Raw genomic sequence first — 115,343 nt, 5'->3', positions numbered from 1 at the left:
TTGATAAATAGTTGCGAACTTCTTGAGTAACTTTATGTCTAAATATCAAACTGTTTTTTACTGGATTACGACGAATATCTAAGTAACGATACTTCATACGTAATTCTTCGCCACCATCAGTATCATCTTCAATAGTGAAAGGAGGTAATTTGGCAGTGTTTAAAATGGTTAATTTGCTTACCAATATTTCAACGTCGCCTGTAAGTATGTTAGGGTTTTTGGAAGCACGTTCAATAACAGTTCCTGTAACTTGAATCACAAACTCTCGACCTAGCTTTTGAGCTTGTTCCATCATGGTTTTAGAAGTACGTTCTTCATCAAAAATAAGTTGTGTAATACCATAACGGTCGCGTAAGTCTACCCAAACCATAAAGCCTTTATCACGAACTTTTTGAACCCAACCAGAAAGTATTACTTCTGTATTAATATGTGATGCTCTTAACTCACCACAGTTATGACTTCTATACATACTATAAATTTTGATGTGCAAATTTAATGAAGTTAAATGATTATCAAATAAAAAAAGCCTCAACATTTGTCGAGGCTTTTCTGCTATTAATCAAACTACTTAAACAAGGTTAAGATAGTACTTTAATTATTCTTCAATGCGTTTATTCATAGAAAACGCTACTTGCTCATCTTCTTCATTGCTTGCTGACCTATTGCGAAGCCACATTTTAAGCTTTGTTGCCAAGAAAAATAGCACAGGAACTATAATAAGGGTAAGGAACGTTGCAATAAGTAATCCGTAAATTACTGTCCAAGCTAATGGTCCCCAGAAAATAACGTTATCTCCTCCCATATATATATTTGCGTCAAACTCTTTAAATAAAGTAAAGAAGTTAATGTTTAACCCAATAGCTAATGGTACTAAACCAAATATAGTAGTGATAGCTGTTAACAATACTGGACGTAAACGCGCTTTACCTGCTTTTACAATACTTTCGTATAAATCTTCTTCTTCAAGATAATCATTGTCTTCAAGGTTGAGGTCTACCTTTTTTCTATCAATTAATAATTGTGCATAATCTAAGAGTACAACTCCATTATTAACTACAATTCCTGCAAGCGATATGATACCAACCATAGTCATCATAATTACAAAGGCACTTCCTGTTATTACAATTCCTCCAAATACACCTATTAAACTTAAGAAGATAGCTAACATGATAATTGTAGGCTTTGAAATAGAGTTAAACTGGAATATTAATATGAAGAAAATTAAACCTAAACCAGTAAAGAATGCACCCATTAAAAAGGCCATCTGCTTGTTTTGCTCTTCAATTTGACCAGTATAATCTACCTTAATATTGTCAGGCATACCATCGTAAGCCTGCATTTCATTTTGAATTTGGGTTACCACAGCTCCTGCATCAGTAAATCCTGGTGCTAATGCTGAATAAACTGTTACCACACGCTTGGTGTCTTTGTGTTTAATAGCACTAAAACCTGAAGTATTTTCGGCATGAGCAATGGCAGAAACAGGTATCTCTTTAATTTGCCCACTTGCCATATCTCTAAATGTGATTTTTTGATTGAAAAGTGCACTTTTATTGTAGCGGTTATCTTCATTAAATCTCACATAAATATCATAATCGTCACCACCTTCTTTGTAAATACCAGCTTTAGACCCAAAAATTGAATTACGTAATTGCTGTCCAACTTGTGATGCAGATACACCTAATTCACCTGCTTTTTCTCTGTCAACAATAACACGCATTACAGGTTTGTCTTTGTTAACGTCAATTTTAAGCTCATCAATACCAGCTACGTTTTTGCTGTTGATGAACTCACGCATTTGCTCAGCAGCATTGATAAGTTCATTATAGTCGTCACCTTCTAATTCAATATTAATTGGTGCTCCAGCAGGAGGTCCATCAGCATTTTTTTCTACAGAAATTAATACTCCTGGGAATATACCAACTAATGCTTTTTGAACTTTTTGACGCAGTAACTCACTGTCTTCACCTTCACGATATTTAAACTCACGCATTGATGCGGTAATTTTTGCTTTGTGAGGCATTTCGGCAGCTGAACCACCATCGGTTTGTGGGTTTCCTGCACCTTCACCAACTTGAGAAACCGCACTTTCAACCATAAAGTTGTAACTGCCATTTTTATATTGGTCGTCATCTAAAACATTGTAAACAATCTTTTCAATCTCTTTGGTAATAGCATTGGTTTTTTCAATGGCTGTACCTTCAGGATATTCAATGTAAACAATAATTTGATTTGGGATGTTATCTGGGAAAAACTCTACTTTAGTACGTTGTGTAGCCAATGAAGCTCCAAAAGCTATAAAAGCAATAATAAGTAGTAAAAATGTTCCGATAGTTAAACCGTAAGGACGCCAACCTTTTAAGGCTTTACGCAATTGTCTTTCATACCAGTTTTCTAGTTTTACTAATGTTTTGGTTTGGAAATTATTTGCCCATTTACGTAAAAACAATCGATACACCCAAAGCATAACAGCTGTAAATACCATTAAGGTTCCTAAAGCTCTGTATTCTCCACCAACAATAAATATAATAATACCAATAACAGCCATTATAATTGTTGTTCTTATGATTTTGTGAAGTGGCATGTCTTTGTCTTCGGTATTCATAAACTGCGATACCAAAACTGAGTTAAAGAAAATTGCAACAAATAATGAAGACCCTAATACTATGGATAATGTTTGAGGTAAAATCATCATAAATTCACCCATAATTCCAGGCCATAATCCTAATGGAATAAAGGCAGCTACAGTAGTTGCTGTAGAAATGATAATTGGGAAGGCAATTTCACCAATACCTTTTTTAGCAGCTTCAATTCGGCTCATGCCTTCTTCGTCCATTAAACGATAGACGTTTTCAACAACCACAATACCATTGTCTACCAACATACCAAGTCCCATAATTAGCCCAAATAATACCATGGTGTTTAGGGTAATACCAAACATACTAAGTATCATGAGCGACATAAACATAGACATTGGTATTGCAAACCCAACAAATATGGCGTTTTTGAATCCTAAGAAGAACATTAAAACGGTTACTACCAGAATAACTCCAAAAATGATATTGTTTACCAAATCATCAACTTGACCAATAGTAACTGAAGATTGATCGTTAGTAATGGTAATGTCTAAATCTTGAGGGAAAACATTTTCTTTAGATTCCTTAACTATAGTATGAATTTGCTCTGCAGCATCCACCATATTTTTACCAGCACGTTTTTTTACATCGAGCATTACTACTGGATGTCCATACTCACGCGCATAAGTGGTTTTGTCTTCTTCTTTAAAGCTAACCGTTGCAACATCTTTTAAATAGATAGGATAATCGTTTTCAGATTTTACAACAAAGTTTTCCAATTCTGAAGGTGTTTCGATTTCACCTAAAACTCTAATCGTACGACGTTGCCCACTCGCTTTGATATTACCAGCAGACATAGTTACGTTTCCACCATTTATGGCATTAATGATATCGCTAAAAGTTACTTTAGCTGCGGTCATTTTATAAATATCTACTGCAACTTCAACTTCTTTTTCTTGAGCACCACGAATAGCAACTTCTTTAATTTCTAGTAAGTCTTCAATTTCATCTTGAAGGTATTCACCATATTCTTTAAGTTTTTCTACAGGATAATCACCAGAAATATTAATGTTTAGAATTGGCATTTCTTCTGAAAGACTTAACTCAAAGACATCAGGTTCTACTTTTGCACCATTAAATGTTGGCCAATCCTCGCCAGCAGTTTCAGATTCTATTTCGTCTTTTACCTTTTGTTTGGCTTGTTCAACGGTTAAGTTTTCGTCAAACTCAACAATTACCATAGAGTAATCTTCGGCTGAGGTAGAGGTTATTTCTACTACATTACTAACGGTTTTTAGCTGGTCTTCTAGTGGGTCTGTTACTAGTTTTTCAATGTCCTCAGCTGTGTTTCCTGGAAAAACAGTGCTTACATATATTTTGGTTTCGTTTACTTCTGGGAAGTTTTCTCGTGGCATATCAAAAAATGCCGAAACACCTAGATAAAAGAATACCAATATAAGGACATACATTGTCGTTTTATTGTTGATTGCCCATGAGGACAACCCAAATTCTTTATTGACTTTTTTCTGTTTGTCAGTCATAACTTTGGTTGATCGTTAATTGATTGAGTCTTTATTGATATTAATTACCTTAACTGTTTGCTCGTCTTTAACACTACGTGCACCTTCTTTAATGATTTCAGCACCTTTTTCAATTCCTGAAAGGACTTCAATAACATCGCCTTGTGTTTTACCAGTTTTGATAATTACTTTTTTAGCAACACCTTCTTCTTTATCATTTTTATCTTCAACAACATATATGTATTGCTCGCCTTCAGCATTTTCAGAAATAACACTTTGAGGAATTAAAATAGCATTCTCGTTAGTGTAGTCGTTGATTTTTAACTTCGCTGTTAAGTTTGGTTTAATAGTATTGTCTCCTTTAGGTAATCCAATTTCAACTTTAAATGTTCTGTTAGCAGCATTGATAAAATCTCCTGCTTGACGAACATTACTTTCAACAGTTTTACCAAGTACAGGAAACTCAACATCTACATGTTTACCTACAGTAACGTCTTTAATGTAACGCTCAGGAACCTCAGTTTCTATATACATATTACTTAGGTTTACAATTCGCATTAAAGGCGATTGACCAGCAGCTACAACACTACCTTGTTCGGTGATAACATCATCAATAGTTCCAGAAAATGGAGCTCTTACAGTAGTTTTAGCTACTTGCTGTTTTATTTGGTCAACAGCTTTTTGTTGCGCTTCGTAATTAGATTTTGCTTGTAAAAACTGAATTTCACTACCTATGTTTTGATCCCATAAACGTTTTTGACGTTCGTAAGTGGTTTTAGCTAAATCTGCTTGAATTTGAAGCTGAGACAATTGTTGGCCTAATCCACCATCATCAATTTTAGCTAACACTTGTCCTTTAGTTACCTTTTGTCCTTCTTTTACATATACATTGGTAAGAATACCATTATATTCTGGTGTGATTACTAAAAGGTCTTTGGTTGTAACATTACCTTGAACTTCAAAATAGTGGTTAAACGCTTCTTGTTTAGCTGTAATTGTAGTAATAAGTGGTACTTTTTTTACAGTATCTAGTTTTGAAATAACAGCATCTAGTTGTTTTAGCTTTTCATTTGCTTCGTGTTGTTCTGCAACAACTTCAGCACGTTTTTGGCGTAATAATTCTAGATTGTTGGAGCTTAAAACATTCTCCATAGAGTTCTTTTTGTTTTCGCCTCCACATGAGACTAAAACTAAAGCTGTAATTACTAATAAATATATTTTTTTCATGATGTGGTATTACGTAATTGATTAGTTTGATTGAATAGTATTAAGTGTGGTTTCTAATTCTGCTTTAGAGTTAATTACATTAAGCATAGCTTGTAAAAACTCTTGTTGAGCAGTGTATAGTTGAGTTTGAGCTTGACGTAACTCAAAGCTAGAACCTACACCTTCAAAAAATTTGGTTTGGTTTTTACGCTCGATACGTTCGGCTAGATTAAGATTTTCTTTTTTGTTGTCGTATTCTTCAATAGCAAATTGGTATTCGCTTTTAGCATTAGCTATTTTAAGTCTTATTTGTTGTTCGGTTTCGGTTAAATCAGCTTTTGCTTTTTCAAGATTTATTTGAGCACGTTGTGTTGAAGCACTTCGCATGCCTGAGCTAAATATTGGAATGTTTAAGCTTACACCAAATAATGAAGAACCAAACCAATCTTGTTCCTTTTCTAAAAAGGAAAAATCATCGCTAAATGCAGAATAGCCACCATTAACAAAAGCGTTTAGTGTTGGTAATGCTTTGCTTTTTTCTAGTTTAACCAAAAGCTCTTTTGAAATCATATCGTTTTCAGAAATTTGAAAATCAATAGTATTTTCAACAGACTCATCAGCCTCTAATAACTCTAAGCTTATATTTTGTGCTGTTAAGGTTTCTAAATTATCAGTAAGTGTTGTTTGAGAATTTAAGTCAATACCAAGAGTTATATTGAGCATTTGGTAAGCTAATGTTTTTAAACGCTCAGTATTTCTTAGGTTACTTTCTACACTAGATAATGTGATTTTTAATTGCTCAACGCTTTCTTCTTCTTCAAGTCCATTTTCATAAATCTTAGTAGTCTCGTTAAGGTTTTTAGTTAGTACTTCTAAGTTTCTTTTTAAAATAGAAATACTTTCTTCTGCAAGTAATACATTTCCGTAAGCGTTAATTACTGCTTTTCTTACTTCTAAGTCGGTTTTAACTTTGGCATTTTCAGAAATTTGTAAATACACTTTTGCCGATTGTAAGCCAACAAGATATGACCCATCAAAAAGTAATTGAGATAAGGTAGCTGTTGCTGTTACGCTTTGCTTTGTTCCAAAACGTAAAGGAATAAACCCTTGAGGAGTAGTAACATTGAAGTTATCTTGAGTTACATCAAAATAGTCATTCACTATATCAATAGTACTTTGAGTATTGTCAAAAGCAGCAGCAGGTAAAAGCTGAACTTGTTGTTTTAACCAGTTTTGATAATCTACACCAACATTAACTTGTGGTAATCCTGCAGCAGTGGTTTCCCATTTTTGCTTTTTGGCTGCTTCTATATCTCGAGTAGCATTTTGTGCCGATCGATTGTTTTCTAGAGCATAATCTATAGCTTCCTGTAGGCTGAAATTATAGACATTCTCTTCTTGAGCAAAAGCTGACCAAGACAAGAATAACCCTAAAAGGATAATTGAGATGTGTTTCATTAATTATTGTTTTGATTGATTTGTAAATAGTTGTTTAAGTGTTCTAGTCCTTTGCTTGTGCAAATACCTCGCAAATGGTATTCTAGATAATTGTTCATAAGCATTCTCATAGAAAAATGTTCTAATGGAAATAATGACTTGTCTTTTAAAGCCATCATACAATTAAAATAGATTTTTGATATGAAATCTGAATTCAAATCTTCTCTAAATAATCCCATTTTTTTACCACGTTCTATGTTGCACCAAACACAATCTTCCATAACGCACATTTGTTTTTCTTTAATGTTATGGAAAATTTTTGGGTAGTATTTTTCTAGTTGATATTGAGGAGAAGACTTTTCATCTTTTAAGTTTTTCATCAAAAACTGTTTGATTTCATAAATCTCTTCAATAGGGTTTTTTTCTTGGGTTCTAATCTCTTCAATACCAGTAGAAATAATTTGAAACAAAAGCATTACTGATTCTTCAACCAATACGGTTTTGTTTTCAAAATACTGATATATCGTTTTTTTAGAGATGCCTTGCGCATTGGCAATATCATCCATAGTTACACTCTTAAACCCATAGGTTAAGAACAAATCGACTGCTGTTTTTAAAATATCTTGCTTCATAATTCTGAGGCAAAACTACGATAGGAAACTTTAAAAACAAAAAAAGTTTCCAAAGTTTTAACAATTATTTAATATTGAAGATTGTGCTTGTTATACTGACGACAAATACCGATTTTTGTTTCATGCAAACAGTACAATATTATCAAGAGCAGTTTATAGCTTATTTGGAAGAGTTTACAAAACAACGTGAGCCAGAAAACCTTTATAATCCAGTTAATTATATTTTAAAGTTAGGAGGAAAGCGCTTGCGGCCTGTTTTAACTTTAATGGCAGCCGAAGTTTTTAATTGTGAATACCAAAAAGCGCTTGATGCTGCTTTGAGTGTTGAGGTGTTTCATAATTTTTCATTAGTTCATGATGATATTATGGATGATGCACCTTTGCGAAGAGGTCAAGAAACTGTTCATGAAAAATGGGATATTAACACAGGTATTTTGTCTGGTGATGCAATGTTAATTTTAGCATATCAGTTATTTGAAAACTATGAAGCTACTACTTTTCAGGCTTTGGCAAAGTTATTTAGCAAAACAGCTTTAGAGGTTTGCGAAGGACAACAGTATGACATTGATTTTGAAACACGAGATGATGTTACTATTCCTGAGTATTTAAAAATGATTGAGTATAAAACCGCTGTTTTGGTTGGTGCTGCTATGCAAATGGGAGCAATTGTAGCGCAATCTTCTAAAGAAGACCAAGAAGGTATTAATGCTTTTGGCAAAAACCTAGGTATAGCTTTTCAATTACAAGATGATTATTTGGATGCTTTTGGAGACCCAAAAACGTTTGGAAAGCAAGTAGGTGGTGATATTATAGAAAATAAAAAGACCTTTTTATATTTAAAAACCCTAGAGTTTTCAAATGCTAATGATAAGTTACAGTTGCAGCATCTTTTTAGTATTAATCCAACAGATGCTAAGGATAAAATAGAAACCGTAAAGCAGTTGTTTGAGTCGAGTGGTGCTTCTGAAGCTACAAAAGAAGAAATAAAAAAATATACCGAAAAGGCGTTTTCAGTTTTAGAACATCTAAATATTTCAAATGAAAATAAAGCTATCCTTAAAGCATTTGGGGAACAATTAATGAACAGAAATGTATAATGCAGCTACCAGCAACTTTTGAAGAATTAATTGATGAGGCAAATAAGCTTGAGTTGTATTCTAAATTAGTAAAGCAACTAAATAAAGATTTCTTGTTTGCTAACATTGATTTAGATTTTGATGAAGCTATTTTACCAACAAGTTTAAAGCTACTGCTTCATGAAACCGTTTACAAACTCATTCAAGAAAAATTTGCGGAGTACCTTAATTTACTTTACATCATTGATGTGCCTGAACATAAAATAAAACAGCTAAATGGTGATGATACTCTAAAACTTTCAGAAGAGGTTACTTTTTTAATTTTGCTTCGCGAATGGCAAAAAGTATGGTTTAAGCATAAATACTCTTAAAAATAAAACCTAACAAAAGGCATCCAAGGATCAGCATAAATGCTTTTGTCTTCATCATATAAAACGTCATATCGAATACCAAAGGTTACATTTTGAGTTCTGTAACCAGCACCAATAAATAAAGCAGGATACCAATAGTTTTGGTCTTCAATACCTAAATTATCTTCCCATTTTCTGCTCACGTTGAGTTCTTCAAATTCTGCAGAAAGCTGAATTTCATTTATAGGTTGAAAAAGACCAATTAAACTACCTCCAAAAATGGTGGATTTATAAAAGTTTTTTCTGGAGTTGTAAGTTCCATTAAGTCCAAGCCCTAACGCAAATTGATTATTGAATTCATAAATAGCACTTGGTGCTAAAGTGCCACTAAAAAAGCCATCACCAAAGCTTAGTCCTACTCCTCCTCCAAATCGCACATGATTCCAAAAATCGCTAGTGTTTTCTTGGGCATTTACAGTGTTAAAACAAACCGAAATAAGTATTAATAAGATGATTTTTTTGAGGTTAAATTTTGTAGAAAAGGTCTTCATAGTATAAATAGTTGAAAAAGAGATGTTATAAATATAATAAAACATAAGTGTATTATAGTAAAAGTTGTACTTTTGTATAAATTTTGTCGGAACGATACAGTTTTTAACTACTTATGGATAAATATTCCTTTTTAAACGCAGCACATACAGCATATTTTGCTGATTTATACGAACAATATTTACAAAACCCAGACTCAGTTGAACCAAGTTGGAGAGCATTTTTTCAAGGTTACGATTTTGGTAGTGAGAGTTACGGAATGGAAGGTGAAATTGTTGAAGGCGTTTCTACCCAAATTCCTGAGCATGTACAAAAAGAGTTTCAGGTTATAAAACTTATTGATGGTTACCGTAGCAGAGGTCACTTGTTTACAAAAACTAACCCAGTAAGAGCAAGACGTAAATATGTTCCAACGCTAGATATTGAGCATTTTGGATTGTCTAATAGTGATTTAGATACTGTTTTCAATGCAGGTGAAGTATTAGGGATTGGAGCACAAACTTTAAGAGAAATCATCAAACACCTAGATAGTATTTATTGCGATTCTATTGGTGTTGAATACATGTATATTAGAAAACCTGAGGAAATCAATTGGATTCAGGAAAAATTAAATATCAACGATAACCAACCAAATTTTTCAGCAGAACAAAAAAAGCATATCCTTAAAAAACTTAATGAGGCTGTCTCTTTTGAAAGTTTCTTACATACAAAGTATGTAGGTCAAAAGCGTTTCTCTCTAGAAGGAGGAGAGTCTTTAATTCCTGCATTAGATGCTGTAATTGAAAAAGCAGCTGACTATGGTGTTAAGGAGTTTGTAATGGGTATGGCACATAGAGGTCGTTTAAGTACGCTTACAAATATCTTTGGAAAATCTGCAAAAGACATCTTTAGTGAGTTTGATGGTAAGGATTATGAAGAAGAAATTTTTGATGGCGATGTTAAGTACCATTTAGGTTGGACAAGCGATAGAGTTACCGACTCTGGCAAAAAAATAAACCTTAACATAGCACCAAACCCTTCACACTTAGAAACTGTTGGAGCAGTTGTTGAAGGAATTACTAGAGCAAAACAAGACGATAAATATCCTGAAAACCCATCTCAAGTACTACCAATAGTTGTGCATGGTGATGCAGCTATTGCTGGTCAAGGATTGGTATACGAAGTTGTGCAAATGGCACAATTAGACGGTTATAAAACTAATGGAACCATTCATATTGTAGTAAATAACCAAATTGGTTTTACTACTAACTATTTAGATGCAAGGTCAAGTACCTATTGTACTGATGTTGGTAAGGTAACATTGTCACCTGTATTACACGTAAACGCTGATGATGCCGAAGCTGTAGTGCATGCCATGTTGTTTGCTCTAGATTTCAGAATGCAATTTAAACGCGACGTATTTATAGATTTATTGGGTTACAGAAAGTATGGTCATAACGAAGGTGACGAACCTAAGTTTACACAACCATTACTTTATAAAGCTATTGCAAAGCATCAAAACCCAAGAGATATTTATGCTCAAAAACTAATTGACCAAGGTATTATCACTAAAGACCATGTGTCACAATTAGAAGAAGATTACAAAGCATCTTTAGAAGAAAAATTAGAAGACTCTCGTAAAGAGGATAAAACAGTAATTACTCCATTTATGCAAAATGAATGGACAGACTATATTACTGTTGATGAAAATAAAATGATGAAACCTGTAGATACTGCTTATTCTGCTGAAGGATTAAAGCGTATCACAGAAGTAATTTCTTCATTACCAAAAGACAAAAAATTCATACGTAAAATAGAGCGTTTAGTACAATCCAGACAAACTATGTTTGATGAAAACAAGTTAGACTGGGCAATGGCTGAACATTTAGCTTATGGTAGTTTACTAGAAGAAGGTCACGATGTTCGTATATCTGGTCAAGATGTAGAACGTGGTACATTCTCTCACAGACATGCCGTTGTAAAAGTAGAAGATAGTGAAGAAGAAATTGTATTACTTAATAAGTTGAGTGATAAGCAAGGAAAATTCTTTATCTATAACTCACTACTATCAGAATATGGTGTGGTAGGTTTTGATTATGGTTATGCTATGGCAAGCCCTAAAACCTTAACCATTTGGGAAGCGCAATTTGGAGATTTCAGTAATGGAGCTCAAATTATGCTAGACCAATATATTTCTGCAGCAGAAGATAAGTGGAAACTTCAAAATGGTTTGGTAATGTTATTGCCTCATGGTTATGAAGGTCAAGGTGCAGAGCATTCATCAGCACGTATGGAACGTTACTTACAACTATGTGCAAAAGATAATATGTATGTAGCCGATTGTACAACACCAGCTAACATGTTCCATTTATTACGTAGACAAGTAAAAGCCAAATTCCGTAAGCCTTTAATCGTGTTTACGCCTAAGAGTTTATTGCGTCATCCATTGTGTGTGTCAACAGTTGATGAGTTTGCAAATGGTAGTTTCCAAATGCTAATCGACGATGAGTCTGTAAAAACTGATGCTGTAAAAACGCTAGTGTTTGTAACAGGTAAGTTTTATTATGACTTATTAGAAGAACGCGAAAAATTAGAAAGAAACGATGTTGCTTTAGTAAGAATAGAGCAATTATTCCCATTACCAGAAAAAGAAATTAAAGCTGTTTTGGAAAAATACAGTCATGTTGAAGATATGGTTTGGGCTCAAGAAGAACCAAGAAATATGGGAGCTTATAGCTTTATGTTAATGCATTTAGATGAAGCTAAAAACTTTAGAGTAGCATCGCGAAGAGCTTATGGAGCACCTGCAGCAGGAAGCTCAGTACGTTCTAAAAAACGTCATCAAGAAGTTATTGATTTCGTTTTCGATAAAACAAAAAACAACCAACGATAAAATAAAAACAAATCCAAAAACATAAAATTATAGAACAATGATTTTAGAAATGAAAGTACCTTCACCAGGAGAGTCTATTACTGAAGTAGAAATTGCAGAATGGTTAGTGCAAGATGGTGATTATGTAGAAAAAGATCAGGCCATTGCTGAAGTAGATAGTGATAAGGCAACTCTTGAGCTTCCAGCTGAAGCTAGCGGAACGATTACCTTAAAGGCAGAAGAAGGTGATGCAGTTGCAGTAGGAGAAGTGGTTTGTTTAATTGATACAAGTGCAGCAAAACCTGAAGGATCTGATGCACCTGAAAAAGAAGAGAAAAAAGAAGAAGCACCTAAAGCTGAAGAAAAGAAAGTAGAACCAGTTGCTGAAAACAAAACGTATGCAACAGGAACAGCAAGTCCTGCAGCAAAAAAGATTTTAGCTGAAAAAGGAATGGAAGCTTCTCAAATACAAGGCACAGGTAAAGACGGTAGAGTAACCAAAGACGATGCTGTAAACGCAAAACCATCTATGGGAACTCCAACAGGAGGAAGCCGTGGAGAGTCACGCTCTAAACTATCAATGTTACGTCGTAAAGTAGCAGAGCGTTTAGTATCGGCTAAAAACGAAACAGCAATGTTAACCACTTTTAATGAGGCTAACATGACACCTATTTTTGAATTGCGTAAACAATATAAAGAAGAGTTTAAAGCAAAGCATGGTGTAGGTCTTGGGTTTATGAGCTTCTTTACATTAGCAGTAGTAAGAGCATTAAAAGAATTTCCAGCTGTTAACTCTATGATAGATGGAAAAGAAATGATTTCTTACGATTTCTGTGATATTAGTATAGCAGTATCAGGACCAAAAGGACTTATGGTTCCAGTAATACGAAATGCTGAAAACTTAACTTTTAGAGGTGTTGAAGCTGAAGTAAAACGTTTAGCATTAAGAGCTCGTGATGGTCAAATTACTGTTGATGAAATGACAGGTGGTACATTTACAATTTCAAATGGAGGTGTATTTGGTAGTATGTTATCTACACCAATTATCAACCCACCACAAAGTGGTATTTTAGGAATGCACAATATTATTGAGCGTCCAATTGCTGTTGATGGTAAAGTTGAAATTCACCCAATGATGTATTTAGCATTATCATATGATCACAGAATTATTGATGGTAGAGAGTCTGTAGGATTTTTAGTTGCAATTAAAGAAGCACTTGAAAACCCAGTTGAGTTATTAATGAATAATGATGTTAAGAAGGCTTTAGAGTTATAAAGTAATAGACATATCATATAAAACAAAAAGCGCAATTCCCCTTAAATTGCGCTTTTTTCTTGAAAATAACTAACTAATAACTAAAAAAAATTGACAAGAATATTTATAGATATTATTAAAATGACACTAATTACTAAACCAATAATAAAAAGCTTATTAGAAGATTTTAAATTATGTTTCATCTTAATCGAGTCAATATTTTCACTCAAAATCCCTGGGCAATTAAGCCCAGAGCTTTCAAGTTTCCCTTATAAAAAATTAATAGCACTGTAAAGGTCTAGAATAATTGAAAGCCAAACAATACGTAACGTTACGTATATTTTGGTTTTTTGTAATAAAAAAAGTGCAAATTTTGAGGGTTTGCACTTTTTTCAATCATCATAGTATGGTTAAGTTCATTGAAAACAGACTAAAATATTTAATGTTATTGTTAACACGACACTTAAAACTAGAGTAACAATCAAAGGTGAATTAAAGAGTGACAACTTCTGTTTCATTTTTTTGTAATTTTTAACTTCGAGAATAGTTGTTAAAACAAAAAAGCTCCTAGTTAAGCTAATAACCAAGAGCTTTTTATCCCCTAAGTAGTTTGATTAATAGCACTGTAAAGGTGAGCATTATATCAATGCCAAACAATACGTAACATTACGTATTTTTAAGTAAGAAATTCCTGATTTTCCTTTGCCCAAATCAATAAACTGTTTTGAAACGGAGTGATATCAAGCTTTTTAATGATGTTGCTTTTGTGTTTTTCTACAGTTCTGTTGGAGATAAACATTAGTTCTCCAATTTCTTTTGCAGTTTTGTTTTGCGCAATATGTTTTAATACTTCTTTTTCGGTTGGAGTCAACTCTTCAAGTTCTTTTGGGACTTCTTTAATTTCTAAATGCGAAATAAGTTCAGGACTAAAATACGGTGTGTTTTTTAATACCGAAGAAATACATTGCTCAATTTCAACTAAAGCAAATTCTTTAAGGACATAACCAAAGATATTTAGTGCTTTGGCTTCGTAATAGGTTTCTTCGTCCTTTTCAAAAGTTATAAGGACAATTTTTGTTGGTAAATTATTATCGAAACACTTTTTTGCGATTTCCAAACCTGTCAAATGTGGCATCCTAATGTCTAGTATGGCAATTTCAGGTTGGTGAGTTTCTATAAGGTTGTAGGCGTCTCTGCCATTTTCGGCACTACCTATTATATTGTAGTCCTTTTCTTTTAAAAAATCATTCAGACCTTTTAGGATCAATGGATGATCGTCTGCTATTATTATAGAGGCATGCATTTGTGCTATTAATTAATTGAGGGATTGACTATAAATATAAGCACAATTTTGAAATATTCAGAAAGAATTATACTACAATTTTAAGTATAAATATTTTTTTTGATAATCAATCACTGCTTTTCCCTTTTTTAAGATGTCAGCACCAATAATGCCATCAACTGGTTTTGAGTTATGACTTGTTAGTGCAGTATTTACATGTGTTAGGTTAAATAAGATTAAAGCTACTTTGTCTTTTTTCCATTTACCAATTTTTACTTTATTCTTTTTGGAAATTTGGGTTTCCATATCAGTTGCGCCAGCTCCTGCAGCTCGTATAGGAGAGTCTTTTGCTTTTAAGTTAAACCTCTCAACAGCATCAAAGCCTACGCAAGAGTTTGAAGCACCAGTATCTAAAATAAATAAACCTTTTACTCCATTTATTGTAGCGCGAATTTCAAAATGATTGGTTCTAGTTAGGTGCAGCTTTATTTTAGTAAACCCCTTTTCTAACAGAAACTCTTGAAGACTGTTTTCCATAACTTTTTTTACAAATATAGTGGTATAAAAGAATTATTTTAGCAAAATGATTATTACCGATACACATACTCATTTATACAGTGAGGCTTTTGATGAAGATAGAAAGGAAATGATACAACGTGCTATAGATGCCAATGTTTCTCGTTTTTTTATTCCAGCAATAGACTCTAGCTACACAACATCTATGTTAAAGTTGGAACAAGAATTTCCCAATCATGTGTTTTTAATGATGGGTTTGCATCCTACTTCTGTAAAAGATAACTATAAAGAAGAATTACAACATGTTGAGGAGTTAATGGCAAAAAGACACTTTTATGCTGTTGGCGAAATAGGGATCGATTTATATTGGGATACTTCTACTTTAGAAATTCAAAAAAAAGCATTTAAGCATCAAATTCAGTTAGCAAAAAAATACAAGTTGCCAATTGTGATACATTGTCGTGATGCTTTTGATGAAATATTTGAAGTTCTTGAAACCGAAAAAGGCGATGCGCTTTTTGGCATCTTTCATTGCTTTACTGGTACTTTTGAGCAAGCACAAAAAGCGATTTCTTACAATATGAAATTAGGAATAGGTGGTGTAGCAACATTTAAAAATGGAAAAATAGACCAGTTTTTAAATCAAATAGACTTAAAACATATTGTTTTGGAAACCGACTCGCCATATTTAGCACCAAAACCATATCGAGGGAAACGTAATGAAAGTAGTTATATAATAAAGGTGTTAGAAAAACTATCAGAATTGTATAATTTTCCTCAAGAAACCATTGCAGAAATAACAACACAAAACTCAAAAGACATATTTAATATATAATAGGTATGGAAAGCAATAGCCCAAAAATACTTTTAATATATACTGGTGGAACTATTGGGATGATTAAAAACCCAAATACAGGAGCATTGAAGTCCTTTGACTTTAATAATCTGTTAAAACGTATTCCTGAATTAAAACTATTAGACTGTGATATAACTACAATATCCTTTAAAGATCCAATAGATTCTTCAAACATGAATCCTGACTATTGGGTTCAAATAGCCGAAATTATAGAAGACAATTACGATAGCTTTGATGGGTTTGTAGTACTTCATGGCAGTGATACCATGAGCTATACAGCTTCAGCATTAAGTTTTATGTTAGAAAACTTAGATAAACCTGTAATATTAACAGGGTCGCAATTACCAATTGGTGATTTGCGTACCGATGCCAAAGAAAACTTGATAACCACAATTCAAATGGCATCGTTGCAAACTAGGAACAGACCATTAATAAGAGAGGTAGGGTTATATTTTGAATACAAATTATATAGAGGAAATCGTACAACTAAAATAAATGCAGAACATTTTGAAGCATTTGAATCCTTAAATTATCCTCATTTAGCCGAATCTGGAGTACATATTAAGGTAAACCATGAAGACTTGTATAAACCAAATGCTAGAAAAAAGTTGGTTGTGCATAAATCTTTTGATAACAGTATTGCTTTAATAAAGCTGTTTCCAGGTATTTCGAAATCGGTTTTGGAATGCATGACACATAATCCTAATATAAAAGGTATTGTTTTAGAAACCTATGGAGCAGGTAATGCTACAACCGAAGATTGGTTTATTGACTTAATGGAATCTGCTATAAAAAAAGGGGTACAAATTATAAATGTAACACAATGCTCAGGAGGAAGTGTCAATATGGGACAGTATGAAACCAGTTCGCAGCTTAAAAAAGCAGGTGTAATTTCAGGAAAAGACATTACAACCGAAGCTGCAATAGCAAAATTAATGTATATGTTGGGAGAAAACATTTCTGCTAAAACGTTCAAAACCATATTTGAAACGCCTTTACGTGGAGAAATGTCTTAAAATTAACTTTCAAAATTTTAACATTCAAAGAATTTTTTGTTATTTGACCCACTGTAATTAAAGATAAAGTTACAGAGAGGTGGCCGAGTGGTCGAAGGCGCACGCCTGGAAAGTGTGTATACGTCAAAAGCGTATCGAGGGTTCGAATCCCTTCCTCTCTGCTGTTATTTTATTTTTAATTGTAATTTTTTTATATCTTTAACACTTTAACTAATAAAATTAAGAATAAGAACAATGAAAAGACTATTTTCTATCCTAGCCATAGCAGGAACCATGGCTTTCGGAACTGTTAATGCAAACGCATTTACTACAACTACAACTGCCGCAACAACAACTGTTGCAACTGTAACAAAAGAAGAAGAGGCTGCAGCTCCTGCTGAAGAAGACCTTGGATTTCACCAAGAATTAAAGAAACGTTTTATTGAAGGTGGACCTGGGTTTATGGGAATTGTATTGCTATGTTTAATTTTAGGTTTAGCAATTGCAATTGAAAGAATTATCTTTTTAAACTTATCTACTACAAATACTAAGAAATTAACTCAAAATGTAGAAGATGCATTAGCATCAGGTGGTATCGAAGCAGCTAAAGAAGTTTGCAGAAACACAAAAGGACCTGTTGCATCTATTTTTTATCAAGGATTAGACAGAGCAGACGAAGATATCGATGCTGCTGAAAAAGCTGTTGTTGCCTATGGTGGAGTACAAATGGGACAATTAGAGAAAAACGTATCATGGATTTCATTATTTATCGCATTGGCACCAATGCTTGGGTTCATGGGTACAGTAATTGGTATGATTCAAGCATTCGATAAAATTGAAGCAGCTGGTGATATGCAACCTTCTTTAGTAGCAGGTGGTATTAAAGTTGCCTTATTAACAACTGTATTCGGTCTTATTGTAGCAATTATACTTCAAATTTTCTACAACTATATTATTGCAAAAATTGATAGTATCGTTAACGATATGGAAGATGCGTCTATTACATTAATGGACATGTTAGTAAAGCACAAAAAATAATAAGCAATAAATTATAGAAAAATTATGCATAAGATTTTAAAAATAGTAGCAGCTGTACTTAGTTTACTAGGTATTGTCTTCCTAATTAGAATTATTTCTAAAGGAGACGAAGCTATTAAAGCAGCTGCCTTAGAAGGAGATACAGCAATTGTAGACCCAATGGCAATAGTTACTTATATTGTTCTTGGACTCGTATTACTATTTGTTGTAGTGTTTGTGTTAAAAAATCTATTCACAAATACTGGATCCTTAAAAAACACGTTAATAGGAGTAGGCCTTTTTGCTGCTGTACTTATAATTGCATACGCAGTATCTGGTGGAGACACTAATACATATATGTACAATAACAAAGTAGCAACTGAAGGACAATCTCACATGGTAGGAGCAGGTTTAATTGCTTTCTACATATTAATAATTGGAGCAGCTGCGGCAATGTTATTTGCTGGAGCAAAAAAAATGATTAAGTAATTATGGCAAAAAGATCAGCACCAGAAGTTAATGCAGGCTCAATGGCTGATATTGCATTCTTACTTCTTATTTTCTTTTTGGTTACAACAACTATTGAGACTGATACAGGTTTAAATAGAAAGTTGCCTCCAATTGAAGAAAGTGACGAAGATGTAATCATCAAGCAAAAAAATATTTTTACTGTACTTATTAATGGTAAAGACCAATTGCTTGTTGAGGACGAATTGATGGATCTTAAAGATTTGCGTAAAGCTGCAGTAGAATTCCTTGATAATGGAGGAGGAACTGGAGAGGATGGATGTGACTATTGTAAAGGAAAAAGAGACCCTAAGTCATCTGACAATCCTGATAAAGCTATCATATCTTTAAAGAACGAGCGTGAAACTACTTATAAGACTTATATTTCTGTTCAAAATGAGTTAGTAGCAGCATACAATGAACTTAGAAATCGTAGAGCGCAAGAGCTTTACGGAACTTCATTTTTACAAATGCAAGCTAACTATGACGACGTAAACTGGGTTGGAAGTAAAGACAAGCTTAAAGAAAAGATTGAAAAGATAAAACTTGAGTACCCTCAAAAATTATCTGAAGTTCAACAAAAGTAATTTAGAAAACATAAGATATGTCTAAATTTAATAAGAAAAAATCAGGCGATTTACCAGCTATTTCAACTGCGTCTTTACCTGATATTGTATTTATGTTATTATTCTTCTTTATGGTTGCTACCGTAATGAGAGATAATACCTTAAAAATTAAAAACGAATTACCAAGTGCTGACCAAGTTGAAAAGCTAGATAAAAAAGATTTGGTGATGTATATATACGTAGGACAACCTACTGAAAGATATCAAAGCCAATTTGGTAAAGAATCACGTATACAGTTAAATGATAAATTTGCTGATGTCAGTGATATAAAAGCTTTTATAGCTGCAGAACGAGCATCTAAAAGAGAAGAACTAATCCCGTTTCTTACAACTGCTTTAAAAGTAGATAAAGAAGCAAATATGGGATTAATTGGAGATATTAAGCAGGAACTTAGAGAAGAGAATGCTTTAAAAATTAACTACACCACTAAACAAGGGGATATCTCTGCTAATAGAAAATAATTTTATTTGTTAAATTTCTAAAACATCCTGGTTATTTTGATCAGGATGTTTTTTTATACATTATATTTTAATCATTACCATATATTTGTATAAATGAATCTCAAACTCCTATTTGCATTTCTATTGTTGTCACAATTTGTATTGGGACAAACTACTAACGATTCTACTCTAGTTGATTCTCGTTATAGAGAGGACCAATTTTATGTTTCGGCAACTTATAACTTACTAGCAAATAAACACCAAGATGTTTCTCAAAGAGGTTTTTCTAGTGGTTTTCATTTGGGATTTATTAGGGATATGCCTATCAATAAAAAAAGAAATGTAGCTGTTGGTTTAGGGATTGGTTTATCAGCCAATTCTTATAATCAGAATCTATTAATCGATGAAGTTTCTGGAGGATATACATATACTGTTTTAGATGAAGACGAAACGTCTTTTTCAAAGAATAAATTTACTACCTATGTTCTTGAGGTACCACTAGAATTTAGATGGAGGACATCTGATGCCTCTACATATAAGTTTTGGAGGATTTATTCAGGACTGAAATTTGGTTACGTTTTTGCTAATTCTACTAAGTTTAAAGGTAATTCAGAAACCATTAAGCTTACCAATGTTTCTGACTTCAATACAATACAATATGGCTTGACTTTAAGTGCTGGTTATGATACTTGGAACATTCATTTTTACTATGCTTTAAATCCAATCTTTGAAAGTAGTGCGAAAATTGAAGATGCCACTATTGACATGTCAGTTGCCAGAATTGGAATAATGTTTTACATTTTATAGCCAATAATTAAGCAAGATTAATTGTGGAATTAATCCAATAAAAAAGCCTATAATTAGTTCTATGCTACTATGCGCTTTTAAATGCAGCCTAGAGCTTGCAATTGCGCCTAAAATGATACACATAAGTGCAATAGTACCATTAATATTTATTTTAAAATGAATACCTATTGCAACTGCAAACATGAAAAAACCAGCTGCAGCTATCATATGTATACTTGCTTTAAATTTTAGAAAAGCCAAAATAAGACACGTTATGGTTGAGCAAAGTACACCTACAAAAAAGTAGTATAATTCAGGAATTTCATTATAGGTTAAAACCCTATTTAAAACAAGTATTATGATTGCACTATTAAGAATTAAAGGGATAATGCGTTCTTGAGTTGTTTCAAGGTAAAAAGAGTCTATTTTTTTAATGGTTTTAAGTAGATAAAATAGCAATATAGGAAGTGCAATAGTGAGTATTGAAACCGAAAATAGTTTAGCTTTTACTATAGGAACAGGAATAAACCTAGGCGTTTTTGAAAAGTAAAAGATTACACCTAATAAAGGCATTAAAACAGGATGGAAAATAAATGATATGGCTCTAAGAATATGGTTTATCATATCTTTTTTCTCAATCTTGCCACAGGAATATCTAGTTGCTCTCTGTATTTTGCTACAGTACGTCTAGCAATTGGATAGCCTTTTTCTTTTAAAATTGAAGCTAATTTTTCATCGGTTAGTGGTTTTCTTTTGTTTTCTTCTTCAATAACCGTTTCTAGAATTTTTTTAATTTCTCTAGTTGAAACTTCTTCACCTTGGTCATTTGTCATTGACTCAGAGAAAAATTCCTTAATCAATTTAGTACCATAAGGTGTATCTACATATTTACTATTAGCAACTCTTGATATTGTTGATACATCCATGTCTATTTCATCAGCAATATCTTTTAAAATCATTGGTCTTAACTTACGTTCGTCACCTGTTAAAAAATACTCTTTTTGATAATGCATAATTGCACTCATGGTCACAAAAAGGGTCTGTTGACGTTGTTTTATAGCTTCAATAAACCATTTTGCAGCATCTAGTTTTTGCTTAATGAAAAGCACAGCATCTTTTTGTGATTTGCTCTTGTCTTTAGATTCTTTATAGCCTTTCATCATGTTGCTATATTCTCTTGAAACATGAAGTTCAGGAGCGTTTCGTCCGTTTAAGGTAAGCTCAAGTTCGCCATCTACAATTTTAATAGCAAAATCAGGTACTATGTGCTCAACAATTCTATTATTACCAGCATAAGAACCACCTGGTTTTGGGTTAAGATGCTCAATTTCATCTATGGCATCTTTAAGTTGAGCTTCTGTAATGTCAAATTTTTGAAGTAGCTTTTTGTAATGCTTTTTGGTAAACTGTTCAAAAGCTTTATCAATAATATCAATAGCAAGTTCAACATCAGGTGTTTTTTCTTTTCTATGAAGCTGAATGCTTAAACACTCTTGAAGGTTTCTTGCGCCAACACCTGCAGGATCTAGTTGATGTACTTTATGTAGTACTTTTTCAACCGATGCTTCATCAGTATACACGCCTTGAGTAAATGCTAAATCGTCAACAATATCACTTAAAGAACGACGTATATAACCACTCTCATCAACGCTTCCAACTAAAAATTCAGCGATTTCATATTCGTTATCATCTAGTCGGAATGTGTTTAACTGATTGATTAAATGCTGAGTAAAAGAGGTTCCAGCAGCATAAGGCACATTTTTTTCTTCATCGTCGCCACTGTAATTATTGGCTTGGGTCCTGTAGTCAGGAATATCATCATCACTTAAATATTCATCTACATTTATGTCTTCGGCATTTATAGATTCGTTGTCATTATAGTCGTCAGCAGAGTTGTCAAATTCATCATATTTATCATCAAATTCATCTGATGATTCTTTACCACTTTCTAAAGCTGGGTTTTCCTCTAATTCTTGCTTTAATCTTTGCTCAAACGCTTGTGTAGGCAACTGAATCAATTTCATTAATTGAATTTGTTGCGGAGACAACTTTTGTGATAATTTAAACTGTAAATACTGTTTAAGCATTGTGTTATTTGGGTTTAGAGTAAAAATAAAAAAAACAATCTACATTATGTTAGAACGTAGATTGTTTTATTTCATTATTTATTTTGAAGTGATACATTTAATAAACATCTAGCGATATAAATTAAAAATCTCAGTGTCTTCTGCAATTAGAATTCAGCATTTTGAGGTGTTCTTGGGTAAGGTATAACATCTCTAATGTTACCCATTCCTGTAGCAAACATAACTAAACGCTCAAAACCTAATCCAAATCCAGAGTGAACAGCAGTTCCGTATTTACGTAAATCTAAATACCACCATAGTTCTTCTTCTTCGATATCAAGCGCTTTCATTTTTTCTTTTAAAACGTCTAAACGCTCTTCACGTTGTGAACCACCTACAATTTCTCCAATTCCTGGGAACAAAATATCCATAGCTCTAACGGTCTTTCCATCTTCATTTAAACGCATGTAAAATGCTTTAATGTTTGCAGGATAATCAAATAAGATTACTGGACATTTAAAGTGCTTTTCAACTAAATAACGCTCATGTTCGCTTTGCAAGTCAGCTCCCCATTCTTCAATAATATAGTTGAATTTCTTTTTCTTGTTTGGTTTACTATTACGTAAAATATCTATGGCTTCAGTGTAGCTTACACGCTTAAAGTTGTTGTCTACAACAAATTTCAACTTTTCAATTAAGCTCATTTCGCTACGTTCAGCTTGAGGTTTTGTTTTTTCTTCGTCAAGTAAGCGGTTTTCTAAAAATTTTAGGTCGTCCATGTTGTGTTCTAGAACATAGCTCAACACCGATTTCATAAAATCTTCGGCTAAATCCATGTTACCAGCTAAATCCATAAAAGCTACTTCTGGTTCTATCATCCAGAATTCAGCTAAGTGACGCGATGTGTTAGAGTTTTCCGCTCTAAATGTTGGTCCAAATGTGTACACTTTACCTAATGACATTGCATAGGTTTCGGCTTCTAACTGACCAGAAACGGTTAAGTTGGTTTCTTTTCCAAAGAAATCTTCTTTGTAGTTTACTTTTCCATCTTCAGTCAATGGAGGGTTTTTAGCATCTAGAGCACTTACTCTAAACATTTCACCAGCACCTTCGGCATCACTACCTGTAATGATAGGTGTGTGCATGTAATAAAAACCATTTTCATTAAAGTACTTGTGAATAGCAAAAGATAATGATGAACGCAAACGCATTACAGCGCTAAATGTACTTGTTCTTGTGCGCAAGTGTGCATTTTCACGTAAAAACTCAAACGAGTGTTTTTTAGGTTGAATAGGATATTCGTCTGGGTGTGAATCACCAAGAATATCAATGGTTTTAACCTGTATTTCTACACTTTGTCCTTTTCCTTGGCTTTCTACAAGTTCACCTTTTATATGTATTGCAGCACCAGTAGTTATGCGCTTTAAGGTGGCTTCGTCTGTGTTTTCAAAATCTACTACACATTGTATATTATTAATTGTAGAACCATCATTTAAAGCTATAAAACGATTAGCTCTAAACGTTCTAACCCATCCTTTAATTTCAATGTCTTGTAGTGTAATGTCACTTGACAATAGTTCTGCAACAGTGTGTAATTTCATTTGATATTAAATTTAAAATGCAAAGATAATTTTTTATGATTATTCTAAAGAATTTTCTATCTCATCATCTTCTTCAGGAATAATGTTTATTGCTGGTTTTCGTAATACTTCTTTATTGGCAATGCTTCTTTCTAACGATAATAATAACGATGGTAAAAGTAATAGGTTAGACAACATTGCAAACAGTAATGTGGCCGAAACTAGAGCTCCTAAAGCAACTGTACCTCCAAAACTAGATATGGTAAATACCGAAAAGCCAAAGAATAATACTATTGAAGTATAAAACATACTTACACCTGTTTCGCGCAATGCTGCGTAAACCGATTTTCTTATTTTCCAGTGGTTGGCTTGAAGCTCTTGACGGTATTTTGCTAAAAAGTGAATGGTGTCATCTACCGAAATACCAAAAGCAATACTAAATACTAGAATTGTTGAAGGTTTTATAGGGACTCCTAAATAACCCATTAAACCTGCGGTTACTAGTAATGGTAATATGTTAGGAATTAAGGATACAATAATCATCCTAAAAGATCTAAACATATAAGCCATAAATAATGAGATTAAAATTATGGCTAAGGATAATGATATTGCGAGGTTTTTTACTAAATACTTTGTTCCTTTTTGAAATACCAATGCTTTACCTGTCATAGTAACTTTATAACGCTCTTCAGGAAACACTTTGTTGATTTTGTTTTGAAGGTCTTCTTCAATACGCTCCATTTTATCAGTACCAATATCTTTCATAAAGGTTGTAATACGCGCATATTGACCTGTACTATCTACAAAGTTATTCAGCAAATCTACATTTGAAGATGAATTTTTTGCATACGATAAAATAAAGCTATTTTCCTGACTGGTTGGGAGTTGGTAATATTTTGGGTTACCATTATAGTAGGCTTGTTTAGAATATTTTACCAAACTAACTACTGATATTGGTCTTGACAGTTCTGGCGTTTCAATGATGAGTTCCTCTAACTCGTTCATGCGTTTTAAAGTACTTAACTTCATAACGCCTTTTTTACGTTGAGTATCTACCATAATTTCAAGAGGCATAATACCATTAAACTCACTTTCAAAAAAGCGAATATCATGGAAAAACTCTTTTTCTTTAGGCATGTCTTCAATTAAACTTCCCGAAATTTTTATTTGGTAAATACCAATAATACTGGCAGTAAGTAAAACAACCGAAGTTGCATAAATAGCAATTTTGTGCTCTCTTACCATGCGTTCCATCCAGTCCACGAAAGTTCCAATCCAACGTTTGTTAAGATGTTCTAAGTGACGTTCTTTAGGGTAAGGTAAAAAAGTGTAAATAATAGGAATTACCAAAAGGCACAATATAAAAATAGCTAAAATGCTAAGCGAAGCCACAATACCAAACTCTTTAAGCAACGTACTTTCAGTAAGAATAAAAGTAGCAAAACCAGAAGCTGTAGTAACATTTGTCATTAACGTAGCGTTACCAATTTTTGTAATGACACGCTGTAGCGACTTTACTTTATTACCATGTTTTTTAACCTCGTGTTGGTATTTATTTATTAAAAAGATACAGTTAGGAATACCAATAACTATAATAAGTGGCGGAATTAAAGCTGTTAAAACAGTAATTTCATATTTTAACAACCCAAGTATACCAAAAGTCCACATTACACCTATACACACTACAATAAGAGAGATAAATGTGGCTCTAAACGACCTGAAAAAGAAAAAGAAAATTAACGAAGTTACTAGTAAAGCTGCTCCAATAAATAGTCCTATCTCATCAACAATGTTTTGTGAGTTTAGGGTACGAATGTAAGGCATACCTGAAACCCTAACATCTAGGTCATTTTCACTTTCAAACGTGTTTATTTTATCTTGAAGCGTTTCAATTATAAAATCTTTTCTTGTAGGTGTATTTACTATATCTTTTTTAAGATAAATAGCTGTTCGAATGGTCTTTGTGGTCTTGTTAAACAGAAAATTATCATAAAAAGGATACTGTTTAAACAGTTCGTTTTGAAGCGTATCTATTTGCGCTAAAGAATGAATAGAATCTTTTATAAAGGGTTCTAATTCAAATTTTTGAGCATCGTTGTTTTTTACAAGTTTTTGAAGGTCTTTAATTGATACAACGGTTTCAACTTCATCATAAACTTTAAAATCTTCAGAAAGTTGATTCCAAGCGTTAAGTTTTTCAACCGAAAAAAGGGTTGAGTCTTTAACACCCAAAACAATGAGGTTACCTTCTTCACCAAAAATATCTAAAAACTCATTGTAAGTAACATTTACCTCATGATCATCAGGTAATAAATTGGCTTCAGTATAGGTGAAGCGCATATATTTCCACTGATAACTAAAGAAAATTGTAGCAAGAATTATGGCAATAAGTATTGCTATTTTATTACGCAAAATAACTCGCGCAACAACTTCCCAGAATCCTGTTGTAAATAGTTTAAACATAGTGTTACAAAAACAGCGACAAAGGTAGAAAAAAGCTAAGGATTAGCTAAGAAAAACAAGTTTATTATTGTGTTTATAACGAAACGTTAAAGGTAAATTTAAAAGCTACGTTATCTTCGGTTTTTGGTAGGTGGTAAGCTCCATAACGATACGCAAAGCTAAGTCCGAAACCAAAGAGAAGTCTATTGATTTCAAAACCAGATTCAGAATAACCATCTTCTAAGGTATTGAATGTTATATTTTGATGTCTGTCAATATTGCCCATGTTTCCAATTGCATACCTTGTTATTAATACCAATTGTGGTTTGTAGCGTTCAGAAATATTAAAAGGTTGAAAATAATGCTTCAGCTGAAAGGTTGAAAACCTATCAGAGAAAAATTCATTAAAATACATGGTTTCAAAGCTATTTATACCTGCAACCGAAAATCGTTGTAATATGGTCTCTTTGGTGATATTATTTGGATAAGCATGATATAAATGCGTTAAGGGTGTATCGCCACTTACCATTCCTGCAACTACTGTTGCTTGTGTGTACGACTCTTTAGTATAATTTAACTGATAAACAGTTCTAAAGTCCAACTTTGAAAAGTTAATATTGCTTCTAAAAACATCTTCAAAAGCATGTGTGTATTGTAGTGTGAATTTAGGATAGCCAGATTTAATTTCTTTTATTAAGTCATCTTCTGAAACTTCAAACTTACTAAACGGACTCCATTGCAATGCAACTTTAGCTGTACTTAAGTGAAATTCGTTTAATATTTTGTCATTTTTTAAATACTCATAGCTATACGTAGGGTTGATGTTGCTAACGGCAAATTGCGTTTCGGTAAGTAAATGTTTACTTAGCTTATGCTCTAAAGTTATAGCTTTAGTGATGTGTTTATGAAACAAATTAATATTAAGCAATCGAGGTTCAAAGAACTGAAAAAAACGTTTGTCGGTTAAAAAAGCAGAACTTCCTGTTTCCTGAAGATCATCAGTATATGATAAGTTTAGCCAAGTGTTAGATTTTGACGCAAGTCTAAACCCACCACCAATACTGTATTTAAAATTATGGTCTAAAAACCCATATACAAGATAGCCATTAAGTCTATAATGTTCTGAAAAGCGTTTGTTTGTAATGCCGCCTAAACCTGTTCTTACACCTTCATATTGGTTGTATTTAAAAAGGTATCGTAAATCTATGTTTAAGTAATTGGTTGGAAAAAAACCATTGCCTATTTGTTTAAGGAATTCGGTTTTTTTAATAGAGTCCTGACTAACTTTAGTAGAATCTTTTAAAGTTGTTTGCGACTGTGTAGTATAAATACAGAGTATAAAAAAAATAAAAACACAGTGTTTATGCATGTAAGAGGGAAGGGTTTTAAAAGGATAAGAAAAAGCGACATAATTGTCGCTTTTAATTATACTGTCATTATCTCTTTTTCTTTGACTTCTAAAATATCGTCAATTTTTTTAACGTATTTATCGGTCATTTGTTGTATGTCAATCTCTGCATTTTTTTGAAGGTCTTCCGATGCATCATCTAATTTTTTAATTTCGTTGTTAGCATCTTTTCTTGCACTTCTAACACCAATCTTAGCATCTTCAGCTTCAGCTTTAGCTTGTTTAGCAAGGTCACGACGACGCTCTTCAGTCAATGGTGGTACATTAATAATAATCATTTCACCATTGTTCATAGGGTTAAAACCAAGATTAGCAATCATTATTCCTCTCTCAATTTCTTGTAGCATTCCTTTTTCCCAAGGTTGAACAGATATGGTTCTACCATCAGGAGTGTTAACGTTTGCAACCTGATTTAATGGTGTTTGAGATCCATAATAGTCAACCATTACACCTCCCAACATTGCAGGACTAGCTTTTCCTGCTCTAATGTTTACTAATTGTTTTTCTAAATGCTTTATTGCAGCATCCATTGATTCTTTAGCAGAGTCTAGTATAAATTGTATGTCTTCGTTCATCTTTAAAAGTATTTTAATTCTTAAAAAGCCATTTCAAAAAATGAGCCAAACCTTTAAAATTATTATAAGTTTACTTTAGTTCCAATCTTTTCTCCAGAAACTACTTTTAATAAGTTTCCTTTTTTGTTCATATCAAAAACAATAATTGGAAGTTCATTTTCCTGACTCAATGTAAAGGCTGTAGTGTCCATTACTTTAAGGCCTTGGCGCAATACATCATCAAAAGAAATATAATCAAATTTTACAGCTTTTGAGTCTTTTTCAGGATCAGCATTGTAAATTCCATCCACACGAGTACCTTTTAAAATAACATCAGCTTCCATTTCAATAGCTCTTAATACAGCAGCAGAATCTGTTGTAAAATATGGGTTTCCTGTTCCACCACCAAAAATTACAACACGTCCTTTTTCTAAGTGGCGAAGTGCTTTTCTTCTAATGAAAGGTTCAGCAACTTCATCAATGCTTATTGCCGACTGTAAACGAGTAGGTACACCAGCATCTTCTAAGGCACTTTGTAAAGCTAAACCATTAATAACGGTTGCTAACATACCCATGTGATCACCTTGAACCCTGTCCATTCCATTGCTTGCACCAGCAACACCTCTAAAAATGTTTCCACCACCAATAACAATGGCTACTTCAACACCTTTTTCAATGATTTCTTTAATGTCGTTTGCATATTCTGATAAACGTACAGGATCAATACCGTATTGACGTGTTCCCATTAGGGCTTCACCAGATAATTTTAGGAGAATTCTTTTGTATTTCATTTTGATTTTGAAAGTTTAGCAAAACTACATAATTTTTTTGTTTTTAAATTATAAAAAAAGCCTCTCGTTATGAGAAGCTTTTTAATGTTTTGGAAAATTGGATTTTAATTACCCAACAGTTACACGTTTAAAACTTGTAACTTCAACATCTCCATAAGATGCAACATATTTTGCTACGTTTATTTTTTCGTCTTTAATGAAGTTTTGATCCAATAAGCATTGTTCTTGGTCTAAAGTTGTGTTATCAGAAATGAAACGCTCCATTTTACCTGGTAAAATTCTATCCCAAATTTGCTCTGGCTTACCTTCAGCTTTTAATTCAGCTTTTGCATCTTCTTCAGCTTTAGCTAAAACTTCAGGAGTTAATTGTGCCATTGAAATGTATTGAGGTACATTTTTTAAAGTTTTACCTAAACGACCTAATTCAATATTGTCTTTTTCAATAACAGCAATTCTAGCTTCAGTTTCAGAAGCGATAAATGCAGGATCAAAATCTTTGTAAGATAATGTAGTTGCTCCCATTGAAGCTACTTGCATTGCAACGTCTTTTACTAAAGTATCAGCGTTGTCTACTTTTGCAGATAAACCTACTAAAGCAGCGATTTTATTGATGTGAACGTATTGTCCAACATAAGGAGCTTCTAACTTTTCAAAAGCAGTGATGTCTAACTTTTCACCAATAACACCTGTTTGCTCAGTTAATTTATCAGCAACAGTCATTCCACCAAAATCAGCAGCTAAAAACTCTTCTTTTGTATTGTAGTTTATAGCGATATCAGCTAAATCGTTAGCTAATTTCACAAAGTTTTCGTTTTTACCAACAAAGTCAGTTTCGCAACCTAATACAATAGCAACACCTACAGTATTATCATCGTTAATTTTTGCGATAGCTGCACCTTCAGATGAGTCACGGTCAGCTCTTTTTTCAGCAACTTTTTGTCCTTTTTTACGTAAAACCTCAATAGCTTTGTCAAAATCACCACCAGCTTCCACTAGGGCTTTTTTGCAATCCATCATTCCTGCTCCTGTTGCTTGTCTTAGTTTATTTACTTCTGCGGCTGTAATTTTTACAGTATTTTCCATGAGTTTAAAATTTAAAAAAGTCGTCCAATTAATTTTCAACAAAGAAAAGAACTAAACGACTTATTTATGTTTTGAAATTGTTATTTATTCTTCTTCTTCAGCTACTGCTTTCTTTTTTGCAGTTTTAGCAGGTTTAGCTGCTTTTTCTGATTTATCAGCTTTATCAGATTTTCTTTCTGATAAACCGTCTGCAATTGCAGATGTTACCAAAGAAAGTACTTTGTTGATTGATTTTGAAGCATCATCGTTAGATGGAATCAAGTAATCAACTTGTCTTGGATCTGAGTTAGTGTCAACCATTGCAAAGATTGGAATGTTTAATTTTTGTGCTTCTTTAATTGCAATGTGTTCACGCTTGATATCTACAACAAATAAAGCACCTGGTAAACGAGTCATATCAGAGATAGAACCTAAGTTCTTTTCTAATTTAGCTCTTAAACGGTCTACCTGTAAACGCTCTTTTTTAGAAAGTGTGTTGAATGTACCATCTTTTTTCATTCTATCAATAGAAGCCATTTTCTTTACAGCTTTTCTAATAGTAACAAAGTTAGTTAACATTCCACCTGGCCATCTTTCAGTAATGTAAGGCATGTTTACTGCACCTGCTTTTTCAGCAACGATGTCTTTAGCTTGTTTTTTTGTAGCAACAAATAAGATTTTCTTTCCAGAAGCTGCAATTTTGTGAAGAGCTTGAGAAGTTTCTTCAATTTTGGCAGCAGTTTTGTAAAGATTGATAATATGGATACCGTTACGCTCCATATAAATGTAAGGAGCCATGTTTGGATCCCATTTTCTAGTCAAGTGTCCAAAATGTACACCTGCTTCAAGTAATTCTTTTACTTCTACTTTTTCCATTTTGTAATAGTTTACGTTCTGTTGAATTAGCAATGATTGAGTGGTTGCTTTCGCTCGCCTTAATCATTTAGATGCTAAACTAAACCCTGACACAAAGGTCATGGGCAACAATAACTGGTTTAAATGTTTTAAATAACTTGATTGTAAAACTGTAAATACAGATCCCGAAATCAAGTTGGGGATTTTAACGTTTAGAGAACTGGAATTTCTTACGAGCTTTCTTCTGTCCGAATTTCTTACGCTCTACCATTCTTGGGTCTCTAGTTAATAAACCTTCAGGTTTTAAAATACCTCTGTTGTCAGCATCTACTTCGCACATAGCACGAGATAATGCTAAACGGATTGCCTCAGCTTGACCTGTTATGCCACCTCCATATACATTTACTGTAATATCAAAGTTGCCATCATTGTTAGTCATAGCTAAAGGTTGGTTTACTTTGTACTGTAAAGTTGCAGTAGGAAAATAAACCGCCATGTCTTTTTTGTTAATCGTGATGTTTCCTTTTCCTTGGGCAACATACACACGAGCAACAGCCGTCTTTCTACGGCCGATTTTGTGAATTACTTCCATTAATTGAATTCGTTTAAGTTAATTGCTTTTGGTTTTTGAGCTTCATGAGCATGCTCAGTACCAACAACAACTGTTAGGTTACGGAATAAATCTGCGCCTAATTTGTTTTTAGGCAACATTCCTTTTACTGATTTTTCTACTAATCTTGCTGGATCTTTTCCAAACATTTCTGTAGCAGATAAACTTCTTTGACCACCTGGATAACCTGTGTGACGAATGTAAGTTTTGTCGTTCCACTTGTTTCCCGTTAAGTTGATTTTTTCAGAGTTAACAACAATTACATTGTCTCCGCAATCAACGTGTGGTGTAAAGTTAGGTTTATGCTTACCTCTTAAAAGTTTTGCAACTTTAGAAGCTAAGCGACCTAAAGTCTGTCCTTCAGCATCAACTAAAACCCACTCCTTATTTACAGTGGCTTTATTTGCTGAAACTGTTTTGTAGCTTAATGTGTCCACACTTTCTAATTTAATAATTAAACATTCTTCTCTCAAAAAGAGTTTGCAAATTTACGATTATATATTTGATTACCAAATTCTAATTAGATGTTTTTTTTCGTTGAAAATCAGGCTGTTTAAAAAGGTTGAATTAAGGTTTGTTTTATACTAGGTTGCAATTTGTCATTTATAGGTTTTTCTATTCATATAATTATAGAATAGTTTTGATATACAAATGTTTAAAATAAGAGGTGATTTTTGATTGATTATTTAAAGTATACCAAACATTATAATGTCAATTTTCTTAGAGGTTTTGAGTGTTTTTATTAATGTTTTATATGTAATACCGTAAAAACTAACATTACTTCAAAAAAATCAAAGATTTATCTTTCGGCTTTTAGTAGTTTTGCGCCTTTAAAATTAAAGCTATGATTTCTGTAGATAATTTAGTTGTAGAATTTAGTGGTCACACCTTATTTAGTGATGTGTCTTTTACTATAAATGAAAATGATAAAATTGCCCTTATGGGTAAAAATGGTGCTGGAAAATCTACAATGATGAAAATTATTGCAGGTGTACAAAACCCTACTAAAGGACATGTGCGAGCGCCAAAAGATGCTGTAATTGCTTACTTGCCTCAGCATTTACTAACTGAAGATGACACGTCTGTTTTAGAAGAAACATCTAAAGCATTTAGTCACATTTTTGAAATGCGTGATGAAATGGAAGCTCTAAACAAGCAGCTTGAAACACGAACCGATTATGAATCTGATGAGTATATGAAAATCATTGAGCGCGTATCAGATTTGGGTGAAAAATATTATGCTTTAGAAGAAGTAAATTACACTGCGGAAGTTGAAAAAGCGTTGAAAGGTTTAGGTTTTAAACCTGAAGATTTTAATAAACCAACAAGCGAGTTTTCAGGTGGATGGCGTATGCGAATTGAATTGGCGAAAATTTTACTTCAAAAACCCGATTTAATTCTACTTGATGAGCCAACTAACCATATTGATATTGAGTCGGTAATTTGGCTAGAAGATTTTTTAGTGAATAAGGCAAAAGCAGTGGTCGTGATTTCGCACGATAGAGCGTTTGTAGATAATATTACAAACCGAACTATTGAAGTAACCATGGGTCGTATTTACGATTACAAAGCCAACTATTCGCATTATTTACAGTTGCGTGAAGATAGAAGAGCGCATCAAATTAAAGCTTATCAAGAACAACAAAAATTTATAGCGGACAACCAAGCGTTTATTGAGCGTTTTAAAGGTACCTACTCTAAAACCAATCAGGTGGCATCGAGAGAGCGAATGCTTGAAAAGTTAGAAATTATTGAGGTTGACGATGTTGATACTTCAGCTTTAAAACTGCGTTTTCCAAAAACACAGCGTTCGGGAGATTATCCTGTAACGGTAAAGGATGTGTCTAAATCGTATGATGAGCATGTGGTGTTTAAAAATGCAAATATGTCGATTGCGCGTGGCGAAAAAGTGTGTTTTGTTGGTAGAAATGGTGAAGGAAAATCAACGATGATAAAAGCCATTATGGGGCAAATTGATGTAGAAGGTACTTGCTCATTAGGACACAATGTTCAAGTGGGTTATTTTGCTCAAAACCAAGCAGCACTTTTAGATGAAAACTTAACTATTTTTCAAACGGTTGATGAAGTCGCTAAAGGTGATATTCGTACGCAAATAAAAAATATTTTAGGTCGTTTTATGTTCAAAGGCGACGATATCGATAAAAAAGTTGCTGTGCTTTCTGGTGGTGAAAAAACGAGGTTAGCCATGGTGAAGTTACTACTAGAACCTGTAAACTTGTTGATTCTGGATGAGCCAACCAATCATCTCGATTTAAAATCGAAAGATGTTTTAAAAGAGGCTTTAAAAGAATTTGATGGTACCTTAATTTTAGTATCTCACGACCGTGATTTTCTTCAAGGTTTATCAAAAAAAGTTTTCGAATTTAAAAATCAACGTGTTATTGAACATTTTGAAACTATTGATGATTTCCTAGAACGTAATCGTATAGAAAATATTAAAGCCCTCGATTTATAATTTTTTACTAAAATATACTGCTATTGTGTTGCATTTGTGTGGTTTAACAGGTGTGTTTGCAATTAAGTAGTAATTTCTATTTACCTTTGTGCAGTTATGCAAGAAGAATTAAGACTTTCTAGTTGGTTGCCTACCACAAACAAAGAGGTGAAAATTCGCGGATGGGAAGAACTTGACGTTATCCTATTTAGCGGTGATGCCTATGTAGATCATCCAACCTTTGGTCCAGCAGTAATTGGACGTTTGTTAGAAAGTTTCGGACTAAAAGTCGCTATCGTGCCACAACCTAACGTTAACGATAATCTTCAGGATTTTGTTAAGTTAGGTAAACCGCGTTTGTTCTTCGGTGTTACTGGTGGTTGTATGGATCCTATGATTAGCAACTACAACGCCAATAAAAAGCGTCGCGATAAAGATGCCTACACACCAAATGGCGAAATAGGTTTTAGACCAGATTACGCATCAACCGTTTACAGTAAAATTTTAAAAGATAAATGGCCAGATACACCAGTTTTAATTGGAGGTATTGAAGGCTCTTTACGTCGTGTAACACATTACGATTATTGGAGCGACCAATTAATGCCAACCATTTTAGAAACCTCTAAAGCCGATATGTTGGTGTACGGAATGGGCGAACAACCACTTCGTGAAATTGTCCGTTTACTAGAACGTGGTGTACCTTTTAATAGTATTAATACGGTAAACCAAACGGCAATTCTTATTAATGATGAAAACGATATCCCAAAAAATAAAAATTGGGAAGATGTTGAAATCGCCTCACACGAAACCTGTTTAAAAGACAAAAAAGCTTATGCTTCTAACTTTAAAGTGATAGAGCAAGAGTCTAATAAATTGGCTGCAAGACGAATTTTTCAAAAAGTAGGTAATAAGATGCTGATGATAAATCCGCCGTATCCCACAATGACGGAAGCCGAAATTGATGCCTCTTTCGATTTGCCTTACACGCGTTTACCGCATCCAAAATACAATAAGCGTGGACCAATTCCTGCTTACGAGATGATAAAAACGTCTATAAATATTCATCGTGGTTGTTTTGGTGGATGTAGTTTTTGTACCATTTCGGCACATCAAGGAAAATTTATAGCGAGTCGTAGTAAAGAGTCTATATTAAGAGAAGTTGATAAAGTGGCGAATATGCCAGATTTTAAAGGCTATTTATCTGATATTGGCGGACCAAGTGCCAATATGTACCAAATGAAAGGTAAGGTGCAAGCTATATGCGATAAATGTGTCGCGCCAAGTTGTATTTCGCCAGTAATTTGTAGTAATTTAGATACGTCTCACAAACCACTAACCGAATTATATCAAGCAGTTGATAGCCATCCTAAGGTAAAAAAATCGTTTATCGGATCTGGAATTAGACACGATATGTTGGTGCCAGAATTCAATAAAAACGCAGATCCTAAAGAGTTAGACGATTATACCGAAGAAGTGATGACAAAGCATGTTTCTGGTCGCCTTAAAGTAGCGCCAGAACATACTAGTGATCCAGTATTAAAATTAATGCGAAAACCATCGTTTAGTTATTTCCATAAGTTTAAAGAACGCTTTGATAAAATTAATATCAAGAATAAACTGAACTTACAGTTAATTCCTTATTTCATTTCAAATCATCCAGCTTGCGAAGTTGAAGATATGGCAAATCTTGCCGCTGAAACTAAAGATATGGGCTTTCAGTTAGAGCAAGTGCAAGGATTTACGCCAACACCTATGACAGTTGCTACAGTAATTTATTACTCTGGTTATCATCCATACACTTTAAAGAAAGTAAATACTCCAAAAACCAGAAAGGAAAAAGACGAACAACACCGTTTTTTCTTTTGGTATAAAGATGAAAATAAAGCTTGGATTAAAAACACGCTTAATAAATTAGGAAGACAAGATTTACTTGATGTTTTATTGCCTAAAAAAGATGAAAAATGGCGTAAAAATAAACCTGGTAAAACTAAAAACACCTTTAACGATGCTGTGCCTTTTAATCAAAGAAAAAATAAGGTCAAGTATAAGAAGAGAAAACGTAAATAGGTTTTCTAATCCAATTCTTCGCAATAAAAGCCAAGACTTTTAAAGGCCTGTGAAATAGCATAAGGTGTAATGGTTTTGGTTTCAACTCGGAAGATATTGTCACAATCTTCCAAGTCAAAATTCCAATATCCATTTTTGGCAATTAAGCTATTTAAAACAGGCTTTAACTGTTTAATTTCACGATTTGAAGTGATAGATGTTTTAAAGACCAAAACAGAATTCATGCTGTAAATTTTAGCGTTCGTAAAAGAAAGGTGGTTCAATATTTAAAGCACGTAAATACACATAGGCTTGTCCGCGATGATGAATTTCATTGTCAATGAAATAAAAAATAGAAGACCAAACAGTACCTTCATATTCACCAAAACTTTTAATAGTATCATGAAATTGTTCTGGCTTTATTTGCGCCCAATATGTATTGATATCTTCGGTTGTTTTATCCCAAAGTTCAAGTAGTTTTGCCTTCTTATTTTCATGGTTTATGTCTTCATTAAACGCTGCAGTTTTACCAGTAACAATTTCTTTGATACCAGGTGCTGCAATAGCTAATAGTTCAACAATCATTTCAGAGAAAGGACGCATGCCACCTATTGAAAAATTGAATAAGTCTTTTTCTGTAAAAGCTTCAATAACTCGTCGAGTTAAGTTACGATGTCCTTGCCATTGCGCTAATAATTCTTCAGGTGTAATTACTGTTTGTAATGTAGTGTTGGTGTTTGTTTCCATGTTTTTTGATGTTCTTGTTATTTGAAATCAAAATTACAAGTGCATAGTGACAGCTTTGTGTCAGTAGTAAAAAATAAAGTTTTAAAAAATTTCAACTGACAAACCCTTGTCATACACCACATCTATTTTTGTGTCTTATTAATGATTAATAATTATGTTGAAGGGTAAATTAAATACAAACTTCAACCTGAAAACCTATCTTTGGGATATATGTTACAGCATTATGAGTTTAGACACTGTAAAACGTTTTGATAGAATTGTAGCCATACTTATTCAATTACAATCCAAACGCATTGTAAAAGCACAAGAATTAGCCGATAGATTTCAGGTAAGTTTACGAACCATTTATCGCGATATTCGTACGCTAGAGGCTTCTGGTGTGCCTATTATTAGTGAAGCAGGTGTTGGTTATTCTATAATGGAAGGGTATCGTTTGCCACCTGTAATGTTTACACGCGAAGAAGCTGGTAGTTTTGTTGCAGCCGAAAAGTTGATGCAAAAGTTTGTAGATAAATCACTAGGAAATTACTACGAATCTGCAATGCTGAAGTTGAAATCTGTATTACGTGGGCGTGAAAAAGACTGGATTTCTGCTTTAGAATCTCAAATATTAGTCGATCCATCTCATAAACTATTTAATGATGATTTGCCCAATGCGCTTGAAGTACTTTTTGAAAGTATTGCAGAAAAGCGTCAAGTACATCTAAAATATCAGGCGCTTAACAATGAAATACCTACCGAACGCTTTGTTGAGCCTGTTGGCATCTATCACGAAACTGGATTTTGGTATGTTTTGGGCTTTTGTCATCTTCGGAAGGATTACAGACAATTTAGAACCGATAGAATGCAAGCCATAAAACCGACCCAACATAGTTTTACCAGAGAGCACATTACCTTAGATGATTACCGTAATAAATTGAATGACGTAGAAAAAACAAAAGTAGTTATACAAGTGGATAAATCTGTTGTTCGATTTATAAACAATAGCAAATGGCAACACGGATTTGTATCCGAAAAAGTAAAAGGCAATTATGTTGAAATGACATTCTTAACACCTTATGTAGAACATGGTTTTCCAAGATGGTATATCGTGTTTTCAGATTATGCAAAAATCATAGAACCTGAAAGTTTAAAGCATCAGATAAAAAGTATTCTAGAAAAGGCTATTTCTAAACTTTAATTCAAACAACACTTAATTCCGTTTAGAATGTTTTGAAGCAATAACGCTTATAGCTACAATTTGAAAGGCGTGAAACATCATAATTGGTAGTAAAATAACGCCTAAAAAAGAAGCGTTATGAAATAGTATTTTCGAAAATACCGTACCATGAACTAACGATTTCTTTGTGCCACAAAATTGAGCTGTAATGCGATCTTCAATAGTAAAATTCAGTTTTTTACTTATAAATCCTATTAAAAAATATACGAGCCAAAACAATACAACAGCCAGAAGAAAAACTCCAATTAAGTTGATAATACTTAAGTTGTCGAAAATGCGGTCTAAAAAGGATTTTGAAAAACTTTTATAGATAATTAATAAAATCACGCTTTTATCAAACAGTGTTATTTTTTTACTGTATTTTAATGCGAAAGCACCTAAAAAACGTCGTAACAATAAACCAAGAATAACAGGCGCTAAAATTTCTAACAGCAATTTTTGATAAACATCGATTAAACTATAATCGGTATTGGTAGAAGTCATAAAAAAACCAATCCAAAGTGGTGTGAGCACAACTCCAATTAGTCCCGAAATACTCGCATTAAAAATAGCAGCAGGAATGTTACCCTTTGCAATAGATACCATAACCACTGAGGACGAAACGGTTGAAGGTAAAGCTGCCAAAAACATAAAAGCTAACCACAACGATTTATTATCGGAAGAAATAAAGGGTTGCACTGCCAGCACAATTAAAGGGAAAACTACAAACGTTATACTTTGAATAAGCACATGTAATTTCCAGTTTTTTAAGCCCAATTTTATCTGTTCTGGACTCAATTTTAATCCGTAGAAAAAAAAGATGAGTGAAATACCAATACTGCTCAGCGTGTTTAAAACTTTTGCGCTTTCACCAGCACCCAAATAAGGATACACATATGCTGTTATAACAACAATTATAATAGCAAGAACAAACTTGTCTATTTTCAAATTAAAAAAGATTAAAATTTTAATGCGCCTCAAGCCAGTTGTTACCCATGTCCAACTCAACATCTAACGGTACAGCTAGTTTGTAAGCGTTTTCCATTTCGGTTTTAATTAAGGTTGAAATGGTTTCCAGTTCTGGTTTATAAACGTCGAAAACCAATTCATCGTGCACTTGCAGTAGCATTTTTGTTTTATAATTTCCAGCTTCAAGTTTATTGTAAATGGCAATCATAGCGAGTTTAATAATGTCGGCAGCACTACCTTGAATTGGCGCATTTACCGCATTTCGTTCGGCTGCACCACGAACAACCGCGTTTCTAGAATTGATGTCTTTTAAATATCTGCGACGGCCTAAAACCGTTTGTACATAACCATGATCGCGTGCAAAATCGACTTGCTTACTGATGTAGTTTTTTAGCTTCGGATAGGTTTCGTAATACGTGTCAATTAACTCTTTGGCTTCACCGCGAGATAAATTAGTTTGATTGCTTAATCCGAAAGCAGAAACACCATAAATAATACCGAAGTTTACAGTTTTTGCGTTACTACGTTGTTCACGCGTGACCTCTTCAATAGCCACATTAAACACTTTTGCAGCGGTTGAAGCGTGAATATCTTCACCGTTGTTAAAGGCTTCAATCATGGTTTCTTCTTCACTTAAAGCAGCGATAATACGTAATTCAATTTGAGAATAATCGGCAGCTAAAAGGGTGTAATTTTCGCTTCGCGGAATAAACGCCTTTCGCACTTGACGACCGCGCTCGGTACGAATAGGAATGTTTTGTAAGTTTGGGTTGTTACTACTTAATCGACCAGTAGCTGCAACGGTTTGCATATAATCGGTGTGTACGCGTCCTGTGGTTTCTTCAACCTGAAGCGGTAACGCATCAACATAAGTGCTTTTAAGTTTGCTTAAACCTCTAAAATCAAGAATGTTTTGAATGATTTCATGGTCTTTAGCCAAATAACTCAAGACATCTTCTGCAGTAGAATATTGCCCAGTTTTGGTCTTTTTAGGTTTGTCGACAAGCTTCATTTTTTCAAACAAAATAACACCCAATTGTTTAGGTGATGCAATGTTGAATTCTTCGCCAGCAGCGTCGTAAATGCGCTTTTCAAGTGTAGCAATATCATTGTTTAGTTGCTCAGCTAGTGACGCTAAAAAGTCTTTATCTAAATTAATGCCTTCCAATTCCATAGCTGCTAAAACGCGCAGTAACGGAATTTCAATATCATCAAACAAGGTTTGGGTATTGGCTTCGCCTAATTCATTTTGAAAATGTTCTTTTAATTGAAGGGTAATGTCGGCATCTTCAACCGCATATTCGGTTTGTTTTTCCAAAGGAACATCGCGCATTGAAAGCTGATTTTTGCCTTTTTTGCCAATTAAGGTTTCAATAGAAATTGGTGTATAATTCAAATAGGTTTCCGCCAAAACATCCATATTGTGGCGCATATCTGGATTGATGAGGTAATGCGCTAACATGGTATCAAACAATTTGCCTTTTACCTCAATGTTGTATTTGGCTAAAACTTTAATATCGTATTTTAAATTCTGACCGATTTTCTCAATGGATTCACTTTCAAAAAACGGACGTAGCTCTTCGATTAGAGCTTGCGCTTCGGTTTTATCTTCTGGAAATGGCAGGTAAAAGCCTTTGCCAACTTCCCATGAAAATGCAATGCCAACCAATTCTGCAGTTAACGGATTTAAACCTGTAGTTTCGGTATCAAAACACACCGAAGTTTGGTTCATTAAATTTTTAATGAAGAGTTTTGTTGCCATACCAGAAGCGACGCTTTGGTAAAAATGGCTTGTGTTTTCTGCAGTTTTTCGGATGTGCGATGCTGAACTTGTTTCAGTATCTGTTTCATTAACATCACCACCAAATAGAGAAAATTGTCCTGCGCCAGCCGTTGAGGTTGTTTTTGGTTTTGCTTTTTCCTCTGTTTTCGATGTTGTTTCAGCAGTTACTTGAGTGTCTTCTGCGGCAAAAGTTTTTAAGAAATTTTCAGTAAGTCGTCTAAACTCTAAATCTTGAAAAATGGTTTTTACAGCTTCAATATCTGGGTCGCACATTTCAAAATCTTTTTCATCAAATTCTACCGGAACATCAAGCATTATGGTTGCCAGTTTTTTCGATAGCAAACCTAATTCTTGGTTAGCTTCTACCTTCTCTTTCATTTTCCCTTTCAGCTCGTGGATGTTTTCAAACAAACCTTCCATACTTCCGTAGGCTTTCAAGAATTTTTTCGCGGTTTTCTCACCAACACCAGGTAAACCTGGGATGTTGTCGCTGGAATCTCCCATCATTCCTAAGAAATCAATTACCTGTAACGGATCTTCAACTTCAAATTTTTTCTGCACTTCTGGAATGCCCCAAGTTTCGTAACCACCACCAAACGATTTTGGTCGGTACATAAAAATGTTTTCAGATACTAACTGCGCAAAATCCTTATCAGGCGTTACCATAAAGGTTTGGTAACCTTGTTTTTCGGCTTGTTTTGATAAGGTTCCTATAACGTCGTCGGCTTCATAGCCTTCCTTCACCATAATAGGAATATGCATCGCTTTTAAAATTTCTTGAATGTATGGAACGGCAACTTTTATGGCTTCTGGCGTTTCGTCGCGATTGGCTTTGTAAGCCTCAAACATTTCCACGCGATCTGTACTTCCACCTTTATCAAAACATACAGCTAAATGGTCTGGACGCTCGCGTTTTATCACATCTAAAAGCGAATTCATAAAACCCATAATGGCAGATGTATCGATACCTTTTGAGTTGATTCTTGGATTTTTAATAAAGGCGTAATACCCACGAAAAATTAACGCGTAAGCATCGACTAGGAAAAGACGTTTTTGGTCTGACATTTTTTGAAATTTTGAAGTCTATAAAACTACAAAACTTAAGAATACTAATAAAAAAAGCCGAAACAATTGTTTCGGCTTTTTTTATAATCTTTATTTATTCTAGCAAAGCTTTATGGTCTTTACTTTTATTTGTAAACTTTTTCTGTAAGCTTTAATACTAATAATATCATTGCTTTTTTTGTGGTTTAAGTTCATTAATTCTGATTTGAATTTAGAACTATCTGTAGTCTCTTTTTTAGACTGAGTATCTTCTTTCTTAGTTGTAGTTTCAATAGTATCACTATTTTTGTTAGTAGCGATATCATTTTGTCCTACAGAAAGTAGAGGTAAACTTAAAAAAACTAAAAATATTAAAACTTTTTTCATGACCTTGTTATAAAGGGTTTATTTTAAAATTCTTGTCAAAGAAACGTAACATTTAAGGCTAGTTTAAATATTTTAGATGAAAACAGTCGATTACTAGATAAGATGAAAAGCATGGTAAAAAACATCGGTGAAATGCACAAAATGAGCTTTGAGCCCAATAAAAACGTTGTTTAGAAATGGTAAATAAGAGTGAAAACACCTATTTAAATCTGTTTAACAGTCAGAAAATCAATCAGTTTTCTGTTGGTAATACAACATACAAAGCACGTATTAAGAAACTTAACCGTTTAAAGAACGCATTAGAGTTTACCTATAAACAAAGGCTTAGAGATGCATTGTATAGTGACTTCAAGAAACCACAGTTAGAAACTGACTTAACTGAGATATATCCTGTTATCGATGAAATTAATTTCGTAAAACGAAATCTGAAATCTTGGTTAAAGCCTCAAAAAGTAGAAACACCCATTTCTCTTTTAGGAAGCTCATCATACATTAAAAACGAGGCAAAAGGTGTTTGTTTAATTATTTCACCATGGAATTTTCCTGTCAATCTTACTTTTGGACCGTTAGTCTCTGCAATAGCAGCAGGCAATACTGTGATTTTAAAACCTAGCGAAATGACACCTCATACCTCTAAAGTGATGAGTGATATAATTGAGGAGCTGTTTGACGATAATGAAATTGCGCTAGTTGAAGGAGAAGTAGAAGTTTCTCAGGAACTTTTAAAGCTACCTTTTAATCATATCTTTTTTACAGGTTCTCCACAAGTTGGTAAAATAGTAATGAAAGCAGCTTCGGAGCATTTAACATCAGTAACTTTAGAACTTGGAGGTAAATCGCCAACCATAATTGATGATACCACCAATTTGGATAAAGTGGTGAAGAAAATAATTTTTGGAAAATTCATGAATGTTGGTCAAACCTGTATTGCTCCAGATTATGTATTCATAAACGAAACTATTAAAACAGCATTTATAGCAAGTTTTAAACAGCATTTAGATGAATTCTATTCAGAAAAAGCCTCTGAGTCCAACTCTTTGGCTAGGATAGTAAACAGAAAACATTTTGAACGATTAAAGTCTTATTTAGAAGATGCATCATTAAAAAATGCAACTATAGAAATAGGAGGAAGCTATAAAGAAGAAGATAATTATATAGAACCTACTTTAGTTTTTGATGCTTCTGAAGATAGTGCGCTAATGAAAAACGAAATTTTTGGACCAATTCTTCCAGTAAAAACCTATAGTAATATAGATGAGGTTATCGACTATATTAATTCAAAAGAAAAGCCGCTTGCCTTATATGTTTTCAGTAAAAATAAGAAGACTATAAAACACATTATTAATAACACAAGAGCAGGAAGTACTTGTGTTAACCACAATTTGTTACAGTTTTTAAATCATAATTTGCCTTTTGGAGGCTCAAATAATAGCGGAATTGGAAAATCGCATGGGTATTTTGGCTTTTTGGAATTTACCAATCAACGATCTGTATTAAAACAACATACTATTGGAGCTGTAGATTTACTAATGCCTCCTTACAATAACTTTAAGCAGAAATTAGTAGACTTAACTATTAAATGGTTTTAAAAAGTGCTTATTCTGTTTTTATAAAATGATTAGATGTTTGATTGGTATTCTCTCCATTTTGAAATTTCGTCATACTAAAACCGTTATGAATAGAATAACTTCCTGTTTCTCCTTGTTTGTTTACAGCAATGTACCCAACCTGAAAATCCTTGTAATTACTATTCGGTTTACTAACAATACGATTTATAGCTTCTTCACAAGCTTCTTGCGGCGATTTGCCTTGGCGCATCAGTTCAACCACCAGAAAGCTACCAACTGTTTTTACAACTTCTTCACCCAATCCAGTAGCTACACAAGCACCAATTTCGTTGTCTACAAATAAACCAGAACCAATTATTGGGCTATCACCAACACGACCAGCCATTTTATAAGCAAGACCACTTGTTGTACAGGCACCAGAAATATCGCCATTTTCATCAATAGCAAGCATACCAATAGTATCGTGATTTTCAATATTAATAATAGGTTTGTACTCGCTTTTTACTTTCCATTCCTCCCAAGCTTTTTTTGATGATTCCGTTAGTAAGTTGTCCTTTGGCATTCCTAATTCATAGGCATATTGTTCAGCGCCTTTTCCAGCAAGCATAACATGTGGTGTGTCTTCCATAACTTTACGAGCTACTGAAACAGCATGTACAATATTTTCAAGATATACTACTGAACCGCAATTACCATGCTTGTCCATAATACAAGCATCTAAAGTTACGTGACCATCACGATCTGGTAAACCGCCTTTTCCTACGGAAGTATTATTGACATCAGCTTCTTCAACCATGCAGCCTTTTTCAACGGCATCTAATGCAGAACCTCCATTTTTTAGAGTTTCCCAAGCTTTTGAAGTAGCATTAGGTACATTCCAAGTAGCAATAACTAATGGAAGTGATGCTTTCGGGTTTGCAACAACTGAAGTTTTTTCGGTTTTTGAATTCTCTTGAGCACATGCAATTATTGATGAACCAACGGTTAATCCAACTCCAGTAAGTGAAGCATTTTTTATAAAGTGTCTGCGTTTCATAGATTAAAAGTTTTTTTAGAGTTTCGGTAACCATAATACAAGATGTAGGCATAAGCACAAATCACCAAAAACAAAGCAGGTTTAAATCCGATGTTATCTGTTAGAAATCCGTATGCAGGCGGAATAATAGCGCCACCAACAATAGCAGTACATAAAAGACCTGAACCTTTTGGTTTTAATGACCCAATACCATCAATAGCCAATGTGAAAATGGTAGGGAACATAATAGAATTGAATAATCCTACAGCTAAAATACTCCACATGGAGATCAACCCTGTTGTGCTAATAGATATCAAGATTAAAGCAACAGCACAAGTTGCAAATATACCAAGTACTTTTCCAGGGTTAATGATTTTAGTTAAGTAGGAACCTATAAAACGACCAATCATAGCACCTGACCAATAAAAGGTAACAAATACACCAACAACTGCTTTGTCATCTTTTTCAGCTAAACCAGAATTTAATAGTGATTCAGCGATTGATTTCATAAACCCTTCTTCTTTGATGAGTGATACTAAATTCATATCCATGAAATAATTTACCAAGTAACTACCTATGGCAACTTCGGCTCCTACATAACAGAAAATACCAAATACACCAAGCATAAGGTTTTTCTGTTTTAAGGCATTTTTATAAGTCCCTGTTTCGGTTTCGCTAATAAGTTTTGGGAGTTTAGCAAAAAAGAAATAGACAGCAATAAGTACGATAAATAACGCTAAACCAATAAAAGGTGTTTGAACAGCTGAAGCTTCAGCAATTAAATATTGTTCTTTGGCAGTGCCAACCAAGGCATCTATTTCGTCTTTGGTTTTAATTTTATCACTTAAAATGAACAATGCACCAATGGCAGGAGCAATTGCAGTTCCTAATGAATTGAAGGCTTGTGATAAATTTAATCGACTAGATGCACCATCTTCTGAACCCAAAACTGCAACATACGGGTTTGCTGCTACCTGTAAAATGGTAATGCCTCCAGCTAAAATAAAATAAGCCAACATAAATATTCCGAATACACGATAGGATGCCGCAGGATAAAACAACAAGCAGCCTAATGCCATAGTAACCAAGCCTAGAATAATTCCTTTTTTATAACCAATTTTTGAGAGGATATAACTCGCAGGAATTGACAGTAAGAAAAAGGCACCAAAAAACGCAAATTGAACCATACCTGCTTGAAAGTAGGTGAGTGTGAAAAGCTCTCTTAGTCGAGGTATAAGTGAATCGACTAAAACTGTTATAAATCCCCAAAGGAAAAATAATACAGTAAGTAGAATGAATGATGAGCGATAGGATTTTTGTTGGGTCATGATTAAATGTTAGTTAGTTTTATTTAATAGTAATTTCATCAGCAAATAGCCAGCTTCTTCCGTCGTGTTCGTGACCTAAATGCCATTTTGGGAGTTCTCCTAGTGTCTTGGCTTTTATTTTTATATAACGGTATTTTTTTGGCACTTGTTTAAAGTGAAATTGTTTGATTTCTACGTTTTCATTTGGAGAAATGTTTTCTAATACGAGAGGTGAATCAATAGGTGTAAATGTTTTACCGTCATTGGAGCCAAAACAAGTAACTTCAGTAGGATAAAATATCCAAGAGCGTTGGTCTTCCAGGAAGTTTATGGTAACCAGATTAACAAGGGTTTCTTTTCCTAAATCTATGGTTGCTATTAAATCAGTATTATGATATCCTTGCCAAGTACCAGTTCTAAAATCTTGAGTTCCAAGAATACCATCAATTAAGGCATCATTACCACCACCATTATATTGGTTGGCGTATTCGGTTTCAAGTGTAATAGAAAGGTTAGGGTCTATTTTATAAAACTTGGTTTCAACCGTTGCGCTTTTGGTTTTGTTTTTTTCTGAATACACTTTCAAGTTTGTAGCTTCTGAAATTGTAAAAGGCGCATCGTATAATTTGAAATCTTCATCATTCAAACTATAAAAAATAGAAGCTTCATCATCTACATTTTCTAAAACAACTTCGGTTTCACCTTTAAAAGCAACATCACCTTTTGCAATGAAAGGCACTGGAACAACGAGATGTTCGTCAATGCTTGTTTTAGGTTCTTGTCCTTCTCGACTTCCCCAAACAGCTGGATTGTCGGTCATTTTAAATTCCAATGTGCCACCTTCTGCAATTTCATGATGATAAATAAATGTTCTGTCAAGCGATTTTCCGTTGAGGTAAACATGCTCAATGTAAATGTTTTTATCATTTAGATTGGTAGCAATAACATTAAATTGCTTGCCATTTTCCATATTGATTGTGGCTTTGTCAAATAAAGGTGTGCCAATAATGTATTGATTACTTGCTGGAGTCACAGGATAGAATCCCATTGATGAAAACACATACCATGCGCTCATTTGTCCACAATCTTCATTACCGGAAATACCATCAGGTGTGTTGGTGTACAATTCGGTTAAAATTTGGTGAACGCGTTCTTGAGTTTTATGCGGTTTATTTACAAAATTATATAGGTAAGCCATGTGATGACTTGGTTCATTACCATGTGCATATTGACCAATGAGGCCTGTGATGTCTACTTGATGACGTCCAGAAGTTTTATCATTGGTAGTAAATAACGTGTCTAATTGGGTTTCGAGTTTGTCTTTTCCGCCTAATAAGTTCATAAACCCAGAAATATCTTGCGGCACATAAAAACTGTATTGCCAAGAGTTAGCTTCGGTATAATTGAAGTTTACTTCATAAGGATCAAAAGGCGCAAACCATGTATTTCTAAAACGACCACGCATAAATTTGGTTTCTGGGTCGTAACTGTTTTTGTAATATTGCGCGCGTTCCGTATAGGTTTTGTAGTCTTCGGTTTTGTTCATGGCTTTTGCCATTTGAGCAATGGTCCAGTCGTCATAGGCATATTCCAAAGTTTTTGAAACCGATTCACTTTCTTCTTCTACAGGAATAAATCCAAGTTCTTTGTAGCTTTTCAATCCTAACTTATCTCGTGTCGCACTGTGCTTCATGGCTTCAAAAGCTTTTTCGGTGTTGTACCCACGAATCCCTTTTAAGTAAGCATCAGCAATTACAGAAACTGCATGATACCCAATCATACAACCTGTGTAATTAGCGCTTAAATCCCAAATTGGCATAATGCCGCCTTCATCATATTTTGCTAAAAATGTATTGATGAAATCGTTCGTTCGGTCTTCTTCAATAATGGTGTAAAGCGGATGCGCTGCACGATAGGTATCCCAAAGTGAGAACACTGTGTAATACTCAAAATCTTTAGTTTCATGAATTTCCAAATCCATACCACGATATCTTCCATCAACATCTTGATATAAGTTTGGCGCAATCATGGTGTGATATAACGCTGTGTAAAAGTTGGTTTTGTAGTCATTATTTGTGCTTTCAACCACAATTTTTTCTAGTTGCTGCTCCCAAGTGTTTTGAGCTTCGGTTTTAATATCGTCAAAGGTTTTGTCTCCTATTTCAGTTTCCCAATTACGTTTTGCGCCAGCTTCATCAACTGCACTAATACCTATTTTAATATAAATAGGATCATTGTTTGGGTTTTTGAATTTTATAGCAGCCTTTTTGCTTTGGTATTTGTAGTTTTTAGAAACTTCAGTATCATTTTCAACATAAGAAATACTTTCAATAGGTTTTGAAAAATGCATATCAAAAAACAAACGTTGGTCTGTTGCCCAAGCTTTGGAATGTCTATAGCCTTTAATCGATTGACTATCGACCATCTGAATTTTATGGTCCAAAAGTTGGTCGCGATGGTCTAAATCTAAAATCACATATTGATTTTCAGAAGAAGGAAATAGGTATTTATGTATACCACTTCGTTTAGAAACGGTCAGTTCTACATCAATTTCAGTAGAATCTAAATGTACTTTATAATAACCTGGTTCAGCAATTTCGTTGTCATGAGAAAAATGTGCTCTGTAACCTGATTGTCCATCAGCTCCATTGTTAAAAGCAACCTTGTTTGTTGGCATCAATAAAATGTCACCATAGTCAGAAACTCCTGTTCCGCTTAAATGTGTATGCGAAAAGCCATAGATATATTCATCTGAATAATGATATCCAGAGCAACCATCCCAACCATCAAGTCGCGTATCTGGAGACAGTTGCATCATACCAAAAGGCATAGTTGCTCCAGGATAGGTATGACCATGACCACCAGTACCAATAAACGGATTAACATAAGAAATTAAAGATTTGTCTTTTTGAGCAGGTTCAAATGGTTTGTTTTCAGTGCATCCAAAAAAAATGGACGTCAATAAAACAATAAAAAAGCAACGTTTCATGCTGAGGTATTAAATTGGAGGCAAAAGATACTAAATCTTAACATATAGTTAAATATAAAATGATTGAAGATAAAAGATTTTAAATTCGGTTATCTTTGATTAAATTTAGTTTATGTCGAGATGGATTATTAGGCTTGTGATACTTTCAGCTATTATTTTGGTAGCTGAAATTTATGCTTTTCAAGCCTTAAAAACGGTTACTAAAAGTCGTGTTGTTAAATGGAGTTGGCTAGGTGTTTCTGCATTAGTTTATGCCAACTTAATATATGTAATGTTTTCTACTCCAAGAAGTTTAGGGCAAACCATGCAATTTCAGTATGCAGTTGGCTTTATGCTTACAATTCTTATCCCAAAAGCAATATTAATTATAATGATGTTTGGCGAAGATATTGTACGAGTTATTCTAAAACTTGTTTCAGTATTTTCAAGTGGAGAAACGCAATCTTTTGTTGGTAGACGTGTTTTTGTTTCTAAGTTGGCTTTAGGGTTAGCAGCTATTCCATTTGCTTCATTTTTATACGGAATTATCCAAGGAAGGTATAATTACAAGGTTTTAAAATATCAATTGTCTTTTGAAGATTTACCTGAGGCTTTTGATGGTTTAACCATTACACAAATTTCCGATATACATTCAGGGAGTTTTACCAATAAGAACAAAATACAGTATGGTGTTGATTTAATTAACGAACAAAAATCAGACATCATTCTTTTTACTGGTGATATTGTAAACAATAAGGCTGATGAAATGGATACTTGGGTTGATGTTTTTAAGCAGCTAGATGCACCAATGGGTAAGTTTTCAGTATTAGGAAATCATGATTATGGCGACTATGTTGATTGGTTAACAAATGAAGATAAGATTAACAATTTTAAAGCGGTAAAAGACATTCATCCAAAAATAGGATTTGAATTATTACTGAATGAGAACCGTTACATAGAAAAAGACGGTCAGAAAATTGCTATTGTAGGTGTTGAAAACTGGGGAAAAGGGTTTAATCAATCAGGTGATTTGGTTAAAGCTTCCGAAGGAATAAATAAAGACGATTTTAAAATATTGCTATCTCACGATCCATCTCATTGGGAGTACATGGTAAAGAAAGACGATTTTAATTATCAACTTACGCTTAGTGGTCACACTCATGGATTGCAGATGGGAATTGAAATTCCAGGGATTTTCAAATGGAGTCCTTCTCAGTATGTTTATAAACAATGGGCAGGTTTATACGAAGAGTTTGGAAGATATATAAATGTTAATAGAGGTTTTGGTTATCATGCGTTTCCAGGACGAGTTGGTATATGGCCAGAAGTAACCGTTATAGAGCTCAAAAAAGGAACAAAAAACGCTTAATTGTAAGGAAATGTTATATTTACTCTTAAAATTGCTTATTTTTATAAATAAGTAAGAGTGAATCTACTAGATGATTTTAGTTAAATCATACCTAAAATCATCTAGGTTTAATAACAACATTTGACTAAAAACTTTAAAGTATGTCAAAATTTGGGGAATTAATAGATGTTAACATTCCTGTTCTGTTAGACTTTTTTACAGAATGGAATGAGCAATCCAAGGCAATGCATGCTGTATTAAGAGACGTTGCTGCTGCTCTTGGTGATAAGGCAAAGGTCATTAAAATTGACGTTGATAAAAATAAAGAGCTTGCTGAAGCTTTAAGGGTTAAAGGTTTACCAACACTAATTATCTACAAAGGTGGTGAAATGAAATGGCGTCACAGTGGTGAGCAAGACGCTAATACTTTAATAGGTATTATTCAAGAGTATATCTAATCAGGTATAACTATATTCTTAAAAGAAAATCCAAGATTGCTATAGTGTTCTAAAACTTTAGGTAAAGCATATTGCAGATTTGAAGCAGCTTTGAGGCTATCATGAAAAACAATAATGCTCCCTTTTTTTGTTTTGGAGATTACATTTTCTAAACAAGCTGCATTAGATATTGTAGCATCCCAATCAAAAGACAATACATCCCACATTATAATTTTATAACCCATTTGAATTAACTCCTTAGCTTGCTTGGGTTTTATTTTTCCATAAGGAGGACGAAATAACTTAGATGTTTGTTGATGTTCTATTAAAGATTGGGTTTTTAAAATATCGTCTATATATTCTTGTTTTTGGGTTTTCCAGCCTTTTAAATGGTTGTAGGTATGGTTACCAATGCTATGATCTTCATTGATTATATCCTGAAAAATATCTGGATGCTTTTCAATATTACTACCAATACAAAAGAACGTCGCTTTTGCATTGTATTGTTTTAATGTGTTTAGAGTCCAGTGTGTTATTTCAGGTGTTGGACCATCATCAAAAGTGAGATAAATTGTTTTTTGTTCAGTGGGAATGTCCCAAATGTAATTTGGAAACATCTTCTTTACCACCAAAGGTGTTTTAGTAGGAGTTATTTTCATACGAAAACCCTAACAATTTATTCCATATTAAAAAGACTATCAACCGAGTCGTTTGATATAATATCTAAGTCATCCATTAAAGGCTGCTCATCATCTTCTGGTTCGTCTCCAGCAAAGTGATTGAAAAGCTTAAGATAATTGTTAAACCTTTCAGTTTCTTCTAAAGCAAAATCACCATCTTTATAAATCACTAATATATCTACTAAAGCACGGTAGCGTTCAATATCAGTAACAATTTCGTCAAGATAACGTGTTTGATTTTCAATAGATAATCCACTGTAATAGGTTAAACTTTCCTGGTATTTTTTACTTACCTTTTTAAATAGGTCTCTACCTTTTTCAACTTTGTCTACTTCGTAGTAAGCACTAATGTATGGTTCTAAAAGTGTGTAATACCCAAAAATATCAACAGGCATTTTTTCCATAGCTAAATCAGCTACTTTTTCAGCTTTATCGTACTCCTCTTCATTAATTAGTTGCTCCACCAAACGCGCAAGATTGCCTCTGTAAGTTATCCCATTCTTTCTAGATTCGGTATCATGGTATACGTTTTCGTTACCACTATTTCCCCAATCCCAAGCCATAACTTTTTCGTACATTAATTCGCTATCTACACGTCCCATATCAAATGGGTTTGCTCTGTCAACAGGTGTTTTTATTGGCACAAGTTTGTAGCATAAACCGTCTAGTTGCAGGTAGTCTTTCATCCAGATATAATCATCGTCACCAAATGCGCCTCCAGTAAAATAAATTGGACGTTCCCAATTGTTGTTAGCTACTATATCTAGCATTAGCAATCTGTTTTTATATAAAGCACCTCCTTTTATTTCAACGTCTAAATAAGGTAGTATTTTATCAGCATCTTTAGGTTTTACGATACCATGTTCTAAAACAGAAGCCTTGTCAACAGGAACTCTAATGTGAGATGTTGGAAAATAGTTAGAGTTTAATAAATTACTTGGGTAGTAGCTAAGGTCTTCACCTTCTCGTTGAAGAATATATTTTAGCTTGTATCTAGGATCGTCACTACTTACAAAGTTCATAAAGTCTTTTATCATAAGCGTGTCTTTGGTAATTTCTCTTCTCATGATATAGTCTCTTGTTCCAAACTTATATTGGTCATGCGTTAGTTGAGAAGGAATTGGGTCACTCTCATACGCTTTTCGTTTCATTTGATCGATATACCAATCGGTTTGGAATAAACTTGTATTTACAACTCTTACGTCAGTTCGTATTCCTTCAATTTCTTGAGCGTACCAAAGCGGGAATGTATCATTATCACCAATAGTAAATAAAATGGCATTTGGCGCACAAGATTGTAAATACTTAATAGCCATTGCATGGGCTGTTTCTCTATCAGACCTGTCATGGTCATCCCAATTGTTTGCCGCAAGAATTCCTGGTACAAGAATTAAACACACAAGGGTTATTGATGGCGCTAAGAATTTTGAAGACGAATACTTTTTTAAGCCTTCAAAAATAGAGTACACTCCAAAACCAATCCAAATGGCAAACACATAAAACGAACCAACAACCGAATAGTCTCTTTCTCTAGGCTCAAAAGGTCGAATATTTGTATAGAATTGAATTGCTAAACCTGTAAACAAAAAGAAAACTAGCATAGTCCAAAACAGTTTTTTGTCTTTACTGAGTAAAAATAAAAACCCTATAAGCCCTAAGATAAGCGGTAAGAAATAGTAGGTGTTTCGTGCTTTATTGTTTTCTACATCGCTTGGTAAGTTTTTTTGCGACATGCCTAAATGCATTTCGTCAATAAAATCAATGCCACTTATCCAGTTACCGTGTAAATCGTCATATTTTCCTTGAATATCGTCTTGCCTTCCTACAAAGTTCCACATAAAATAACGCCAATACATATAACCTAATTGGTACTCTAACATGTATCCAACATTTTGAAGTAATGACGGTTTTTCAATGTCTAAAAATTCTTGACCGTATCTTTTAAGGAATAAATGGTAATCTTCATAATCAATTCTACCTTCAGCAACTTGTTGTCTAAAATCATTAACCAAAGCTCTTACTTGGTTTTCCATTTGATATTCTGGCTTGATTTTAAAATCTAGTAGGCCAGTAAACATCATATAGTTTTCGGCATGCTCTGTACTCCACATTCTTGGTAAAATAGAAGCTTGCTCAGAATTGTAGTTTTGTTTGGCGTTTTTCCAATCGTTTACAACAATATACTTTCCAGACTTTTCGTCTTTTTCGTATTTAGGTTTATCATCAATAAAAGGTTGATTGGCATCATAACCAGTGTATTGCTCTGTAAACAATGGTCCATAGAACAAATGAGTTTCTGGGTATTGCTCTAAGTTATAATATGCTAAAAGTTCTCTGGCACTAGAAGGGTTGTTTTCGTTAATAACAACTTGCGCATTGGCTCTAATTGGTAGCATCAACCATGAAGAAAAACCAATAATGATAAACGTTAAACAAAGAATTCCTGTGTTTAAATGCTTGTAGTTTTTTTGACGAGTATATTTTAATCCGAAATAAATAATAGCAATTAAAACAATACCAGCAATAATTGAACCTGAGTTAAAAGGTAATCCTATGCTATTTACAAAAAACAATTCCGAAGCACTAAACGCTCTCATAATGTTTGGAGCTAATAGTTTAAACACAAAAAGTAATATAGCTACTGCTACTACATTGGCAATAATGAAGTTTTTAACCGTTATTTCTTTGTAGTTTTTAAAGTAATAGATAAGTCCAATAGCAGGTATGGTCAATAATCCCATAAAGTGAACACCAAAAGACATACCTATAACAAAAGCTATTAAAATTAACCATCTGTTACCTCTAGGAGTATTCATGTCTTGTTCCCAACGTAACCCTAACCAAAACATAATAGACATAATTAAGGCAGCCATTGCATATACTTCTGTTTCAACAGCATTAAACCAAAAAGAATCGGTAAAAGTAAAAGCTAAACTCCCTACAAGAGCACTTCCTAAGATGGCAACGTTTTGTTGTTTAGATAATAAAGTAGTATCATATTCATCATTGATAGCCTCTTTTTTAGGTAGTGAAGCAACTGCTAGTTTCCTTAAAAGTAGGCTTATGGTCCAAAACATAAACAAGATTGTAAAAGCACTTGCTACAGCACTCATCATATTTAACATCATACCAACTTGAGAAGGTTCAAGAGCAAACATTGAGAAAAATGCACCCATCATTTGAAAAAATGGTGCCCCAGGAGGATGTCCAACTTGTAGTTTAGAAGAAGTTAAAATATACTCTCCAGCATCCCAAAAGCTAACTGTTGGTTCTATGGTTAGCGCATATGTAATAAGGGCTACGGTAAAAGCAAACCATCCTAAAATGGTATTCCATTTCTTGAAGTTGAAATGTGTCATATGTGTTAAGTATTGTTGCGGGCGAATTTAATAATAAATATGATAAACACTAAGGTTTTTAAGTAAACGTTAAGGTTTTTAAATTATTTTCTTGATTTTTTTTTGTGCAAATGAAACTTTGTTATAAATTTGCATCCTCATTTGAAATGATGGCCTATGGTGTAACTGGCAACACGTCTGGTTTTGGTCCAGAAGAGTCTAGGTTCGAGCCCTAGTAGGCCAACAAATGATTTTAAATCCTTATTCTTTATTGAATAGGGATTTCTTTTTTATTAAAGTTTGGGCGAGAAGTTTATACTGAGCGAAGACGAAGTGAGCCCTAGTAGGCCAACAAAAAAAGTCTTCCAATTGCGGAAGACTTTTTTGTTTTAGGGTTTTGAGATTATATCTTAAACGTAATCACAGGTCTTTTGGCATGATTCACAAGGTCTTCACTTATACTGCCGTTAAAAAAATGAGCAATTCCTTGTCTTCCATGAGTGCTTATTCCTATTAGGTCTGCGTCAATATCTTTAGAGAAGTTTAAAATGCCGCTTTCCACAGTGGTGTCGTTGTATATGTTTAGCGTGTAATTGTCAAATTCATAATCTTTTATAAAATCTAATATTCGTTCTTTAGCTTTTGATGTAGTTGTAAACGTGTTTGCGGTATTTACCATGAGTAAATGTATTTTTGAACCAAATGCACTGGCAAAATCGGTTGCTTGCTTATAGGTTTCTTTGTTGTCGTTTTTAAAATCAGAAGCAAACACAAAGTTTTTAACATTAAAGCTAGTGTGCTCGTTTTTAATCACCAATACAGGAATATCAGACGTTCTTACAACCTTTTCAGCATTTGAACCAACAAACATTTCTTTAAAACCACTAGCACCATGTGAGCCCATAACAATTAGGTCTATGTTTAACTCATGACACTTGTCAATGATGTTGCCAAAATTGGTATCAGATTTTACAGTTTCGTGTACAGTAATCCCTTCTAAATAATCACTAGCCATAAGGTTTTCAAATTTTTGATGCGCTAATTTCATGAAGAACATTGCTTCGGGTAATGCGCTATGAGAACTCATGGCATCAACTTCCTGTAATGGAAGTTCTAACATGTGAAGTAGGTAGATTTCACTATTCTCTTTTTTGGCTAATTGAGCAGCAACTTTTAATGCGTTTTCTGCTTCTTTAGAAAAGTCGGTTGGTACAAGAATTTTTTTCATATTGATGACGTTGAATGTTATTACATAAATTTAATAATAAAAATCGACTTTACCCTATTTGCAGAAATCAATTAATTTGTTGTATATTTGCAGCGTTGTAAGGAAAAAGAAAATACGAGGGGACGGGAAGTCCCCTCTTTTTATACTAAAAATGTTTAGAGATACCGTAAAAGAATTACTTGATAAAGCCTTAGAAGAACGACAAGATTTGTTCTTAATTGATTTTGAGGTGTTAGACAACAATGCCATTAAGATTATTATTGATGGCGACAACGGAGTACTTGTTGAAGATTGCATATTTGTAAGTCGTGCAATTGAGCATAATCTAGACAGAGAAGATCAGGATTTTTCTTTAGAAGTAATGTCGTCTGGTGCTACAACACCATTAAGCCATATAAGACAATACAAAAAAAATATAGGTAGAGTTTTAGGTGTAAAGACAAAAGCTAGCGAAAAATTTGAAGCAACACTTGTTAATCAAGATGAAGAAGGGATAATGCTAGAGTGGAAAGCAAGAGAACCTAAGCCAGTAGGTAAAGGAAAAGTTACTGTTAAAAAAGAAGCCAAGATAAAATACGATGATATTTTAGAGGCAAAAGTTATAATAAAATTTTAATTCATAATAGATATGGAAAATGTTGCGTTAATTGATTCTTTTTCAGAATTTAAAGACGATAAGTTAATAGATCGTGTAACGTTAATGGCGATTTTAGAAGATGTGTTAAGAAATGCATTAAAAAAGAAGTATGGAGATGACGATAACTTTGATATCATTATAAACCCAGATAAAGGAGATTTAGAGATATGGAGAAATAGAATTGTTGTAGCAGATGGAGAAGTAGAAGAACCAAACCAAGAGATTGAATTAAGTGAAGCACGTAAAATAGAACCAGATTTTGAAGTAGGAGAAGATGTAGCAGAAGAAGTTAAACTTATAGATTTAGGAAGACGATCTATCTTAGCATTAAGACAAAATTTAATTTCAAAAATACACGAACACGACAATACTAATATCTATAAGCAATTTAAAGATTTAGAAGGTGAAATTTATACAGCCGAAGTACACCACATTCGTCACAGAGCAATTATTTTGCTAGACGATGAGGGTAACGAAATTATTTTACCAAAAGACAAACAAATTCCTTCTGACTTCTTTAGAAAAGGAGAAAATGTAAGAGGAATTATTGAAAGTGTTGAGCTTAAAGGAAATAAGCCAGCAATTATCATGTCAAGAACAGCTCCTGTTTTCTTAGAGAAGTTATTTGAACAAGAAATACCAGAGGTTTTTGATGGATTAATCACCATAAAAAATGTAGTAAGAATTCCAGGTGAAAAAGCAAAAGTAGCTGTAGATTCTTATGATGATAGAATAGATCCAGTTGGAGCATGTGTAGGTATGAAAGGATCTAGAATACACAGTATAGTAAGAGAATTGGGTAACGAAAACATTGATGTAATCAACTTTACCAACAACTTACAATTATACATTACAAGAGCATTAAGTCCAGCAAGAGTAACATCAATAAAAATTGATGAAGAAGCAAAACGTGCTGAAGTACTTTTAAAACCAGAAGAAGTAAGTAAAGCTATTGGTAGAGGAGGTCATAACATACGTTTAGCAGGACAATTAACAGGTTATGAAATTGACGTGTTTAGAGAAGGAACTGAAGAAGATGAAGATGTAGAATTAACTGAATTCTCTGATGAAATCGAAGGATGGATTATTGAAGAATTCAATAAAGCAGGTCTTGATACAGCTAAAAGTATTCTAGAGCAAGATATTGAAGACCTTGTGAAGAGAACAGATTTAGAAGAAGAAACAATAATTGATGTTATCAGAATTCTTAAGGAAGAATTTGAAGAATAACATATATTTAAGTTATATTACAAGCAATTTATGGCGCAAACAATTAGATTAAATAAAGTATTAAGAGAACTCAATATTTCTATTGACCGTGCAGTTGATTTCCTAGAATCAAAAAACGTGGAGATAGAAAAAAGTCCTAATACAAAAATATCAGAAGACGTTTATGCAATTCTTTCCAACGAGTTTCAAACAGATGCAAGTAAAAAAGTAGCGTCTCAAGAAGTTAGTGAAGCAAAGCTTAAGGAAAAAGAAGAGTTGCGTGAACAACGTGAGCGCGAGCTTGAAGAAAAGGCGAAAAGAGAAGAACGAGCAAAAGTCGTTAAAGCCAAAGCTGAATTAAGCGGTCCGAAACAAGTAGGTAAAATTGATTTAGACAAACCTAAAACCGAACCTAAAAAAGAGACTCCTAAAGTAGAGGAAACTCCTAAAGTTGAAAAAACTGAAAAGGTAGAAAAAGTAGACAAGGTTGAAAAGGTAGAAAAAGTCGAGGTTAAAAAAGAGACTCCTAAAGTAGAGGAGACTCCAAAAGTCGAAAAACCTGAACCTAAAAAGGAAACTCCTAAAGCTAAAGAAGTTCCAACCGAAGGTGCTGTTGGTGATGACAAACTAAAAACGCAATACCAAAAACTTTCAGGACCTAAAATAGCTGGAGATAAGATCGATTTATCTCAATTCAATAAGCCTAAGAAGAAAAAAGAAGATAAAAAACCTGCGGCTTCATCTGATAGAGACACCAATAAAAAGAAAAGGCGTCGTATTAGTAAACCAGGATCAGATAATAACTTTAACAGAAACAATAACCAAAGAGGCGGTTTCAAAGGTAAAGGAAAACGTCCAGCTGTTGTTAAAGAAGAACCAAGCGAAGCAGAAGTTCAAAAGCAAATTAGAGAAACTCTAGAAAAGCTTCAAGGTAAATCTAACAAAGGTAAAGGAGCTAAATACCGTAGAGAGAAAAGAGAACAACATAGAGAGCAAACTGAAAAAGACTTACAAGCTGAAGCAGCTGAAAGTAAAATTCTTAAAGTAACCGAGTTTGTTACTGCAAGTGAAGTTGCTACTATGATGAATATTTCTGTTACCGAAATTATTTCGGCATGTATGTCGTTAGGTATGATGGTAACAATGAACCAACGTTTAGATGCTGAAACACTATCGGTTGTAGCAGATGAATTTGGTTATGAAGTTGAGTTTGTAACTGCTGATATAGAAGAGTCTATTGAAGAGGTAGAAGACAAGCCAGAAGATTTAAAATCTCGTGCACCAATTGTAACTGTAATGGGTCACGTAGATCATGGTAAAACATCGTTACTAGATTACATTCGTGAAGAAAACGTAATTGCAGGTGAGTCAGGTGGAATCACACAGCACATTGGAGCTTATGGAGTTACTTTAGAAAGCGGACAAAAAATCGCATTTTTAGATACTCCTGGTCACGAAGCCTTTACAGCTATGCGTGCTCGTGGTGCTCAAGTAACTGACTTGGCAATTATTGTTGTAGCAGCTGATGATGATATCATGCCTCAAACCAAAGAAGCAATTGCACATGCGCAAGCTGCAGGTGTTCCAATTGTATTTGCAATTAATAAAATTGACAAACCAACAGCAAATCCTGATAAGATTAAAGAAGGATTAGCAAACATGAATTTATTGGTTGAAGATTGGGGAGGAAAAATTCAATCGCATGATATCTCTGCAAAAACAGGACAAGGTGTTAATGAATTACTTGAAAAAGTATTGCTAGAAGCTGAATTATTAGAGTTAAAAGCAAATCCAAATAAACCTGCAAACGGAACTGTTGTTGAAGCATTCCTAGACAAAGGTAGAGGTTATGTGTCAACAATTTTGGTGCAAGCCGGAACACTTAAAATTGGAGATTATGTACTTGCTGGTAGAAACAGTGGTAAGGTGAAAGCTATGCATGATGAGCGTGGTAATGACATTACTGCTGCAGGACCATCAACTCCTGTATCTATTTTAGGTTTAGATGGAGCACCACAAGCAGGTGACAAATTCAACGTATTTGAAGATGAACGTGAAGCTAAACAAATTGCAGCTAAACGTACACAATTACAACGTGAGCAATCTGTAAGAACACAACGTCACATTACCTTAGACGAAATTGGACGTCGTATTGCACTTGGAGATTTCCAAGAGTTGAACATAATCTTAAAAGGTGATGTTGATGGATCTGTTGAAGCCTTAACCGATTCGTTCCAGAAATTATCTACCGAAGAAATTCAAGTTAATATCATACATAAAGGTGTTGGAGCCATTACCGAAAGTGATGTGCTTTTAGCAACTGCCTCTGATGCAATTATTATCGGATTTAACGTAAGACCAATGGGTAATGCACGTCAAATTGCAGATAAGGAAGAAATCGATATCAGAATGTACTCTATTATCTATGATGCTATTAATGACCTTAAAGATGCAATGGAAGGTATGTTATCTCCAGAGCTTAAAGAGGAAATTACTGGTACTGCAGAGATAAGAGAACTATTCAAAGTGTCTAAAATTGGTACTATTGCAGGATGTATGGTAACTAACGGTAAAATATATAGAAACTCAGGAATAAGATTAATTAGAGATGGAGTTGTTGTTTATACAGGAGAGTTAGCATCGCTTAAACGTTTTAAAGATGACGTTAAAGAAGTATCTAAAGGATATGACTGTGGATTGCAAATCAAAAACTACAACGACATTAAAGAGGGTGACGTTTTAGAAGCATTCCAAGAAGTAGAAGTGAAGAAAAAATTGAAGTAATTACTCTTTCAATTAGATATAAAAAAAGCGACTTATTTAAGTCGCTTTTTTGTTTGATATAATCTTTCGTTTTAGCTTTTATCTCTTTTAGGTTTAAAAATAAAAGCATTGTTGTAGTTCTTTTTAATTTTAAGTAAAGCCTTGTCAGCTTCAAGTCTACTTCTAAAATTTCCTACCCAAATCTTGTAGTTTGGTGTCTCATACTCCATGCTTACAGGCCATTCGCTGTATGTTTTTATAAAATCAGCCTCAGCTTTTTGAGCTCCAGAGTGATTTCCTTGATAAACTTGTATTTTATACAAGTCAACAGTTTTAGCATCTTTTTTAAACTGTAATAACTTTTCAATGTCTTTGTCTTGTTCAACAGTAACAACACCATCTTGAGCATTTCCTAATGAGGAAAATCCAATAAAAATTAAAAAGGCGAGTAGTGATTTTATGTTCATTTTTGTCATACGTATCTATTATTAAGAGTATTAAAATTTTCAAACGCAAATACTAAACCATTTAGTATTAACAACTTTTCAATTCGGTAAAATTAAAAAATTTATTTCAGCAAAAGTATATCTGTGTTTAATTAAGTAAAATGCAAGCTTCAATATTATTTAGAATCTTTATAAATTACCAATTAACACTTCTGTAACATTTCTAAAATGGACTTTAAGTATTATTTTTGCGTGAGATTTTATAACTGTATTTTTTTCTTTTTAAATGAAAAAATCATACCAAAGTTTGGAAGATAATTCAACTAACAATATGAAACAGGTGATATACCGTAAATTAACCGCTAATATACTTCAATTAGGGTTTATTCTTTTACTCACGTTTTCAACAACACTTAACGCTCAAGAAGGTGATCCTGCTAAGGGTAAATCTATTTTCAATACCAATTGTGCTTCTTGTCATAGCCTAGATCGAAAGATGACTGGTCCTGCGTTACGTCATGTAGAGCAAAGATTAGCAGATGACCATGGTTTAGATAGAGAGTGGATTGCTGCATGGATTCGTAACAGTGCTGGAGTTGTTAAATCTGGCGATGCCTATGGTAACCAAATATTCAATGAATATAGTGGTACGCCTATGACGGCTTTCCCGCAATTAACTGATCAAGACATTTCAGATATCTTAGCGTATACAGCTCAAGAAAAAGAAGTAAAGGACAACACTGGAGGTGAAGTTGTTGATGGAGGTGGTTCTACATCTACAGGCGAAGGAACTTCAAACAAAATAATCCTTTGGGCATTGGCATTGTTATTTGCATTGTTGGCTTTTGCTTTAGTATTGGTAAGACGTACACTAAATAGATTTGCTGAAGCGAAAGGAATTGAGATTCCTCAAAAAGGAAAAGGATTGCCATTATGGAAAGCGTTTGTACAAAATCAATTTTTAGTATTGGTTACTGCAATCTTCTTTTTATTGACTAGTGGTTATTTTGTGTATGGTTATTTAATGCAGGTAGGTGTTGATCAAGGATACCAACCAGTACAACCAATACACTTTTCTCATAAAATACACGCAGGAGATAACGGTATCGATTGTAAATACTGTCACTCATCTGCAAGAGTGAGTAAAACTTCAGGAATTCCTTCATTAAACGTTTGTATGAACTGTCATAAATCAGTTGTTGAATATACAGGTGAAACTACTGCTGAGTATAGCAAAGAGTTTTATGATGGAGAAATTCAAAAATTATATGCAGCAGCAGGATGGAGTGATGCAGATCAAAAATACACTGGTCAAGCACAACCTGTAAAGTGGGTTAGAATTCACAACCTACCTGATTTTGCATACTTTAACCACTCACAACACGTGTCTGTAGCAGGAATTCAATGTCAAACATGTCATGGTCCTGTAGAGGAAATGGAAATCATGTATCAACATGCTCCACTTACAATGGGATGGTGTATTAACTGTCACAGAGATACTGAGGTTAAAGTTCAAGATAATGGCTATTATGAAAAAATTCATGAGCAGTTATCTAAGAAATATGGAGTTGAAAAATTAACAGCTGCTCAAATGGGTGGACTGGAATGTGGTAAATGCCATTACTAATTTAATATTAATAAAGAGTAATTCAATTATATAATATGTCATCAAACAAGAAATACTGGAAAAGTGTTGAAGAGCTAGACCAAAACAGCTCTGTTGTTGAGACGCTAAAACAGAACGAGTTTGTTCAAGAAATTCCAACTGATGAGTTTTTAGGAGATAAAGCCTCATTAGAAAGTTCTTCTACAACACGTCGTGACTTCTTAAAGTACGTTGGTTTTAGTACAGCTGCAGCGTCATTAGCTGCCTGTGAAGGACCAGTGATAAAGTCAATCCCTTATGTGGTGCAACCAGAGGAAATTATTCCTGGTGTTGCTAACTACTATGCAACTACAATTGCTGACGGATTTGACTTTGCTAGTGTTTTAGTTAAAACTCGCGAAGGTCGTCCAATTAAAATCGAAAACAACACAATGGCAGCTACCAATGGTAGTGCTAATGCTAGAGTTAATGCTTCGGTTTTAGGGTTATATGATAGCCTTAGAGTTAAAAAACCAATGAAAGGCGACGCTGAAATTTCTTGGGAACAATTTGATGCTGAAACCAATCAAGCCTTAACAGATGTAATGAATTCTGGTAAAGAAATTGTGTTATTTACACAAACATTTGCTAGTCCTTCAACATCTAGATTGATTGCTGATTTTAAAGCAAAATATGGTAATGTACGTCATGTACAATACGATGCTGTTTCTGAGTCGGCTGCATTAGATGCTTTTCAAGCAAAATATGGGGAACGTGGATTAGCGGATTACGATTTTTCTAAAGCAATGACAATTGTATCTGTAGGAGCAGACTTTTTAGGTGATTGGCAAGGTGGTGGATTTGATTCTGCATATGCTAAAAAGAGAATTCCAGATCATGGAAAAATGTCTCGTCACATTCAGTTTGAATCAAACATGTCTCTATCAGGAGCTAATGCTGATAAAAGAGTACCAGTAACTCCAACACAACAAAAAATGGTATTGGCTAAGCTTTATGCCGAAGTAGTTGGTGGTTCTGTTTCTGTTGATTTACCAGAAAATATTTTACAAGCAGTTACTAAAACAGCGTCTGAGCTTAAAAGCGCTAAAGGAAAAGCTGTAGTTGTAACTGGACTTAACGATATAAATGCACAAACCGTTGCATTAGAAATTAATGAGTACTTAAACAGTGAAGCATTCAATACTGCTTCACCAATAAAAACTAGACAAGGTAGTGACAAAGCTGTATCTACTTTGGTTAGTGATATGAAAGCAGGAAAAGTTGGAGCAATTATAATGAGTGGAGTTAATCCATTATATACATTACCTAACGCTGCTGACTTTGCTGAAGGATTAAAAAATACTACAGTGTCTATCGCTTTTTCTATGAAAGCTGATGAGACGTCAACTAACTGTACATATATTGCTGCTGCACCACATTACTTAGAATCTTGGGGTGATGTAGAAATGAAAAAAGGACATTATGCATTAATGCAACCAACAATTCGTCCTTTGTTTGATACAAGACAATTTCAAGATGCATTATTAAAATGGTCTGGAAGTGATGTATCGTATCATGATTATGTAAAAGACACTTGGAATTCTTCAATACTTAATGGAGGATCATTTAACCAAGCGTTACATGATGGTGTTTTTGTAAGTAATGTGTCAATTGATGTTGTTGAAGAAGCTACAATAGAAGAAGATACTGCTGAGGCACCTTCAACTAATGCAGCAAGAGCTTTAGCGTCTTCTGCAAAAGCTGGTTCAGGACTAGAACTTACATTATATAGCAAAACAGGAATGGGAGATGGTCAACAAGCCAATAACCCATGGTTGCAAGAGTTCCCAGATCCTATTTCTCGTGTGTCTTGGGATAACTATTTAACTGTTTCTAAAGCTGATGCTGATAAACTTGGACTTAAAAATGTTCATGTAGCAACAGGAGCTTTAGATGGAAGTTATGCTGATGTTACTGTAAACGGAACAACTTTAAAGAATGTTCCTGTATTAATTCAACCAGGACAAGCTAATGGTTCTGTAGGTTTATCATTTGGGTATGGTCGTAAGGCTGGACTTAAAGATGAAATGAAAACAGGAGTTAATGCTTACCAATTATACAGTGATTTTAATAATATTCAAAGTGTAACTGTAGCTGCTGCTGCAGGAATGCATGAGTTTGCATGTGTTCAGTTGCACAATACATTAATGGGTCGTGGAGACATCATTAAAGAAACTACACTTGAAATATTTAATACTTACGATAAAGAAGACCACAAACACGGTTGGAATAAGATACCTGTTGTTTCTCTTAACCATGAGGAAACTCCAGTAACTTCTCCAGATGTTGACCTTTGGGATGAGTTTGATCGTTCAATTGGACATCACTTCAATTTATCTATCGATTTAAATGCTTGTACAGGTTGTGGAGCATGTGTGATTGCTTGTCATGCAGAAAATAATGTACCTGTAGTAGGTAAAGAAGAAGTTCGTCGTAGTCGTGATATGCACTGGTTACGTATTGATAGATATTATTCTTCAGAAGACTCTTTTGAAGGCGATAATGAAAAGAAAGATAATATCTCTGGTTTAGGAAGCTCATTAAGTGAGTTTGGTGAGATGGAAAACCCATCAGAAAATCCTCAAGTAGCTTTCCAACCAGTAATGTGTCAACACTGTAACCACGCACCTTGTGAAACAGTTTGTCCAGTGGCAGCAACATCACATGGTCGTCAAGGTCAAAACCATATGGCTTATAACCGTTGTGTAGGTACAAGATACTGTGCTAACAACTGTCCTTATAAAGTACGTCGTTTCAACTGGTTCTTATATAGCCAAAACGATGAGTTTGATTATCACATGAACGACGATTTAGGACGTATGGTATTAAACCCAGATGTTGTAGTACGTTCAAGAGGTGTTATGGAAAAATGTTCTATGTGTATTCAAATGACACAAAAAACAGTTCTTGATGCTAAACGTGATGGTAGAGAGGTAAGAAAAGATGAGTTCCAAACAGCATGTTCAGCTGCTTGTAGTAGTGGAGCAATGATTTTTGGAGACATTAACAATAAAGAAAGTAAGGTAGCTCATCTTAAAGAAGATGACAGAGCATATCACTTGCTAGAACATATTGGTACAAAACCAAACGTTGTATATCAAACTAAAGTTAGAAATACAACTGAAGCTTAACAAAAGAATTAATAAGAAACAATTATAAACAAATTATGGCGTCTCATTACGAAGCACCTATTAGAAGACCTTTAGTTACAGGTGAAAAATCATACCACGATGTTACTGTGGATGTGGCAAGACCTATTGAAGGTAAAGCAAATAAGCAGTGGTGGATAGTTTTTGGAATTTCACTGGTAGCTTTTCTTTGGGGAATTGGATGTATTTTATATACCATATCAACAGGTATTGGAACTTGGGGTTTAAATAAAACCGTAGGTTGGGCTTGGGATATCACCAACTTTGTATGGTGGGTAGGTATTGGTCACGCAGGAACACTTATTTCTGCAGTACTTCTTTTATTCCGTCAAAAATGGAGAATGGCAATTAACCGTTCTGCAGAAGCGATGACAATCTTCTCAGTAGTACAAGCAGGATTGTTCCCTATTATTCACATGGGTCGTCCATGGTTAGGATATTGGGTATTACCAATTCCAAACCAGTTTGGTTCACTATGGGTTAACTTTAACTCTCCATTACTTTGGGATGTATTTGCGATTTCAACTTATTTATCAGTATCATTAGTATTCTGGTGGACTGGTTTATTACCTGATTTCGCAATGATTCGTGATAGAGCAGTAAAACCTTTCCAAAAGAAAATATATTCTCTAATCAGTTTTGGTTGGACAGGACGTGCTAAAGATTGGCAACGTTTTGAAGAAGTATCATTGGTATTAGCAGGTTTAGCTACACCACTTGTACTTTCTGTACATACCATTGTATCTTTTGACTTCGCAACTTCAGTAATCCCAGGATGGCATACTACAATTTTCCCTCCTTACTTCGTTGCTGGTGCGATTTTCTCAGGATTCGCAATGGTAAACACACTTCTTATCATTATGAGAAAAGTGTGTAACCTAGAAGACTATATTACTGTACAACACATCGAGTTAATGAACATTGTAATTATGATTACAGGTTCTATAGTAGGTGTGGCTTATATTACTGAGTTATTTATTGCTTGGTATTCTGGTGTAGAGTATGAACAATATGCATTCCTTAACAGAGCAACAGGTCCTTACTGGTGGGCATATTGGGCGATGATGACTTGTAACGTGTTCTCTCCACAGTTTATGTGGTTTAAGAAACTACGTACTAGTATTATGTTCTCGTTCTTTATCTCTATTGTTGTAAACATAGGTATGTGGTTTGAGCGTTTCGTAATTATCGTTACATCATTACACAGAGATTACTTACCATCTTCATGGACAATGTTCTCTCCAACGTTTGTTGATATTGGAATTTTCATTGGGACAATAGGATTCTTCTTTGTACTATTCTTATTATACTCTAGAACATTCCCAGTAATCGCTCAAGCAGAGGTTAAGACTATTTTAAAATCTTCAGGAGAAAGATATAAGAGAATAAGAGAAGCTGGTGAAAGTTTATCAGGTACTGGAGCAGATGAAAGAACTTCAGGTAAAGCTGTTGAAGTAAAATCAGCACCAAAAGCTGAAGTAAAGGACAATACTGATAAAGTAAATAGCTTATTTGAAAGTATAGGTAAGTTCGACCCAAGTACACAAACCGCTGATGACCTTAAGGTGATTAATGGTATTGGTCCAAAAATGGAAGACGTACTTAACAGTATAGGTATTTTTACTTACGTTCAGGTAAGTAAAATGACAAAGAGAGAATACGACTTGTTAGATGAAATTACTGGTTCTTTCCCAGGAAGAGCAGAACGTGATGATTGGTCTGGACAAGCTAAAAAACTAATAAACTAAAAGTAGCATATGGAATCTTCAAAAGTAATTCACGCTATTTATACAGATGATGATGTATTAATGTCTGCGGTTAAAAAAGTTAAAGCAGCAAAACATCATATTGAAGAAGTATACACACCTTTTCCAGTTCATGGATTAGACAAAGCTATGGGATTAGCACCAACACGTATTGCAATTGCTGCATTTATGTATGGTTGTGTAGGGTTAACTGTTGCTATTACCATGATGAATTTTATCATGATTAAAGATTGGCCTCAAAACATAGGTGGAAAACCAAGTTTTAGCTACATAGAAAATATGCCAGCTTTTGTGCCAATTATGTTTGAGTTAACAGTATTCTTTGCTGCCCATTTAATGGTAATTACATTTTATTTACGTAGTAGAATGTGGCCATTCAAAAAAGCTGAAAACCCAGATCCAAGAACTACTGACGACCATTTCTTAATGGAGATAGCTGTTCATGGAAATGAAGAAGAACTTGAGAGTTTACTTAAAGAAACAGGTGCAGTAGAAATTAATTTAGTAGATAAAGAAGAAGCACATTAATATGAAGAGCTTAATTAAAGTAGCAGTTATAGCATTAGTATTAGTAGCGTTTGTCTCTTGTAAAAAAGATTCAAGACCTAATTACCAATTCATGCCTAATATGTACGAGTCTGTAGGTTACGAAACATATTCAGAGTCTGATGCATTTAAAAACGGAAAAGAAGGTCAATTGCCTGTAGAAGGAACAATTCCAAGAGGACATACTCCTTTTGATATTGATAACACAACTGAAGGATATGAGCTTGCAAAAGCTACACTGACTAATAAATTAGATTCTACTCAAGTAGATTTCACTAGAGGAAAAGAACTTTATGATATTTATTGTGGTATTTGCCATGGTAATAAAGGTGACGGACAAGGTAACCTTGTAAAGCGTGAAAAGATACTAGGTATACCTAGTTATGATGATGTTGGAAGAGCAATTACCGAAGGTAGTGTTTACCATGTAATATACTATGGTAAGAACGCAATGGGTTCTTATGCAAACCAATTGAACGAAGAAGAGCGTTGGCAAGTAGTTGCTTATGTAATGAAATTAAAAGCTGATTTAGAAAAATAAGACAGATAAAGATTATATATAGATATGTACACATTTTCAAATAAATTAAAGACACTTTCTATTGCATTAATGATTATTGGGGCAATAGGCGTTGTTTATGGTTTTATGACATCTCATAAATCTTTTGAAGACGTTGAAACCATGTTAGTGGCTGAGTCAGCTTCACATCATGGTGGAGGTCATGGAGAAGATGCAGCGCATGCTTCACCTGCTCATGATACTCACAACACTACAGATGCTCATGCAACTAACGCTCATGCTAATTCAGATGTAAGTCATGGTGACGACCACAAAAAACATGTAGAGCATGTAATGCACCAAATACACAATAGACCTTGGGCAGCATTATACGTTGCAGCATTTTTCTTTTTCATGATAGCTTTAGGAGTACTTGCATTTTATGCAATTCAATATGCAGCTCAAGCAGGATGGTCTCCAGTACTGTTTAGAGTTATGGAAGGGATAACATCTTATGTATTACCTGGTGGATTAATAGTATTAGCAATTGCAGTTGCTTCACACTATTTAGGACACAATAGTATTTTTGTTTGGATGAATGAAAATATGACTAACCCAGATCACGAAGATTATGACAAGTTAGTTGCAGGTAAATCAGGATTCTTAAATATGACAGGATTCATAATTCGTGGATTAATATTTATAGCTGGTTGGAGTATTTACCGTCATTTTGCTCGTAAGTTCTCAATAGCTCAAGATAATGCTGATATTAACGATAACAGTAACTTTAAAAAGACATTCCGTATTTCTGCTGCATTCTTAGTATTCTATATTTATACTGAATCTATGATGTCTTGGGATTGGATTATGAGTGTTGACCCTCACTGGTTCTCTACCTTATTTGGATGGTATGTTTTTGCAAGTATGTTTGTAAGTGGAATTACAGTAATTGCAATGATAACTATGTACTTAAAGTCTAGAGGTCACTTAGAGTTTGTAAACGATAGCCATTTACACGATTTAGCTAAGTTCATGTTTGCAATCAGTATTTTCTGGACATACTTATGGTTCTCTCAATTTATGTTAATTTGGTATTCTAACATTCCAGAAGAGGTAACTTATTTTGTAACGCGTTTCCAAGATTACCAATTACCTTTCTTAGGTATGGTAGTAATGAACTTTGTGTTCCCATTATTAGTATTAATGAATAGTGATTACAAACGTATTCCTTGGTTTGTAGTTATGGCTGGTATAGTAATTCTTTGTGGGCACTATTTAGACATATTCAATATGATTATGCCTGCAACAGTAGGAGATAGATGGTATATTGGTGTGTCTGAAATTAGTTCAATAATGTTATTTGCAGGACTGTTTATTTTCGTAGTATTCACTGCATTGACTAAAGCACCTTTACTTGCAAAAGGAAACCCATTTATTAAAGAGAGTGAACATTTCCATTATTAATTAAAATAAATAAAGAAGAGAAACGACAATGACTGCTTTTTTAACAACTATAATAGTACTTTTCATAGCTGTTGCAATTTGGCAAATGGTTAAAATATTTGACTTAGCTCAAGTAGGTAACACCAATAGCCAAGTAGCAAATGATAAAGACAATACAATTAATGGCTATTTAATGATAGGTTTCTTAATCTTCATTTATGTAATAACAATTGTTTGTTTTGTAAAATGGGGAGATTTACCTCTAATGTCCAATTCAGCTTCAGCTCATGGACCTCAAATAGATAACTTAATGATTATCTCAATGGTAATCATATTTATAGTTCAAACGATAACTCAGTTTTTGCTACACTACTTTGCTTACAAATACAAAGGAGAAAAAGGTAGAAAAGCATTATTCTATGCTGATAATAACACATTAGAGGCAATTTGGACTATTATTCCTGTAATTGTTTTAGCTGGTTTAATTATCTACGGATTATTTACTTGGACTAGCATTATGAATATTGATGAAGACGAAGATCCATTAGTTATTGAGTTATATGCTCAACAATTTAACTGGACTGCTAGATATGCTGGAGACGATAATGTTTTAGGTATGGCTAACGTTAGATTAATTGATATTGATAAAGCTAATGTTTTAGGTATTGACGAATCTGACCCTAACGGACACGATGATGTAATTGTTAAAGAATTACACCTTCCTGTAGGTAGACCAGTATTATTTAAAATGCGTTCTCAAGATGTATTACACTCTGCATACATGCCTCACTTTAGAGCACAAATGAACTGTGTTCCTGGTATGATTACTCAGTTTGGATTTACACCAACTATTACAACCGAAGAAATGAGACAAAACCCTGATATCATTGATAAGGTTGCTCACATTAATGAGATAAGAGTTGAAAACAGCGAAGCTGTTGAAGCTAGAGGACAAGATTTAAGATATGAGTTTGACTATTTATTATTATGTAACAAAATTTGTGGTAAGTCGCATTACAACATGCAAATGAAAATAATAGTAGAAACTCAAGAAGAGTATGATGCTTGGATGAAAGAGCAAAAAACATTCAAAGAATCTTTATAATAAACCAATTAAAAAGTATTAAAACGATATAAGATTATGTCAGCACACGCAGATATTCACGCACACGACGACGATCACGGACATCATCATAAAGAAACATTCGTGACTAAGTATATATTTAGTCAGGATCATAAAATGATTGCCAAACAATACCTAATTACAGGTACTATAATGGGTGTTATAGGTATTTTAATGTCTATGATGTTTCGTATGCAAATTGCATGGCCTGAAGAGCCAAATGTACTTTTTGAAGCATTATTAGGTAAATGGGCACCTGAAGGTGTAATGGATGCTGATATCTATTTGGCATTAGTGACCATTCATGGTACTATAATGGTATTCTTTGTACTAACTGCAGGTTTGAGTGGTACATTTAGTAACCTTTTAATTCCCTTACAAATTGGTGCTAGAGATATGGCATCAGGATTCTTAAACATGGTATCTTACTGGTTATTCTTTTTATCTAGTGTTATCATGGTGTTGTCATTATTTGTTGAAGCTGGACCAGCTGCAGCAGGATGGACAATTTACCCTCCATTATCTGCATTACCAATGGCTCAAGGTGGTTCAGGTGCTGGTATGACTTTATGGTTAGTATCTATGGCAATATTTATTGCGTCATCATTATTAGGATCGTTAAACTATATTGTTACAGTACTTAATCTTCGTACTAAAGGAATGTCTATGACAAGATTGCCTTTAACTATTTGGGCATTCTTTATTACAGCTATTATTGGTGTAATTTCATTCCCAGTATTATTATCAGCTGCTTTATTATTAATAATGGATAGAAGTTTTGGTACATCATTCTTCTTATCAGATATTTTTATTCAAGGTGAAGTACTGCATTATCAAGGTGGATCTCCAGTATTGTTTGAGCACTTATTCTGGTTCTTAGGTCACCCTGAAGTGTATATTGTATTATTACCAGCACTAGGTATTACTTCAGAAATTATAGCGACTAACTCACGTAAACCTATCTTTGGTTATCGTGCCATGGTAGCCTCTATTTTAGCAATTGCATTCTTATCTACAATTGTTTGGGGTCACCATATGTTTATTTCTGGTATGAATCCATTCTTAGGGTCTGTATTTACATTTACAACTTTATTAATCGCGATTCCTTCAGCTGTTAAAGCATTTAATTATATCACTACACTGTGGAAAGGTAATCTGCAAATGAATCCAGCAATGCTGTTTTCAATAGGATTAGTTTCTACATTCATTACAGGAGGTTTAACAGGAATTATCTTAGGAGATAGTGCGCTTGATATTAACGTACACGATACGTATTTCGTTGTAGCTCACTTCCACTTAGTAATGGGTATTTCTGCACTTTACGGAATGTTCGCTGGTATTTACCACTGGTTCCCTAAAATGTTTGGACGTATGTTAAACAAACGTTTAGGTTATGTTCACTTCTGGACAACTGCAGTATGTGCTTATGGAGTATTTTTCCCAATGCACTTTATAGGTATGGCAGGATTACCAAGACGTTATTATACTAACTCTGCATTCCCATTGTTTGATGACTTAGCAGATGTTAACGTTATTATTACTGTATTCGCCTTAGTAGGTGGTGTATTCCAGTTGGTATTCTTATACAATTTCTTTTCTAGTATTTTCTTTGGTAAGAAAGCTGAGAAAAACCCATGGAAATCTAACACTTTAGAATGGACTACTCCAGTTGAACATATACATGGTAACTGGCCAGGAGAAATTCCTCATGTTCACCGTTGGGCTTACGACTATAGTAAACCAGGGCATGATGAAGATTATGTGCCTCAAAACGTGCCAATGAAAGATGGCGAAGAAGAACTTCAACATTAATGAATTCTTGATAGAGCAAGAATCTTAAAAGATATTAAAAAGCCTTTCTGAAATAGAGAGGCTTTTTCTTTATATTTGTTTAGTATGAACGAAAACCTAGATCCAACAAACGAAAACTTCACACCAGAAGAGCTGGATGTTGAAAAGAAATTAAGACCCTTATCTTTTGAAGATTTTACTGGTCAAGATCAAGTATTGGAAAACCTTCAGGTCTTTGTTAAAGCAGCTAATTTGCGTAACGAAGCATTAGATCATACACTATTTCATGGACCTCCTGGATTAGGGAAAACAACTTTAGCACATATTTTATCTAACGAGCTTAATGTTGGTATCAAAGTAACTTCAGGGCCTGTGTTGGATAAACCAGGTGATTTGGCTGGTTTGTTAACCAATTTAGAAGAGCGTGACGTACTGTTCATTGATGAAATTCATAGATTGAGTCCCATTGTTGAAGAGTACCTTTACTCTGCAATGGAAGACTACAAAATTGATATTATGATTGAGTCTGGACCCAATGCAAGAACAGTACAAATCAATCTTAATCCGTTTACATTAGTTGGTGCAACCACTCGTTCAGGGTTATTGACTTCTCCTATGCGTGCGCGTTTTGGTATTAGTAGTAGGTTACAATATTATAATACCGAACTATTAACAACCATTGTACAACGTAGTGCATCAATATTAAACGTGCCAATTTCTATGGAAGCTGCTGTAGAAATTGCAGGTAGAAGTAGAGGAACTCCTAGAATTGCCAATGCTTTATTACGAAGAGTTAGAGACTTTGCTCAAATAAAGGGTAATGGAACAATTGATATTAAAATTGCACGATTTGCTTTAGAAGCTTTAAATGTGGATGCGCATGGACTAGATGAAATGGATAACAAAATTCTATCCACTATCATTGATAAGTTTAAAGGTGGACCAGTTGGTATCACTACTTTGGCTACTGCAGTAAGTGAAAGTGCCGAAACTATTGAAGAAGTTTATGAACCCTTCCTTATTCAACAAGGATTTATAATGCGTACACCTAGAGGACGAGAAGTGACAGAACAAGCTTATAAACACCTTGGAAGAGTAAAAGGCAATATACAAGGTGGTTTATTTTAGATGAGTGTTGTAAAAAACATACCAGAGGTTTCAACCTTTACTTTTTTAAGGCAAGCAATATCTATACTTAATAATCCGCTACCATTCCATCATAAAAACTTTGAACGTTATGGAGACACATTTAAACTAAATGTAGGACCCAAAAATTATGCTATATTTTCTCGTGATGCAGAGCTAGCTGAATATGTATTGCAGAAAAACTGGAAGAACTATAAAAAATCACCTATTCAAACTAAAGATCTTGCAAAGTATTTAGGTCAAGGATTACTCACAGCCGAAGGTGACCATTGGCGGACACAACGAAAACTTATTCAACCAGCATTTCATAAAAAGCACATTGAACATTTACTAACAGTCATAAAACAAACTATTGTAGATGAATTAACATCAATTGAACCTAATAAGGATATTGATGTTTTACCAATGTTTAGCAATTTAGCGTTTAAAGTAGTTGTAAAGGCATTGTTTAGTAATGCAGCATCTGACAGTGAAATTAAACTACTCCAAGATGTGACCGAAGAAAATCAAGAAATGTTAGTGAAAGAATTAAGACAACCTTACTTGGCTTGGTATTTTAAACATTTCGGAATTATTGAAAAACACTTATCTCGCTCAAAAGATTCAAGAGATGTTTTGCAAACTATTATTGATAAGCGTAGGAATTCTTCCGTAGAGTATAACGATTTGTTAGATATGCTCTTGCAGACACGTTATGACGATGGCTCTCAAATGAGTGACGAACAACTTATAGATGAGATTTTGGTTTTGTTTGTTGCAGGACATGAAACAACAGCAAATGCCCTAAGCTTTGCAGTACAATTATTAGCACAACATCCTAACTGGCAAACAAAAGTAGTAGAGCAGTATCAACAAGTATTAGAACAACATGATACAGATATAATGTTTGCAATTGCTATGTCAGCTTATGCTAAACAAGTGGTTGAAGAAACTCTAAGACTGTATCCACCAGCATACTTTATAGATCGTGTTAATATTGAAGATGATAGTTTTAAAACCTATCAGTTTAAAAAAGAAAGTAGTATTTTATTATCTATTATAGAAATTCATAAACACAAAGACCTGTGGGAAAACCCAGATGAGTTTAATCCCAATCGTTTTTCTCCTGAAAAAGCTAAAAGCTACTCCTCACAGTATTTTCCTTTTGGAGCAGGACCAAGAAAATGCATAGGAAACAATTTTGCTATGTATGAAATGATTATAGCCATTTCAGAAGTATTACTTAGGTTTGAAATTCTTCCAACTAAAGATACCATTGAAATAAATCCATTAATAACGCTTAAGCCTAAAAATGCCATTGTTAGGCTTCAACCGAGAGCTTAATGAACAGCCAAACTTCAAAATATACAAAGCTTATAAAAGAGGAATCTAAAAGGTTAGGTTTTTTATCGTGTGGTATAAGTAAAGCAGAGTTTTTAGAAGCAGAAGCACCTCGTCTTGAGAAATGGTTAAACGCGAATATGCATGGTGAAATGCGTTATATGGAAAATCATTTTGACAAACGTTTGGATCCAACAAAACTTGTGGATGGTTCTAAAAGTGTAGTATCGTTACTACTTAATTATTTTCCTTCCCAAACTCAAAACACCGAAAGCTATAAATTGTCAAAATATGCTTACGGAACCGATTACCATTTTGTAATAAAAGATAAATTAAAACAACTATTACAATTCATTCAAGACGAAATAGGTGAAGTGTCAGGACGTGCGTTTGTAGATTCAGCACCAGTTTTAGATAAGGCTTGGGCAGCAAAAAGTGGATTAGGTTGGATAGGTAAACACAGCAATTTACTAACCCAAAAAGTAGGCTCGTTTTATTTTATTGCTGAATTAATTATCGATTTAGAATTAGATTACGATTCACCAACTACAGACCATTGTGGGAGCTGTACTGCCTGTATAGATGCTTGCCCAACAGAAGCCATTGTAAAACCATATGTGGTAGATGGCAGTAAATGTATTTCGTATTTAACCATTGAGTTAAAAGATAATATTCCATCAGACTTTAAGAATAAAACCGACGATTGGATGTTTGGTTGCGATGTGTGTCAAGATGTTTGTCCATGGAATCGATTTTCAAAACCACACAATGAACCATTATTCAATCCACATCCTGAACTATTAGAAATGACCAAGAAGGACTGGGATGAAATTACAGAAGACACTTTTAAAAAGGTGTTTAAAAAATCAGCAGTAAAACGCACCAAGTATTCAGGACTTACACGAAATATTAAGTTTTTGAAAGATTAGAGTTTCATAGAAAGGATTACTACATTTGTAAATTCATATTAATCCAATTTTTATATGAGTAAACAAAGCAAACGTCGTGAGGCTTTGGTGTATCACGCCAAACCAACTCCAGGAAAAATTAAGGTTATACCTACCAAAAAATATGCAAGCCAAAGAGATTTGTCATTAGCATATTCACCAGGTGTTGCAGAGCCTTGTCTTGAAATTGCAAAAGATAAAAACAACGTCTATAAATATACTACTAAAGGTAACCTTGTTGCCGTAATCTCTAATGGAACAGCTGTTTTAGGACTAGGTAATATTGGTCCTGAGGCTTCTAAACCTGTTATGGAAGGTAAAGGTTTGCTGTTTAAAATATTTGCCGATATTGATGTATTTGATATTGAGGTAGACACCGAAAATATTGAAGAGTTTATTGAAACGGTTAAAAATATTGCGCCAACCTTTGGAGGTATTAACCTTGAAGATATCAAAGCTCCCGAAGCCTTTGAAATTGAACGTCGTTTAAAAGAGGAGTTAGATATTCCTGTAATGCACGACGACCAGCATGGAACAGCTATTATTTCTGCTGCTGCATTAATAAATGCATTGGAGCTAGCAGAAAAGAACATTGAAGATGTTAAAATAGTTATTAGTGGAGCAGGAGCTGCTGCAATATCATGTTCGCGTTTGTACCAATCGTGTGGTGCAAATCTTGAAAACATGGTTATGTTAGACAGTAAAGGTGTTATCAGAAAAGACAGAGAAAACCTTACAAAAGAAAAAGCTGAGTTTGCTACACACAGGAAAATTGACACCTTAGAAGAAGCAATGAAAGATGCTGATGTGTTTATAGGACTGTCAACATCTAACATCGTAACTCCCGAAATGCTTAAGTCTATGGCAAAAGACCCAATAGTTTTTGCTATGGCAAACCCAGATCCTGAAATTGCTTACGATTTAGCAATAGCTACTAGAGATGATATAATTATGGCTACAGGACGTAGCGATCATCCTAATCAGGTAAATAATGTACTTGGCTTCCCTTTTATTTTTAGAGGTGCTCTAGATGTAAGAGCTACCAAGATTAATGAAGAAATGAAAATGGCTGCTGTACTTGCATTAGCACGTTTAGCAAAAGAGTCAGTGCCTGAGCAAGTTAATATAGCCTACGGAGAAACGCACTTAACCTTTGGTAAAGAATATATCATTCCAAAACCTTTTGATCCAAGATTGATTGGAGAGGTTCCTCCTGCTGTGGCAAAAGCAGCTATGGAAAGTGGAGTTGCTCAAGAGTCTATCGATGATTGGGATAAATACAAAGAGTCACTATTAGAGCGTTTAGGAGCAGATAATAAGATTGTACGTTTACTTGTCAATAGAGCAAAACTAAACCCAAAACGAGTGGTATTTGCTGAAGCTGACCAGCTAGATGTATTAAAAGCTGCTCAAATAGTTTATGATGAGGGAATTGCGCATCCTATTTTATTAGGAAGACGAGATGAAATTGAAAAACTTAAAGAAGAAATTGAGTTTGATGCTGATGTTCCAATTATCGACCCTAAGTCAGATGAAGAGTTAGAGCGTAAAAATAAATATGCCGAAGTCTATTGGCAACAACGTAAACGACGTGGTGTTACATTATATTCTTCTCAAAAAATCATGCGCGAGCGAAACTATTTTGCAGCAATGATGGTTAATACAGGAGATGCTGATGCTTTAATTTCTGGTTACTCTAGAAGCTATCCTTCAGTAGTAAAACCTATGTTAGAGCTTATAGGTTTAGCTAAGGGAGCATCGAGAGTAGCGACTACTAACTTAATGATGACACAACGTGGACCAATGTTTTTAAGTGATACCTCAATAAATATTGACCCTTCATCTAAAGACTTAGCAAAAATTGCTCAAATGACTTCTAAAGTAGTAAAAATGTTTGGGATGGAACCTGTAATGGCAATGGTGTCGTATGCCAATTTTGGTTCGTCAACAAATGAGCGTGCATCAAAAGTAAGAGAAGCAGTGTCTTATTTGCATCGTTACTATCCTGATATGATTGTAGATGGAGAATTGCAAACCGATTTTGCTTTAAACAGTGAGATGCTACAAGATATCTTTCCGTTTTCAAAATTAGCAGGCAGAAAAGTAAATACACTCATTTTTCCAAATTTAGATTCTGCAAACATCACCTATAAACTGCTTAAAGAACTTAATAAAGCGGACTCAATAGGACCAATAATGATGGGAATGCGTAAGCCTGTTCACATCTTACAATTGGATGCAAGTGTAGATGAAATTGTAAACATGACAGCTATTGCGGTAATTGATGCTCAGCAAAAAGAAAAGTGGGAGTTAGAAAACCAATCGACCAAGTAGATTTGTAATGCAAATAATTTTATTACATTTGAGAGGTTAATTAAGGATTAGTTAATGATTACACATATTCAAGGGAAACTTGTAGAGAAAAACCCAACTGATGTTACGATAGACTGTAATGGAGTGGGCTATTTGCTTAATATTTCGCTACACACGTTTTCTCAAATTCCAGATAAAGAGCATCTTAAGTTGTACACGCATCTTCAGGTTAAAGAAGATTCGCACACGCTTTTTGGATTTTCATCATTAGCTGAACGTGAAATTTTCAGATTACTTATATCGGTAAGTGGTATAGGAGCTAGTACTGCACGTACTATGTTGTCTTCGTTAACACCCAAACAAGTTAGAGAAGGAATAGCTATGGAAGATGTGGCTCTAATCCAATCTATAAAGGGTATTGGAGCCAAAACAGCTCAACGAGTTATTTTGGATTTAAAAGATAAAATTTTGAAAGTGTATGATATTGACGAACTTTCGGCCCCAAAAAGCAATACAAACAAAGATGAAGCGTTATCTGCTTTAGAAGTTCTAGGATTTGCTAAAAAACAGTCTGAAAGAGTTGTAGATAAAATTATATCCAATCAGCCAGATGCAAGCATTGAAGCAATTATAAAAGAGGCTTTAAAAAACTTATAATCAATTTGAGGACAACTAACTATACTTTTAAACCGACATTATTACAATACCTGCTTTTTAGTTTAGCTATGCTGTGCAGCACTTTTGCGTTTTCACAAGAAGATGCTGAAGAATCTGATACAACAAAAACAGGGTATGCCTTAGGAAATATAAAAATGCCAAATCCTAACAGCATTGTTTCAAAGTATACATACGATCCTTTAACTGACAGATACATTTACACTGAAAAAGTAGGCGATTTCAATATCAATTATCCAATTATTCTAACACCTGCTGAATATCAAAGATTAGTAATACAAGAGCAGTTAAGGAACTACTACAAACAAAAAATTGATGCTGCTGAAGGTAAAAAGGAAGGGACTGAAGAAGAACAAAAAAACTTATTACCAGAGTTTTATGTAGACTCAGGTTTTTTTGAAACTATTTTTGGAGGTAATACCATCGAGGTAGTTCCTCAAGGTTCGGTTGAAATGGACTTAGGAGTATTGTTTACAAAGCAAGATAACCCTTCATTTTCACCAAGAAACAGAAGTAATTTCACCTTTGATTTTGACCAACGTATAAGTTTAAGTTTATTAGGTAAAGTAGGTACAAGATTACAGGTAACTGCAAATTATGATACCGAGTCAACATTTGATTTCCAAAACTTAATAAAGTTAGAATATACACCAACCGAAGATGATATTGTAAGAAAAATTGAAGTTGGTAACGTAAGTATGCCGCTTAACAGTTCATTAATTACTGGAGCGCAAAGTTTATTTGGTGTAAAGACCGAACTTCAATTTGGTAAAACAAGAGTCACAGCAGTTTTTTCTGAACAGAAATCACAGTCGCAGTCAGTAGTAGCTCAAGGAGGAGGAACACTTGAGGAGTTCTCGTTTTTTGCAAGAGACTATGACGAAAACCGACACTTTTTCCTTTCGCAATATTTTAGGGAAACGTATGATGCGTCTATGATGCGTTACCCATACATAAATAATAATATTCAGATTACTAGAATAGAGGTTTGGGTAACTAACCGAAGCAATCAAACTGATAACGTAAGAAACATTGCTGCTTTTCAGGATTTAGGAGAGTCTGAAATTGTCGGTTCTGGTGTAAACATACTAAACCCAGGCGCACTGCCTGATAACAGTAATAATGGTTTTGACCCGACAAATATAGGTGGAGCTGGTTCTAACCTTAATGATTTAGTAAGAGATATTACCACTGTAGAGCAAGGTATTAATATTCCGGCAAACGAAGGTTTTGACTTTGGAAAATTAGAAAATGCACGTAAGTTAGAAGAAGGGTATGACTATACGCTAAACACACAGTTGGGTTACATCTCATTAAATCAAAGGTTGCTAAACGATGAAGTGTTAGCAGTTGCTTTTCAATATACTGTTGGTGGTCAAGTATACCAAGTTGGTGAATTTGCTAACGATGGTGTTGAAGCTACTGGAGTAACAACTGATACAGGTTCAGGAAACCAAGTAGTTAGTAACAATAGCTTGGTTTTAAAAATGCTTAAAAGTGCAATTACTAGTGTTGAGGAACCTATATGGGACTTAATGATGAAGAACGTGTATGACACTGGCGCTTTTCAATTAAGTCAAGAGGATTTCAAACTAAACATTTTTTATACTGAAGCGTCTCCTGTTAACTACATTTTACCAGTTGAAGGAACAACATTTCCGTTGTATGATAACAATACAACCGATCCAACAGACGATTCAGTTATTAACGAAACACCTTTAATTAGACTATTTCACTTAGATCGACTTAATTACAATAATGACCCACAATTGCATGGTGATGGGTTCTTTGATTTTGTTGAAGGTCAAACTGTTTTAATGCAAAACGGAAAAATAATATTCACTAAGGTAGAGCCATTTGGTAAATACTTATTTGATGTGTTAGACGACCCAAGTAACCCTGGTGACTACGATGCTGATATCTATACCAACGCCAACCAAGAAAAGTATGTGTATGATATTCTTTATAAGAAGACTAAAACTGCTGCTTTAGATGAAATTGAAAAGAATAAATTCCAGATTAAGGGAAGTTATAAATCATCAGGAGGTGATGGTATTCCTCTAGGAGCATTTAATGTGCCAAGAGGTTCTGTAGTAGTAACTGCTGGAGGACGTACACTAGTTGAAGGTATTGATTATACAGTAAATTACCAATTAGGACGTGTTCAAATTTTAGATGAAGCACTTAAAGCATCTAACACACCTATTAATGTGTCTGTTGAAAACAATGCAGTGTTTGGTCAGCAAACAAGACGTTTTGCAGGTGTAAATGTAGAACACCAGTTTAATGAGAATTTTGTGTTGGGAGCAACTTTTTTAAACTTAAGTGAACGACCAATAACACAAAAAGCAAACTACAATACTGAACCTATAAACAATACCATTTTTGGATTTAATGGGAATTATTCAACCGAAGTTCCATTCTTTACAAGATTAGTAAATAAACTACCAAATATTGATACTGATGTGCCATCTAATTTATCGGTTAGAGGGGAATTTGCTTACTTAGCTCCTGGAGCTCCAAAAGGAACCGACTTTAACAATGAAGCTACAGCTTATGTTGATGATTTTGAAGGTACTCAAGGAGCAATAGATTTACTATCACCTCAATCATGGTTTTTATCGAGTAGACCAAGAACTGTAAATGGAGCTGCTGAAAACGATCCTATAAACGCACCAGGTTTAGAAAATGGTTTTGATAGAGCCTTTTTAAACTGGTATACAATTGACCCAATTTTTTACAGTAGTCAAAGACCAAGTGGTATTTCAGATGATGATGTGTCAAACTTATACTCAAGACGTGTTTTCATTGACGAAGTGTTTCCTCAGGTTGATATTGTACAAGGTCAAAGTACCATTATTAATACATTGGATTTAAGATATTATCCAACCGAAAGAGGACCATACAATTTTGATCCTTCAACATCTGATGGAACAATTGATAACCCAGCACAAGCTTGGGCAGGAATTACCAGACAAATAACTTCAACCGATTTTGAACAAGCCAATGTAGAGTATATTGAGTTTTGGGTGCAAGATCCATTTTTAGATAACGAAAACAGTACAGGAGGAAAGCTCTATTTCAACTTAGGAAATATCTCTGAAGATATTTTAAAAGATGGTAAAAAGCAGTATGAAAATGGACTTCCTGAAAATGGTGATGTATCAGCATTATTAAACTCAGGAACCGATTGGGCTGTGCCACAAAACCAATCATTAATCTATACGTTTTCAACTCTAGGGCAAGAAAGAACAAACCAAGATGTTGGTTATGATGGATTTGATGATGCTGAAGAAGCGCAACAATTTCCTGCATTTGCTGGATTAGAAGATCCTTCAAATGATAACTATACCTATTTCTTAAATACATCAGGAGATATTTTTGAGCGTTACAAGAAGTACAATGGTACACAAGGAAACTCTCCTGAAACCTTTACTGAAACAAACAGAGGTTCTACAACACAACCAGATGTTGAAGATATCAATAGAGACAATACAATGAATACTATTGATAGTTATTATGAGTATGAAATTGATATTACTCCTGCGAGTTTAGTTGCAACTAATGAGCAAATTAATGATATAAAAACAAGAGATGTTGTATTGCCAAATGGAGATACAAGAGAAGTAAAATGGTATCAGTTTAGAATTCCAATTTCTGAGCCAACTTCAGCGGTAGGAGGAATTACAGATATTAGATCTGTACGTTTTGCAAGAATGTATCTTAACGGATTTACTGAAACTACAACATTGCGTTTTGCAACTCTAGATCTTGTACGTAGTGATTGGAGACGTTACACATTAGATTTAGATAACGACTCAAACAATAACAGTGCAAACCCTGAGTTTAGTGTCGGTATAGTTGGTTTGCAAGAAAACGAAGGAAACTATGTATTGCCTCCAGGAGTTGAGTTAGAACAGTTAAATAATAATAACAATATCATTAGACAAAATGAGCAATCATTAGTTTTAAATATTTGTAATTTAGAACCAACCGATTCTAAAGGAGTTTTCAAGAACATAAATGTTGACATGCGTCAGTATAAAAAACTGCGTATGTTTATGCATGCTCAAGATGGAGAAAGTGGAACTTTAGATGATGAAGAATTAGTTGGGTTTATTAGAATGGGTAATGACTTAACTCAAAACTTCTACCAAATTGAAGTGCCTTTAAAAGTATCAACAGGAAGTGTGTCTGCTACTGATGTTTGGCCTGAAGAAAATGAAATTAATATTCAGTTATCAGTACTTCAAGAAATAAAATCAAGAGGAATTTCAGCACAAACATTAAGTAACCTTGACCCTACATTCTACGATGTTATAAATGGAGAGTTAAGTGCAGATCCTGTTACTGAATTTTCACCACATACTTTAGGTCAACAGCGTGTGGCAATTAAAGGTAATCCTAACTTTGGAGATATTAGAGTGTTGATGGTTGGTGTTAAAAACATCAACCCTAACGAAGATGTTTGTGGAGAGGTTTGGGTAAATGAATTGCGTTTATCTGATTTAGAAAACGAAGGTGGTTGGGCAGCTATTGCTAGTGTTGATACTAATTTTGCAGATTTTGCAAACATTAGTGCAACAGGAAGACAGAGTACTTCAGGATTTGGTTCGGTTGAGCAACGTCCTAATGAGCGTAGTAGAGAAGATGTGCAACAGTATGATGTGGTTACTAATGTTCAGCTTGGTCAATTATTACCTAAAAAATGGGGAATTCAAATTCCATTTAATTATGCTCAGAGTGAAGAGCTTATTACACCAAAATACGACCAGTATTATAACGACCTTACGTTAGACTCAAGGATAGATGCAGCAGAAACTGAAGAAGAGCGTGAGCAAATTAGAGTACAATCAGAAAATTACACTAAGCGTAAGAGTATTAACTTTATTGGTGTTAAAAAGCAACGTTCAGCTGAAGCTAAACCACATTTTTATGATGTTGAAAATTTAACGTTCAACTATTCATACAACAAAGTAGAGCATCGAGATTTTGAAATTGAAAGATCTTTAGACCAAAACATTAGAGCAGGTGTTAACTACAACTACAGTTTTACTCCAAAACCTATTGAACCTTTTAAAAAGAACGATTCATTATTTAGAGGGAAATACTGGAAGATACTTAAAGATTTCAATTTTAATGTGTTGCCAACAACATTCTCTGTTAATACTGATATTATTAGACAATTCAATAGGCAAAAGTTTAGAGATGTTGAATTGGGAGGAGATAACATAGGAATTGAAGAGTTATTTAGAAGAAATTACACGTTCAACTTCCAATACGCTATTAACTATAATATCACTAATGGTTTGAATTTAAACTTTAGTGCTGCAAATAAAAATATTGTAAGAAACTATTTTATTGATGACCAAATTAACGGAAGTCAAGACCCAACTCTAGATGTTTGGGATGGTTTCTTTGATCTTGGAGATCCAAATATTCAAGCACAGGATTTACAGATTAACTATGACATTCCATTGTATAAAATACCAACATTTAGTTTCTTAAAGGCAACGTATTCTTATACAGCAAATTTCCAGTGGCAAAAAGGTTCTGATCTTAATACCGATTTTGAGTATACTGATGATAACGATGTAACTAGAACCTATAACTTAGGTAATTCAATACAAAATGCAAATACCCACTCTATAAATTCTACATTAAATATGGAGAATTTATATAGATATGTAGGTTTGGTTAAAAAACCAACTCGTACAAGAGCAAGAACTAGAGCGACACCTGCAGCAATAGGGAAAGATGGCAAACCAGCCCAAAATCAAAGAAATAATAGTTCTACTTCTAAAGCTGGAGCAGGAACCAAAATACTAAACGCTGGAATTGATCTTTTAACGAGTATAAAACGTATTCAAATAAATTATACTGAAAATAACGGAACATTCTTACCAGGTTATTTAAGAACACCAGGATTTGTAGGAACACTTAAGCCAACGTTTGGATATACCTTTGGTAGTCAAAGAGACATTAGAGATGTAGTAGCAAGAAATGGATGGTTAACTGTATTTCCAGAGTTTAACCAACAATATATGGCTACTACCAATAAAATATTGGATTTAGCAGCCAATATGGAGCCTATTAATGATTTAAAAATTGACTTTACTGGAAGCAGAACTTACTCTGAAAGTATGACTGAGAATTTTAGAGTTGAAGATTTAGATAATGATGGCGAGTTAGACTATAATTCATTAATTCAAAATTCATATGGTAACTTTAATATTTCTACAGCATTAATTAAAACAGCGTTTAGTAAGAGTGACGAAAATCAATCGGAAGCTTTTGATAATTTTAGAGAAAACAGACTTGTAATAGCTAATAGATTAGCGAGAAACTTTTATGGTAACTCAACTTACGATGTAGATGATGAAGGTTATCCATTAGGATTTGGTAAAAATAGTCAAGCTGTATTATTACCAGCATTCTTATCGGCATATCAAGGTACTAATCCTGATAATATTAAATTAGGAGCATTTAGAGATGTTCCAATTCCAAACTGGCAGTTAAAGTATACAGGTTTCATGAAGTTTAACTGGTTTAAAAAGCGCTTTAAACGTTTTTCTGTAACGCATGGTTATAGATCTAGTTATACAATCAATCAGTTTAGAACTAACCTAGACTATCAAGCTGCTGACCCAACTATGGATTATGCTAACCAAGATCCAAATGTGTTAGACCAATCAGGAAACTTCAAGAATAGAACAGTATTTAGTAATATAAACTTAGAAGAACAATTCAGTCCGTTAGTAAGAGTGGATTTTGAAATGAAAAACTCAATAAAAATTCTAGCCGAAATTAAAAAAGACAGAGTACTGTCATTAAGCTTTGATAACAATCTACTTACTGAAATTCAAGGTAAAGAATACATTATTGGTTTAGGATATAGAATAAAAGATGTTAGAATACGCTCTAAACTTGCAGGACCAAAACAAATTATTAAAAGTGATTTAAATATGTCGGCAGATATCTCAATAAGAGATAATAAAACCATAATTAGATATTTAGATTTAGATAATAATCAAATTACTTCAGGTCAAACCATATTAGGGTTTAAGTACAATGCAGATTATGCGTTTAGTAAAAACCTAACAGGAATATTCTATTTTGATTATACGTTTTCTGAGTATGCTATTTCTACAGCATTTCCACAAACCACAATACGATCTGGTATTACTCTAAGGTATAATTTTGGTAACTAGACATATAAAGGCTGTTAATAAAAAATAAGAGAAAACACCTGAAATTCTTTATTTAAAAAATTACATTTGCTGTAATTAATATTTTTATACAAGATGAATATACCATCAGATTTAAAGTACACTAAAGACCACGAGTGGGTTAAAATTGAAGGCGATGTAGTAACTGTAGGAATTACAGACTTTGCTCAAGGCGAATTAGGAGATATTGTTTATGTTGAAGTTGAAACTTTAGACGAAACTCTAGAAGCCGAAGAAATTTTTGGAACAGTTGAAGCTGTAAAAACAGTTTCTGATTTGTTCTTACCTGTATCAGGAGAAATCATTGAATTTAATGAAGCTTTAGAAGACCAACCAGAAACAGTAAATACGGATCCTTATGGAGACGGTTGGATGATAAAAGTAAAGTGTTCAGATGTTTCTCAATTCGATAATTTAATGTCTGCCGAAGATTATAAAACACTAATAGGTGCTTAAAAAATTCGCATTAATTTTATTTGGTGGTTACGTTATAGCTTTAACAATACTTAGCCTTATAAATGTTAATGGATTACCAAGCTTAGGCTCATCAATGGATGATAAGTTTTATCACATCGCAGCCTATGTAGGGTTTACCTTACTTTGTTTTAATTACCTACGCACATTAAGCCTTAACTATAAAATAGGTGTAACAATTGCTGTGGGAGTAATTTATGGCATTATAATTGAGGTGTTACAAAATACAATTACAACTTTAAGAACATTAGATTTTTATGATGTAGCAGCCAATACAATTGGTATCCTAATAGGAGTAGTCATTATAAAGTCTAGTAAAAGCTTAAAGTTAAAATAAAAAAATCACTTGCTTTTTTAACAATTAATTGGTTATTTTAGCAATCCTTTTAAACCTTTTAAGATATGGAACCTAAAAAGAGTACTAAAGCAGATGTAAGTAGAAATAGTTCAATCTATTTCGCTGTAGGTCTTGCTTTAATGTTATTGTTTGCTAATGTGGCAATTAACTATAAAACATATGATAAGTCTGATATTGATATAGGTCAATTAAACTTAGATGAAGAATTAGAAGAAGAAATTCCAATTACTGAACAAATACAAACCCCTCCACCTCCACCACCACCACCTGCAGCTCCTGAAGAGATTGAGATTGTAGAAGATGAAGAAGAAGTTGAGGAAACTGTAATTGAATCTACTGAAACTGATCAAGAAGAAGAAATCGTTGAAGTAGAAGAAGTAGAGGTTGAAGAAGTAGAAGAAGACATCGAGGTTCCGTTTGCTGTAATTGAAAACGTACCAGTTTTCCCAGGTTGTGAAAACGAAAGTGGAAACAATGCTAAAAAACAATGTATGTCTGAAAAAATCAGCAAGTTTGTAAACAAAAAATTCAACACTGACTTAGCTGGAGAATTAGGTTTATCAGGAAGACAACGTATTAACGTAATTTTCAAGATTGATAAAAGTGGAAACATTACTAACATTATGGCTAGAGCTCCACATCCAGGATTGGAAAAAGAAGCTAAGCGTGTAATTGGATTGCTTCCTAAAATGAAACCAGGTAAGCAAAGAGGAAAAGCAGTAACAGTTCCATATTCGTTACCAATCTTATTCCAAGTACAAGACTAAAAAACAGTTTTAATATAGATTTAAAAATCCCGTTCAAATTAATGAGCGGGATTTTTGTTTTTGGTATGCTTATTGTGATTTTATCATAATATTAACATTTTAAATTTAAAGTATTATGAAAAATTTTAACGAAACACACAGTAATGCTGGTCAGAGCACTACCAATGTGAAAAAACCACAAAAGCATGATGCAAATTTACAAAAAAATTCAGCCTTGTATTTTCAGGTTGGACTCATTCTTTGTTTGCTAGGAACTTACCTGCTTTTTGAAATGAACTTTGCAACACATGTTCCAAAAATTGACCAAGCTTTAGTCGCAATTGATGATGAAACCGAAATTATTGTCCCAGAGTTCAAAATCTATGAAGAACAAGCGCCTAAAGAAGAGGTCAAACAAAGACAGAGAAGGATTGTAGATAAAGAACCTACAATCGTTGAAAATGACTTCAACGAAAAACAGGTGACCGAAACTATAATTACTGAACCTGTAGCAACATCAACTCCTGTTGATCCTGGAGATATAGTGATTGATAAGGTTGTTGAAGATATTCCTGTGCCTTTTTTCAGAATAGAAAAAGCACCAATTTATCCTGGTTGTGAAAATGAAACAACTAATGAAGCACGTAAAAAATGTATGTCAGAGAAAATTACCAGATTGGTAAATAAAAAATTCTCTACAAGCATAGCTTCAGAATTAGGGCTGAGTGGTGTTCAAAAAATTTATGTCGAATTTAAGGTGGATAAATCTGGTAAGGTTTCAGATATTAAAACTAGAGCACCACACAAAGGACTTGAAAAAGAAGCTGAGCGTGTGGTGAAAAAAATCCCAGAAATGACTCCAGGTATGCAAAGAGAAAATCCTGTTGAGGTAATCTACACCTTCCCAATCATTTTTCAAGTGATGGATTAGTAAACCTTAAAATTTATTAATGTATAAACCGTTATCATTTACTGATAGCGGTTTTTTAATTATAAATGAATTTCAGTTTTATACCTTTATCAAGAAATTCTTTTATTGTCCACATTTTGAAAAAAATAGTATCTTTCGCCTAATAAAAAGGTAGTTACCATCTTATGAAACAACTCTTCTTGTTTATTTTCGTTTTAACACAATCCATAGTATTTTCTCAAACTAGCGATACTTACGAAAAATCACCTGTTTTTCCAGGTTGCGAATCTCAACCAATAGAGAATTTAAAATCTTGTTTTAATAATAAAATAAACACCCATATTTTTAATACTCTAAAAGTACCACAAGTAGCTATTGATGATGAGTACAAAGGAGATGTAAAAGTGTTGTTTGAAGTAGATAAAGAAGGAACAATACATGTGCTTTATGTAGATGCAGTTTATGATGAATTAAAGGATGAGGTAAAGCGTGTTTTTAACGAACTACCAAAGACAATTCCTGGGACTTACAATGGCAATCCAACCTATTATCAATATTCTTTGGCTATAAAAATACCTTTGGTAAATCCTCAAGAGGTTACTCCGCAAACAGCTAAAGAAACTATAGTTGATGTTAAAAAAACGGTCGATTTAAATGAGGTTGTATCTAATGAGTACGATAGCATTAATAATAACATTGTAAAGTATCAAAAGTTAGAGTATAAAAGCCAACTTAACATTCCATTTACGCATACCTATTATGCAAGGTTTGATAGAGAAATGAATGAGCTTGGTACCAATAGTCATACTGCAGCAAAACCGTTTATGTTTGATGAGGTTTCAAAGTATTATGATTTTGAAGCTGAAAAAGAAGCTTTAGTAAAAGACTCTGAAAGTTGGTGGGCAAGAAAACTGTGGAATGAGCACTTAGTACAAGTTCAAGGAGAAGATTATTGGTTTACCATTGATCCGGTTTTTGACCTTCAGGTAGGTAAAGATACTGATGCCGATTTTAGCACAACATATAATAATACTAGAGGATTTTATATTCAAGGAGGATTAGGGAAAAAATTCAACTTCTCAGCATCAGTTTATGAAAGTCAAGGTCGATTTGCTCAATATTTTAATGAGTATTCCGAAAGCTTAAAAGCCTTTGGTCCAGATCCTGCAATAATTCCTGGTCGTGGTATTGCAAAACGGTTTAAAACCGATTCTTACGATTATCCAGTAGCTGAAGCATATTTATCCTATTCTCCAGCAAATTTTATAAATGTACAATTTGGTCATGGTAAAAATTTCATAGGTGATGGTTACAGGTCTTTGTTGCAAAGTGATGTAACTAGTCCATACCCTTTTTTAAAATTAAACACTAAATTCTGGAAAATAAAATACACCAATACTTGGATGTGGTTAAAAGACGTACGAACCGAAGTAACCGAAGATGGTGCGTTTTTAACCAAGTATATGGCAAACCATTACTTAAGTTGGAACGTGTCTAAACGACTTAACATAGGTTTGTTTGAATCCGTTATGTGGGCAAAGACTGATAATAGAGCGTTTGATGTAAATTACCTTAACCCAATAATATTTTTTAGAGCTATTGAGTTTGAAACAGGACAAGATGCTGGAAACGCTGTGGTTGGTGCATCTTTAAAGTATAAGTGGAACAATAAAGTTAACCTTTACGGACAATTTATTTTAGATGAATTTTCTTTAAACGATATTAAAGGAGGCGAAAAAAGCTGGAAAAATAAATATGGCTATCAGTTAGGGGCAAAATACTATGATGCCTTTAAAGTTGATGATTTACTACTACAAGTTGAATATAACAGGGTTAGACCTTATACCTATTCTCATAATACAGTAGCTTTAAATTATGGGCATAACAACCAGTCAATGGCACATCTTTGGGGAGCAAATTTTAGTGAGCTTATTTTAATAGGTCGTTATAATTACAAACGTTGGTTTGCTGATGCTAAACTTGTATTTGGTGTAAGAGGATTTGATATTAATGATGGTACAGACAACTTTAGCTATGGAGGCGATATTTACCGTAGTTATGAAGAGCGACCTTTTGATACAGGAGTAGAAGTAGGACAAGGTATAAAAACCAATACATTTAATGCCGAATTACAAGGCGGTTATATTATAAATCCTGTAAGTAATCTTAAGCTATTCACTAATATAAGTTTTAGAAACTTTAACCCTAACGCTAATACAGCTGCGTTGGTAAAAAGTAATACAACCTGGTTTAGTTTAGGTGTAAGAACCGATTTGTTTAATTGGTACTACGATTTTTAGTACTACTTTTTTACTTTTAAAATACATTCAACAACAAAAACCGAATTACTTTCACTAAGCGTTGCCCATAAGTAATTTTCAAAGTATCTTTGCAGTCGCAATAGCGAGCAACAAAACAATAGAGTTTGAGTACTAAAGTGTCTTCGGTTTCAACAGCATCAATAATTTCAGATTTTAAGGAAATTACCAAAATCAGGCTTTCTGTAAGTGTGGTGTTTTCTTCCATTGCTGGTTACTTGTTGGGAGCTCCAACTGTAGATGTTTACACATTAATTTTATTGGCTTTTGGAGGCTATTTTATGGTAGGTGCTTCTAATGCCTACAATCAAATTATTGAAAAAGATTTAGACGCTTTAATGGAGCGCACCAAAAACCGTCCAATTCCTGCCGGAAGAATGTCGGTAAGAACAGCATTTATAATTGCAGTTGCATTTACACTATTAGGGATAGCAACACTGTATGTTATCAACCCAAGAACTGCAATGTATGGTGCAATTTCAATTTTTTTATATACGAGTGTTTACACACCATTAAAAACCAAAACGCCTTTAGCAGTTTTTGTTGGAGCCATTCCAGGAGCCATTCCATTTATGTTGGGATGGGTTGCAGCTCGAAATGATTTTGGTATTGAACCAGGAACTTTATTTGCTGTACAGTTTTTTTGGCAATTTCCTCACTTTTGGGCTATTGGCTGGTTTTTGTTTGAAGATTATAAAAAAGGAGGCTTTTTTATGCTTCCAACAGGAAAAAGAGATAAAGGAACAGCAGTACAAATTATAATGTACACTGTTTGGACAATATTGGTTTCAATTATACCAGTATTTGGTTTTACAGGAGACTTAAAACTCTCTATTGTTGCAGCAATAATTGTATTTTTATTAGGGCTTGTGATGTTGCGTTACGCATTAGTATTGTTTAAAGAACGAACTGCAAAAGCAGCTAAACAATTAATGTTGGCAAGTGTGTCTTATATTACGTTGCTGCAAATAGTTTATGTTATAGATAAGTTTATTAGATAAAAAATGGATTTAACACAGGGAACGCTAGAGGAAAAAAATGAACGTGCAAAAAAAATGATGCTATGGTTTGGTATTGGCTCATTAATTATGTCTTTTGCAGGTTTAACAAGTGCTGTAGTTGTAAGTAGTAAGCGACCAGACTGGTTAAAGGATTTTCAATTACCAGAAGCATTTGTAATAAGTACAGTAATTATTATTGTAAGTAGTATTACATTTTATCTGGCTAAAAGAAGTTTAAAAGCTAACAACAGACAAGCAACAACACTATGGTTGTTTGTAACACTCGCATTAGGTGTTGCTTTTATATGGAGTCAATTATTAGGGTTTCAACAAATAATAGATTTAGGTTATAATTTTACAGGACCTACAAGTAATATTACTATGAGTTTTATTTATGTTATAGCATTTGCACATATAATGCATGTTGTAGCAGGTTTAATCTCAATAATGGTAGTAATTTTTAATCATTTAAGACAAAAATATACAGCAACTAAAATGCTTGGTTTAGAGCTATCTGCAACATTTTGGCACTTTGTAGATATACTATGGCTGTTTTTGTTTTTGTTTTTATATTTATTTAGATAGACTATATTGCCTATCAAAAGGATAAAGTAACATCGCTTTTATATTTATTTAGAGTCTGTATAATTTATTACTTGATGTTTCTTTAGATGAATAAAATGATTATTTTTGTGCAACTTTTAAAAACTAAACGCTTTATATGGATACTACAGTTGTAAATACTGGTACAGAGGGCAAAACTTGGGGAGGTGGAAATCAGCCTCTTAAAGCTAGCTATGGTAAAATGATGATGTGGTTTTTTATATTATCTGATGCCTTAACGTTTTCTGGGTTTTTAGCAGCCTACGGATTTTCAAGATTTAAGTTTATTGGTTCATGGCCAATTGCCGATGAGGTTTTTACTCATATTCCATTTTTTCATGGGAATTATCCTATGATTTATGTGGCATTCATGACCTTTATTCTTATTATGTCATCAGTTACAATGGTACTTGCTGTTGATGCTGGTCACCATATGAAAAAAGCAAAAGTGACAATTTACATGTTCTTAACCATTATTGGTGGATTAATATTCGTTGGTTCACAAGCATGGGAATGGGCAACATTTATAAAAGGTGATTATGGTGCTATCCAAACTAATGGAGGAAACATTTTACAATTTGTAGATACTGATGGTAATCGTGTTGCTGTTAGAGATATTGCAGTTAGTGAGCATGGAGAAAGAGTGCAACATGAGCGCAAAAGCGGACTTTGGTTTGTAAGCGAAGGTACATTACCAAGCTATACTGTTGATGAAGTATACAATGGTCTTGAGGCAAACCCAAATGTGTTGGTTAGAACTCAAACTTTAACAGAGGACGGAAAGAAAACAGTTTTATCTAGAGAAGAATCTTTAAAGCAAATTAAAGAAAACGGTAAGTTAGTGGTAGAAGGAGCAAATCTTCATGTTAATGAGTATGGCTCTCCTTTATTTGCAGACTTCTTTTTCTTTATTACAGGATTTCACGGATTCCACGTATTTTCAGGTGTAGTAATTAACATTATTATATTCTTTAATGTTATTTTAGGAACTTATGAAAGAAGAGGAAGCTACGAAATGGTTGAAAAAGTAGGTCTTTATTGGCACTTTGTAGATTTAGTTTGGGTATTTGTATTTACATTCTTCTACTTAGTTTAATTCATTTAGAAACTTAATTAAAAATGGCACACGCACATAAATTAGAAATATTTAGAGGACTACTAAAGTTTAAAAGCAATACTCAAAAAATTTGGGGTGTTTTAATCTTATTGTCTATCATTACAGCAATTGAAGTTGTATTAGGTATTTACAAGCCTGAAGCTTTAGAAGCAAAAGTAATTGGGATGAAAATATTAAACTGGATATTTATCATCCTTACCATAGTAAAAGCATATTACATCACTTGGGACTTTATGCACATGAGAGATGAAACTAAAGGACTAAGAAGAGCTGTAATATGGACAGGAGTATTCTTAATTTGCTATTTAATATTCATCTTACTACAAGAAGGTGGATATATTGAAGGAGTATACTCTTCTGGTTTTATAAAAAGAGATTTTTAACATATAATTTATTTGTTAAATAGATTACTTAAAGGCGGTTTTTAAACCGCCTTTTTTTAATTTTGCACTAGTAGTAAAAACAAGAAAAATTCCAAAATCCCTAATGGAGAAAAAATCATACAAAAAACCTTTAATTCTTGGAGTTTTATTTTTCCTTCCAGTTTTTTTTGTTCTTATAATGTCAATTTCTAAAGAAAACTATAACACATTAGACATTGTAAAAGAAAATATAAGAGAGCTTCCTGCAACTAATGAGTTACAAATTCAGTTAAAAGACCACCTTACTGTTTTAGCGTTCTTTGGTAAAAAGCCTATGGAAAAAGCTACAGAAGCATCCAACCTTAAAGAACTTATTTATGATAAGTTTAAAGGGTTTAAAAAATTCCAAATAGTGGTTTTAGTGACCGAAGAAGCAAAAGCTGAAGCACAACAACTATATAAAGAAATAGCACTTTATGAAGATTTGAGATTTTGGCATTTTGTGTATTTAAAAGAAGGTGAAATTAACAACTTGTTTAATAGCTTAAAAACCAATACAGTTTTAGATGCTAACTTAGCAACAAGTAACGTGTTTATAGTAGATACTGATTTGTCTCAAAGAGGACGATTGGATGATAGAACAGATAATGAAATTGTTAGTAATAAACCAGTTTATGGATTATCATCATACAATTGCATTGAGGTAGACCAATTAAAAAATAAAATGGGAGCCGATGATTTGCGAGTACTATTTACAGAGTATAGAGAAAAACGCAAAGGAAACTTTGACTCCTCACAGCGAAGAGCTAACGAAATAAACAACAATGAGCAAGAAAACTAATTATTCTTACATAGGTATCGCATTTATAATTCTAGTTTTTGGTATTTATTTTATACCAAGAATTATAGATAGAATTTCAAATGATGATGTAACCAGAAATGAAAGTCGTAGTGACCAAACAAAAGAGAAAGATGCTTATACCTCTGATTTAATATTTATAAAAAATCCTGATGGTTCACCTAAAAAAGTACCAGATTTTAGTTTCACTGACCACAATGGTAATACAGTAACCAACAAAGATTACGAAGGTAAAGTGTATGTTGTAGAGTTCTTTTTTACTACTTGTCCTACAATTTGCCCAAGAATGAATAGAAACCTTGTTCAAGTTCAAAATACATTTAAAGGGTTTGATAATTTTGGTGTAGCATCATTTACTATAAATCCTGAAAATGATACACCTGAAGTTTTAAAAGCCTATGCTGATAATTACGGGATAACAAACCCTAATTGGCATTTAATGACAGGAGAACGAGATGATATTTATAAATTAGCAAATGAAGGTTTTTATATTTATGCTTCAGAAAATAAAGAGGTAGAAGGCGGTTTTGAACACTCAGGTAATTTTGCTTTAATTGATAAAAACGGATTTATTAGATCTAGAGTTATTGAAGGTAATCCTTTAATCTATTACGAAGGTATAATTTCAGAAGAAGAGCAAACTGACGAAGACGGTAAAACACAACAAATAACAATGTTAAAAGAAGACATTGCTAAACTATTAAAAGAATAATGGGAAATACTAACCTACAAGCAGAAAAAAAGTATAATAAGTTGATAGTAATTCTGTCAATTGTTATTCCAATAGCAGTTGCAGCCCTTTTTGGAATTAATCTAAGAGAGCTCGGGTTTGATGTTGAACCACTCACATTTTTGCCTCCAATTTATGCTGCTATTAATGCAGTAACTGCTGTGGTGTTACTTATAGCTTTTTGGGCTATTAAAGGCAAAAGAATAAAGCTTCACGAACGCTTAATGAAGTTTGCTATCTTTTTATCAGTACTATTTTTACTTATGTATGTTGCTTATCACATGACTAGTGATTCTACAAAGTTTGGTGGAGAAGGAGCTATTAAATATTTCTATTACTTTATTTTAATAACACACATTTTACTATCAATAATCATCATTCCTTTTGTGCTAATTACTTATGTAAGAGCAATTGCTAAAAACTTTGATAGACATAAAAAAATAGCACGAATCACATTTCCTTTGTGGTTGTATGTCGCAATTACTGGTGTTATTGTGTATGTCATGATTTCTCCATATTATGTCTAAACTTAAGCTTGCTTTTATACTGTTCTTTGCTACTGTTTTTTATCAAACAGTAAATGCACAATGTGCAATGTGTAGAGCAGTTTTAGAAAGCGAAGAAGGGCAACAAGCAGCTCAAGGTGTTAATGATGGCATTGTTTATCTTATGGCTATTCCTTATATTTTGGTAGCAGGATTAGGCTTTATTATTTACTGGAAATTCTTTAGACAGAAAAAAACTTCATAAAAAGATTTAACTGCAACTGTAACATTTTTAGATTTCAACAGTCTTATTTAATATCAATCAAAATTATTCTTAACAATTTGTTAGTATAAAACAATTTTAGTTTTGTGTAACATTGTATAGAATTAACCATCTATAAATGATACAGATAAAAGATTTACATAAATCTTATCACATGGGGAGTAATTCTCTTCACGTTTTAAAAGGCATAAATTTTGAAGTAAAAGAAGGCGAATTGGTTTCCATTATGGGATCTTCAGGATCAGGTAAATCAACCTTACTTAATATTTTAGGAATGTTGGACGAGGCTGATACAGGACAATATATTCTTGATGGCTTTCCAATTAAAAACCTAAACGAAAAAGTTGCTGCAAAATACCGTAATGAATTTTTAGGATTTATATTTCAATCGTTCAACTTAATAAACTACAAGAGCGCTTTAGACAATGTAGCATTGCCATTGTATTATCAAAATATAAAGCGAAAAGAGCGTATTGAAAAAGCTGAGCATTATCTAGAAAAGGTAGGACTAGCACAATGGTCGCATCATTTACCTAGCGAACTTTCTGGTGGTCAAAAACAACGTGTAGCAATAGCAAGAGCTCTTGCAAGTGACCCAAAAGTACTTTTAGCCGATGAGCCTACAGGAGCATTAGATACTAAAACATCATATGAAGTTATGGAGTTAATACAAGGTATTAACGACGAAGGAAAAACCATATTGGTTGTAACCCATGAGAACGATATTGCTAATATGACTAAGCGTATTGTAAATCTCAAAGATGGTGTGATTATTGATGATAGTACTGTTGAACAAGTAAGAGCATCCCAATATGTTTGATATTGAACGTTGGCAGGAAATTTTTGAGACATTAAGAAAAAACAAACTTCGTACCTTCTTAACTGGTCTTTCTGTGGCTTCTGGTATTTTTATTTTAGTCATTCTTTTAGGCTTTAGTAAGGGTATTGAAAATGGAGTGACTTCTCAATTTCAGCAAGATGCTACAAACATGATTACAGTGTGGACAGGTAGAACTACTAAAGAGTATAAAGGACTTAACCCAGGAAGATATGTCCAGCTTAAAAACGATAACTTCGATATGATCTCTCAGAAGTATGAAGATTATATTGAATATGAAACCTCATTGTACTCTATTTGGGGAGGAACCATTTCATATAAAGGAGAGTCAGGTAATTATCGTATTCGAGGTGTAATGCCAGATCACCAATTTATTGAAAATGCTGATATTTCAGTGGGACGATTTGTAAATCAATCAGACTACAACGAAAATAAAAAAGTAGCAGTAATTGGTAACAAGTTAAAAACCGACTTATTCAAAGACGAAGACCCTATTGATAAAAACATCTCTGTTTTTGGAATGAACTTTAAGGTTATAGGTGTATTCTATGATCCAGGAGGAGAGCGTGAAGAAAACCAAGCCTATATTCCTATTTCAACTGCACAAAAAGTATTCAACGCAGGAGACAATATTAGAAACATGCTGTTTACAGTTAAAATGTCTGATAATTTTGATGAAGCTGTAGCGCTTTCTCAAAGTATTTCAAAAGGCATTGAAGACCAAATAAAGCAAATCCACACTGTTGCTCCTGATGATACAAGTGCAGTAAGAGTGTATAACACTCTAGAAGAAGCTAAAAAGATTTATTCATTAATTGACACCATTAAAGCAGTATTTTGGTTTGTTGGTATTGGAACTATCATTGCAGGGATTGTTGGAGTGGGTAACATCATGTTAATTATAGTAAAAGAGCGTACAAAAGAAATTGGAATACGAAAAGCCTTAGGAGCTTTACCAATGTCTATTGTAGGGATGATTCTTCAAGAAGCTGTTTTTGTAACTATGTTTGCAGGTTTATTTGGACTAATCTTTGGTCTTGGCTTGTTAGAATTGGTTGGTCCACAAGTTCAAAGCGATTTTATTAAGTATCCTCAAGTCGATTTCAATATAGCATTAACAACTGTGTTCTTGCTAGTGTTTGCTGGTGCTGTAGCAGGATTTATTCCAGCTTACAGAGCTGCAAAAATAAAACCAATCATTGCATTAAGAGACGAATAGTATGTTTAATAGAGACCGTTGGGACGAAATATTACAAGCGCTTACTGCTAATAAATTCAGAACGTTTTTAACCGCTTTTGGTGTGTTTTGGGGTATTACAATTTTAGTACTACTTCTAGCTTTAACCAATGGACTTAAAAATGGTGTAACTGCCGATTTTGGAAACTTCGCTACCAATTCCATGTTTATGTGGACACAAGGAACATCTAAACCTTATAAAGGACTTCCAAAAGGACGTTATTTCAATTATAAATTAGATGATGTTGCAGCATTAAAATCTGAAATACCAAATCTAAAATATGTATCTCCAAGAAACCAATTAGGAGGGTTTCAAGGTGCAAATAACGTGATACGAGGTACTAAAACTGGAGCTTTTGAAATTTATGGTGATTACCCTGAGTATATAAAGCAACAACCTATGGATATCCTTCAAGGGCGTTTTGTAAGTTATTCTGATATCAATTCTAAGCGTAAAGTTTGTGTTATTGGTACAGATGTTATTAAAAGTCTTTATGATAAAGATGAGGAAGTATTAGGGAGTTATGTGAAAATTAATGGTGTAAACTTTATGGTGGTTGGTACTTTTAAAATGAGTAACAGCCAAGGCGACAATGAGCAAGATGCCAATACCATTTATATTCCATTTACAACGTTTGGTCAAGCATTCAATAGAGGAGATAGAGTAGGTTGGATGGCTATTACAGCTGTTGATGGAGTTCCTATTACATCTATAAAACAGCAAGTTTTTGATTTAATGAAATCGAGACATACAGTAGCACCAGATGATGATAGAGCAATAGGACACTGGGACTTATCAGAACAGTTTGAGCGCATTAATGGACTGTTTACAATTTTAACTATTGTTGGTTACTTTGTTGGCGCATTAGTACTAATGTCAGGTATTATTGGTATTAGTAACATTATGCTTATTGTAGTTAAAGAACGCACAAAAGAAATAGGTGTGCGTAGAGCATTAGGTGCTTCTCCATGGACTATAAAAGGACAAATCTTACAAGAAAGTTTAATATTAACTATCCTTTCAGGTATGGTTGGTATTTCATTTTCAGCACTTATTATTTGGGTGTTAAATTACCTTTTGGATATGAGTGGACCTGTAGACAATTTTGCCAACCCTAGCGTTAGTATGACAGTTGTTTTTACAGCTTTAATAATATTAGTGGTTTCAGGACTTTTAGCAGGTTTAATACCAGCAAATAGTGCCACAAAAATGAAACCTGTAGACGCTTTAAGAATAGAATAAAAAAATAAATATCAACCATAATCATGAAAAGAACCAAAACCGTAATCGCTTTAGTAGTTATTGTACTTGTATTTGCTGCAGCATTGTATTATTTGTGGCAAAAAAATAGAGAAAACCCAATAACGTATGCTACTGAACTTCCATCTGAAGAGACTATTGTGGTGAAAACCGTTGCAACAGGAAGCATTGTCCCTAAAGAAGAGGTCTTGATTAAACCTAATATTTCTGGAGTTATAGAAGAAGTTTTTATTGAAGCTGGTGAGTATGTAAAGTCAGGTGATTTAATTGCTCAAATTAGAGTAATACCAAACGTATCTTCTTTAACAAGTGCAAAAAACAGTATTGCTACAAACCAAACTGCACTTCAAACTGCACAAATAAACCTAGAGACGCAACAAGCTAATTACGACCGTCAAAAAGCGTTGTTTGAAAAAGGAGTTATTTCAGCAAATGATTTTGAAGCTGTAAAAAACACGTATCTACAAACGAAGCAAAGTGTTGAGCAAGCAAGAATTAATGTAAATTCTGCTAGACAAAACTATGATATTATCAAAACAGGAACTACTAGTGGTTTGGGTAATATTGCACAAACTCAAGTTAGAGCAACTGTTTCAGGAATGGTGTTAGATGTTCCTGTAAAAGAAGGAAACCAAGTTATTGAAGCTAATAACTTTAACGAAGGAACTTCAATTGCATCATTAGCTGATGTTAAAAAAATGATTTTTGAAGGAAAAGTAGACGAAAGTGAAGTAGGAAAAATTAAAGAAGGGTTACCACTTGAAATTACTGTTGGAGCTATTGAAAATAAAAAATTTGATGCTGTTTTAGATTACATTGCTCCAAAAGGAGTTGAAGAAAATGGCGCTATTCAGTTTGAAATAAAAGGCTCGTTAAAAACTGTCGATTCTACTTTTATTAGAGCAGGTTTAAGTGCTAATGCATCTATTATTTTAGAAAAAGCTGAAAAAGTTTTAGCGGTTAAAGAAGCTTTGGTGCAATACGATTCTGAAACTAAACAACCATTCGTTGAGATTGAAACTGGTGACCAACAGTTTGAGCGCAAAGATGTAGAGCTAGGAATTAGCGATGGTATTCACGTTGAAATTAAAAAAGGAGTTACAAAAGATGATAAAATCAAGGTTTGGAACCAAATTCAAGGCGTTCCAAGCTATGCTCAAAATAATTAATTCAATTTTTTGTAACACTTTAACATATCTATAGACATATATTTTAATTATGAAAAAAGCAATTTTTGTATTTACGGTATTATTGACGTTTTCATTCCAAGCGCAAACTAAAAAGTGGACGCTTGAAGAATGTGTAGATCACGCATTACAAAACAACATTACTGTAAAACAAAGTGAACTAGACTTAGAACAATCAGAAATCAATAAAAAAGATGCAATAGGTAATTTTTTACCTTCTCTTAATGGGTCTGCATCACACTCTTGGAATATTGGTTTGGGTCAGGATCCAGTAACATTCAATCCAGTTACAGGTACATCAAAAACATTATCATTAGGTATTGGTTCTAGTTTAAATATATATGATGGATTGCGTAACATCAATCAATTACATCGTTCTAACTTAGAAATTTTAGCGTCAAGGTATCAACTAGACAAGATAAAAGATGACGTGTCACTACTTGTGGCTAATTCTTTTTTGCAAATTTTATTTAATAAAGAGCAGTTAAAAGTGTTGCAGGCACAACAAGTTGTGTCACAACAAGAGTTGGAAAGAACTAATGAGCTTGTTGAAGCTGGAGTGTTACCAAGAGGTGATTTGTTAGAAATTCAAGCAACCATTGCCACTCAAGAACAACAAATTGTAAATGCAGAAAATACAGTTTTATTGTCTAGAATTCAGTTAGCGCAATTATTATTAATACAAGAGTATGAAACTTTTGATATTGTAGATATAGATTATCAAGTACCTACAACTATGATATTAGAACAGTCACCTGATGCTATAGTAAGTAAGGCAAAAGAAACTAGATACGATATTAAAATTGCTGAGACAAACACTAAAATTGCTGAAGATAATCTTAAAATTTCTAAAGGTGCATTGCAACCAACTTTATCAGGTTCGTATAACTTTGGGTCTAGTTATTTTACATCAGAATTTTTATTAAGTGCTGATGATTTTGAAACTCAAATGACAGATAATAAAAGTCATAATTTTAGATTAAGTTTAAACATACCTATCTTTAACGGATTTGCTTCAAGCAACAATGTTAAAAGAAATAAAGTAAATTTGGAGCGCGCAAAAGTTCAATTAGAGCAAGCCAATTTAGATATGGAAACAGCAGTTTACCAAGCCTATAATGACACTAAAGGTGCGTTAAAAGCTTATGAAGCTGCGCAAAAAACACTTGAAGCAAGAGAAGAAGCTTTTAATTATTCTAGAGAGCGTTATAATGTTGGGTTGTTAAATGCTTTTGATTATAATCAATCTCAAAACAGATTTGAAGCAGCGCAAAGTGATGTGATTAGAACAAAATACGACTATATATTCAAATTAAAAGTATTAGAATTCTACTTTGGAATTCCTATTACAGACATAAACTAATAATTTACCATGAGTAAGACAGCCAAAATTTTAGTACTATCAGCTATTGCATTAATAATCCTTTTAATTATTGGGTCAAAAGCAGGTTTATTTGGCAAAAAAGGAAACTTTAAAGAAGTAGAAACTAAAAAAGTAGCACTAGTTGATATTATTGAAACTGTTTCGGCTACAGGTAAAATTCAACCAGAAGTAGAAGTAAAAATATCTTCTGAAGTATCTGGTGAAATTTTAGAACTACCATTTAAAGAAGGACAAGAGGTAAATAAAGGAGATTTATTAGTAAGAATAAATCCAGATTTAATTCAATCTGCAGTAAACAGGTCTCAAGCCTCTTACCAAAATGTAAGAGCAGGTTTAGAGCAAGCTGAAGCAAATTTAAAACAAGCAAAAGCTGATTATGACCGAAACAAAGTGCTTTTTGAAAAAGGCGTAATCTCTAAAGCAGATTGGGACAAAGCTATTGCAACTTACGAAACTGCTCAAGCAAATAAGAGTTCAGCTTATTACAGTGTGCAAAGTGCTGCAGCTACAGTAAATGAAGCAAAAGACAACCTTACCAGAACTACTATTTATGCACCAATGAGAGGAACTATTTCTATGCTTAATGTGGAATTAGGCGAAAGAGTAGTAGGTACTCAACAAATGGCTGGTACCGAAATTATGCGTGTTGCTAACTTAAGCAATATGGAAGTTGAAGTAGATGTAAACGAAAATGATATTGTTAAGGTTCAAATTGGTGACTCTACAATTGTTGAGGTCGATGCTTATTTGAAAAAGGAATTTAAAGGTGTGGTTACTGAAATAGCAAACTCAGCAGCAGGAACATTAACAGCAGATCAGGTTACAAACTTTAGAGTAAAGGTTAGAATTCTCGAAGAATCTTATAAAGATTTAATTGAAGGAAAGCCAGAGCATTACTCGCCTTTTAGACCAGGTATGACAGCTACTGTAGATATTATTACAAACAAAAGAGAAAAAACAGTTGCTGTACCAATTAGTGCAATAGTTGTTAAGACAGATACTAGTTCTACTAAAAAGTCTTACGAAAAAACGATTAATAAAGTTGAAGGTGAAACTGAAGAAAAGTTTGAGTGTGTTTTTGTAACTAATAACGGAGAAGCTAAATTGCGAGTTGTAAAAACAGGAATACAAGACAATTCAAACATTGAAATTATTTCAGGTCTTAAAGAAAATGATGAAATCATTACAGGACCATACAACGTAGTTTCAAAAACGCTTAATTCTGGAGATAAAATAGAAGTTAAGCAAGACACAAAAGATACAGATAACTCACAAGACTAAATATTTGGCAGTTATACTAAACATAGAAACCACAACAACAAACTGTTCAGTCTCTCTTTCAAAACAAGGAGAGACTTTGGTTTTAAAGGAACTTAATGACAAGAATTATTCACATGCTGAGTCTTTGCATGTATTTATTGACGATGTCCTTAATAGCGCAAGCGTTAGTTTGTCTCAAATTGACGCAGTTGCAGTAAGTAAAGGACCAGGATCTTACACAGGTTTAAGAATAGGTGTTTCAGCAGCAAAAGGACTTTGTTTTTCTTTGGAGAAACCGTTAATCTCTGTATCAACATTAAAAGCTTTAGCGCATCAAGTAAAAGCTACTGATGGTGTTATTGTGCCTATGTTAGATGCTAGACGAATGGAAGTCTATTCAGCTGTGTTTGACAGTTCATATAACGAAATAAGAGCTATTGAAGCGCAAATACTAGATGAAAACTCTTTTAAAGACTATCTCGCAAAAGGTAAAGTCTATTTTGTTGGTAATGGCGTTGAAAAAGCCCAAACTATAATACAGCATGAAAATGCAGTATTTATCGAAGATAGATTACCTTCAGCAAACGAAATGAGTATGTTGGCTTATGATAAGTACAAAAAAAACGACATCGAAGATGTCGCTTATTTTGAACCTTATTATTTAAAAGATTTTATTGCGTTAAAGCCTAAATCTTAACTTTCTTTATGTATTTCAACTTGGTGTGGGTAAGGTATTTCAATACCAGCAGCATCAAGAGCTTCTTTTACTTGTTCGGTCACATCAAAGTAAACATCCCAATAGTGTTCAGTTTTACACCATGGTCTTGTAGCAAAGTTTATTGAGCTATCTGCTAACTCTAAAACAGTTACAGCAGGAGCAGGATCTTTAAGTACTTTTGGATGTGAGGTAAGCACATTCATTAATACTTCTTTAGTTTGTTTTATATCAGAGTCATAACCTACACCAAAAACTAAATCTACACGTCTAGTTCCTTCAGTAGAATAGTTAACAATGTTTCCGTTAGACAAAGCTCCATTAGGAATTATAATTTCTTTATTAGACAAGCCAGTTAATTTAGTGGTAAATATTTCAATTTGTTTTACCACACCTATTTCACCTTGAGCTTCAATTAAATCACCGATTTTTATAGGTTTAAAAATCATGATTAAAACACCACCTGCAAAATTACCTAACGATCCTTGAAGTGCCATACCTACTGCTAAACCTGCTGCTGCTAATACTGCTGCAAATGATGTGGTTGGTACTCCTAAAACGCCTAAAAGTGTAATGACTAATAAAATTTTTAATCCCCAACTTAATAGGTTTAATAAGAACTTTTGAAGACTTTCATCATAGTTGCTTTTGGTCATTAATTTTCTGGTTGTGTTCATGATTTTTTTAATAATCCACGAACCTACAATCCAAAAGACAATAGCTCCAATTACCTTTAGTCCATATTCTGTTGCAAATTCAACAGCTGTGTTTGTCCATTTTTCAATATCCATATTGTGTGTTTTTAAATTTCTATTAAATTAATTATAATGATTTTGAAGTGAAAATCAAATTCTTTTATTAACGATTATTTAATTTGAAGGTATAAAAAAAGCACTTATTGTAAGTGCTTTTATAAATTTTATATTCATGAGAAAATTATAAAGTACTCATGTAGTTAACCAGTTTAATTAAATCTTCTTCTCTTGAAGTTTTAATCTTGTTAGTTTTAATATAGCTTAAAATATCTTTTGAATGCTCAGGAATTAATTTAGCGATGTCTTTTTTTCTTTTAGGCATTAATACAGCACCTTGTTCTTCAGAAATTTTAATGTAGTAATCATCACTTACTCTTTTAAATTGAGCAGGTCTTGCAGTATGGTAGCTAGTTAATGCTACTTTTTCTTCAATAAAGATTACTCTTTCTTTCTTAAGAAGTTTGATGTTAGATTCTGGGATTAAATCAACAAAATACCCTAAATTAGGTAATTCGTTATCGTCAACATAGTCGAATAATCTGTAAGTTTTACTGTTAGAAACTAACTTGATAATAATATCTTTTCTATATTTATTTAAAGCAAAAGCTTGATTGTTATCTCCTTTTACTTCAATTTCATCCTTAATTGCATTATACCTTACGTAAAAAATATTGTCATCAGAGGCAGATATTCTTGCTGGTAGAAAATCACTTGTTATGTATGGTGTGCCTTCAACATCGTCGTTTAGTACAACAGGTGTTGTTGTGATAAGACCACTACTACTGTTATAAGAAGGATTTAATGAACGACTAATTACTTCTTGTGCAATACTTAGATTTGAGGTTAAAATTAGTACAAGGGCAACAATTACTTGGTTTTTCTTCATGATTTGTGATTTTGTGGTAAAAAAAAGAAAATATGTTCAATAATAAAAGTTGAAAATGTTAAGATTGAGATAAATTAACTCTTTTTTAAGAATTAAAAATTTATAAATCCAAAAAATGCTTTCGCAAGTTTAGCCATTAATAGCTTCAACAGTAGATACCTTACCGTTCAACATTTCTTTAAGCATGTTTTCAATACCGTTCTTTAAAGTAAATGTTGATGAAGGGCATCCACTACAAGCACCTTGTAAGATTACCTTTACGGTTTTTGTGTCTTTATTATAGGAGTCAAAATGTATGTTTCCGCCATCACTAGCAACAGCAGGTTTAACATACTCTTCAAGTATATTGATGATTTCTTTTGAAGTGTCATCAAGCAATTCAAAAGCTTCATCTAATTGCTCAGTAGTTTTTTGTAATGTTGCTTGTGCATTAGTATTCATTACTTCTTTACCATCTTCAATGTACTTTCTAATAAACTCACGTAACTCCATAGTGATGTCATTCCATTCTGCCATGTCATACTTAGTAATTGAAACATAGTTTTCGTCAAAAAAAACATTTTTCACAAAAGGAAAATGAAATAACTCTAAAGCTAATGGCGATAATTTAGCATCGTCTATTGAAGAGAATTCGTAGTTTGTTGTAACCAGTTTTTTATTAGCAACAAACTTCATTGCAGATGGGTTTGGTGTGCTCTCAGCATAAACAGTAACAGGAACTTTTTTAGGAGTAGCTGTTTCTTCAATTAACACTCCGTCGCTATTTAAATAGTTTTCAATTTGTTCAGCAACCTCGTTTTGTACATCTTCCCATTCAACAATATTATATTTTTCAACCGCTATAAAATTACCAGAGATGTAAACTTTCTTTACAAAAGGTAAATAAAATAACTGTTGAGCCAAAGGCGATGGTTTAGCATCATCAATGTTATTAAACTCATAACTTTTATGTTGAGTCAAAAAAGTATTTGCTTCAAACTTAACAATAGAGGGATTGTTGGTTGTTGTAATTTTTATTGAAATATTTTTCACTGTAAATCTATTTTAGATACAAAGATACAAAAGCAGTATTGAAGAGAGGTTTTCTAAATTTCTTTTTAAGTCATTTTTAACTCAAAAAGTAATCATAATCAGAAAATCAATTTTTTAATACTTATAACTGTTAAAACTGGTGTTTTTATTACAATTTAAAAGATGTAATTAGTTAAAATTTATTAAATTTCCGCTTTTATTGTAATACCTACTTGAATGTTGTTAACATTAATTTTGTTTTTAACAACGCTGTTTAAGAATAAGGTGTTAACATAACTGGTTGAGGAACATGTTGGTATGTCAAAGACTTATTTTTGTTAGGTAGTATTTTGATGTATTAAACTGTTATATTTTAAAAGTTAAATACTTTATAAAATAATATCAATTAGTAAAAAGTAGGTAATTATGAAGCAAGTTTACTTATTAGTAGTTTTTTTAATATCTCTAAATGTTTTTTCACAAGATGTTCTCATGCAAGATGGGACATTTAATAGGTGTCAACCTGATATGTTCTACGATTCAGGAGGAGCAACTGGACCTTACTCAAGTAATGAGAGTTATGTTACAACCATATGTCCAGAAAACACTACGGATTTCACCATAGTCAACTTTACTGAATTTAGTACACAATTAAATACTGATATTTTAACAATCTATGATGGACCTGATACTTCATCGCCTGTTATAGGTTCATACTCTGGAGTTGTTAATCCAGGGTTTGTAGAAGCTTCCGATACTAATACTAGTGGTTGTTTAACTTTCGAGTTTGTTTCTAATGCAACAGGAACTACTACTGGTTGGGTTGCTGAAATATTTTGTGCTGAACCTTGTCAAGCTATAGCTCCTTCTATAGATAGTACAACTCCTGAAGCAAGTGCTGGAGTCGTGAGTATTCTTCCAGGAGAGACTGTAGATTTTGAAGGAAGTGCAGCGTTTTCAGTAGATGGAACAGGAGCAACCTACACATGGAATTTTGGCGATGGAAATACTGCTATTGGTCAGTCTGCTTCTAATACCTTTACTACAGCAGGAACATATACTGTTACACTTATAGTAACTGATACTAACCCACAAGGCTGTACAGAAACAACAACCATAACAGTTTTTGTACTTGGACCAAATGTAGTTGTAGACCAAACAACATATACAGTTGAAGAATTGGTTTTAGACGTGTTAATTGATAGTCCTTGCGCTGAGGTTTCAAATATAACCTACTCAACAGGAACTAATTTTTCGCAAGATAATGGTATAGGTTACTTCTATGGAGATGGAATTAGTTTTCCTTTTCAAGATGGTTTATTAATGACATCTGGTGATGCGAGTAAAGCAAGAGGTCCTAATAATAATGCAATGAGCGACGGTTCTTCGGCATGGCCTGGTGACCCAGATTTAAATGCGGCAGTTGGAGTAGCTACAACTAATAATGCTTCAATAATAGAATTTGACTTTGTGCCTTTAGCAGATAGTATAAGCTTTAACTTTTTAATGGCTTCAGAAGAATATAATGGAAGTACAGGAGGAACCTTTGAGTGTACTTATTCTGATGCATTTGCATTTTTACTAACCGATTCTGGAGGAACAACAACCAATTTAGCTGTTTTACCTGGAACAACAACACCTATTCTGGTTACAAATATTCACCCAGCAAATCCAGGATGTGGCGCTATTAACGAGCAATACTTTGGTGGCTACACAGGAAATAACCAACCACCAATTTCTTTTGATGGAAGAACAGAAGTATTTACAGCACAATCTCCTGTAACACCAGGAGAAACTTATCATATAAAATTAGTAATAGCTGATGCTTCCGATTCTGCTTTAGATTCTGGAGTGTTTTTAGAAGCTGGTAGTTTTAATTTAGGAGGTGATTTAGGAGATGATATTACTGTGCAAGCTGCTAATACAACCTGTGAAGGTGGTGTGATAACTTTAGATACTGCAGCACCAGCAGCTACGCATACTTGGTATTTAAATGGTGATGTTATACCAGGCGAAACATCTTCAACGCTAGATGTAACTGAAAATGGAGAATATACTGTTGAAATTGTATTCTCTGCATCATGTCAAGCCACAGACTCTATTATAATTGAGTTTTATCCTTCTCCTGTTGTTGAAGACGTTCAAAATTTAAGTATTTGTACTCCTAATTCAACAGCAAATTTTGATTTAACTCAAAATACATCCGTAGTTATAGGTAGTCAAGATGATACTGTGTTTGATGTAGTATATTTTGAAACTTTAGCAGATGCTGAAAATAATACAAACCCAATAGCAGATCCAACTAACTATACTAGCGCTGATGGGCAAATAGTTTATGTAAGAATCCAAGATATATACAGTGAAGCTTGTTACGCTACATCTCAGTTTACACTTTTTGTAGGAAGTCCTAGTTATAACATTGTAACTGATTTAGTTGTCTGCGATGACGACAGCAATGATGGATTTGAGGATTTTGATTTAACGGTTCAAGATTTAGGTATTTTAGGCGCACAACCTTCTACGGATTTTGTAGTAACGTATTACACTAGTTTTGCTGATGCCGATTCAGGGGCTAATGCACTAGTGAGTCCTTACACCAATACCGTTAACCCACAACCAATCTATGTACGCGTAGAGAGTGCAGGCGATTCCAGTTGCTACATAGCCTCACCACTTCCGGTGTTCAATTAGTAGTTAACTATAGAGCCATAGCAACAGAGCCATCAGATATGGTAGTTTGCGATGACGCTTCCAATGATGGCGTAGCTCAGTTTGATTTAACCACACAAGACGCTACTATATTAGGCGGTCAAGACCCATTGGTTTATACAGTAACCTATTACGAGACCCAAGCAGATGCAGAAGCACCAATGAATGCTATAGCAAACCCAGCAACCTATACCAATACAGGTAACCCACAGACGATACATGTAAGAGTAGAAGATGCTACCACACCAGACTGTTATGGATACACAAGCTTTGAGCTTATCGTTAACCCATTACCAGAAGTATTAGTGCCAACACCATTAGAAGTTTGTGATGACGATGCCGATGGTTTTGCAGCATTTACACTAACAGATAAGAATGCAGAGATACTTAACGGACAAACAGGTGTTAACGTTACCTATTATGAAACCCAAGCCGATGCAGACAATGCTATCAATGAGATTTTCTCACCATACACTAACATTGTCATCAACACGCAAACGGTATATGTGCGTTTAGAAGATGCAACAACAGGATGCTATAATACTACGACATTAGAGCTAGTGGTTAACCCACTACCAGTAGCAGTAGCACCAACACCATTGGAAGTCTGCGATGATGATAACGATGGTTTTGCAAGCTTTACCTTAACATTAAAAGACGCAGAAGTATTAGGTGGACAAACAGGAATGACAGTGACCTACCATGAGACCCAGTCTGATGCAGACAATGGTGTCAATGACCTATCAAGTCCATACAACAATATTGTACCAAACACCCAAACCGTTTATGTGCGTTTGGAAGATGACACTTCAGGCTGCCATGACACAGTAGAGCTTACCCTATTGGTAAACCCATTACCAACCATAGGTGCGATAACACCATACGAGTTGTGTGACTATAACAACCCAGGCGACGAGCAAGAAACATTTGATCTTACAACCAAAGATGCAGAAATCATCAATGGACAGGTTAATGTAGCGGTAAGCTATTACGAAACACAGGCAGATGCCGAAGCAGGAATCAATGCGATAACCGTACCATATATTAATCAAACCAATCCACAAACCCTATATGTGGCACTTACCAATACAATTACAAACTGTGCTTCAGTAAGTAGTTTTGAGTTGGTGGTCAACCCACTTCCAGTATTAGTAGTTCCTACACCATTGGAAGTTTGTGATGATAATGTACCAGACGGCATAACAGACATTGATCTTACTCTAAAGAATATAGAGATTAGTGGTAACAACCCGAACTACTCGGTAACGTATTACCCAACACAGTTAGATGCAGACAATGCTACCAATCCATTACCAATACCATACACAGGGTTTGATGGAGAAGTAGTGTATGTACGTGTTCAGGATATCAACACAGGATGTTATGCTACTACAACCTTAACGTTGGTAGTGGAACAAGCACCAGTAGCTAATGTGCCAGCACCATTGGAGTACTGTGATCCTGATAGTGATGGTTTTGGAGTGTTTACCCTTACCGATGCAGATAATGAAATAACAGGAGGCGTTCCAGGACTTACAGTAACTTACCATGAGACTATGGCAGATGCCAATAATAATGTAAACCCATTAGCAAGTCCATACAATAACATTGTGGTAAACACGCAAACTGTTTACGCTAGAGTAGAAAGCGCTACCATAGCTACCGATTGTGCTACGATAGTAGATTTAGTATTGATAGTAAATCCAACCCCACAATTAGGAGCAGGACCAACACCATTACAAGTCTGTGACGATGCCTCATCCGATGGATTTGCACAGTTTGACCTTACTACCAAGGATGCAGAAGTACTTCAAAACCTAGCAGACCCAACACAGTATACAGTCACTTATCATGAAACAGAAGCTAATGCTGAAGCAGGGACAAACCCAATACTGAACCCAGCAGCTTATACAAACACAACAGCCTTCAACCAGACCCTATGGGTACGAGTAGAAGACAATAACAACGGATGTTATAAGCTTACAACATTAGAGCTTATCGTTAATGCATTACCAGTATTGGTACAACCATCACCATTGGAGTTATGTGATTATAATAACCCAGGCGATGAGCAAGAAGCCTTTACATTAGAAGATGCAGCGGACGAGATTTTGAATGGTCAAACAGGAATCAGCCTAACGTATTATGAGACCCAAGCCGATGCCGATTCAGGGAACAACCCAATCACGAGTCCATATACCAATACTGTAAACCCACAGACTATTTATGTAAGAGCGACCAATGATGTTACAGGCTGTGTGAGTACAATTACTTTAGATTTACGAGTAAACCCAATACCATCACCAGCAGTACCAACAGACTTAGAAGAATGTGATGTAGACAATGATGGCTTTGCAAGTTTTGATTTAGACAGTAGTACAGTAGAGATCATCAATGGCGAATTGGATATTGCTGTGAGCTACCATGAGACTATGGCAGATGCTGAAAACGCACAAAACCCATTAGTAAGTCCTTACAGTAATATCGTACCAGATACACAAACCGTTTATGCAAGAGCAGAGAACACAATAACAGGATGCTTTACTATAGTACCATTGGTATTAAATGTATTACCATCACCAGTAGTTCCAACAAACATAGACGATTATGTTATCTGTGATACCAATACCGATGAGATTGCGCAGTTTGATTTAACAACCAAAGCAGCAGAGATATTAGGTACCCAAGACCCAGCAGATTTTGTGCTGACCTACCATTTAACACAGGCAGATGCCGACTCAGGAAACAACCCAATAGCTAACACGACCAACTATAGTAACCAAATCAACCCACAGACCATTTACATACGTTTGGTAAGTGTAGCCAATGGCTGTGTAACTACAGGAGAGTTTGAAATACGTGTGGAACTTCCACCAACAGCAATCCAACCAACACCATTGGAGTTGTGTGATGATGAAGTGGCCGATGAGATTACGGTATTTGACCTTACAGTTAAGGACAGTGAGATTACAGGAGGAGAAGCAAGCTGGAGTGTAAGCTATTATGAAACCAATGCCGATGCACAGTCAGGAACCAACGCAGTAGACGCTACAGCCTATACCAATACATCAGTTAATGGCGCACCAGCTAACCCACAAACACTATATGTAGTTGTTACCGATACCGATACAGGCTGTGTGGATTACACAACGTTAACCATTAGAGTATTACCAAACCCAACTCCAAGTACAGATCCAGATAACCTAGAGTTATGTGATGACATCAATACAGGAGATGGACAAGAGGTATTTGATCTTACCGAAAACGAAGTATACATCATCAATGGAGAAGCAGGAGTAACAGCAAGCTACCATGAAACAGAAGAAGATGCAGAAGCAGGAGCCAATGCTATAGCAGACCCAACAATGTACACTAACATCCCAACCGATTACACAGCACAAACCATCTATGTGCGTGTGACTAATGATGTAACAGGATGTTATACCATAGTAACCTTTACGATAACCGTAAACCCATTACCAGATGTAGTAGCAGTAACGGACTTTATCATATGTGAAGACAATACCGATGGCTTTGCACAGTTTGATTTAACCAGTAAAGATGCAGAAGTACTTAATGGTCAAGATCCAACCCTATTTACAGTAAGCTATCATGCTACACAAGCAGATGCTGATGATCTAATGAACGGATTGGTAAGTCCATATACCAATGTGATCAATCCACAACCAATCTATGTAGCCATTACCAATACAGTAACAGGATGTTCGATAAGCACACAAAGCTTTAACATAGAAGTTCAGGAAGCAGCAGAAGCCAATAGTGATATGGAGCCAATTCTATATGAGCTATGTGATGACAATATGGAGATAGATGGAGACCCAACTAACGACAGTGTACAATTTGATCTATCAACATTAGATGAAGACGTACTAGATGGTCAAGACCCATTAAATTATACAGTAACGTACTATGCGAGTTTTGATGATGCAGACGCAGGAGTAAACCCATTACCTACACTTTATGAGAACATCACTAACCCACAGGTTATTTATGTAAGAGTAGATAATGATACCACACCAGATTCTATCTGTTATGATGTGACAGATCTGACCCTTCAGGTGAATCCGTTACCAGTATTTGATTTAGAAGACAGTTATATACTATGTGTGGATACTAATGGGACAGAAGTATTAGATCCTTTAGTATTAGATACAGGCCTGACCACACCAGATTACAGTTTTACATGGTATCTTAACGGAACAGAAATCGCAGGCGCTACAGAAGGTAGTTATATGCCAACAGAAGGCGGAACTTATAGTGTAACCGTTGTAGATGAAGTAACATCAACAGAGACCAACTGTGAGAATACCGATGAGACTTTAGTTATAGAAAGTGCACCTCCAACCTTGGTAGCCGAAGTGACTACACAAGCTTTTTCAGAAAATCACGTTATAGAAGCAGAAGCAACAGGACCAGGAGAGTATGAATACAGTTTAGATAACGGTCCATGGCAAGACAGTGGTTTGTTTGAAGACGTTACCTCAGGAGAACATGTAGTAGTGGCAAGAGACAAGAATGGATGTGGATTGACAGCGTTGGAGATAACAGTGTTGGATTATCCAAAGTACTTTACACCAAATGGAGATGGATATCATGATACATGGAACATAATAGGATTTGCAGGTAGAGCTGACGTAAAAATTTATATCTTTGACAGGTTTGGAAAACTGTTGAAGCAGATATCTCCTTCGGGACAAGGATGGGATGGAACCTACAATGGAAACCCAATGCCATCAAGTGATTACTGGTTTGTAGTAGAGTACGACGAACCAATTGGTGGGCAGAGAAAAGAGTTTAAAGCTCACTTTACTTTGAAACGATAA

At 34.0% G+C, this 115,343-nt stretch carries 90 protein-coding genes and 2 tRNA genes (1 of these 92 running past the window's edge); 58 read left to right on the top strand and 34 right to left on the bottom strand.

Going from position 1 to position 115,343, the window contains the following annotated elements:
- From aspS to ACQ0RB_RS07660, 5 genes are all read right to left on the bottom strand, one after another.
- Positions 1–469 carry the 5' end (the start) of an aspartate--tRNA ligase gene (gene aspS / locus ACQ0RB_RS07680; RefSeq protein WP_430497603.1) on the bottom strand. The gene continues 1,286 nt to the left of window position 1, outside the view, so 469 of the gene's 1,755 nt are visible here — the first part of the coding sequence; its start codon is at positions 467–469; its stop codon lies off the left edge, out of view.
- A 126-nt stretch (positions 470–595) separates the two neighbouring features.
- Positions 596–4,117 carry an efflux RND transporter permease subunit gene (locus ACQ0RB_RS07675; protein ID WP_430497601.1) on the bottom strand — a complete coding sequence of 1,174 codons (3,522 nt, stop codon included), beginning with the start codon at positions 4,115–4,117 and terminating at the stop codon, positions 596–598.
- 15 nt (positions 4,118–4,132) lie between these two features.
- Positions 4,133–5,323: an efflux RND transporter periplasmic adaptor subunit gene (locus ACQ0RB_RS07670; RefSeq protein ID WP_131508776.1), complete on the bottom strand. Its 1,191-nt coding sequence runs from the start codon at positions 5,321–5,323 to the stop codon at positions 4,133–4,135.
- Positions 5,324–5,344: 21 nt separating this feature from the next.
- Positions 5,345–6,760 (bottom strand): TolC family protein, encoded by a 1,416-nt coding sequence (locus ACQ0RB_RS07665; protein ID WP_335972577.1) that lies wholly within the window; start codon positions 6,758–6,760, stop codon positions 5,345–5,347.
- Positions 6,760–7,371 (bottom strand): TetR/AcrR family transcriptional regulator, encoded by a 612-nt coding sequence (locus ACQ0RB_RS07660; RefSeq protein WP_430497598.1) that lies wholly within the window; start codon positions 7,369–7,371, stop codon positions 6,760–6,762. The genes ACQ0RB_RS07665 and ACQ0RB_RS07660 overlap by 1 nt, the downstream gene beginning before the upstream one ends.
- Positions 7,372–7,493: 122 nt before the next feature.
- On the opposite strand from ACQ0RB_RS07660, the gene ACQ0RB_RS07655 reads away from it, so the two are divergent.
- On the top strand, positions 7,494–8,468 hold the full coding sequence (locus ACQ0RB_RS07655) for a polyprenyl synthetase family protein (protein WP_430497596.1): 975 nt from the start codon (positions 7,494–7,496) through the stop codon (positions 8,466–8,468).
- On the top strand, positions 8,468–8,818 hold the full coding sequence (locus ACQ0RB_RS07650) for a hypothetical protein (protein WP_131508779.1): 351 nt from the start codon (positions 8,468–8,470) through the stop codon (positions 8,816–8,818). Before ACQ0RB_RS07655 ends, ACQ0RB_RS07650 begins: the two co-directional genes overlap by 1 nt.
- On the opposite strand, the gene ACQ0RB_RS07645 is transcribed toward ACQ0RB_RS07650, so the two are convergent.
- Positions 8,815–9,348, bottom strand: coding sequence for an alpha-ketoglutarate decarboxylase (locus ACQ0RB_RS07645; protein WP_134200640.1), 534 nt, complete (start codon positions 9,346–9,348; stop codon positions 8,815–8,817). The two genes, ACQ0RB_RS07650 and ACQ0RB_RS07645, sit on opposite strands and share 4 nt — an antisense overlap.
- A gap of 113 nt (positions 9,349–9,461) precedes the next feature.
- Here ACQ0RB_RS07645 and ACQ0RB_RS07640 point away from each other — a divergent pair, with 113 nt between their 5' ends.
- Positions 9,462–12,218: a 2-oxoglutarate dehydrogenase E1 component gene (locus ACQ0RB_RS07640; RefSeq protein ID WP_335972570.1), complete on the top strand. Its 2,757-nt coding sequence runs from the start codon at positions 9,462–9,464 to the stop codon at positions 12,216–12,218.
- 37 nt (positions 12,219–12,255) lie between these two features.
- A complete protein-coding gene (gene odhB, locus ACQ0RB_RS07635) occupies positions 12,256–13,473 on the top strand; it encodes a 2-oxoglutarate dehydrogenase complex dihydrolipoyllysine-residue succinyltransferase (protein WP_335972568.1) in 1,218 nt (405 codons plus the stop codon).
- Positions 13,474–14,128: 655 nt separating this feature from the next.
- Here the strand turns inward: odhB and ACQ0RB_RS07630 are convergent.
- Both ACQ0RB_RS07630 and ACQ0RB_RS07625 read right to left on the bottom strand, forming a co-directional pair.
- On the bottom strand, positions 14,129–14,755 hold the full coding sequence (locus tag ACQ0RB_RS07630; RefSeq protein WP_134200647.1) for a response regulator transcription factor: 627 nt from the start codon (positions 14,753–14,755) through the stop codon (positions 14,129–14,131).
- Positions 14,756–14,827: 72 nt separating this feature from the next.
- Positions 14,828–15,271 carry a retropepsin-like aspartic protease gene (locus ACQ0RB_RS07625; protein WP_129760916.1) on the bottom strand — a complete coding sequence of 148 codons (444 nt, stop codon included), beginning with the start codon at positions 15,269–15,271 and terminating at the stop codon, positions 14,828–14,830.
- 46 nt (positions 15,272–15,317) lie between these two features.
- On the opposite strand from ACQ0RB_RS07625, the gene ACQ0RB_RS07620 reads away from it, so the two are divergent.
- The 8 genes from ACQ0RB_RS07620 (at position 15,318) to ACQ0RB_RS07585 (ending at position 20,498) form a co-directional block, all read left to right on the top strand.
- The gene (locus tag ACQ0RB_RS07620) at positions 15,318–16,085 is read left to right on the top strand and encodes a TatD family hydrolase (RefSeq protein WP_262733274.1); all 768 of its coding nucleotides are present in this window, start codon (positions 15,318–15,320) and stop codon (positions 16,083–16,085) included.
- A gap of 5 nt (positions 16,086–16,090) precedes the next feature.
- Positions 16,091–17,122 carry an asparaginase gene (locus ACQ0RB_RS07615; protein ID WP_430497592.1) on the top strand — a complete coding sequence of 344 codons (1,032 nt, stop codon included), beginning with the start codon at positions 16,091–16,093 and terminating at the stop codon, positions 17,120–17,122.
- 73 nt (positions 17,123–17,195) lie between these two features.
- A tRNA-Ser gene (locus tag ACQ0RB_RS07610) sits at positions 17,196–17,283 on the top strand.
- A 73-nt stretch (positions 17,284–17,356) separates the two neighbouring features.
- Positions 17,357–18,139, top strand: coding sequence for a MotA/TolQ/ExbB proton channel family protein (locus tag ACQ0RB_RS07605; RefSeq protein ID WP_430497590.1), 783 nt, complete (start codon positions 17,357–17,359; stop codon positions 18,137–18,139).
- 24 nt (positions 18,140–18,163) lie between these two features.
- Positions 18,164–18,607, top strand: coding sequence for a hypothetical protein (locus ACQ0RB_RS07600; RefSeq protein ID WP_129760920.1), 444 nt, complete (start codon positions 18,164–18,166; stop codon positions 18,605–18,607).
- Positions 18,608–18,609: 2 nt separating this feature from the next.
- A complete protein-coding gene (locus ACQ0RB_RS07595) occupies positions 18,610–19,212 on the top strand; it encodes an ExbD/TolR family protein (protein ID WP_129760921.1) in 603 nt (200 codons plus the stop codon).
- A gap of 17 nt (positions 19,213–19,229) precedes the next feature.
- Positions 19,230–19,712, top strand: coding sequence for an ExbD/TolR family protein (locus tag ACQ0RB_RS07590; RefSeq protein ID WP_129760922.1), 483 nt, complete (start codon positions 19,230–19,232; stop codon positions 19,710–19,712).
- 93 nt (positions 19,713–19,805) lie between these two features.
- Positions 19,806–20,498: a porin family protein gene (locus ACQ0RB_RS07585; RefSeq protein WP_262733271.1), complete on the top strand. Its 693-nt coding sequence runs from the start codon at positions 19,806–19,808 to the stop codon at positions 20,496–20,498.
- On the opposite strand, the gene ACQ0RB_RS07580 is transcribed toward ACQ0RB_RS07585, so the two are convergent.
- From ACQ0RB_RS07580 to rplM, 11 genes are all read right to left on the bottom strand, one after another.
- Positions 20,493–21,101 carry a hypothetical protein gene (locus tag ACQ0RB_RS07580; RefSeq protein WP_129760924.1) on the bottom strand — a complete coding sequence of 203 codons (609 nt, stop codon included), beginning with the start codon at positions 21,099–21,101 and terminating at the stop codon, positions 20,493–20,495. The genes ACQ0RB_RS07585 and ACQ0RB_RS07580 overlap by 6 nt on opposite strands.
- Complete coding sequence (rpoN, locus tag ACQ0RB_RS07575; protein ID WP_262733270.1) at positions 21,098–22,564, bottom strand: RNA polymerase factor sigma-54; 1,467 nt, start codon at positions 22,562–22,564, stop codon at positions 21,098–21,100. Before rpoN ends, ACQ0RB_RS07580 begins: the two co-directional genes overlap by 4 nt.
- 146 nt (positions 22,565–22,710) lie before the next feature.
- A complete protein-coding gene (asnS, locus tag ACQ0RB_RS07570; RefSeq protein ID WP_131508788.1) occupies positions 22,711–24,144 on the bottom strand; it encodes an asparagine--tRNA ligase in 1,434 nt (477 codons plus the stop codon).
- Positions 24,145–24,183: 39 nt separating this feature from the next.
- On the bottom strand, positions 24,184–26,586 hold the full coding sequence (locus ACQ0RB_RS07565; RefSeq protein ID WP_430497586.1) for an efflux RND transporter permease subunit: 2,403 nt from the start codon (positions 26,584–26,586) through the stop codon (positions 24,184–24,186).
- Between the two features lie 73 nt (positions 26,587–26,659).
- Entirely contained in the window at positions 26,660–27,934 is a 1,275-nt protein-coding gene (locus tag ACQ0RB_RS07560) for a hypothetical protein (protein WP_430497584.1), read from the bottom strand.
- A gap of 56 nt (positions 27,935–27,990) precedes the next feature.
- Positions 27,991–28,548 carry a ribosome recycling factor gene (gene frr / locus ACQ0RB_RS07555; protein ID WP_129760929.1) on the bottom strand — a complete coding sequence of 186 codons (558 nt, stop codon included), beginning with the start codon at positions 28,546–28,548 and terminating at the stop codon, positions 27,991–27,993.
- A 62-nt stretch (positions 28,549–28,610) separates the two neighbouring features.
- Positions 28,611–29,318, bottom strand: coding sequence for a UMP kinase (gene pyrH, locus ACQ0RB_RS07550; RefSeq protein WP_129760930.1), 708 nt, complete (start codon positions 29,316–29,318; stop codon positions 28,611–28,613).
- Between the two features lie 108 nt (positions 29,319–29,426).
- Entirely contained in the window at positions 29,427–30,401 is a 975-nt protein-coding gene (gene tsf / locus ACQ0RB_RS07545) for a translation elongation factor Ts (protein WP_129760931.1), read from the bottom strand.
- Between the two features lie 84 nt (positions 30,402–30,485).
- Entirely contained in the window at positions 30,486–31,256 is a 771-nt protein-coding gene (gene rpsB / locus ACQ0RB_RS07540) for a 30S ribosomal protein S2 (protein WP_129760932.1), read from the bottom strand.
- A gap of 184 nt (positions 31,257–31,440) precedes the next feature.
- The gene (gene rpsI / locus ACQ0RB_RS07535) at positions 31,441–31,827 is read right to left on the bottom strand and encodes a 30S ribosomal protein S9 (RefSeq protein WP_129760933.1); all 387 of its coding nucleotides are present in this window, start codon (positions 31,825–31,827) and stop codon (positions 31,441–31,443) included.
- Positions 31,827–32,282, bottom strand: coding sequence for a 50S ribosomal protein L13 (gene rplM, locus ACQ0RB_RS07530; protein WP_129760934.1), 456 nt, complete (start codon positions 32,280–32,282; stop codon positions 31,827–31,829). Before rplM ends, rpsI begins: the two co-directional genes overlap by 1 nt.
- Positions 32,283–32,689: 407 nt before the next feature.
- Between rplM and ACQ0RB_RS07525 the strand changes: the two genes are divergently transcribed.
- Together ACQ0RB_RS07525 and ACQ0RB_RS07520 are read left to right on the top strand one after the other, a co-directional pair.
- On the top strand, positions 32,690–34,321 hold the full coding sequence (locus ACQ0RB_RS07525) for an ABC-F family ATP-binding cassette domain-containing protein (protein WP_430497580.1): 1,632 nt from the start codon (positions 32,690–32,692) through the stop codon (positions 34,319–34,321).
- A 96-nt stretch (positions 34,322–34,417) separates the two neighbouring features.
- A complete protein-coding gene (locus tag ACQ0RB_RS07520; RefSeq protein ID WP_430497578.1) occupies positions 34,418–36,367 on the top strand; it encodes a YgiQ family radical SAM protein in 1,950 nt (649 codons plus the stop codon).
- Between the two features lie 5 nt (positions 36,368–36,372).
- Here ACQ0RB_RS07520 and ACQ0RB_RS07515 read toward each other — a convergent pair whose 3' ends face one another.
- Both ACQ0RB_RS07515 and ACQ0RB_RS07510 read right to left on the bottom strand, forming a co-directional pair.
- Positions 36,373–36,591: a hypothetical protein gene (locus ACQ0RB_RS07515; RefSeq protein WP_131508791.1), complete on the bottom strand. Its 219-nt coding sequence runs from the start codon at positions 36,589–36,591 to the stop codon at positions 36,373–36,375.
- Positions 36,592–36,601: 10 nt separating this feature from the next.
- A complete protein-coding gene (locus ACQ0RB_RS07510) occupies positions 36,602–37,093 on the bottom strand; it encodes a DinB family protein (RefSeq protein ID WP_335972536.1) in 492 nt (163 codons plus the stop codon).
- Between the two features lie 223 nt (positions 37,094–37,316).
- Here ACQ0RB_RS07510 and ACQ0RB_RS07505 point away from each other — a divergent pair, with 223 nt between their 5' ends.
- Positions 37,317–38,273, top strand: a complete 957-nt coding sequence (locus ACQ0RB_RS07505; protein ID WP_430497575.1) for a helix-turn-helix transcriptional regulator — start codon at positions 37,317–37,319, stop codon at positions 38,271–38,273.
- A gap of 12 nt (positions 38,274–38,285) precedes the next feature.
- On the opposite strand, the gene ACQ0RB_RS07500 is transcribed toward ACQ0RB_RS07505, so the two are convergent.
- The 3 genes from ACQ0RB_RS07500 to ACQ0RB_RS07490 form a co-directional block, all read right to left on the bottom strand.
- On the bottom strand, positions 38,286–39,239 hold the full coding sequence (locus ACQ0RB_RS07500) for a bile acid:sodium symporter family protein (protein ID WP_430497573.1): 954 nt from the start codon (positions 39,237–39,239) through the stop codon (positions 38,286–38,288).
- A 19-nt stretch (positions 39,240–39,258) separates the two neighbouring features.
- Positions 39,259–42,108 (bottom strand): DNA polymerase I, encoded by a 2,850-nt coding sequence (gene polA / locus ACQ0RB_RS07495; protein WP_430497571.1) that lies wholly within the window; start codon positions 42,106–42,108, stop codon positions 39,259–39,261.
- Between the two features lie 99 nt (positions 42,109–42,207).
- Positions 42,208–42,474: a hypothetical protein gene (locus tag ACQ0RB_RS07490; protein WP_129760939.1), complete on the bottom strand. Its 267-nt coding sequence runs from the start codon at positions 42,472–42,474 to the stop codon at positions 42,208–42,210.
- Positions 42,475–42,650: 176 nt separating this feature from the next.
- Between ACQ0RB_RS07490 and ACQ0RB_RS07485 the strand changes: the two genes are divergently transcribed.
- The gene (locus ACQ0RB_RS07485) at positions 42,651–44,063 is read left to right on the top strand and encodes an aldehyde dehydrogenase family protein (protein ID WP_430497569.1); all 1,413 of its coding nucleotides are present in this window, start codon (positions 42,651–42,653) and stop codon (positions 44,061–44,063) included.
- 7 nt (positions 44,064–44,070) lie between these two features.
- Here the strand turns inward: ACQ0RB_RS07485 and ACQ0RB_RS07480 are convergent, their stop codons facing one another.
- The 3 genes from ACQ0RB_RS07480 to ACQ0RB_RS07470 are packed head-to-tail and all read right to left on the bottom strand — an operon-like array spanning position 44,071 to position 49,353.
- Positions 44,071–45,078 (bottom strand): isoaspartyl peptidase/L-asparaginase family protein, encoded by a 1,008-nt coding sequence (locus ACQ0RB_RS07480; protein ID WP_335972528.1) that lies wholly within the window; start codon positions 45,076–45,078, stop codon positions 44,071–44,073.
- Positions 45,075–46,385, bottom strand: coding sequence for a sugar MFS transporter (locus ACQ0RB_RS07475; RefSeq protein WP_430497567.1), 1,311 nt, complete (start codon positions 46,383–46,385; stop codon positions 45,075–45,077). Before ACQ0RB_RS07475 ends, ACQ0RB_RS07480 begins: the two co-directional genes overlap by 4 nt.
- Before the next feature lie 19 nt (positions 46,386–46,404).
- Complete coding sequence (locus ACQ0RB_RS07470; protein WP_430497565.1) at positions 46,405–49,353, bottom strand: GH92 family glycosyl hydrolase; 2,949 nt, start codon at positions 49,351–49,353, stop codon at positions 46,405–46,407.
- A gap of 112 nt (positions 49,354–49,465) precedes the next feature.
- Here ACQ0RB_RS07470 and ACQ0RB_RS07465 point away from each other — a divergent pair, with 112 nt between their 5' ends.
- Together ACQ0RB_RS07465 and ACQ0RB_RS07460 are read left to right on the top strand one after the other, a co-directional pair.
- Positions 49,466–50,701 (top strand): metallophosphoesterase, encoded by a 1,236-nt coding sequence (locus ACQ0RB_RS07465; protein WP_134200684.1) that lies wholly within the window; start codon positions 49,466–49,468, stop codon positions 50,699–50,701.
- Between the two features lie 140 nt (positions 50,702–50,841).
- Positions 50,842–51,138 (top strand): thioredoxin family protein, encoded by a 297-nt coding sequence (locus ACQ0RB_RS07460; protein ID WP_129760948.1) that lies wholly within the window; start codon positions 50,842–50,844, stop codon positions 51,136–51,138.
- Here the strand turns inward: ACQ0RB_RS07460 and ACQ0RB_RS07455 are convergent.
- Positions 51,135–51,776, bottom strand: a complete 642-nt coding sequence (locus ACQ0RB_RS07455) for a polysaccharide deacetylase family protein (RefSeq protein ID WP_430497563.1) — start codon at positions 51,774–51,776, stop codon at positions 51,135–51,137. The genes ACQ0RB_RS07460 and ACQ0RB_RS07455 overlap by 4 nt on opposite strands.
- 17 nt (positions 51,777–51,793) lie before the next feature.
- Positions 51,794–55,156, bottom strand: coding sequence for a protein O-mannosyl-transferase family (locus ACQ0RB_RS07450; protein ID WP_430497561.1), 3,363 nt, complete (start codon positions 55,154–55,156; stop codon positions 51,794–51,796).
- Between the two features lie 150 nt (positions 55,157–55,306).
- On the opposite strand from ACQ0RB_RS07450, the gene ACQ0RB_RS07445 reads away from it, so the two are divergent.
- Positions 55,307–55,379: transfer RNA gene (locus ACQ0RB_RS07445), tRNA-Gln, on the top strand.
- Between the two features lie 159 nt (positions 55,380–55,538).
- Here ACQ0RB_RS07445 and ACQ0RB_RS07440 read toward each other — a convergent pair.
- Entirely contained in the window at positions 55,539–56,363 is an 825-nt protein-coding gene (locus tag ACQ0RB_RS07440; RefSeq protein ID WP_262733254.1) for a universal stress protein, read from the bottom strand.
- Between the two features lie 151 nt (positions 56,364–56,514).
- Here ACQ0RB_RS07440 and rimP point away from each other — a divergent pair, with 151 nt between their 5' ends.
- The 3 genes from rimP to infB are packed head-to-tail and all read left to right on the top strand — an operon-like array spanning position 56,515 to position 60,993.
- The gene (gene rimP / locus ACQ0RB_RS07435) at positions 56,515–56,979 is read left to right on the top strand and encodes a ribosome assembly cofactor RimP (protein ID WP_129760952.1); all 465 of its coding nucleotides are present in this window, start codon (positions 56,515–56,517) and stop codon (positions 56,977–56,979) included.
- A gap of 12 nt (positions 56,980–56,991) precedes the next feature.
- Positions 56,992–58,230, top strand: a complete 1,239-nt coding sequence (gene nusA / locus ACQ0RB_RS07430; RefSeq protein ID WP_129760953.1) for a transcription termination factor NusA — start codon at positions 56,992–56,994, stop codon at positions 58,228–58,230.
- A 30-nt stretch (positions 58,231–58,260) separates the two neighbouring features.
- Positions 58,261–60,993, top strand: a complete 2,733-nt coding sequence (infB, locus tag ACQ0RB_RS07425; RefSeq protein WP_430497558.1) for a translation initiation factor IF-2 — start codon at positions 58,261–58,263, stop codon at positions 60,991–60,993.
- Positions 60,994–61,064: 71 nt separating this feature from the next.
- On the opposite strand, the gene ACQ0RB_RS07420 is transcribed toward infB, so the two are convergent.
- Positions 61,065–61,439: an SPOR domain-containing protein gene (locus ACQ0RB_RS07420; RefSeq protein WP_430497556.1), complete on the bottom strand. Its 375-nt coding sequence runs from the start codon at positions 61,437–61,439 to the stop codon at positions 61,065–61,067.
- Positions 61,440–61,749: 310 nt separating this feature from the next.
- On the opposite strand from ACQ0RB_RS07420, the gene ACQ0RB_RS07415 reads away from it, so the two are divergent.
- The 34 genes from ACQ0RB_RS07415 (at position 61,750) to tsaB (ending at position 105,120) form a co-directional block, all read left to right on the top strand.
- Entirely contained in the window at positions 61,750–63,045 is a 1,296-nt protein-coding gene (locus ACQ0RB_RS07415) for a cytochrome c3 family protein (RefSeq protein ID WP_129760956.1), read from the top strand.
- Between the two features lie 35 nt (positions 63,046–63,080).
- Positions 63,081–66,194 carry a TAT-variant-translocated molybdopterin oxidoreductase gene (locus ACQ0RB_RS07410; RefSeq protein ID WP_430497554.1) on the top strand — a complete coding sequence of 1,038 codons (3,114 nt, stop codon included), beginning with the start codon at positions 63,081–63,083 and terminating at the stop codon, positions 66,192–66,194.
- Positions 66,195–66,229: 35 nt separating this feature from the next.
- Complete coding sequence (nrfD, locus tag ACQ0RB_RS07405) at positions 66,230–67,960, top strand: NrfD/PsrC family molybdoenzyme membrane anchor subunit (protein ID WP_134200696.1); 1,731 nt, start codon at positions 66,230–66,232, stop codon at positions 67,958–67,960.
- 9 nt (positions 67,961–67,969) lie between these two features.
- On the top strand, positions 67,970–68,506 hold the full coding sequence (locus ACQ0RB_RS07400) for a DUF3341 domain-containing protein (RefSeq protein WP_129760959.1): 537 nt from the start codon (positions 67,970–67,972) through the stop codon (positions 68,504–68,506).
- 1 nt (position 68,507) lies between these two features.
- On the top strand, positions 68,508–69,065 hold the full coding sequence (locus tag ACQ0RB_RS07395; protein WP_129760960.1) for a c-type cytochrome: 558 nt from the start codon (positions 68,508–68,510) through the stop codon (positions 69,063–69,065).
- 24 nt (positions 69,066–69,089) lie between these two features.
- On the top strand, positions 69,090–70,487 hold the full coding sequence (locus tag ACQ0RB_RS07390) for a quinol:cytochrome C oxidoreductase (RefSeq protein ID WP_430497550.1): 1,398 nt from the start codon (positions 69,090–69,092) through the stop codon (positions 70,485–70,487).
- 28 nt (positions 70,488–70,515) lie between these two features.
- Positions 70,516–71,571, top strand: coding sequence for a cytochrome c oxidase subunit II (locus ACQ0RB_RS07385; protein ID WP_129760962.1), 1,056 nt, complete (start codon positions 70,516–70,518; stop codon positions 71,569–71,571).
- Between the two features lie 36 nt (positions 71,572–71,607).
- On the top strand, positions 71,608–73,401 hold the full coding sequence (locus ACQ0RB_RS07380; RefSeq protein ID WP_134200698.1) for a cytochrome c oxidase subunit I: 1,794 nt from the start codon (positions 71,608–71,610) through the stop codon (positions 73,399–73,401).
- A gap of 84 nt (positions 73,402–73,485) precedes the next feature.
- The gene (gene ruvB, locus ACQ0RB_RS07375) at positions 73,486–74,508 is read left to right on the top strand and encodes a Holliday junction branch migration DNA helicase RuvB (RefSeq protein WP_129760964.1); all 1,023 of its coding nucleotides are present in this window, start codon (positions 73,486–73,488) and stop codon (positions 74,506–74,508) included.
- A complete protein-coding gene (locus ACQ0RB_RS07370; protein WP_430497547.1) occupies positions 74,509–75,849 on the top strand; it encodes a cytochrome P450 in 1,341 nt (446 codons plus the stop codon). It abuts the gene before it with no gap.
- Positions 75,849–76,775 (top strand): tRNA epoxyqueuosine(34) reductase QueG, encoded by a 927-nt coding sequence (gene queG, locus ACQ0RB_RS07365; protein WP_430497545.1) that lies wholly within the window; start codon positions 75,849–75,851, stop codon positions 76,773–76,775. The genes ACQ0RB_RS07370 and queG overlap by 1 nt, the downstream gene beginning before the upstream one ends.
- A gap of 54 nt (positions 76,776–76,829) precedes the next feature.
- The gene (locus ACQ0RB_RS07360; RefSeq protein ID WP_129760967.1) at positions 76,830–79,127 is read left to right on the top strand and encodes an NADP-dependent malic enzyme; all 2,298 of its coding nucleotides are present in this window, start codon (positions 76,830–76,832) and stop codon (positions 79,125–79,127) included.
- A gap of 54 nt (positions 79,128–79,181) precedes the next feature.
- Positions 79,182–79,763, top strand: coding sequence for a Holliday junction branch migration protein RuvA (ruvA, locus tag ACQ0RB_RS07355; protein WP_129760968.1), 582 nt, complete (start codon positions 79,182–79,184; stop codon positions 79,761–79,763).
- A gap of 5 nt (positions 79,764–79,768) precedes the next feature.
- Complete coding sequence (gene sprA / locus ACQ0RB_RS07350) at positions 79,769–86,992, top strand: cell surface protein SprA (protein WP_430497542.1); 7,224 nt, start codon at positions 79,769–79,771, stop codon at positions 86,990–86,992.
- A gap of 93 nt (positions 86,993–87,085) precedes the next feature.
- Positions 87,086–87,466 (top strand): glycine cleavage system protein GcvH, encoded by a 381-nt coding sequence (gene gcvH, locus ACQ0RB_RS07345; protein ID WP_129760969.1) that lies wholly within the window; start codon positions 87,086–87,088, stop codon positions 87,464–87,466.
- Positions 87,459–87,821, top strand: a complete 363-nt coding sequence (locus tag ACQ0RB_RS07340; protein WP_129760970.1) for a VanZ family protein — start codon at positions 87,459–87,461, stop codon at positions 87,819–87,821. The genes gcvH and ACQ0RB_RS07340 overlap by 8 nt, the downstream gene beginning before the upstream one ends.
- Positions 87,822–87,886: 65 nt before the next feature.
- Positions 87,887–88,609, top strand: a complete 723-nt coding sequence (locus ACQ0RB_RS07335; protein ID WP_129760971.1) for an energy transducer TonB — start codon at positions 87,887–87,889, stop codon at positions 88,607–88,609.
- 115 nt (positions 88,610–88,724) lie between these two features.
- A complete protein-coding gene (locus ACQ0RB_RS07330) occupies positions 88,725–89,519 on the top strand; it encodes an energy transducer TonB (protein ID WP_129760972.1) in 795 nt (264 codons plus the stop codon).
- A gap of 164 nt (positions 89,520–89,683) precedes the next feature.
- Positions 89,684–91,798 carry a gliding motility protein RemB gene (locus tag ACQ0RB_RS07325; RefSeq protein ID WP_129760973.1) on the top strand — a complete coding sequence of 705 codons (2,115 nt, stop codon included), beginning with the start codon at positions 89,684–89,686 and terminating at the stop codon, positions 91,796–91,798.
- Positions 91,799–91,923: 125 nt separating this feature from the next.
- Positions 91,924–92,817, top strand: a complete 894-nt coding sequence (cyoE, locus tag ACQ0RB_RS07320) for a heme o synthase (RefSeq protein WP_430497539.1) — start codon at positions 91,924–91,926, stop codon at positions 92,815–92,817.
- 3 nt (positions 92,818–92,820) lie between these two features.
- On the top strand, positions 92,821–93,402 hold the full coding sequence (locus tag ACQ0RB_RS07315; protein WP_262733241.1) for a cytochrome c oxidase subunit 3: 582 nt from the start codon (positions 92,821–92,823) through the stop codon (positions 93,400–93,402).
- A gap of 136 nt (positions 93,403–93,538) precedes the next feature.
- A complete protein-coding gene (locus ACQ0RB_RS07310; RefSeq protein WP_129760976.1) occupies positions 93,539–94,516 on the top strand; it encodes a cytochrome c oxidase subunit 3 in 978 nt (325 codons plus the stop codon).
- A gap of 23 nt (positions 94,517–94,539) precedes the next feature.
- On the top strand, positions 94,540–94,920 hold the full coding sequence (locus ACQ0RB_RS07305; protein ID WP_129760977.1) for a cytochrome C oxidase subunit IV family protein: 381 nt from the start codon (positions 94,540–94,542) through the stop codon (positions 94,918–94,920).
- A gap of 103 nt (positions 94,921–95,023) precedes the next feature.
- Positions 95,024–95,740 carry a hypothetical protein gene (locus ACQ0RB_RS07300; protein ID WP_430497536.1) on the top strand — a complete coding sequence of 239 codons (717 nt, stop codon included), beginning with the start codon at positions 95,024–95,026 and terminating at the stop codon, positions 95,738–95,740.
- Positions 95,724–96,470, top strand: a complete 747-nt coding sequence (locus ACQ0RB_RS07295; RefSeq protein WP_134200719.1) for an SCO family protein — start codon at positions 95,724–95,726, stop codon at positions 96,468–96,470. Before ACQ0RB_RS07300 ends, ACQ0RB_RS07295 begins: the two co-directional genes overlap by 17 nt.
- The gene (locus tag ACQ0RB_RS07290; RefSeq protein WP_134200721.1) at positions 96,470–97,015 is read left to right on the top strand and encodes a DUF420 domain-containing protein; all 546 of its coding nucleotides are present in this window, start codon (positions 96,470–96,472) and stop codon (positions 97,013–97,015) included. The genes ACQ0RB_RS07295 and ACQ0RB_RS07290 overlap by 1 nt, the downstream gene beginning before the upstream one ends.
- Positions 97,008–97,238, top strand: coding sequence for a hypothetical protein (locus ACQ0RB_RS07285; protein WP_129760981.1), 231 nt, complete (start codon positions 97,008–97,010; stop codon positions 97,236–97,238). Before ACQ0RB_RS07290 ends, ACQ0RB_RS07285 begins: the two co-directional genes overlap by 8 nt.
- Before the next feature lie 136 nt (positions 97,239–97,374).
- Positions 97,375–98,076 carry an ABC transporter ATP-binding protein gene (locus ACQ0RB_RS07280; protein WP_129760982.1) on the top strand — a complete coding sequence of 234 codons (702 nt, stop codon included), beginning with the start codon at positions 97,375–97,377 and terminating at the stop codon, positions 98,074–98,076.
- Positions 98,069–99,313, top strand: coding sequence for an ABC transporter permease (locus tag ACQ0RB_RS07275; protein ID WP_343795036.1), 1,245 nt, complete (start codon positions 98,069–98,071; stop codon positions 99,311–99,313). The genes ACQ0RB_RS07280 and ACQ0RB_RS07275 overlap by 8 nt, the downstream gene beginning before the upstream one ends.
- Position 99,314: 1 nt before the next feature.
- Positions 99,315–100,574, top strand: coding sequence for an ABC transporter permease (locus tag ACQ0RB_RS07270; protein WP_129760984.1), 1,260 nt, complete (start codon positions 99,315–99,317; stop codon positions 100,572–100,574).
- A 23-nt stretch (positions 100,575–100,597) separates the two neighbouring features.
- Positions 100,598–101,761, top strand: coding sequence for an efflux RND transporter periplasmic adaptor subunit (locus ACQ0RB_RS07265; RefSeq protein WP_134200727.1), 1,164 nt, complete (start codon positions 100,598–100,600; stop codon positions 101,759–101,761).
- A 49-nt stretch (positions 101,762–101,810) separates the two neighbouring features.
- Positions 101,811–103,142 (top strand): TolC family protein, encoded by a 1,332-nt coding sequence (locus ACQ0RB_RS07260; protein WP_430497532.1) that lies wholly within the window; start codon positions 101,811–101,813, stop codon positions 103,140–103,142.
- Between the two features lie 9 nt (positions 103,143–103,151).
- A complete protein-coding gene (locus ACQ0RB_RS07255) occupies positions 103,152–104,444 on the top strand; it encodes an efflux RND transporter periplasmic adaptor subunit (RefSeq protein WP_335972491.1) in 1,293 nt (430 codons plus the stop codon).
- Positions 104,445–104,448: 4 nt separating this feature from the next.
- Positions 104,449–105,120: a tRNA (adenosine(37)-N6)-threonylcarbamoyltransferase complex dimerization subunit type 1 TsaB gene (gene tsaB / locus ACQ0RB_RS07250; protein ID WP_430497529.1), complete on the top strand. Its 672-nt coding sequence runs from the start codon at positions 104,449–104,451 to the stop codon at positions 105,118–105,120.
- Here the strand turns inward: tsaB and ACQ0RB_RS07245 are convergent.
- The 3 genes from ACQ0RB_RS07245 to ACQ0RB_RS07235 form a co-directional block, all read right to left on the bottom strand.
- Positions 105,117–105,929, bottom strand: a complete 813-nt coding sequence (locus ACQ0RB_RS07245; RefSeq protein WP_129760989.1) for a mechanosensitive ion channel family protein — start codon at positions 105,927–105,929, stop codon at positions 105,117–105,119. The two genes, tsaB and ACQ0RB_RS07245, sit on opposite strands and share 4 nt — an antisense overlap.
- 145 nt (positions 105,930–106,074) lie before the next feature.
- Entirely contained in the window at positions 106,075–106,779 is a 705-nt protein-coding gene (locus tag ACQ0RB_RS07240) for a hypothetical protein (protein ID WP_430497526.1), read from the bottom strand.
- Between the two features lie 129 nt (positions 106,780–106,908).
- Positions 106,909–107,811 carry a NifU family protein gene (locus ACQ0RB_RS07235; protein WP_430497525.1) on the bottom strand — a complete coding sequence of 301 codons (903 nt, stop codon included), beginning with the start codon at positions 107,809–107,811 and terminating at the stop codon, positions 106,909–106,911.
- A 405-nt stretch (positions 107,812–108,216) separates the two neighbouring features.
- On the opposite strand from ACQ0RB_RS07235, the gene ACQ0RB_RS07230 reads away from it, so the two are divergent.
- Together ACQ0RB_RS07230 and ACQ0RB_RS07225 are read left to right on the top strand one after the other, a co-directional pair.
- A complete protein-coding gene (locus ACQ0RB_RS07230) occupies positions 108,217–110,481 on the top strand; it encodes a choice-of-anchor L domain-containing protein (RefSeq protein WP_430497523.1) in 2,265 nt (754 codons plus the stop codon).
- Positions 110,445–115,343: a T9SS type B sorting domain-containing protein gene (locus ACQ0RB_RS07225; protein ID WP_430497521.1), complete on the top strand. Its 4,899-nt coding sequence runs from the start codon at positions 110,445–110,447 to the stop codon at positions 115,341–115,343. Before ACQ0RB_RS07230 ends, ACQ0RB_RS07225 begins: the two co-directional genes overlap by 37 nt.

It is taken from the genome of Gaetbulibacter sp. PBL-D1, from assembly GCF_050509525.1.
Lineage (GTDB): Bacteria > Bacteroidota > Bacteroidia > Flavobacteriales > Flavobacteriaceae > Gaetbulibacter_B > Gaetbulibacter_B jejuensis.
This window is presented reverse-complemented; position numbering and strand designations above follow the sequence as displayed.

Coding starts and splice junctions, on each gene's coding strand:
- ACQ0RB_RS07675 (WP_430497601.1), bottom strand. CDS start 4,117: ATGACTGACAAACAGAAAAAAGTCAATAAAGAATTTGGGTTGTCCTCA.
- ACQ0RB_RS07670 (WP_131508776.1), bottom strand. CDS start 5,323: ATGAAAAAAATATATTTATTAGTAATTACAGCTTTAGTTTTAGTCTCA.
- ACQ0RB_RS07665 (WP_335972577.1), bottom strand. CDS start 6,760: ATGAAACACATCTCAATTATCCTTTTAGGGTTATTCTTGTCTTGGTCA.
- ACQ0RB_RS07660 (WP_430497598.1), bottom strand. CDS start 7,371: ATGAAGCAAGATATTTTAAAAACAGCAGTCGATTTGTTCTTAACCTAT.
- ACQ0RB_RS07655 (WP_430497596.1), top strand. CDS start 7,494: ATGCAAACAGTACAATATTATCAAGAGCAGTTTATAGCTTATTTGGAA.
- ACQ0RB_RS07650 (WP_131508779.1), top strand. CDS start 8,468: ATGCAGCTACCAGCAACTTTTGAAGAATTAATTGATGAGGCAAATAAG.
- ACQ0RB_RS07645 (WP_134200640.1), bottom strand. CDS start 9,348: ATGAAGACCTTTTCTACAAAATTTAACCTCAAAAAAATCATCTTATTA.
- ACQ0RB_RS07640 (WP_335972570.1), top strand. CDS start 9,462: ATGGATAAATATTCCTTTTTAAACGCAGCACATACAGCATATTTTGCT.
- odhB (WP_335972568.1), top strand. CDS start 12,256: ATGATTTTAGAAATGAAAGTACCTTCACCAGGAGAGTCTATTACTGAA.
- ACQ0RB_RS07630 (WP_134200647.1), bottom strand. CDS start 14,755: ATGCATGCCTCTATAATAATAGCAGACGATCATCCATTGATCCTAAAA.
- ACQ0RB_RS07625 (WP_129760916.1), bottom strand. CDS start 15,271: ATGGAAAACAGTCTTCAAGAGTTTCTGTTAGAAAAGGGGTTTACTAAA.
- ACQ0RB_RS07620 (WP_262733274.1), top strand. CDS start 15,318: ATGATTATTACCGATACACATACTCATTTATACAGTGAGGCTTTTGAT.
- ACQ0RB_RS07615 (WP_430497592.1), top strand. CDS start 16,091: ATGGAAAGCAATAGCCCAAAAATACTTTTAATATATACTGGTGGAACT.
- ACQ0RB_RS07605 (WP_430497590.1), top strand. CDS start 17,357: ATGAAAAGACTATTTTCTATCCTAGCCATAGCAGGAACCATGGCTTTC.
- ACQ0RB_RS07600 (WP_129760920.1), top strand. CDS start 18,164: ATGCATAAGATTTTAAAAATAGTAGCAGCTGTACTTAGTTTACTAGGT.
- ACQ0RB_RS07595 (WP_129760921.1), top strand. CDS start 18,610: ATGGCAAAAAGATCAGCACCAGAAGTTAATGCAGGCTCAATGGCTGAT.
- ACQ0RB_RS07590 (WP_129760922.1), top strand. CDS start 19,230: ATGTCTAAATTTAATAAGAAAAAATCAGGCGATTTACCAGCTATTTCA.
- ACQ0RB_RS07585 (WP_262733271.1), top strand. CDS start 19,806: ATGAATCTCAAACTCCTATTTGCATTTCTATTGTTGTCACAATTTGTA.
- ACQ0RB_RS07580 (WP_129760924.1), bottom strand. CDS start 21,101: ATGATAAACCATATTCTTAGAGCCATATCATTTATTTTCCATCCTGTT.
- rpoN (WP_262733270.1), bottom strand. CDS start 22,564: ATGCTTAAACAGTATTTACAGTTTAAATTATCACAAAAGTTGTCTCCG.
- asnS (WP_131508788.1), bottom strand. CDS start 24,144: ATGAAATTACACACTGTTGCAGAACTATTGTCAAGTGACATTACACTA.
- ACQ0RB_RS07565 (WP_430497586.1), bottom strand. CDS start 26,586: ATGTTTAAACTATTTACAACAGGATTCTGGGAAGTTGTTGCGCGAGTT.
- ACQ0RB_RS07560 (WP_430497584.1), bottom strand. CDS start 27,934: ATGCATAAACACTGTGTTTTTATTTTTTTTATACTCTGTATTTATACT.
- frr (WP_129760929.1), bottom strand. CDS start 28,548: ATGAACGAAGACATACAATTTATACTAGACTCTGCTAAAGAATCAATG.
- pyrH (WP_129760930.1), bottom strand. CDS start 29,318: ATGAAATACAAAAGAATTCTCCTAAAATTATCTGGTGAAGCCCTAATG.
- tsf (WP_129760931.1), bottom strand. CDS start 30,401: ATGGAAAATACTGTAAAAATTACAGCCGCAGAAGTAAATAAACTAAGA.
- rpsB (WP_129760932.1), bottom strand. CDS start 31,256: ATGGAAAAAGTAGAAGTAAAAGAATTACTTGAAGCAGGTGTACATTTT.
- rpsI (WP_129760933.1), bottom strand. CDS start 31,827: ATGGAAGTAATTCACAAAATCGGCCGTAGAAAGACGGCTGTTGCTCGT.
- ACQ0RB_RS07525 (WP_430497580.1), top strand. CDS start 32,690: ATGATTTCTGTAGATAATTTAGTTGTAGAATTTAGTGGTCACACCTTA.
- ACQ0RB_RS07520 (WP_430497578.1), top strand. CDS start 34,418: ATGCAAGAAGAATTAAGACTTTCTAGTTGGTTGCCTACCACAAACAAA.
- ACQ0RB_RS07515 (WP_131508791.1), bottom strand. CDS start 36,591: ATGAATTCTGTTTTGGTCTTTAAAACATCTATCACTTCAAATCGTGAA.
- ACQ0RB_RS07510 (WP_335972536.1), bottom strand. CDS start 37,093: ATGGAAACAAACACCAACACTACATTACAAACAGTAATTACACCTGAA.
- ACQ0RB_RS07505 (WP_430497575.1), top strand. CDS start 37,317: ATGAGTTTAGACACTGTAAAACGTTTTGATAGAATTGTAGCCATACTT.
- polA (WP_430497571.1), bottom strand. CDS start 42,108: ATGTCAGACCAAAAACGTCTTTTCCTAGTCGATGCTTACGCGTTAATT.
- ACQ0RB_RS07490 (WP_129760939.1), bottom strand. CDS start 42,474: ATGAAAAAAGTTTTAATATTTTTAGTTTTTTTAAGTTTACCTCTACTT.
- ACQ0RB_RS07485 (WP_430497569.1), top strand. CDS start 42,651: ATGGTAAATAAGAGTGAAAACACCTATTTAAATCTGTTTAACAGTCAG.
- ACQ0RB_RS07480 (WP_335972528.1), bottom strand. CDS start 45,078: ATGAAACGCAGACACTTTATAAAAAATGCTTCACTTACTGGAGTTGGA.
- ACQ0RB_RS07475 (WP_430497567.1), bottom strand. CDS start 46,385: ATGACCCAACAAAAATCCTATCGCTCATCATTCATTCTACTTACTGTA.
- ACQ0RB_RS07470 (WP_430497565.1), bottom strand. CDS start 49,353: ATGAAACGTTGCTTTTTTATTGTTTTATTGACGTCCATTTTTTTTGGA.
- ACQ0RB_RS07465 (WP_134200684.1), top strand. CDS start 49,466: ATGTCGAGATGGATTATTAGGCTTGTGATACTTTCAGCTATTATTTTG.
- ACQ0RB_RS07460 (WP_129760948.1), top strand. CDS start 50,842: ATGTCAAAATTTGGGGAATTAATAGATGTTAACATTCCTGTTCTGTTA.
- ACQ0RB_RS07455 (WP_430497563.1), bottom strand. CDS start 51,776: ATGAAAATAACTCCTACTAAAACACCTTTGGTGGTAAAGAAGATGTTT.
- ACQ0RB_RS07450 (WP_430497561.1), bottom strand. CDS start 55,156: ATGACACATTTCAACTTCAAGAAATGGAATACCATTTTAGGATGGTTT.
- ACQ0RB_RS07440 (WP_262733254.1), bottom strand. CDS start 56,363: ATGAAAAAAATTCTTGTACCAACCGACTTTTCTAAAGAAGCAGAAAAC.
- rimP (WP_129760952.1), top strand. CDS start 56,515: ATGTTTAGAGATACCGTAAAAGAATTACTTGATAAAGCCTTAGAAGAA.
- nusA (WP_129760953.1), top strand. CDS start 56,992: ATGGAAAATGTTGCGTTAATTGATTCTTTTTCAGAATTTAAAGACGAT.
- infB (WP_430497558.1), top strand. CDS start 58,261: ATGGCGCAAACAATTAGATTAAATAAAGTATTAAGAGAACTCAATATT.
- ACQ0RB_RS07420 (WP_430497556.1), bottom strand. CDS start 61,439: ATGAACATAAAATCACTACTCGCCTTTTTAATTTTTATTGGATTTTCC.
- ACQ0RB_RS07415 (WP_129760956.1), top strand. CDS start 61,750: ATGAAACAGGTGATATACCGTAAATTAACCGCTAATATACTTCAATTA.
- ACQ0RB_RS07410 (WP_430497554.1), top strand. CDS start 63,081: ATGTCATCAAACAAGAAATACTGGAAAAGTGTTGAAGAGCTAGACCAA.
- nrfD (WP_134200696.1), top strand. CDS start 66,230: ATGGCGTCTCATTACGAAGCACCTATTAGAAGACCTTTAGTTACAGGT.
- ACQ0RB_RS07400 (WP_129760959.1), top strand. CDS start 67,970: ATGGAATCTTCAAAAGTAATTCACGCTATTTATACAGATGATGATGTA.
- ACQ0RB_RS07395 (WP_129760960.1), top strand. CDS start 68,508: ATGAAGAGCTTAATTAAAGTAGCAGTTATAGCATTAGTATTAGTAGCG.
- ACQ0RB_RS07390 (WP_430497550.1), top strand. CDS start 69,090: ATGTACACATTTTCAAATAAATTAAAGACACTTTCTATTGCATTAATG.
- ACQ0RB_RS07385 (WP_129760962.1), top strand. CDS start 70,516: ATGACTGCTTTTTTAACAACTATAATAGTACTTTTCATAGCTGTTGCA.
- ACQ0RB_RS07380 (WP_134200698.1), top strand. CDS start 71,608: ATGTCAGCACACGCAGATATTCACGCACACGACGACGATCACGGACAT.
- ruvB (WP_129760964.1), top strand. CDS start 73,486: ATGAACGAAAACCTAGATCCAACAAACGAAAACTTCACACCAGAAGAG.
- ACQ0RB_RS07370 (WP_430497547.1), top strand. CDS start 74,509: ATGAGTGTTGTAAAAAACATACCAGAGGTTTCAACCTTTACTTTTTTA.
- queG (WP_430497545.1), top strand. CDS start 75,849: ATGAACAGCCAAACTTCAAAATATACAAAGCTTATAAAAGAGGAATCT.
- ACQ0RB_RS07360 (WP_129760967.1), top strand. CDS start 76,830: ATGAGTAAACAAAGCAAACGTCGTGAGGCTTTGGTGTATCACGCCAAA.
- ruvA (WP_129760968.1), top strand. CDS start 79,182: ATGATTACACATATTCAAGGGAAACTTGTAGAGAAAAACCCAACTGAT.
- gcvH (WP_129760969.1), top strand. CDS start 87,086: ATGAATATACCATCAGATTTAAAGTACACTAAAGACCACGAGTGGGTT.
- ACQ0RB_RS07335 (WP_129760971.1), top strand. CDS start 87,887: ATGGAACCTAAAAAGAGTACTAAAGCAGATGTAAGTAGAAATAGTTCA.
- ACQ0RB_RS07330 (WP_129760972.1), top strand. CDS start 88,725: ATGAAAAATTTTAACGAAACACACAGTAATGCTGGTCAGAGCACTACC.
- ACQ0RB_RS07325 (WP_129760973.1), top strand. CDS start 89,684: ATGAAACAACTCTTCTTGTTTATTTTCGTTTTAACACAATCCATAGTA.
- ACQ0RB_RS07315 (WP_262733241.1), top strand. CDS start 92,821: ATGGATTTAACACAGGGAACGCTAGAGGAAAAAAATGAACGTGCAAAA.
- ACQ0RB_RS07310 (WP_129760976.1), top strand. CDS start 93,539: ATGGATACTACAGTTGTAAATACTGGTACAGAGGGCAAAACTTGGGGA.
- ACQ0RB_RS07305 (WP_129760977.1), top strand. CDS start 94,540: ATGGCACACGCACATAAATTAGAAATATTTAGAGGACTACTAAAGTTT.
- ACQ0RB_RS07300 (WP_430497536.1), top strand. CDS start 95,024: ATGGAGAAAAAATCATACAAAAAACCTTTAATTCTTGGAGTTTTATTT.
- ACQ0RB_RS07295 (WP_134200719.1), top strand. CDS start 95,724: ATGAGCAAGAAAACTAATTATTCTTACATAGGTATCGCATTTATAATT.
- ACQ0RB_RS07290 (WP_134200721.1), top strand. CDS start 96,470: ATGGGAAATACTAACCTACAAGCAGAAAAAAAGTATAATAAGTTGATA.
- ACQ0RB_RS07285 (WP_129760981.1), top strand. CDS start 97,008: ATGTCTAAACTTAAGCTTGCTTTTATACTGTTCTTTGCTACTGTTTTT.
- ACQ0RB_RS07280 (WP_129760982.1), top strand. CDS start 97,375: ATGATACAGATAAAAGATTTACATAAATCTTATCACATGGGGAGTAAT.
- ACQ0RB_RS07275 (WP_343795036.1), top strand. CDS start 98,069: ATGTTTGATATTGAACGTTGGCAGGAAATTTTTGAGACATTAAGAAAA.
- ACQ0RB_RS07270 (WP_129760984.1), top strand. CDS start 99,315: ATGTTTAATAGAGACCGTTGGGACGAAATATTACAAGCGCTTACTGCT.
- ACQ0RB_RS07265 (WP_134200727.1), top strand. CDS start 100,598: ATGAAAAGAACCAAAACCGTAATCGCTTTAGTAGTTATTGTACTTGTA.
- ACQ0RB_RS07260 (WP_430497532.1), top strand. CDS start 101,811: ATGAAAAAAGCAATTTTTGTATTTACGGTATTATTGACGTTTTCATTC.
- ACQ0RB_RS07255 (WP_335972491.1), top strand. CDS start 103,152: ATGAGTAAGACAGCCAAAATTTTAGTACTATCAGCTATTGCATTAATA.
- ACQ0RB_RS07245 (WP_129760989.1), bottom strand. CDS start 105,929: ATGGATATTGAAAAATGGACAAACACAGCTGTTGAATTTGCAACAGAA.
- ACQ0RB_RS07240 (WP_430497526.1), bottom strand. CDS start 106,779: ATGAAGAAAAACCAAGTAATTGTTGCCCTTGTACTAATTTTAACCTCA.
- ACQ0RB_RS07230 (WP_430497523.1), top strand. CDS start 108,217: ATGAAGCAAGTTTACTTATTAGTAGTTTTTTTAATATCTCTAAATGTT.